Raw genomic sequence first — 111,854 nt, 5'->3', positions numbered from 1 at the left:
CGGCCGGGTGGGGGTCCCCCCGGCCGCCAGGCTGGGGGATGTGCCCCCTCGGTCGTCGGGGTACAAGGCCTCCAGGGCATCCTCGCACCACTCGGCGAGGCCGTCGGGCGCCTCGTCCAGCAGGCCGGTGGGACGCCCGCCGGCGGCGCGGTCGGCGGGTGCGGTGGGATCGAGCCGCTCCAGGTCGTCCGGGTCGAGCACCACGTCCTCGGCGCGGACCAGCACGAAGGTGTTCAACGCCCCTGCCGCGGCCAGGACTTCGGGACCCCAGCGCTCCAGCAGGTCCTCGTCCACGTACCCGGCGTCGTCCTCGCGGGCGAGCGCGGCGAGCGGGCTGTCAGGCAGGATCAGCTCGCCGGCGCGGGTGAGTTCGCCCTCGTCGTCCACCAGCGCGAGCCGGGCCAGCCAGGGGTGCTCGCCCGCAGTGGCCCCGGCGGCCTTGACCAGCGCCAGCACGGCGTCGGCGAGGTCGACGGCAGCGTCGAAGTCGTCCTCGCCGAGCTCCAGCGAACGCGCCACGGCCGCCCGCACCTCGGGGGTGCCCAGGACCCCGGCCGGAGTCGCGGTGCCCGCGCCGAGCTTGGCCAGCAGCGGGTGGGCGGCGTCGGGGTGGGCCAGGCGCAGGTCGAGCAGCCCCAGTGCCTCGGCGAGGGTCTCCGGGTAACCCTCGTACCCGGCCCAGTCGGCGGCGTCGGAGGGCAGCAGGACCCGCCGCGGACCGGTGACGGTACGGCCGTCGGCGAGCGGGACCGGCAGCGCGCCGAGCGCCTCCGGGTCGGCCCCGGCCAGCGCCGCGTACAGGTTGCGCCACCAGGCGGGCTCCCGCTCCAGTCCGCCGAGTTGGTCGACCACCTCGGCCAGCGGTACCCGGCGCACGCCCAGCACCCGCAGCTCGGTGCGGCGTTCGAGCCCGGCCGGGAGCAGCCCGGGGAAGATCGGGGCGAGCGCCTCGACCACCGAGTGGTCAGCGCCCTCCAGCAGCGTCGCGTCCCGCGGCCGGAGCGCGGGCGTGCCCTCCTCCACCGGCGCCGGGTGCGGCAGGAACGGCGTCCCGGGCAGGCGCTCGATGACCGCCGTGCGCACCGCGTTGTCCAGCGCACCCTGCCCGAGCGGGCCCGGCACCAGTGAGAGCGAACCGAGGTCGGCGCCCCGGGCCCGCAGCAGCTCGACGTACGCGTCGGCGGCGCGCTCGGTCAGGAAGTCGGTGAGCGGACCGGGCGCGACATGCCGCCGGGTGGGGTCGAGCGGGTAGCCGGCGATCAGCAGGGCCGGTACGCCCAGGGGTTCGTCGCTCGGGGTGGGCGCGTGCACCACGGGCAGGGTGCGCAGCGCCTGCGGCGCGCCGTCCCCGGCGACGGGTACCGCCCAGGTCACCGTCCAGTACGGGCGGGCGCGTTCCTCGGTGGGCCGGTCGGCCAGCAGCTCGGGCGCGGTGGTCCCGGCGAGGGTGACGGTCTGCCAGACGGTCTCGGCACCGTTGTCGGTGATGGTGACGGTGGTGATGCCGTCCGGCCGCTGCGGCGCGGCGGTCCGGGTGAGCGTACGGATCCCGTCCGGGGTCTCCACCACCACCTCGGCCAGGCCGGGCAGGGTGAGCAGCAGGGCGTCGTCGACCTCGGCGAGCAGACGGCGGGTCAGGTCCTCGGCGGCGGTGTCCCGCAGCGGCAGCACCACCACCGTGTCGTACCCGTCGGGCGCGGCGCCCTCGGCCGGGAACGGCAGCCGCAGCAGCGGCACGTGGCCCTCGCGGCGGCGCAGCTCCTCGGCCAGCTCCTCCCGCGCCTCGGTGAGCGCGTACGCCTCGGCCAGCGACCAGCGCACCCCGCCGTGGGCGCTCAGCACGGCGGGCTCGTCGGTGACCGCCAGCACGGCGGAGAAGCCGACACCGAACCGGCCCACCGTGGCACCGTCCTCGGCCCGCTTCGCCGAGGCGCGCAGGGTGGAGAGCGACTCCACCGCGGTGGCGTCCAGCGGCGCGCCCGTGTTGGCGGCGGCCAGCACACCGCCGCGCAGGGTCAGCCGCAGCCGCCCGGGAGCGGTGCCGGCCCGCGCGGCGGCGTCGGCGGCGTTCTGCGCCAACTCGACGATCAGCCGGTCGCGGTAGCCACCGAGGGCCAGTTCCTCCTCCGCGTTGGCGTCCTCCCGGAACCGGGCGGGGGCGGCCGTCCACGCCTCCAGGACCCGACCGCGCAACCCGGCCGTGTCGAAGACGTCGGGGGCCTGCTCGTCCGTACCGCTGCCGATGATCCGAGGCTCCACTGGCCCTGCCGCCTTCCGCCGTCTCCACCCTGCCTGCGTACGGTGGGCATTCTCCCTCGCCCGGGCCGCTGCCACCGACCAGGGGGGAGGCAGGGCCGTTCGGGCACGGGGGAACAGCCCCGGGAGCGGGGGCCGGCGGGCACGTCAGGGCACGGGGAGCCGCGCGGACCGGAGACTCCCGGTACCGCGCCGGAGCTCACCGGGCCGGCTCAGACCGACCGGCGATAAGGGCCCGCGGCGTCGCGTGCCGGTCGGTCTCAGCCGTGCGGAGGCAGACGGCCCGGTCCGCTCACCCGGCCCGGCCCGGAGGCTCAGGAGTGGCCCAGCTCCTCGGCCGGGGCGTCGGGCTCCACCGAGCCGCTGGAGCGGTCGGGGTGCAGGTGGAGCGGCTCCACCTTCAGCTCGTCCAGGATCAGCTCCGAGGGCACCGGCGGAGCCGGCAGCACCGCGGCCTCCGAGTGGCCCCCGCAGCCGTAGGCGAGCGAGACCACCTGGCCGTCCGCCGGGCCGAACTCATTGCCGCAGATCCCGAACGCCTGCCCGAGCGACCCGCCGATCGGCACCAGGAAGCCGCAGCTGGTGCAGTGCGCCGGAGCGGACTGCGCCATCGGCGTCTGCGGACCGTACGCGGTCTCCCAGCGCTCGGCTGCCAGGTGCAGCCCGAACCGGGACAGCACTCGGGGCCGGCCCATGCCGAGCTCCTCCGCGACGGCGCCGATCTGGGCGCGGGCGGGCGCGGGCTGGACGCCGGCGTCGGCGACCACCACGTCCTCCTCGGCGGCCAGTGCGACGGCGGAGTTGGGGGCGGGCTCGTCCTCGCCTGTCCAGCCCGGTTCCAGGCGCAGGTCGTCGGCGCCGGTCGGCAGCAGGTCCCCGGGCCCGAGGTCGCCGGGGCGCAGCCGCTCGCTCCACGGCACCCACTGCGGGGCGAGCACCGCGTCCTGGCCGGGCAGCAGTACGACCTCGTCCAGGGTGACGTTCTTGGCTCGCGGCGCACGGGCCACGGTGACCGCCCAGTGCCAGCCGCGGTAGGCGGCGTCCAGGCACTCGAAGGTGTGGGTCACCACCCGGTCGGCGTCCGCCTGGGCACCGAGGTGGGCGCCCACGAGCTCGGCCCCGACGCTGTCGACGGCGGCCTGGCGGGCGAGTTCGACGGCCTCGGCACAGAGCCGGTCAGGGGTACGGCTTCGCATCGCAGCACTCACGGCGTCGATTCTCTCCCAGTTCTGTTGCCTACGGTCCATGGCCGGCGGTCCAGTGCCGTCGGTCCCTTGCCAGCGTTCCGTCGCCCGCTCCGCGCGGTCGCCCGCTGCGGCCGTCCGTCGCGGTCGGACCCGAAGGGCTCTCCGGGAAGTGCTCCCGAAAGAAGGCTCCGAGAACCTCCACCGGACCGTGCCACGGGTTCCGGCCCCGCTGGGTACCGTGCTCCCATTCTGCGCGACTCGGAACCCTCATGGGGACCGGCCGCGCCGCCCACCGGGTTGCGCACACGCGAAGTGCAGGCTACCCGCCGGTCGACCCCCTTCGACAGTCCGGTGCCGAGGTCCTGACGGAGCCGCGCCGATCGGCACCGGTTCCCTCGTGCCGTGAGGGTTCGTCGGGCAGGATGACGTACGTGGCGGACGAGACCCCGTCGCAGCACGCACCGCACGGCCAGCGGGCAGGACTCCCCCCGGAGCCGGCCGACGTGCCGCGACCGCAGCAGCTGGTCCCCCCGGACGGCGCCGCGCCGCAGTCGGAGGGCGGCTCCGCCCCGCCCGCAACGGCTCCCGGGCCCGAGCCCTCCGGCGCCGGGGACGGCCTCTTCGCGGCCCCCGGCGGACGCCGCAACCTACTGCTCCGCGGCGCCTCCGCCGCCGGGTTGCGCACCGGCAGGCTGGTGCACGGCACCGGCCGGCGGATCCGCCGCGCGACCGCCGCCGAGGGCGCGGGCGAGTCGGGGCTGGCGAAGCTGATCGAGCTGCACGCGCTGAACTCCTTCGGCGACATGCTGATCACCGTCGCGCTGGCCTCGACCATCTTCTTCTCGGTCCCGACCGGCGAGGCCCGCGGCCGGGTGGCGCTCTACCTGCTGGTCACCATGGCGCCCTTCGCCGTGCTGGCCCCGGTGATCGGCCCGCTGCTGGACCGGATGCCGCACGGACGCCGCTCCGCGATGGCGATGTCGATGCTGGTCCGCGCGGTACTGGCGTGGAGCATGGCCGGCACGGTCACCGACGGCGGCCTCGCGCTCTATCCGGAGGCCCTCGGCGTGCTGGTTGCCTCGAAGGCGTACGGGGTGGTCCGCAGCGTGGTGGTGCCCCGGCTGCTGCCGACCCGGCTGTCCCTGGTGAAGGCGAACTCCCGGGTCACCCTGGCCGGGCTGCTGGCCACCGGGATCGCGGCCGGCCTCGGCGGACTGCTGCACCTGCTCGGGCCCGGCTGGCCGCTGCGCGGAGCCCTCCTGGTCTTCGTCATCGGCACCCTGATGGCCTTCCACCTGCCGCACGAGGTGGACTCCGCCAAGGGCGAGCAGCGCGCCGTGCTGCACGCCGACGACCAGTACCCGGCCCCGCCCGACGGGATCACCGTGCTGCCGGAGAAGGCGACCCTGCGCACCGTCGGGCCGTCGGTGGTCCTCGCCCTGCGCGTGGTGGCGACGCTGCGCGCCCTGGTCGGCTTCCTGGTGATGTTCCTGGCCTTCCTGCTGCGCGAGGACCCGGTGGGCGACCTGCCGCCGACGGTCAGCCTCGGCATCGTCGCGGCCGCGGCCGGCACGGGCAACGCGCTCGGCTCGGTGCTCGGTTCCTGGCTGCGCACCAGGGGCTCGGAGGTCACCGCGACGGTGATGCTGCTGCTGGCCACCCTGGCCGCGGGGGCGGCGGCGCTCTGGTACGGGCTCGCCACGGTCGCCGTGGTGGCGGGCGCGGCCGGAGTGGCCGCCTCGCTCGGCAAGCTGGCCCTGGACGCCCTGATCCAGCGGGACGTCCCCGAGGCGGTCAGGACCTCGGCCTTCGCCCGCTCGGAGACGCTGCTCCAGCTGTCCTGGGTGACGGGCGGCGCGGTCGGCATCCTGCTGCCGCTGGACGGCGCGCTCGGCCTCTCGGTGGCCGCGGTGCTGGTCGGCCTGGCGCTGCTGTGGACCGTACGGGCCCTGCTCAGGGTCGGCCTCCGCGGCCCGGCGGCCCGGCCCCGGGTCGCCTGAGCCCCCGGGCCGCACGCCCCCGGAAGAGGCGCCAGCCGACACCCCGGCGGGTTCCCGCGCCCCGAGCCGGTCCGGATGACACGGGCGGGGGAGACTTGCCCACCCGCGCGCACCTTGATCGGCACTGCCCGGTAGATTCGTGCCCATGAGCCTCAGCACCCGTGTCATCGCCGCCGTCGGCGCCGTTGTCGTGATCGGCGCCGGCACGGTCGCCGGTTCCGTCGCGTACGCCAGCGGCAAGGGCCAGCCCGAGCACCCGCTGGCCACCCTGGTGGTCGGCCGGTCCTCCATCCACGCCGGACCGACCTGCTACAACGACGGCAAGCCGCTCAACAAGGACGCCATCACCAAGTGCCAGACCGACGCCAAGAAGGCCGGTGACGAGGGCAACCTGCCCACCTCGGACGTGACCAGCACCGACCGGATCGGCGTCGGTGTGGACCCGAGCGTCGCCGACACCGGCTGGTGGGCCGCGACCGACGGCGGCCAGGGCCAGGCCCAGATCGCCTCGCTGCGCACCGGCTCGACCTTCTCCGGTCTGCAGCCCGCCTCCGCGCTGCTCTCCACCAGCTCGGAGAACACCCGGGTCACCGTGGTCGAGAACGACGCGAAGACCGGCGACATCATCGCCGCCTGGTTCTTCGACCTCAAGAACAAGGACTTCGTCCCGACCGCGCAGTGACGCGGCGAATGACGCGCCCGTACGACGACGAGCACCCGGAGGCGCAGGCCGCCCGGCTGCTCGTCGTCACCGCCGTACCCGCCGAGGCCGAGGCCGTGCTGCGCGGGCTCGGCAGCGACGCCACCCGGCTCGTCGTCCCCGGCGGTGAGCTGCACCGCGCCCGGCACGCCTGCGGCGTTGCGGTGGACGTACTGGCCGGTGGTGTCGGCCCGGCCGCGGTGGCCGCCGCGACGGCGAGCCTGCCCTGGCTGCACCGCTACGAACTGGTGGTCTCGGCCGGCATCGCGGGCGGCTTCGTCCCGCACGCGCCGATCGGGTCCGTGGTGGTCGCCGACGAGATCCTGGCCGCCGACCTGGGCGCGCAGACCCCCGACGGCTTCCTGGACGTCGCCGAGCTGGGCTTCGGCAGCGTCCGCCACGCGCCGGCCCCCGCCGCCGTCCGCCGCGCCGCCGAAGCGCTGGGCGCCGCGCACGGCACCGTACTGACCGTCTCCACGGTCACCGGCAGCGCCGAGCGGGCTGCCGAGCTGGCCGCCCGCCATCCGCGGGCGCTGGCCGAGGCGATGGAGGGCTTCGGGGTCGCCGAGGCCGCCGCCCGGCACGGGGTGCCGGTGTTCGAACTGCGGACGGTCTCCAACGCCGTCGGCCCGCGCGACCGATCCGCCTGGCGGATCGGCGAGGCGCTCGCCGCGCTGGAGCGGGCCTTCGCCCACCTGCCGTACCCGGAACTGCTCCAGGAGGTCGGACATGGCTGAGCCGCTGCGGATCGCCTACTCCCCCTGCCCGAACGACACCTTCGTCTTCCACGCCTGGGCCCACGGCCTGGTCCCCGGAGCGGCTGCCCCCGAGGTGACCTTCGCGGACATCGACATCACCAACGGCCTCGCCGAGCGCGGCGAACTGGACGTACTGAAGATCAGCTACGGCCAGCTGCCCTGGGTGCTGGACGAGTACGCGCTGCTGCCCTGCGGCGGCGCGCTGGGCCGGGGCTGCGGCCCGCTGGTGCTCACCCGCGAACCGGGCGCGGAGCTGACGGGACGCCGGGTCGCGGTGCCGAGCGAGCGCTCCACGGCCTACCTGCTGTTCCGGCTCTGGGCCGCCAAGGCGGTGCCGGGCGGCTTCGGGGAGATCGTGGTGCTGCCGTTCCACGAGATCATGCCCGCCGTCCGGGACGGGCGGGTGGACGCCGGCCTGGTGATCCACGAGGCCCGGTTCACCTACCAGCAGTACGGCCTGCACAAGCTGGCCGACATGGGCGAGGCCTGGGAGCAGGACACCGGTCTGCCGATCCCGCTGGGCGCGATCGTCGCCCGGCGCTCGCTCGGCGCCGAGCGGCTGCGCGAGCTGGCCGGGACGATCCGTGCGTCGGTCGAACTGGCCTGGCAGGACCCGTCGGCGTCCCGCCCGTACGTGCTGGCGCACGCCCAGGAGATGGACCCGGACGTCGCCGACCAGCACATCGCGCTCTACGTCAACGAGTTCACCGCCGACCTCGGCGAGGCCGGCCACGCGGCCGTGCGCGGCCTGCTCACCCGGGCCGCTGCCGAGGGACTGGTGCCGGAGGTCGACCCCGAGGCACTGGCCTTCTAAGCCCGGCAGGGCCGCGCCCCCGAAGGGCGCGGGGAGTCCGCCGGTCCGGCGGTCTCCCCGCGCCCCGAAGCGGTCAGCCCGCTCAGACGTCGAACTGGTCGGCGACCGCCCGCAGCATCACCGCGAGCTTCTGCCCCGCGGGCTTCGCGGGGTACCGGCCGCGCTGCAGTCCGGGCAGCACCGCGTCCAGCGTGGTGATCAGATCCTGCACGATCGGCGCCATGTCGTCCGCGCTGCGGCGCTGGGCGGCGGCCACCGAGGGCAGCGCCTCCAGCAGGGTGACGGCCATCGCCTGGTCGCCCCGGTGGCCGGCGACGACACCGAACTCGACCCGCTGACCGGGCCGGAGCGAGGTGACCCCGGAGGGCAGCGCCTTGGTGTGGACGAAGACCTCCCCGCCGTCGTCGCGCGACAGGAAGCCGTAACCCTTCGTCTCGTTGAACCACTTGACCTGGCCGGTGGGCATCTCGAAAAGTCCTCGGTGTGGGTGCGGGGCGATCTCGGCGCGAGGGCCGCTGATCGCCGGATGGACGGCGAGCCGACCGCATGGACAGAGGGGTCGGGCTCGTTCTGCAGACTAGTGATCCGTTAGCGGTTCAACCGCTCACCGCGGGCCAGGCAGTCGCCTGGGGTCCCGCGAGGGGGATCCGGGCGCCGATGGTGCGTGCGCCGCTGAGGCATCGGCCGCCGCCCCGGGCTTGGCGCGGCCGGGGCGCGGCACAGCGCTGTCCATGGCTCACACCCCCGTCGGGAAAGCGGGGCGTCCGGACGGCCCCGTGCGTTGGCTGCATACCCTGGTCAACGGGAGTCCAAAACTCCCAGTTCCCGAGGAACTGCATGCAGTGACGGGGACGTCCGGACGCCGGAACCCACCGGAGTGTCGCGGGTGGGACCTCAGGCGGGGCTGCCGCCGGGGGCCGCGGCGGGGGTGCCGCCGGGGGCCGCGGACGGGGCGTTGAGGTGCTGCCCCAGCCAGCCGAGCGAGGCCGGGAGCATCTGGTTCCAGGTGTTGAAGTTGTGGCCGCCGGTGTCCAGGGTGATCGAGGCGACCTTGGTGTCGCTGCCCTTGGTGGCCTTGATGAACTTCTTGGTGTCCGCGTAGTACTTCCCGTCGCCCTGCTTGGGCCCGCCGACCAGCAGCGAGACCTTCGGCTTGGGCAGGTGGGCCAGGCGCCAGTCCAGGTTGGCCTCGTTGCGGCGGTCCTCGCTGCCCGCGAACAGGTCACCGGTGGTGGCGTCCTCGGCGGCCTTGTAGTAGCCGGAGAGCGAGACGGCGGCGGAGAAGACGTCCGGGTGCTTCATCGCCAGCTTGAGCGCGCAGTAGCCGCCGGTGGAGTTGCCGATCACCCCGAGGCTGCCGGGCCCCTCGGCGACCCGGTACGAGTCGCGGATGGCCTGCGGGACGTCCTTGGCGAAGTACGTCTCGGACTGCGTGCTGTCCGGGATGTCCTCGCACTCGGTGTCGCGCGGCATCGCCGGGGACGGGCGCATCATGATCAGGACGGTCGGGCTGGTCTTGCCCTCCTTGATCAGCTGCAGCTCGGTGGAGGGGTAGTTCAGCTTGGTGATCAGGTTCTTGGCGTCGCCGGGGAACCCGGTGATCGCGATCGCCGCCGGGAACTTCTTGTCCTTGAAGTCCGGCTGGAAGTACTGCGGCGGCAGGTAGACGTAGCCCTCGGTGGACAGCTTGGTGGTGGCGCCCGGTATGCGGATCTTCTCCAGCTTGCCGACCACGGCCGGGTCACGGCCGACGGTGTTGGCGCCGCGCACGTTCTCGGTGGAGATCTGCTGCACGCCCGGGTGGTCCTTGCCGAGCGCGCTCTGGATCGTCACCGGGCCCTGGTTGCCGGTACCCAGCAGGTCGGCCCAGCTGCTGTAGAAGGCGAAGTAGTTGTTGGCCGCAAGACCGAGCGTGCACATCACCGCGAACTGCGTGCCCACGATCGTGCCGAGCCGCCCCAGGACCGCCACCACGGAACGCTTGGCGAGCCTCGGCCACACCCAGACGGTGCCGGCGACCATCAGTACCGAGATCAGCGCGGACAGCGCCAGCACCTTGTGACTGGTCAGACCCATGCGTCGTTACGCCCCTGCTCCACCTTTGGCCAGGCTCCACCGTTGGCCATGCTTCCCGTTGCCTCATCGGCACCGGCCTTCGCTCGGGGAGACTCCCGTCGGAAGACCGGCATCCTCCTAGGGTGCCTGAGAGTTCCCTGGGAGACCTGAGCGCCAGGGGTGAGCCTACCCCCGTCGATCGGCGGGGGTGCGTCGGGTCTGCCAGACTGAACCGTCGATACCGCGTCGACGCCGTCGACCAGAACCGCACCAGCTGGAGGAGCGGGCATGAGCAGCACCAAGAGCCCCGGCGACGGACTGGTCCGGGCCGGCACGATCGTCTTCCTCGCGGGGTCGATCGCCACCATCGCGACCTTCGTCCCGCTCTTCTTCGGCCTGCCGCGGTTCCCGAGCATCGCGTACTGGGTCTGCATGCTGATGCCGGCCGGCTTCCTGCTCGCGCTCTGCGGGCTGCTGCGCTCGGCCCGCGCCCAGCGCCGCCGCGCGGCCGCCTGACTGCCCGGGCGGCGCGCCGGGGCGCGATGGCCCGCGCCCCGGGCGGCCGGCGGCCTCAGTGGTAGGACTCCAGCCAGACCGGGAACTCCGTCAGGTCTCCGAGCACCACGTCCGCCCCCGCCTCGCGCAGTTCCGCCGCGCCGTACGGCCCGGTGGCCACGCCGACCGCGACCGCGTCGGCGGCCCGCGCACCGCGGATGTCACCCAGGTGGTCGCCGACGTACACGGACGCGCCGTGTTCCCGCAGCGCGTCGCCCTTGCCCTCGGCCCAGGTGTCGCCGACCACGATGTCCGGGGCGAGACCGACGTGGTCCAGCTGGAGGCGGGCGTTCGGCTCGTACTTGCCGGTGATCACGGCCACCCGGCCGCCCCGGGCACGGACCGCGTCGATCGACTCGCGGGCTCCGGGCAGCACCACGGTGCCCGGCAGCGCGTGCTCGGGGTAGAGGGAGCGGTAGCGGGCCGCCATCTCGGCCACGTGCTCGACCGGGAACCAGTTCGCCAGCTCGCGCTCGAGCGGCGGGCCGAGCCGGGTGACCACCAGGTCGCTGTCGATCCAGGTGCCGGTGGCGGCGGAGAGGGCCTGGTAGGCCGCTTTGATGCCGGGTCGGGTGTCGAGCAGTGTCATGTCGAGGTCGAAGCCGACGGTGAGAGCCATGGAGTCCAGGGTATGCGGGCGATCCGGCCGCCCCGGATCCGCCGGGTGAACGGACCGCCCGCCGGACTCCGGACGGCGACGCCCGGGCGTCCCCCGGGCAGCCCGGCACCGATTACTACGACAATTCCGACATACTGGGTGGGCGGCCCCGTTCGCGATCGCCCGTCCACGGCCGCACGTCCGCGATCACGGCCATGCGAGGAGGGCCCGATGCCGCGTCAGGTCTCCCGCCGCAGCGCCCTGCTCGGGCTGGCCGCGCTCGGCTCGCAAGCCCTGGCCGGATGCAGCTCCTCGCCCGGCGGCAGCCACGGCGGCGGCTCCTCGCCCGGCCTGCCCGCCACGCAGTCGCCCACCGCCCCCGAGACCGGGCCGCCGAGTCCGAGACCGCTGCCCAGCACCACCGTCACCGCCGCCACCGGCACGGTGGTGGTGCCCGGGTCGCCGGTCCGGGTGGTCACCCTGGACACCGCCGAGCTCGACTCGGCGATCACCCTCGGCATCACCCCCGTCGGCGCCGCCCGCGCCCCCGCCGACCGCGGCCTGCCGAGCTACTGGCCCCCCTCCTGGCTCGCGAAGATCGCCTCCGTCGGCACCGTCGGCAACCCCGACCTTGCCAGGATCTCCGCACTCGACCCCCAGTTGATTCTCAGCAACCAGACCCGCGACGGCACCCGCTACGACGCCCTGAGCCGGATCGCCCCCACCGTCCTCACCCAGACCACCGGCTACCCGTGGAAGGCCGACTTCCAGCTGCACGCCCAGGCCCTCGGCCGGCAGGAGCAGGCCGCCGCGGTCGTCACCGCGTACGGGCGGCACCTCACCCAGACCTCGCAGGCCATCGCCGAGGCCGGGTCCGCCGGGAAGCGGGTCAGCGTCGTCCGCTTCATCGAAGGCTCACCGAACGTACGGCTGTACGGCAGACAGAACTTCATCGGCACGCTGCTCACCGACCTCGGCCTCGCGCGGCCCGACCCGCAGAACGTCGACCAGTTCGACGTCGAGGTGCCGCCCGAGCAGATCGCCAAGGCCGACGGCGACGTGCTGCTCTACTCCACCTACGGCGATCCGGCGAAGGCCGCCACCGCCGCCGTACTGGCCGGCAGCGGCTGGCAGGCGCTGGGCGCGGTCAAGGCGCACCGGGTCTTCCCGGTGGACGACCAGCTCTGGTTCGAGGGGATCGGCTACACCGGCGCCAATCTCGTGCTCGCCGAACTCCAGCACCTCCTCGGTGGGTGATCCGCTCAACCCTTCGGGCTGCGACGGAGGTTGACGACCAGCAGGAAGAGCGCCGAGAGGACCGCCGCCAGCCGCAGCACGGTCGGCGCGGCCGTCAGGGCCGCGTGGTTGAACTGGTCCGGGGCCACCGGGGAGCCCCAACGTCCCTTCGCCCGGCCCCAGTACCAGACCGTCGTGGCCGTCATGGTGGCCATCGGGATGCCGAAGACCGCGAACTTCTTGGTGAGATCGCCCAGCCTGGCGGAGAGGTAGGCGGCGGCCCAGCCGACCAGCATGATCAGGATCTGCCCGGTCAGCGCCCCGGCGAGCAGCACCACCGCGGCGATCAGCAACAACGGCGACGGACGGCGGCCGGCCAGCAGGCCGGCGGCGCGCGGCGGCTTCCCCGTGGGAGTGGCCGGGGTGTCGCCAGCGGCGGGCGCCGCGGCCTCGGCCTGGTCCTTGCGCGGCTCCGGCACGGCGGGCGCGGCCGCGGGCTCGGCGCCGCCGAAGTCGAAGGTGACGCTGTCCCAGCCGGGGAAGTCGGCGGCGCTCGGTCCTGGGCCGGGCACGACCCGTCTGGGGCGCGGGGCCCCCGCGGGTGCGCCCACCGCCGGGGCGGGCCCGGCCTGCGCCGCAGCGGGCGGGGAGTCCGCCGGCCCCTCGGGCGTGTACACGCTCTCCTCGGGTGCGGCACCGCCCGGCGGTCCGAGGACCCGCCGCGGCCTGTCCACCCGCCACCACTCACCGCCCGAGCGGCCACCCTCGTGCTCGTCCGCCATCGCCCCGCCACCCCGCCTCGTGTAGCCGTGCCGCCGACCGCCGACGGTACCCACTCCCTGAGTACCCACGCGAGCCCCGCACCGTCAGGGGCGCCAGGAACCTCCACGGGAAGGTGCGCCGCAGGGGCCCGGGGAGCTACGCGAAAGCGGCGGGCACCCGCGCCGCGCCGATCCCGCCGGCGCGAAGTCGCAGCCCGGGGGCCCGGGGAGTCGCGCACGACCGACGGCAGGGTGCTGAGGCGCGGCCCCGGGGCCCGCAGGCGCCACCCGCTGATCGTGTCAATGCCTTCGGCTCGGGGAGGTGCACTCAAAGAACGGCCGACTAGGCTGGGTCGAATGACCGCATCGCAGCGTGCCCCGCGCCCCGGCCGAACCGTCGCCGCACCACGTACGCTCGCCGAGGAACTGCGCGCCCGCAGCGACGAGGCGCTGGCCGAGCTGCTGCGGACCCGCCCCGACGTGCTGAACCCGGTGCCGAGCGACCTGTCCCAGCTGGCCGCCCGGCTCTCCAGCCGGGCCTCCGCGCTGCGCGCGCTGGAACGACTGGACCGTTTCACCCTGCAGGTCGCCGAGGCCCTGGCGGCCGCTCCCGAGGGCAGTTCCGAGGCCACCGTCCGCAACCTGCTGGCCGGTCCCGCCCGGGTCGGACCGCACCCGGGGGCCGCAGCGGCCGACCGCGCCGCCGTCACCGCCGCCCTGCCGACCGCACTGGCCACCCTCCGCGGCCAGGCCCTGCTCTGGGGCCCGGACTCCGCGCTGCGCCTGGTGATCGCCGTCCGCGAGGCGCTCGCGCCCAGCGCCAACAACCCGGGCCGCACCGGCCTCGGCCCCACCTTCGCCGAGGCGACGGCCGGCATGTCCCCGGCCCGGCTGCAGCAACTGCTGGCCGGCGCCGGGCTGTCGCCGACCCCGGATCCGGTCACCGCCGTCGCCGCGCTCGGCGGGCTGCTCGCCGATCGCAAGCGCTGCGCCGCGCTGCTCGCCGAGGCCCCCGAGGCCTCGCTCGCGCTGCTGGAGAAACTGGTCTGGGGCCCGCCCACCGGCACCGTCCCCGACGCCGCCCGCCCGGTGACCGCCGAGGAGGCCCGCAGCCCGGTCGAATGGCTGCTGGCGCGCGGCCTGCTGCTGCCGTCCAGCCCCGGTTCGGTCGTGCTCCCCCGCGAGCTGGCGCTGCACCTGCGAGGCGGCCGCAGCCACCGCGCCGTCGAGCCCCTCGCACCGGCGCTGGTACCGGGCCCCGAGCGCGATCCGCAGGCCGTGGACAGCGCCGCCGCCGGGCAGGCGTACACCGCCGTCCGCACCGTCGAGGAGCTGCTGGAGGCCTGGGGCCTGCAACCCCCCGCGAACCTGCGGGCCGGTGGGCTCGGCGTGCGCGACCTCAGGCGGACCGCGCTCACCCTGGAGTGTCCCGAGCCCACCGCCGCCTTCTGGCTCGAACTCGCCTACGCCGCAGGCCTGCTGGCCCCCGACGGTGAGGTGGACGAACGCTGGGCGCCCACTCCGGCGTACGACACCTGGCTGCAGCAGCCGATCGCCGAACGCTGGGCGCTGCTCGCCCGCAGCTGGCTCGCCACCACCCGGGTGGGCCGGCTCGCCGGCACCCCCGACGGCAAGGGCAGGATCCGGGCCGCCCTCGGCCCCGAGCTGGACCGCACCCTCGCCCCGTCCGTCCGCCGCGACGCCCTCGCCCTACTGGCCTCGCTGCCGCCCGGCGGCACCGCCGGCGCCGGTGCGCTGCTGCCCGTACTGCGCTGGCAGCGCCCGCTGCGCGGCGGCCCCGTCCAGCAGGACGACCGCGAACTGCGGGACCACCTGGTCGACTTCACCCTGGAGGAGGCCGAGATGCTCGGCCTCACCGGCCGGGGTGCACTCGCCGCGCCGGCCCGTACGCTGCTGGCCTGCGGCGACCCGGCACCCGTGCTCGGGCCGCTGCTGCCGCAGCCGCTCGACCACGTGATCCTGCAGCCCGACCTCACCGCGATCGCGCCAGGGCCGCTGCTCACCCCGCTCGCCCAGGCGCTGGCACTCTGCGCGGACATCGAGTCCAAGGGCGGCGCCACGGTCTACCGCTTCACCACCGAGTCGGTGCGCCGCGCGCTGGACGCCGGGCGTACCGCCTCCGACCTGCACGCCTTCCTGGAGCAGCACTCCAGGACCGGCGTCCCGCAGCCGCTGACCTACCTGATCGACGACGTCGCCCGCAGGCACGGCGTGCTGCGGGTCGGCGCCGCCTCCTCGTACCTGCGCTGCGACGACACCGCTCTGCTGGCCGAGGTGCTCGCCGACCGGAGGGCCGCCGAGCTGCGGCTGAGGCTGCTCGCGCCGACCGTGCTGGCCGCCCAGGCACCGCCCGAGACCCTGCTCGCGGTGCTGCGCGGCATGGGCTTCGCACCGGCCGCCGAGTCCGCCGAGGGCGATGTGCTGATCACCCGCCCCGACAGCCACCGCTCCCCGCCCCGGACCACCCCCGCACCCTTCCCCGACGGGCCGCCGCGCCCGGACGACGTCCTGCTGGGCGCCGCGGTCAAGGCGGTGCGCGCGGGCGACCGGGCGGCCACCGCCGTCCGCAAGGAGACGGTGGCCGGCCCCGCGGCCACACCGCAGCAGACCGGACCGGCCCGTACCGACCTGCGGCAGCTCCCCCGCACCGCCGCCGCCGACACGCTCGCCGCCCTGCAGACGGCCGTCCTGCTCGGCGAGCGGATGTGGATCGGCTACGTCAACGTGGAGGGGCTGGCCTCGCAGCGCGTCGTCGACCCGGTCAAGGTCGAGGGCGGCTTCGTGACGGCGTACGACCACCTCACGGACGAGGTACGCACCTTCGCCCTGCACCGCATCACCGGCGTCGCCGAGGTGGACGACTCCGACTGACCAGCCGCGGGGCCGGGGCGCGCGGGCGCGCGGGCGCGCGGGCGGGCGCGGGCGCGGGCGCGGGCGCTCAGTGCGGCTTCTGCTGCTCCTTGGCCGCCATCTCCTTGGCGTGCTGCTCCTTGGCCTGCTGGACGATCTTGTTGGTGTCCGGCAGCGAGAGGTCCTGGCCACTGATCAGGCTGGCCGCCTCCAGCCCGACGAAGGTGAAGGGCCCACCGGTCTCGCCGAGCCCGGCCAGGGCGTGCGCGGGGGTGGCGGAGGCCGCGAAGGCGGCACCGGACAGGACAACGGCGGAGAGAACCCGCTTCGGCGTCTTCATGCCCGGCTCAACGGGGACCCGCGGCACGGGTCACGTGCTCTGGGCCGAGTGCGGGACACTGGAAAGTCTGCGACCGGACCTACGGAGGTTTCCCCTCAGGCGGCGTCAGCAAAACTGCAGCGCGGCGGCCATCCGCCGGAACGGCCCCGCCCACGCGCCACGGGGGAAGCGCATGAAGGGGCTGTGGGCCCGTGCCGAAAGGAGAACCCATTCCGCTCCCGGCACGGGTGCTCAGGGACGGCTACTGCTGGTCAGTGATCACGGCGTGCACACCGAGCCCACGCCGCCAGACCTCAACGGTTCGCCGCTGGCCGACACGGACCCACCAGAGCCGTCCCGGGGCTTCCTCGGCCCCTTCGAAGTCGATCCCGCCGACGATCAGCAGGACGGCGCAGAGCCCGAACCACAGCCAGGTACTCACGCTGGTTCCTCCTTCGGCGAGAGGTTCCACGGGATCACCGGCACGTGCGCCATGCTGCGGTGCGTCGGCTCTTCCCGGGCGTGCTCGAAGGGCCAGCGCTGCGCCTCCTCGAAGTCCTCGGAGACCGGACCGACAGCGCCGCACGGGGTGCCGTCCTCAGCCTCACCGAGACACACGAACTGGTGCCGCGTCGGTGACTCGTCCTCGCTGACGCGCCGGATCGTCCAGTCCGTGAACCGGAAGTACCGGCGACGCTTCACGATGAGATCAGGGGTCTTCACGGCCACGTCGGCGCTCACTGTTCCTCCCCCGTGTCTGGCTCGGTGGCAGGCTGCTCCGCAGGGTCGGCGGGCATGTACGGGTCCCGTGGCGGATGGCCGTCGATGTGGTCGTGATAGCCGCTCTGCGGCCTGTTGCGCCTTACGGCCATCGCGGCGCCTCCGAGACGTAGAAGTCTTGCCGGGAACGGGCGTTGGCGACTCGTGCGGCCTCTCTGAGCTGGCGCATGGTGTCCGACTCCGGCACCGGCTCCAGCGGGGCGTCAGCGGGCTGCTGGGGCTGCTCCTGGTCGTGCTGGTCATCCTCGAAGTCATTGCGCACGCTGCACCTCGCATTCGGGCGCGTGGTAGCCCCGCAGGACCCGGACATCGGTCTCGGCCGACCGGTCGAACGTTGCTCGCGCCTTGCGTTCCCGGGCGTCGAGCTCGGCGCACCTGATGCACGCTGGCGACTTGGTCTTCCTAGGCGGCATCGTTCACCGCCAGAGGGGCAGGGCGGCGGAATACGGCGCCAAGGTCGCTGCCGTCGGCCTTCCCCCTGTCCGGGCACTTCTCGCTGCCGCACTCGCAAAACGCCCAATCCTTGAGCGTGCCACGGCCGCCACCCCGCAACTTGTCGAAGTACAGCGGGTCGTACTCCGCTTGGATGGCAGCCATCTCGGCCGCGCTGACGGTCCGCCGGGGGCGTCGTCCGTTCTGCCGCTGGTCCACAGCGGAGATCGCAGCACGGTACGGATCAGCGGTCAGCGCCGGTGGACTGTTGGTCATCGCTTAGCTCCCATGCCGATCGGCCTTTGACCAGCACGTTAAGCGTCTGTGATTCGCCGGAAGGAGTGCGATTCTCGGATATTCGAACGCCGGCGACAGGGCTTCGCCAGGATTCTCAGATCGCGCCGAGCGCTCTCCGGCAGCGAGTGATGACCCGGTGGGCGTCAGGACCGTAGACCGCTGAGGCGGCAAGCGTGTCCCAGGTGCGGAGGTACAGCGCCACGTTGTCGGCGTCCTCCAGCCAGAGCTCGGCATGCCAGTCCTCAGCGATCACAAGCCGCTCGTCATAAATCCAAAACCCGTTAGCAGGTGGCAGCTTGAGCGATGCGCCGAGCGGCACGATGCCCAGGGACACAGTGTCCAGCCCGACCACGCCACTGAGTCGGTCAAGCTGCGCAGCCATCACGGCCGGCGGGCAGATCAGAGCGCGAAGTGCGGCTTCCCACATGACGATGTGGTACCGCTTGCCCGGTTGGTACAGATTCTCTTGCCGCCGGACACGAGCCCGTACGGCGTCCTCTACATCGCGTGGCGACTGGTGAAGTTCGACGTAGGCGCTGAACACATGCCGGGCGTAGTCGGCCGTCTGGAGCATTCCGACGACCATGGAGCCTTCCCATGCTCGGAGCACGGTCGAGCGCTCGTACTCAACCGTCAGGGTGTCCTGCACCGGTCGATGCCCAGCGGCAAGCTGCCTACGCCAGGAGCGGGAGTGCGATTCGAGGACCCGCAGCCGAGCCGCCAACTCACCTTCGGTGTGCGGCTGTTCGACACCTTCTGCCCACGCCTTGAGGTCATCATGAGTGGCCGTCTGCCTGCCGGTCTCCAGCTTGCTGACCTTGGACTGTGTCCAGCCCAAGCGCTCGGCCAGCTGCCGACCCGTAAGACCGCCCTCGGTGCGCAGCTCACGAAGCCGCAGACCGAGGGCGATTCGGGCCTGTTGGAAGTCGGTACTCACACGCCGGACGGTACCTCAGCGCTGAACGCCCGGTGCGGGACGGCAAAATGCCAAGCAGCGTCGCGAACCTGGCAGGCGCGGGCCACCTGTACCGGGTCGGTGATCAGCTCCACGCTGGTCAGGTCGTCGGCAGCGTCGAAGTGCAGCAGCGCGATCACGCGCGAGTCGAACAGCCAGGCGTCTTCGTCCGGAATGAAGGTCGCCCTATGAGACGACAGCGCGGAAGTGCCGGGGATGGGCGAGCCGTGGCTCAGTTACGGGAGAGCGCAGGGCGTTCCCGCCAGCCGAAGCCCTCTGCTGCTGCCTGCGGCACGAAGAAGCCCCCGCCGGGCCGGTGGGCCAGACGGGGGCTGGTGGCGCTGCTACGGGCGGCTAATACGCCTCCGCCTCACGCACTACAAACTCTCGGATCACCTGCTCAACATCCTTACCGTCTGCGTCGGCACACCGGATCTTCCCGTCCTCGCCGAGGTAGACGGCCAGCCGAGACGTGTCCAGCGTGCGACCGCTCTTCGTGGCCGGGGAAACCTCGACGTACGCGCCCGCCTCAAGTAGCAGATCACGCTTGCCCGCCGTGTCGGCTGCCTCCCAGTGCTGCACGAACGTCTTGCCTGTCGGTACCCCAACCACCCCGGCAGGCTTGGCTTCGCGCTGCTTCTCCTCCAGCGAGGCAATGCGCTCTTCGAGCTTGGCGTACTGCGCAGCGAAGCGGTTCGCGCCGTCCTCGCCCTTGAACAGGCCACGGTCGTACCGGTCCTTCTCAAGGTCGCTCAGCGCTTCCTTCGCCTGCCTGATCTGCGGCCTCAAGTCCTCGCCGGCCTGTTCGACCATCCGCACCACAGGGAGCCGACCGAACGCCTTGAGGAACTTCGACTTCACATACGCCTCCATCGCCTCACCGGCGATGCTCACGCCATAGCAGTCGATCGGCTCACCACCCTGCCGCTTCTTCAACCGACCGATGCATCGGTACCGGGTCCGCCCCTTGGCCACGTAGGTGTACATGCGGAAGCCGCAGAGCGCGCAGTGCGCAATGCCACGCAACAACGACGTGCCCTCTCGCCGCCGGTCACCGGGGTTGGTGCGCCGCTCCAACTCGTCCTGGAGGGCCTGCCAGGTGTCCATGTCCAAGATCGGCGTGCGGTTGACCAGCGGCAAGCCGTCCGTGCGCAGGATGGGCTTGCCGTCCTCGATGACCTGGCCCAGCAACTGCGGGTTGGTGAGCAGGCTACGAAGGGTGGTCGTGTACCACTTCTTCGAATCGCTGCGCTTCCCGGTTGTCTGCCGCGAAGAGTGACCGGGAGAGGGCACGTTTCCCTTGCTCAGGTCCGCCGCGATGGTCATCAGCGAATCCCTCGCAAGCACCCGTTCCACGATCGTGTGAATCGTCTTCGCTTCCTCCGGGTTGACCTCCAGCACCTTGCCCGCGCCATCCGGGTTCGGGACGACGCGGTACCCGTACGGGACTCGTCCCCCGGTGTAGCGGCCTTCACGGCGCAGGTGCTCGTGAGCGCTGGAGACCCGCATACCGATGGTGTCGGACTCCAACTCGGCGAAGACCGCGATGACCTTCGCCATGGCGCGCCCCATGGACGACGTGAGGTCCAGCGGCTCGGTGGCCGACGCAAGTGCTACGCCCTGCGCCTCTGTGATCCGCATGATCTCGGCGAAGTCCACGGTGGAGCGCGCAAGTCGGTCGATCTTGAAGAACACGATCACGTCGAGCTCGGGTAGCCTCGACAGAACCCGCTGGAGCCCCGGACGCTCTAGCCCGCGCGAGAAGCCGGAAACGTCGATGTCTTCCTCGACCGCTACGACGGTCCATCCGCGCGCCGTACACAGCGCCTCACAGGCCGCTCGCTGGCGTTCCGGGGAAGTGCTCTCCTCCGTTTCACGCGATAGGCGAACATAGATAGCAGCGCGCATTCCAGGCGCGTTGGCCGGAACGCCCTTCCGGCGCCGGGCCCGGGGCAGGGCCCGAGCAGTGGCAGTTGTGGTCTCTGTCACCCTGACGATCCTAATCGTGGAGGTATGTGTGTCCTGCTTGATCGTCCAGAGCGACAAGACGCTGCTGCTGGAGATCGACCACCCGAAGGCCGCCGACTGCCGCCGGGCGATCGCGCCCTTCGCCGAGCTGGAGCGCGCCCCCGAGCATGTGCACACCTACCGGGTCACCCCGCTCGGCCTGTGGAACGCCCGCGCCGCCGGACACGACGCCGAGCAGGTCGTGGACGCCCTGGTGAACTACTCCCGCTACCCGGTGCCGCACGCGCTGCTGGTGGACGTCGCCGAGACCATGGCCCGCTACGGCCGCCTCCAGCTCACCAAGCACCCGGTGCACGGCCTGGTGCTCACCACCACCGACCGGCCGGTGCTGGAGGAGGTGCTGCGTTCCAAGCGGATCGCCCCGCTGGTCGGTGCCCGGGTCGACGCCGACACCGTGGTCGTGCACCCGTCCGAGCGCGGCCAGGTCAAGCAGGTGCTGCTCAAGCTCGGCTGGCCGGCCGAGGACCACGCCGGGTACGTGGACGGCGAGGCGCACCCGATCCACCTGGAGGAGGACGGCTGGGCGCTGCGCCCGTACCAGAAGCAGGCCGTCGAGGGCTTCTGGCACGGCGGCAGCGGTGTGGTCGTCCTGCCCTGCGGCGCGGGCAAGACCCTGGTCGGCGCGGCGGCGATGGCCGAGGCCAAGTCGACCACGCTGATCCTGGTCACCAACACCGTCTCGGCCCGGCAGTGGAAGCACGAGCTGGTGAAGCGGACCTCGCTGACCGAGGACGAGATCGGCGAGTACAGCGGCACCCGCAAGGAGATCCGCCCGGTCACCATCGCCACCTACCAGGTGATGACCACCAAGCGGAAGGGCGTCTACCCGCACCTGGAGCTGTTCGACGCCCGCAACTGGGGCCTGGTGGTCTACGACGAGGTGCACCTGCTGCCCGCACCGGTCTTCAAGTTCACCGCCGACCTGCAGGCCAGGCGGCGGCTCGGGCTGACCGCGACCTTGGTCCGCGAGGACGGCCGCGAGGGCGACGTCTTCTCGCTGATCGGGCCCAAGCGCTTCGACGCCCCGTGGAAGGAGATCGAGGCCCAGGGCTACATCGCACCGGCCGACTGCTGCGAGGTCCGGGTCACCCTCACCGACTCCGAGCGCCTCGCGTACGCCACCGCCGAACCCGAGGAGCGCTACCGCTTCTGCTCGACCACGGCGACCAAGCGCCGGGTGGTGGAGGCCCTGGTCAGGAAGCACAAGGGCGACCAGACGCTGATCATCGGTCAGTACATCGACCAGCTCGACGAGTTGGGCGAGGTGCTCGGCGCACCCGTGATCAAGGGCGAGACCAGCAACGCCCAGCGCGAGAAGCTCTTCGACGCGTTCCGGAACAAGGAGATCAGCGTGCTGGTGGTCTCCAAGGTGGCCAACTTCTCCATCGACCTCCCGGAGGCGACCGTCGCCGTCCAGGTCTCCGGCACCTTCGGCTCCCGCCAGGAGGAGGCCCAGCGCCTCGGCCGGGTGCTGCGGCCCAAGGCGGACGGCCACGCGGCGCACTTCTACTCGGTGGTGGCCCGCGACACCGTGGACCAGGACTTCGCCGCCCACCGGCAGCGCTTCCTGGCCGAGCAGGGCTACGCGTACCGGATCATCGACGCCGACGACGTGTGAGCGGGTGACGGCCGGTCATGATGCGGCCGGCCGTCAGAGCTTGACGCCGTCGCGCCCGAGGAAAACCACTCGCGCGGCGGTGTCGAGCAGGATCCCCACGGTACGGACGGCCTGGGTCATCGGGCCGCGGCGGCGGCTGTCGCCGGCGGCACCTCGGCCGGGTCGGTGCTGCTTGATGCGTTCGCTGTTCACGCCCTCGACGTTAGGCCCCGTGCCACCGCCCGGTCGTCAGCCCGAAGGGCGCGATGACCGGGCCCCGGGTCCTTCTCCAGGTGTACGGCACCCCTACGTCAAGGCGTACGTGAACCCTGAGAAAACGATTAGCGCCGGGCTCTGCGGCGGTCTAAGATCTCCGGTCTTGCCCCTCCCGAACCGTGGTGCCAACCGTCGGCAGCCGTGGGAGGCCCCGGCCGGTCGGCAACCGGTCGCGTCCTTCACTGTGAGCTACGACGAGTCCGCCGCCCCATCGCGAGGGCGGCCGGGAAGGTTCGCTGTGCACGCCCCCACCGACCACTTGGCCACCGACCCCCTGCAGCGCGAGCGCGACCATCTGGCCGCCTCCAGAGCCGCGTTGAAGGCCATGCGCGAGGACGTCGAGTCCCTCGACCTGCGCGACGTCACGGGCACCTGGGTCTCCGCCGCCGTCCTGCAGAACCAGATCGAGCAGCGCATCGCGGCGCTGGCCGACCTCGCCCACACCCCGCTGTTCTTCGGCCGGCTGGACTACCTGCACGCCATCAGCGGGGGCCCCTCCTCGCCGAAGGCGGGCGAGGAGGGAGACCTGGCCGAGGGCGCGGGAGGGGGTGCGCGAAGCGCGTCTAGCAAGGACGGTGGTGGGCGACGGGCGGGCGAGCGGTTCTACATCGGCCGCCGGCACGTGCACGACTCGGACGGCGACCCGATGGTGATCGACTGGCGCGCACCGGTCTCCCAGCCGTTCTACCGGGCCAGCCGCAACGACCCGATGGACGTCGAACGCCGCCGCCGGTTCGGCTACACCGGCGGCGAGTTGACCGCGTACGAGGACGAGAACCTCACCGACCCCGCCGAGTCGGACACCCGCTCCGCGCTGCTCGCGGCCGAGATCGAGAAGCCCCGCGTCGGCCCGATGCGCGACATCGTCGCCACCATCCAGCCCGAGCAGGACGAGATCGTCCGCGCCGACATCTCCGGCACCGTCTGCGTCCAGGGCGCCCCCGGCACCGGGAAGACCGCGGTCGGCCTGCACCGAGTCGCCTACCTGCTCTACGCGCACCGCGAGCGGCTCGCCCGCACCGGCACCCTGGTGATCGGCCCGAACCGCTCCTTCCTCCACTACATCGAGCAGGTCCTGCCCGCTCTCGGCGAGTTGGACGTGGCCCAGGCCACCGTCCAGGAGCTGGTCGGCCACGTCGAGGTCCGCGGCGCCGACACCGCCGAGGCCGCCACCGTCAAGGGCGACGCCCGGATGGCCGAGGTGCTGCGCCGCGCCGTGCGGTCCGGGATCAGCCTGCCCACCGAACCCTGCGTGGTGATCCGGGGATCGCGCCGCTGGCGCGTTCCGGCGTACGAACTGGTCGAGATCATCGAGGAGTTGAAGGACCGGGACGTCCGCTACGGCGCGGCCGGGGAGGCGCTGCCGCAGCGCATCGCGCACGCCGTCCTGCTGAAGATGGAACAGGGCGGTGAGGCCCCCGACGACCGGGTGCAGGACGCGGTCGCCCGCAACTCGGCGGTCAAGGCGGTGGTCAAGCAGTGCTGGCCGCCGGTCGACCCGGCCAAGCTGGTGCACCGGCTGCTCACCGACGCCGAGTTCCTGGCCGAGTGCGCGGAGGGGATCCTGGACGCCGAGGAGCAGGCCGCGATCCGGTGGACCAAGCCCGGCCGGTCCCTGAAGACCGCCCCCTGGACCCCGGCCGACGCCGTACTCGTCGACGAGGCGGCCGACCTGGTGCAGCGCACGCCCTCGCTCGGGCACGTGGTGCTGGACGAGGCGCAGGACCTCTCCCCCATGCAGTACCGGGCCGTCGGCCGCCGCTGCTCCACCGGCTCCGCGACCATCCTCGGCGACCTCGCCCAGGGCACCACCCCCTGGGCGACCGGCAGTTGGCCCGAGGCCCTGCAGCACCTCGGCAAGTCCACCGCGCACGTCGAGGAGCTCACCACCGGCTTCCGGGTGCCCGAGGAGGTCATCGCCTACGCCTCCCGGCTGCTTCCCGCGATCGCCCCCGGGCTGGCGCCGGCCACCTCGATCCGCGACACCCCCGGCTCGCTGGCGATCGACCGCGTCCTCGACGGGCCGGACGGGCTGACCGAGGCCGTGATCGAGAGCTGCCGCAAGGCCCTCGCCCGTGAGGGCTCCACCGCACTGATCGCGGCCGACGACCGGATCCCGCTGCTGGCCGAGGCCCTGACCGAGGCCGGACTGCCGTTCCTCGACCCCGGCACCGAGACCAGCGCGGAGACTCGGCTGACCCTGGTCCCGGCCTCGCTCGCCAAGGGTCTCGAGTACGACTACGTGGTCCTGGACGAGCCCGCCGCGGTGGTCGCCGGCGAGCCGGACGAACGCACCGGCCTGCGCCGCCTGTACGTCGCCCTGACCCGCGCGGTCTCCGGCCTCACGGTGGTCCACTGCGAGCCGCTGCCGCCGCAGTTGCTGGCCTGAGGCCCGCCCCGGGGACACGTCCACATAGTCGACCGGACTACGCCTCAGGGTGCGGGGAACCGCGCGGGAAACCATGCACGGTCGTGCTGGGCTTCTCGCGCGGTTCCCCGCGACTCAGGCATCGACCAGGGTGCGCCATTCGGCGACCTTGGCGGGGTCGATCGGGGAGGCCCAGCCGTTCTCGCGGACGGCGCCGCCGATGTGGAAGGCGTCGAAGCCGGCCGCCCGCAGCCCGGGGACGTGCTCGGCGCGCAGTCCGCCGCCGACCAGGATCCGCTGCCGGTAACCCGGTTCGCCGGACTTGGCCAGCTCCCCCGCCAGGACGTCGAGCCCGGCGTCCACGCCGGATGCCGCTCCTGAGGTCAGGAAGGTGTCCAGGCCCGGCAGTTCGCCGACCGCGGTCCGGACGGCGGCCCTGTCGGCGCTGTGGTCGAGCGCCCGGTGGAAGGTCCACCGGCAGCCCGCGACCGCCTCCGCGACGGCGGTGGTCGCGGCCAGGTCCACGGCACCGCCCGCGTCCAGGAACCCGAACACGAACTCCTCGGCTCCCTCCGCCCGCAGCGCGGCGGCGCGATCGCGGAGCTCGTCCAGATCGCCCGGCGCGAAGCCGTCGCGGATCCGCAGCATCACCCGCAGCGGAATGGCGACCGCGGCACGGATGGCGGCGAAGTCGGCCACCGAAGGGGCCAGTCCGTCGGCGGCCATGTCGGCGACCAGTTCGAGGCGGTCGGCACCGCCGGCCTCGGCAGCCCGGGCGTCCTGCGCCGTCAGCGCGATGACTTCGAAAATTGGTCTAGACATATCGCTACCTTGCCACACCCCGGGCTCGCGCCCAAGCCGGCGCGCGGGCCCCGCGTCGCACGCCCGGCCCACCCCGGAGCGTGGCGGGCCGGGCCGCGACGTCCGCCGAGGTCAGACGGCCGCGGGCGGCTCGCCCTTCGCCCGGACGGCCTTGACGAGCCGGAGTGCGAGCAGCGACGCCAGCACCGCGAACCCGCCGGCTGCCAGCACGCCGACCGGCTCGTCGAAGAATTCGTTCATGATGCCCAGCGGGTTCCGGATCAACAGCAGGGGCAGCGCACCGATGACCATCCCGGCGGCCCACAGCCGACGTCGGTTCGCGGCGAGCAACGGCAGAACGATCAGCAGAAGCTGGAGCGGCTGCCAACTCGGGTCCCAGAACAGCGGAGTGTGCAGATAGGACGGGCCGAGCAGGAGCAGTACGGACAGCACCGCACCCGTGACCGCCATCGGAAGCGTCCGGCGGGAACGCCCGCCGAGGAGGTCCGGCGGTGCCATCAGCAGCATGGCCAGCCACAACAGCGGCCCGCTCGCCGACCAGACGAGGGTGAAGACGGAGAAGGAGAGGATGGCGATCCAAACCGCCTGCACCAGACCGAGAGCCGCAGCCGCCACACCGATCCAACGCGCCGCGCCCCACCGACCGGCGAGGGCCGCCAGCACCGCCGGCGCCCAGGCGACGATCAGGGCGAGCTGCCACGCCTGCGCACCGCCGACCTCCCCGGCGCTCCCCCCGAGTCCGAACAGCCAGTAGAGGCCGATCCGGAAGCCGAGACCGGCTCCCAGTACGAACGGCGCCGCCTCCGCGAGCACCTGCCCCGCCACACCGCCGGAGGTCAGCCCCATCCGCACCCGAAGGCCGTGCCCGGCTATGCCGGCGAGTTCGCGCAGACGCAGCAGCCGCCCGCTGTCCCGCGCCACCAGGTCGTACACGTCGGTGATCTCCTCACCCCGCTCGCTCCGGTACCACTCCGGGTACAGGCGCAGCGCGGCCTTCAGCGAACGGGCCGTCACGCGGTCACCCCCCTCAGCTTCGGGCGGGTGGTGGACAGTCGGCGCTCCGCCTCCACGACCACGGCGCGCAGACGCTCGGTCTCGGCGGCCAGCGCGGCCCGCCCGCCGTCGGTGAGCGCGTACGTGCGCCGAGCGCGCCCGTCCACCACCTCCTCGCTGGCGACCTCGATCAGCCCCTGGCCCAGCAGGCGGTCGAGAGCGCCGTAGAGGGTGCCGGTGCGCATCCTGACCCGGCCGTCGGAGATCGCGGCGATCTCCTGGATGAGGGCATAGCCGTGCCTGGGGGCATCGGCCAGCGCGGTGAGCAGGAGCAGTGTGGGCTCCTGCATGGATCGCTCTGTCATGCGACTACATATATCGGGGAACTGCATATGCTGTCCACCGACACCAGCAACGCTCCTGACCGTCCGTCCGATCCTGCTGACGCGCGATCAGCCCGGCCCGCCACAATGACGACATGCCGACCGAGACCCATCCACCGCTCAAGGACTGGAACGCGCTGCTGACCCGCTGCGGCGCCACCGCCGACCCCGCGCCGTACGGGCGCGATCTGCTGGACCGCTGGGCCGAACCCCAGCGCCGGTACCACACCACGGCACACCTCGCCGCGGTGCTCGGCCATGTGGACGCGCTGGCCGGGCACGCCGAGGACCCGGACGCCGTCCGGCTGGCGGTCTGGTTCCACGACGCGGTCTACCGGCCGGACCGGTCCGAGAACGAGGAGCGCAGCGCCCGGCTGGCCCTCCGCGCACTGCGCGATGCGGGCCTGGCCGAGGAGTTGACCACCGAGGTGGCCCGGCTGGTCCGGCTCACCGTCACCCATCACCCCGAGCCCGGGGACGGTAACGGCGAGGTGCTCTGCGACGCCGACCTGGCCGTGCTCGGCGGACCGCCCCAGGCGTACGCGGCGTACGCGGCGGCGGTGCGCGAGGAGTACGGTTTCGTCCCCGAGGACGCCTTCCGGGCCGGACGGGCCGCCGTGCTGCGGCAGTTGCTCGATCTGCCCGCCCTCTACCGCACCCCTGAGGCCCGGGAGCGCTTCGATGCCCGGGCCCGGGTCAATCTGGCCGCCGAACTCGCAGAGCTCGGCTGACCCGTACCGGAACGGGGATCAACCGAGCCGCCCGGCTCCGCCCGCCATAGCCCCGGACAGGGCCGGGCTCACCCGCCCGGCCCGGGAGGAGGCTCAGACGAGCTGTCCGACCGGGGCCACCACGGTGCCGTTCTTGCCGCACACCCAGTGCGGCTCCGGCCCCAACTCCGGCTCCACGCTCAGCGCGTGCGGATCCCCCTCCGCCGCGCAGGCGGTGCACAGCGGCCAGCGGCCGTAAGCCTCCAGCAGGGCGTCCTGGACATCCTGGGCCAGCAGCCCGAGCACGTACTCCGTCCCGTCCGGCCACTGCTCCAGCCACCAGCGGCGGTGCGTGACCGCCTTCTCGACCAGCGAGACCACCGCGGCCTCGGCGACGTCCCGGGCGGTGAGGTCGGCGAGGACCAGGGCGCGGGCGGTGTGCAGGGCGGTTTCGATCTCGGAGCTGGCCATCCACCCATTCTCCCGCAGCCGGCGCCGCCGTCCCACGCGGGAGCGGACGCCGCGAGGGCGGCCTCCCCGCTGTGGGGAGACCGCCCTCGCAGACGATCAGAACTCGCCGATCCTCGGGGAGGATCAGAAGTCCATGTCACCGCCCGGCATGCCGCCGCCGGCCGGGGCAGCGGCCTTCTCCGGCTTGTCGGCGATGACGGCCTCGGTGGTCAGGAACAGCGCCGCGATGGACGCGGCGTTCTGCAGCGCGGAGCGGGTGACCTTGGCCGGGTCGATGATGCCCTCGGCGACCAGGTCGACGTACTCGTTGGTGGCCGCGTTCAGACCGTGGCCGGCGGGGAGGTTGCGCACCTTCTCCACCACGACGCCGCCCTCGAGGCCGGCGTTGGTCGCGATCTGCTTGATCGGGGCCTCCAGCGCGACGCGGACGATGTTGGCACCGGTGGCCTCGTCGCCGTCCAGCTCGAGCTTCTCGAACGCGACACTGGCCTGCAGCAGGGCGACGCCACCACCGGCGACGATGCCCTCCTCGACGGCGGCCTTGGCGTTGCGGACGGCGTCCTCGATGCGGTGCTTGCGCTCCTTGAGCTCGACCTCGGTCGCGGCACCGGCCTTGATGACGGCCACGCCGCCGGCCAGCTTGGCCAGGCGCTCCTGCAGCTTCTCGCGGTCGTAGTCCGAGTCGCTGTTCTCGATCTCGGCGCGGATCTGGTTCACGCGGCCCGCGACCTGCTCGCTGTCGCCGCCACCGTCGACGATGGTGGTCTCGTCCTTGGTGATGACGACCTTGCGGGCGGTGCCCAGGAGGTCCAGGCCCGCGTTCTCGAGCTTGAGGCCGACCTCCTCGGAGATGACGGTGCCACCGGTGAGGATGGCGATGTCGCCGAGCATGGCCTTGCGGCGGTCACCGAAGCCCGGGGCCTTGACGGCGACGGACTTGAAGGTGCCACGGATCTTGTTCACGACCAGGGTCGACAGGGCCTCGCCCTCGACGTCCTCGGCGATGATGACCAGCGGCTTGCCGGACTGCATGACCTTCTCCAGCAGCGGGAGCAGGTCCTTGACCGAGCCGATCTTGGAGTTGGCGATCAGGATGTACGGGTCCTCGAAGGACGCCTCCATCCGCTCCAGGTCGGTGGCGAAGTAAGCGGAGATGTAGCCCTTGTCGAAGCGCATGCCCTCGGTGAGCTCCAGCTCCAGGCCGAAGGTGTTGCTCTCCTCGACGGTGATGACGCCTTCCTTGCCGACCTTGTCCATGGCCTCGGCGATCAGCTCACCGATCTGGGTGTCGGCGGCGGAGATGGAGGCGGTGGAGGCGATCTGCTCCTTGGTCTCCACGTCCTTGGCCTGGGCCAGCAGCTGGTCCGAGACGGCGGCGACGGCCTTCTCGATGCCGCGCTTCAGGGCCATCGGGTTGGCGCCGGCGGCGACGTTGCGCAGGCCCTCGCGAACCAGGGCCTGGGCCAGCACGGTGGCGGTGGTGGTGCCGTCACCCGCGACGTCGTCGGTCTTCTTGGCGACCTCCTTGACGAGCTCCGCACCGATCTTCTCGTACGGGTCCTCGAGCTCGATCTCCTTGGCGATGGAGACACCGTCGTTGGTGATCGTGGGGGCACCCCACTTCTTCTCAAGGACGACGTTGCGGCCCTTGGGGCCCAGCGTCACCTTGACTGCGTCGGCAAGCTGGTTCATGCCACGCTCAAGGCCGCGGCGAGCTTCCTCGTCAAACGCGATGATCTTGGCCATCGGAAGTGGTCCTCCAGGACACGGTCGACTGCTCGGACCAAGAGGTGCCCGCGACGGACGGCACCCAGGAGCGGGGGTCCTTTCCCCTGCCGCTCCCCGGAACCTCACCGACCCGGTCCGTTTGTCACTCTCGAGCGGAGAGTGCTAACGCCAATGATTAGCACTCTGGGATACCGAGTGCAAGCCCAATGCGACAGTGTCGACCGGGAGTCGGCGGTTCCGAGCGGCCGCCCGCGTCCGGATCCGGACACCGTCGAGGACAGCAGTGGACCCGTACGACGGGGGTCGTACGGGTCCACTGCTCGAACAACGTTGTGAGCGCCAGCTCGTGACCGAGCCGAGGGCTCCGCAGGCCGGAAGGTCAGACCGCAGCGGCGCGGACCATGTCCGCCTGCGGGCCCTTCTGCCCCTGGGAGATCTCGAACTCGACCCGCTGACCCTCTTCGAGGGTGCGGTAGCCGTCCATCTGGATCGCGCTGTAGTGGACGAACACGTCCGCACCACCGTCGACCGCGATGAAGCCGTAGCCCTTCTCCGCGTTGAACCACTTGACGGTGCCCTGAGCCATTCCGAACTCCCCTTGTGCTGTGCTGGCCCTTCGCGGGCCCGCAGGGTGCGGACCCAGGCTGGTAGGCCGGCCCGAGGAAACCCCCCTGAGCGCAGCCGTGCACGCCGCAAACCTCCGCCGCCTCCCGGGAGTTGCCGGGCCGACGGGTGATTGCGTACGACCGCCGCTGAATGTATCCGGACAGGTGCCCTCTGCAACAGGCCCAACTTCCGGGAATTCCATCCGGAAGCTTTCGGATGCCACGGGATGAAAGCGGCAGACCATGCCTATTCCCGCCGGGCATAATGGACGAACAGTCGCAAATCGCCGGTGAATTTCTGACGTCGTCCTGACATCCTCTGCGGCGGACTGCCCAAGGTCCGCCTCAGCGGTCGGAAGAGCCCTGTGTGTGCGATCGGCCGTCAGGGCGCCGGGGGCGGGCCGGCCGCGGGCCGTGCTCCCGCGGTTGGCCGGCGGGATGCATGCCGGTATCAGCGCACTTTACCGCCCCTTCGGGCCACCCTTTTCCACCGGCGCGCCAAGAGCCGCCAACCGGCACGGAAATAGCCATTCCATGCCCGTCGACGGCTCCCGGCGTGCTAGTCCCGCGGTATCCGGGACGGGTGCCGGCCGGTCAGCAGCCGCCGGCCACCGCGGGGATGACAGAGACGCTGGCGCCGTCCTCGATCTCGGTCTCCAGGCCCTCCGCGAAGCGCACGTCGTCGTCGTTGACGTAGACGTTGACGAAGCGGCGCAGCTTGCCCGCGTCGTCCAGGATGCGGGCGGCGATGCCGGGGTGGTTGGCGTCCAGGTCGGCGATGACGGCGGCCAGGGTCGCGCCCTGGGCGGTCACCTCGGCGGCACCGCCGGTGTAGGTGCGCAGGATGGTGGGGATGCGGACGGAAGCGCTCATGGTGCGAAGCTCCTGGGTGCGGTGGTGTCTTGGGGCCGGGAGGGGACGGGCGGGCGTCAGGCGGACGCCAGGCCCGCGGCACGGAAGGAGTCCAGCGTCGGACGGATGGTGGCGGTCAGTCCGGCGTCGGCCACCGCGTCCAGGGTCTTCAGACCGTCACCGGTGTTGATCGCGACGGTCTCCTTCGACGGGTCCAGCCGACCGGTCTCGACCAGCTTCCTCAGCACGCCGACGGTCACCCCGCCCGCCGTCTCGGCGAAGACGCCCTCGGTCCGGGCCAGCAGCCTGATCGCGGCCACCACCTCGGCGTCGGTGACGTCCTCGACCGCGCCGCCGGTGCGGCGGGCGATGTCCAGCACGTACGGGCCGTCGGCCGGGTTGCCGATCGCCAGCGACTTGGCGATGGTGTCCGGCTTGACCGGGCGGATCACGTCGTGGCCCGCCTTGAAGGCCGCGGAGACCGGGGAGCAGCCCTCGGCCTGGGCGCCGAAGATCCGGTACGGCCGGTCCTCGACCAGGCCGAGCCCGATCAGCTCCTGCAGACCTTTGTCGATCTTGGTGAGCTGGGAGCCCGAAGCGACCGGGACGACGATCTGCTCCGGCAGCCGCCAGCCGAGCTGCTCGCAGATCTCGTACGCCAGGGTCTTGGATCCCTCGCCGTAGTACGGACGGAGGTTGACGTTGACGAAACCCCAGCCCGCACCGGCCGGGTCGCCGATCAGCTCGGAGCAGAACCGGTTCACATCGTCGTAGTTGCCCTCGATGCCGACCAGTTCGCCGCCGTAGACACCGGCCATCACGACCTTGCCCCGCTCCAGGTCGTGCGGGATGAACACGCAGGACCTGAACCCGGCCCTGGCCGCCGCCGCACCCACCGCGCCGGCCAGGTTGCCGGTCGAAGAGCACGACAGGGTGGTGAAGTTGAAGGCTCGTGCCGCCTCGATGGCACAGGCGACCACCCGGTCCTTGAAGGAGTGGGTCGGGTTCCCGGAGTCGTCCTTGATGTGCAGCTGCGCGCTGAAGCCGAGCTCGCGGCCCAGGTTGTCGGCCTTGACCAGCGGGGTCCAGCCGGGGTTCAGGTTGGGCTTGCCGGCCACGTCGGCCGGGACGGGCAGCAGCGGGGCGTAGCGCCAGATGCTGGCCGGGCCGGCCTCGATCCGCCGGCGCAACTCCTCGGCACTGTACGACCCGAAGTCGTAGGCGATCTCCAGCGGGCCGAAGCACTCCAGGCAGGCGAAGCTGGGACCGAGCGTGAAGCGGGTGCCGCACTCGCGGCAGGACAGTGCGGCGGCGGGGCCGAGGTCAACGGTCGCGACGGGTACACGGGTAGCGGTAGCCATGATGGCGAGGCCTCTCTCCTCATCTTCCCCGTGGTGCGGTCGCGCCACGGGCCGGAATTGGCACCTGTCCCGCCGGGGCCTGTGCGACAGCCGGACGAGAAGGTTGCCGGGACGTCGACGGGCCGTTCCCTCAGTCCCTCTGGATGAGCTCTGTGAAGTTGTGATCGCGCTGGTCACGCTGCTCGGCCGGCCCCGCGGTGCGAAGCCTCGGGCCGAGTTACGAAGACTGTAGCCGAAGGTGTCAAGCTCGAAGGGGAGCGTCCGACACGCGAGATGAACCCGACAGTTTCCGCCCGACCGCAAGGAGCGACACCGTGCCCGACCAGCCGACCCGCCGAGTCGAGGGGCGCGCCGATGCCGCAGTGCCGATCGGCGGCTCCGCCGCCCGCGACGGACGACGGACGGCGAACGAGCACCGGGGCGGAGCGCCCGGAGCCGAGCAGGCGATGACCGACCCCGAGGCCCTGCTGCCGGAGGTGGGGCGCTGGCTGCGCGAGCGCTCCTGGTCGGCCGCCGACCGTCCAGTCGAGGCCCTGCTGGCGGCCAAGCAGGCGGCGGGCCGGGCGGGAACGGTCAGCGTGGTGCTGCCCGCACTGGACGAGGAGCCGACGGTCGGCGAGATCGTCGGTGCGATCCGGCGCGAACTGATGGAGCGGCTTCCGCTGGTCGACGAGCTGGTGGTGGTCGACTCCGGCTCGGTGGACCGGACGGCCCAACTCGCCGCCGCCGCCGGTGCCCGGGTGGTGCACCGCGACGACCTGCTGCCCCGGATACCCGCCGTCCCGGGCAAGGGCGAGGTGCTCTGGCGCTCGCTGCTGGCCACCTCCGGCGAGATCGTCTGCTTCATCGACGCCGACCTGCGCGAGTTCGACCCGGTCTTCGTCTCCGGGATCATCGGGCCGCTGCTCACCGACCCCGGGATCCAGCTGGTCAAGGCGATGTACGACCGGCCGCTGGAGACCGCGGGTGCGGTGGTGCCGGCCGGCGGCGGACGGGTGACCGAGCTGGTCGCACGGCCGCTGCTCAACCTGCACTGGCCGCTGCTGGCCGGGTTCGTCCAGCCACTGGGCGGGGAGTACGCGGCACGGCGTTCGCTGCTGGAGCGGCTGCACTTCCCGACCGGGTACGGGGTCGAACTCGGCCTGCTGGTGGACGCCCTGGACGAGGTCGGCCTGGACGCCCTGGCCCAGGTGGACGTCGGCGTCCGGCACCACCGCCACCAGGACGGACAGGCCCTCGGCCGGATGGCGGCCACCATCTACCGCACCGCCTTGGAACGGCTGGAGCGCACCCACCGGCTCAAGGCCGCGGACGACCTGGTCCACCCCCATCTCACCCAGTTCACCCGCGACCCGCTCGCCCGCGGCTTCGCCTCCCACACCCACCCGGTCGCGGCGTTGGAGCGGCCCCCGATGCGGACGGTTCCGGAGTACACGGCGCGCCCCGCCGCCGGGTGAGGGTCCGCGCGGGGTCGCCGCCGCGGTGTGTCGCCCGGGGTGCGCGTGGTTTGCAACCGTTGCCGTCCGGCAAGGTTGAAGACGTGACTCCCCCTCTCGCGACGAGAGGGCATCCCACTTGGCCCCGTGGAACCTCATGACGGCCAAGCCCTGACCGCTGCCCGTGGGCAGGTCACTGACTGTACGGGTCCGCAGCGCTCCCATCCACCGCGCACCGGGAGCCCATCCCTTCGGATGAATCCGTGGCCCTGAGGAGAGGACTGATGGCCGACTTCGCGACCGAACGTTCGCATCCGACCGGCAGGGCACCGATCCTGGTGGCCTCGAACCGCGGCCCGGTGTCCTTCAGCATCGAGGCCGACGGCTCACTGACCCTGCGCAGAGGCGGCGGTGGCCTGGTCTCCGGTCTCTCCGCGATCGACGACCCGTCCTCCGTCTGGGTCTGCGCCGCGCTCGGCGACGCCGACCGCGCGGCGGTCCGCCGCTCCCCCGAGGGCAGGCTGGATCTGGGCGGCTTCGACGTCGGCGGCCAGGCCGTACGGATGCTCGACATCGACCCGGACACCTTCGACCGCGCCTACAACGGGATCGCCAACTCCAGCCTGTGGTTCGTCCACCACCTGCTGTACGACACCCCTTTCTCACCGCTCTTCGACGAGCGGTTCCACCGCGAGTGGGAGTCCTACGGCGCGTACAACGCCGCCTTCGCCGAGGCCCTGGCCGCCGAGGCGGCCCCGGGCGCGGCGGTGCTCGTCCAGGACTACCACCTCTCGCTCACCCCGGCCCTGCTCCGCGAGATGCGGCCCGACCTGCGCATCGGCCACTTCTCGCACACGCCGTGGGCCCCACCCGAGTACTACCGGATGCTGCCGGACGACGTCGCCGAGGCGGTGCTCACCGGCATCCTCGGGGCCGACCGGGCGGCGTTCCTGACGCTCCGCTGGGCGTTCGCCTTCGCCGACTGCTGCGAGGCTGTGCTCGGTGCGACGGTGGACCGGGACGCCCTCACCATCACCCTCGCCGGCCGCACCACCCGACTCGGCGTGCACAGTCTCGGCGCCGACGCCGACTTCCTCCGCTCCCGGTCCCACCAGCCGGACGTGGACGCCAGGTTGGCCGCGCTGCGCGAGTCGGTCGGCAGCTCGGCGGACGGGACACCGCGCCGGACGGTCGTCCGGGTGGACCGCACCGAGCTGAGCAAGAACATCGTCCGCGGCCTGCTCGCCTACCGGCACCTGCTGCGCACCCGCCCCGAGTGGCACGACCGGGTGGTGCACATCGCCTTCGCCTACCCCTCCCGCCACGACCTGCCCGAGTACCGGGAGTACACGGCGGCCGTCGAGCGAATCGCCCGGGAGATCAACGACGAGTTCGGTACGGAGCGTTGGCGCCCGCTGATCCTGCACGTCAACGACGACTTCCCGCGCTCGCTGGCCGCCTACCGGCTCGCCGACGTGGCCCTGGTCAACCCGATCAGGGACGGGATGAACCTGGTCGCCAAGGAGGTGCCGGTGGTCTCCGACGCGGGGTGCGCCCTGGTGCTCTCCCGCGAGGCCGGCGCTCACGCCGAACTCGCCGACGACGCCCTGGTGGTGAACCCGTACGACATCGTCGCCACCGCCGACGCCCTGCACCGGGGCCTGAACATGCCCGCCGGCGAACGCGCCGACCGCACCGAGCGGCTGGCCGACGCGGCCACCGCGCTCTCGCCCCAGCAGTGGTTCCTGGACCAACTCCGCGCGCTGGACTGACGGTTCCGCCACCGACGGGGCAGGGAGCGGGGCGCGGCTCGCCGGCGCCCCGCTCCGCCCGAGGCCTGTCGGTTCAGCCCGCCGATTCGATCCGGTCCGCCAACTCGGTGAGCAGCTCGGCCAGTCCGGCCGGTCCGGGTACCGAAAGGTCGGCCTGCTCCGCGAGTTCGCGCACCTGGGCCTCGCCCGCCACCGTCCCGCTGCTGCACACCAGCAGGCCGGGCAGCCCGTCCGCCCGGCGCTTCTCGACGGCCGCGTACGCCGGCAGATCACCCAGGTCGTCCCCGGCGTACAGCACCGCACCGACCCTCGGGCGCTCGGCCAGGAAGGCGGTCAGCGCCGCACCCTTGTCCACCCCGGGCGGGCGCAACTCCAGTACGTAGCGGCCGGGTTCGACGATCAGGCCGTGGTCGGCGGCGAGGTGGGCCAGCGGCTCGCGGAGCAGTTCGAGCGCGGCTTCGGGGGCGCCGGTACGACGGGTGTGCACGCCCAGCGCCCGCCCCTTGTCCTCCACCCAGGTGCCGGGGTGGGCGCCCGACCGCTCCAGCACGCCGGGCAGTTCGGCGCGGGCGGCGGCCACCCCGGGCGGCGGCTCGGCTGCGGTCAGCTCGCCCGTCTTCGCCTCCCAGCGTTCGGCGCCGTAGTGGCCCAGGACGGTGAGGTGTCCGAGGCCGGGGGCGGCCGGGAAGCCGCCGTACCGCGCGGCCACCTCCGCCGGCCGACCCGTCACCACCACCACCGCACCGACCAGTGGAGCCAGCCGGGAGAGCGCGGCCACCGCGTCGGGACGGGCGCGCGCCTGCTCGGGGTCGGGAACGATCGGGGCCAGCGTCCCGTCGAAGTCGAGCGCGATAACCGCCTCGGACGGGGCCGCCAGCAGGGCCGCCAGGCCCGCCCGGCCGACCGGGGTACTCGGTACGAACTGTTCGGTCCTACCCATGCACCGACCCTACCCAGCACAGGGGCGACTGAGCCTTCGAAGACGCGCGGAGCCGCGTGCGGCACCGGGCACCGGGCACCGATCCGAAAAGACCTGCCGGACCGGCCCTGGAGGCCGCGCGGACGGGGCCCGCGGCCTCTTAGCGTTCCGCCCGCTTGGCCTCCCGGATCCGGCGGAGCCGGTTGATCAGCACGGGGTCGTGCGCGAGTGCCTCCTCCCGGTCGAGCAGACCGTTGAGCAGCTGGTAGTACCGGGTGGCCGAGAGGTCGAGCTCCTCCCGGATGGCGCGTTCCTTGGCGCCCGCCGTGCGCCACTGCCGCGCCTCCAGCGCGAGCACCGCGAGTTCGCGTTCGCTCAGTCCGGACACCACGCCCACCTCCCTGCCGAGCCGGTACGAAGTGTCATTGTGCCCGGCCGCTCGGACACACCCTGTCACCCCCGCCGCACCCGCCGTCCGGCTAGCGTCGGGGCATGACCAACAGCTTCGCTCTGCACATCCCCGACGTCGAGCTCGAACCCGAGCCCCTCGACCCCGACCAGATCGTCTCCGGCACCCCGGAGGTCACCGGCAAGGTGCTCTGGGAGTCCGAGGACGGCCGCCGGCTGCGCGGGATCTGGCAGATCACCCCGGGCGTGGTGACCGACGTCGAGGCTGACGAGCTGTTCGTGGTGGTGAGCGGCCGCGCCACCATCGAGATCGAGGGCGGACCGACCCTGGAGGTCGGCCCCGGCGACTTCGCCGTCCTGCACGAAGGCGACCGCACCACCTGGACCGTCCATGAAACCCTGCGCAAGGCCTACTCGATCGATCTCGGAAACGGCTGACATCCCGTCACTTCCCTCCTCCTGGTGGACGAGGTCGAGCACGACGAGCCCTGGGCCCGCCAGATCGCCGTGAACCCCGACTTCGCCGGGTTCCGCCACCGCTCGGACCGCACGATCCCGCTGGTCGCGCTGGTCCGCGCCTGACGGCCGCACCCTTCGGTGCTGCCCGACTCCCGCGTGCGCCACGGGGGTTCAGGCCACGATCACCCGCACCCCGGCCTCGGCGAAGGCGGCGGACAGCTCGGGGGTGATGCCCCCGTCGGTGACCAGGGTGCCGATCCGGTCCACGCCGCAGATCCGGGCGAAGACCCGGCGGCCCAGCTTGGAGGAGTCGGCGGCCACCACCACCCGGCGGGCCCGTTCGGCGAGCAGCCGGTTGACGCTGGCCTCGCCCTCGTGGTGGGCGGTCGCGCCGTGCTCGGCGTCCAGCGCGTCCACGCCCAGCACCGCGACGTCCAGGGTGAGTTCGTTCAGCACCAGCCCGGCGAGCGGGCCGATCAGCTCGTACGACTGGGGGCGGGCGACACCGCCCGTCAGCACGATCTTCACGTGCGGACGGACCGTCAGCTCGTTGGCGATGTTCAGCGCGTTGGTCACGATGGTGACGCTCTGCCCCGGGCCGCTCTCCGGCCGTTCGGCCAGGTCGGGGCGGACGGCCAGCGCGCGGGCCACCTCGGTGGTGGTGGTCCCGCCGTTGAGGCCGACCACCTCGCCGGCCTCGATCAGTCCGGCCACCGCCGCACCGATCCGCTGCTTGGCGTCGGTGTTCCGGGCCGTCTTGTAGCGCAGCGGCAGGTCGTAGGAGACGTTGTGCGCCACCGCGCCGCCGCGGGTACGGGTGACCATCTGCTGGCGGGCGAGCTGGTCGAGGTCGCGCCGGATGGTGGCGGCGGAGACCTCCAGCGCGTCGGCGGCCTCCTCGACCTCCAACTTGCCGTGCTCGGCAAGCAGTTCCAGCAGGGCGTTCCACCGCTCGTACCTGGACACGCTGGGCCGCTCCTCCTGTACCGACGCACTCGATGCGACCGTCGCGAACAGCGCGGCCACTGCCGCGCGCCTATGCGCGAAGCCTGGACAGCTTCGCACACCAGCGCCGGTCCGGGCGTTGTCCGCGACCGGCCAACCCGCACACTGCCGGTCACACTCATTGCGCAGTCCTGCGCGAAAACGCTATAAATCAATCAGATTCACGCACACTGGTGCTCCATACACTCTCTGGCACTCTCTGGTGCACCCCAGCAGGACGCAGCAATGGACCTGAGCACTCCGAGGAGCTCGCACCCATGGCCTTGACTTCCCTGACCGGCGAGGAGCTCGCCAGCCAGCCCGCGAACTGGCGCCGCGCCGCCGCACTCGCCGCCGAGGTGTCCCCGGCCCTGCCGCGACGCGGCGAGCGGGTCGCGGTGACCGGCTGCGGCACCTCCTGGTTCATCGCCCAGGCGTACGCCGCCCTGCGGGAGGCCGGCGGGCACGGCGAGACGGACGCCCTGGCGGCTTCCGAGTTCCGGTACGGACGCGACTACGACCGGGTCCTGGCGATCAGCCGCTCGGGCACCACCACCGAGGTGCTGGACGTGCTCGGCCGGGTCGAGGCACCGACCTCGGCCGTCACCGCCGACCCCGACACCCCGATCTCCGGCGCCTGTGACCGGTTGCTGGTGCTGGACTTCGCCGACGAGCGCTCGGTGGTGCAGACCAGGTTCGCCACCACCGCACTGGCGCTGCTGCGCGCCCACCTGGAGCTGGAGGGCGCGCTCCCCGCAGGCGTCAAGAGCGTCCCGCAGGCCGCCGAGGACGCCGAGGACGCCATCGCCCGGCCGCTGCCCGAGGGCCTGCTCGGCGCCGAGCAGATCACCTTCCTCGGCCGGAACTGGACGTACGGGCTCGCCCAGGAGGCCGGGCTCAAGATGCGCGAGGCGGCCACCGCCTGGACCGAGGCGTACCCGGCGATGGAGTACCGGCACGGGCCGATCAGCATCGCCGCCCCCGGCCGGGCCGTCTGGTGCTTCGGCGAACTGCCGGACGGCCTGGCCGCGGACATCGCCCGCACCGGTGCCCTGCTGGTGGCCGACTCCGGCACCGCCGGCCTGGACCCGCTGGCCGACCTGGTCCGTGCCCAACGGCTGGCAGTCGCCCTGGCCGGGGCTCGCGGCCTGAACCCCGACGAGCCGCGGGCCCTGACCCGCTCGGTCGTCCTCGGCTAGAACCCCTCCGTCAGGAACTGCGCCCCGGCACGCCCCGCACGCTCCTGGACACCCGCCCGAGCCGTCCGTACAACAGGAAAAGGACGGCCGCCCAAGGCCGCAGCACCCGGCACACCTCCAATGGCGACAAAGCTCACCCCCGCTGGACCAGACCAATCCCGCAACTGGACTAGACCTCTCTGACCTGGCCAAGGGACACTGTCACCCGTGAAGCACGTCATCGCACTCGATGTGGGCGGCACCGGCATGAAGGCCGCGTTGCTCGCCCAGGACGGCTCGGTGCTGTTCGAAGCACGCCGGCCGACCGGGCGGGAGCACGGCACCGACGCCGTGGTCGCCGCCATCCTCGACTTCGCGGCCGACCTGGCCGACGAGGGCCGCAGCCGGTTCGGCCGGGCACCGCTCGCGGCGGGCGTCGCCATGCCGGGGACGATCGACGAGAAGAACGGGATCGCCGTCTTCTCCGCCAACCTCGGCTGGCGGGACCTGCCGATCCGCAAGCTGCTCGGCGAGCGCCTCGGCGGCCCGGACGGCGGGAGCCTGCCGATCGCCCTCGGCCACGACGTCCGCAGCGGCGGGCTGGCCGAGGGACGGCTCGGCGCCGGGCGCGGCGTGGACCGCTTCCTGTTCGTCGCGCTCGGCACCGGCATCGCCGGCGCCATCGGCATCGAGGGACGGATCGAGGCGGGCGCCCACGGCTACGGCGGGGAGATCGGCCATGTCGTGGTCCGCCCCGGCGGCCCGGCCTGCGGCTGCGGCGCCCGCGGCTGCCTGGAGACCCTGGCGTCGGCCTCGGCCGTCTCCCGGGCCTGGGCCGAGCGCTCCGGCGACCCGACCGCCGACGCCTCGGCCTGCGCGAGGGCCGTCGAAGCCGGGGACGAGCGGGCGATCGAGGTCTGGCAGACCGCGATCGACGCACTCGCTGACGGCATCGTGCTGGCACAGAGCCTGCTCGACCCGTCGACGGTGATCGTCGGCGGCGGTCTGGCGGAAGCCGGTGACACACTCTTCACACCTTTGCGCGCCGCGGTGGCCGACCGGCTGACCTTTCAGATGCTTCCGAAGGTCGTCCCGGCCATGCTGAGAGACACCGCCGCATCCCTGGGTGCAGGACTTCTCGCCTGGGATCTGCTCTCGGTGACTCCGCCCCCGACCGAGACCGGCGGCTTCCCCCTCGCCGCAGGACGAGGCACGGCCCAGCCCGAACCGCTGCCTACGGGCAGGTCACATAGCGTAGACGATGGAGTGACAGAGTGACTACTGAGCGTACGGTCATCGCCGGAGGCCGACTGGTCCTGCCCAGTAGCACCGTCGAGTACGGCCGCCTGGCCATCGAGGGTTCGCGGATCGCGGGCCTCGGTGGCGAGACCGTACCGGGCGACCTCGACCTGACCGGCTACACCGTCGTCCCGGGCTTCGTCGACCTGCACGTGCACGGCGGCGGCGGCGCCTCGTACGCCTCCGGGGTGGCCGAGGAGGCGCTGAAGGCCGCCCGGGCGCACCTGGAGCACGGCACCACCACGACCATGGCCTCCACCGTCACCGGCGAGATCGACGACCTCTGCCACCAGGCGGCGGTGCTCTCCGAGTTGGTCGAGGACGGCGTGCTCGCGGGCATCCACTTCGAGGGCCCGTTCATCTCCCCGGGCCGGTGCGGCGCCCACCGTCCCGACCTGCTGCGCGCCCCCGACCCGGCACTGGTGCGCAAGCTGGCGGACGCCGCGCGCGGCCAGGCGAGGATGTTCACCCTCGCCCCGGAGCTGCCGGGCGGCCTGGAGTCGGTCCGGATGCTCGCCGACCTCGGCATCATCGCGGCCGTCGGCCACACCGACTCCGACTACGCCAAGACGCTGGAGGCGATCGAGGCCGGCGCCACCGTCGCCACCCACCTGTTCAACGCGATGCCGGGCATCCAGCACCGCGCCCCGGGCCCGATCGTCGCCCTGCTGGAGGACGAACGGGTCACCGTCGAGCTGATCAACGACGGCGTCCACCTGCACCCCTCGGTGCTCGACCTCGCCTACGGCACGGCGGGCGCCGACCGGGTCGCGCTGATCACCGACGCGATGGGCGCGGCCGGGATGGGCGACGGGCTCTACCCGCTCGGCCCGCTCCAGGTCCGGGTCGAGGCCGGCGTCGCCCGGCTGGTCGAGGGCGGCGCCATCGCCGGCTCCACCCTCACCCTCGACGTCGCCCTCCAACGCTCCGTCACCGTCAACGGCCTGAGCCTCGGCCAGGCCGTGCACTCCCTGTCCACCGTCCCGGCACGGCTGCTCGGCCTGTCGGACTCCGTCGGCTCCCTGGAAGCGGGCAAGTACGCCGACCTGGTCGTCCTCGACTCCGACACGTACGACCTCGTCGCGGTGATGCGCCGCGGCGAGTGGATCACCGGCGCGGACCGCTTCCGCACGGTCGCCCAGGCGGCCTGAACTCCCGCCCCGGGTGTGGGCAGCGGTACTGCGTCCCGCTGCTCACTCCCCCGGCGGGACCCCTGCGTCAGCTGGCCGTACTGTCCGCACCGGAACCGGCCGGTGCGGTTCATCCGCCCGCCTTCAACATGATCGCCCTGGAGTGCGCCAAGGCGTTCTGGACGGTTCCAAGGGGCCGCGCGTCTACGACTGGGCGGCCATCCGGCTGCCCGCCGTGGCGGAGTTCAACTACCAGGACGGGATCCCGATCCGCCAGCGGTGGGCGCTGGCCCGCCGCAGCCTAAGCATGCCCGACGAGATCGCCCACTACCTCGCCTACGCACCGCTCGACGCGACCGTGGAACAATTGGTGCGCATCGCCGGGATGCGCTGGGCGATCGAAGAATGTTTCCAGGCCGCGAAGAAAGAGTGCAGCCTGGACTATTACTGCAACGACACTTCGGCATTTCCTCTTCGCTTGTAATGACTGACGCGCGCCCGCGCATGGGATTTTCTGCACCATAAGAGCCAGGCAAGCGCATGCCGGACTTTGTGACGCACCGGAGCAATGACGCGATTGAACAGACGGCGCGCCTCGTTCATGGTGACTGACACGAGTGCGTCACTTATTCGAGCATTTTCTGCCCCTTTTTTCCTCTGCTTGGCGAGGAAGGCGAGGACTGCCATAGAAAGCGTGATGATCCGATACCAAGTGGTGTAACCGCAGACGGGGTAGTGGTCGAGTTCGGTTTCGTTCTTCGCAGCTTGGAAACATTCCTCACCATCCACCGCGCCCCCGCGATCCGGGCGAGTTTCTCGAGTGTGGCCCCGGCCTGGCAGAAACAGATGTAGTAGACGATTTCCGTGGGGTCGGCAAGGCTGCGCCGGGCAAGCAGCCAGCGGTACTAGCCTTCGCATCGCCAGGGCCGGATCGGGGTCGCCACAGCTCAGACGCTGCCATGTCTCGTCCGGAGGGCGACTGATCAGCTGATGGGCGCGGGCCTGTGGCCGCGTGCGCCGCAAAGGGGGCTGCGGAAACGGTTCTTGCGGCCTTGTTCCGCTCACCGCGGCAGAGATCCGGCGACTCCTGACAGCTGGCCGCCCCACGGCCCGCGCCCGTCCCGCACTCACGCCTTGAACTGGTCCACCTGGCACCGGAAGCGCCAAGCCGTCGCCCGCCACTGCCACTACCAACGCCAACTGCACACGATCGACGGGCGGTCCCATGAAGACCACCCCTGATGGAGTATAAGCCCACTACACTCACCACACATGCCTCTGAGCACGCAAAACATCGAAGCCTTGCTGGAGTACTAGGCCCACGTTTTTCTGGGCACATGACCGTCAGCCTGCCAGCGCTTGATTCGCAGCTTTTATCTGCACCGCAATGCTTGCCTTGGCCTTAGCCAGAGCCGTAGCATTATCTTTAATTGCCTGCTCCTGATAGGCAAAGTCGACCGAGTACCAGACTCCCACGACGTTGTACTTCGTCCGGCATGCGGCATCCGCCGTCGCCACGTCTATTTCCCGCTGCGTGGGCAGCTGGGTCTTCGGCCATTCAGGATCGCTCAGTGCCGCTATCGGGTCTGGATAGTCGTAGCCGCGACCCTTCATGCACTTTGACCATTCAGTAAATACCGCTCTGGTTCGCGCATCTGCCTGAGATTTCGCCAGGGTGTCAAGCTTGATATCAGTGGCGATCGGCGCGTCACCGACCTGACCGTCTACGGAACCGGTCAGCTGCTTCCTTCCCTCGCCGATGCAACCATGATCTGGCACTATCTGGCCGTTTATAGTCTGACCGCCAGGGCCAAGTCCCTCCGATGGGTCGGATGAACCTGTTTCAGCGACAGCGATCTCCGGGGTTGCCGCCACATGGTCGGTATTCCACTTGCCCGCGCCGACGCGTAGCCCACCTTCCGGATGGTAACCCCACCTCGCCATCAACATGGCACTCTGGTGCCCGTAACGGCCGTCCACCCGCGTAGTGGGGGCATCACTGTCACGCGGTTGCTGGGATGAAGGCACAGGCGTGTACGTCAGACCGAGGCGTTTCATGCAACGGTACAGTAGATCCTGCTGTGCCCTAGTGAGTACCGCCTGTTGGTTTGGGCTCAAAAGATACGAATCGAGTGGCAATGGCTTGTCGTTCGCCGATTCAAGCACGGGGGCCGCGGACACCGAAGGTGGAACCTCCGCACTTCCATTCTGGCCATCATTAGAACTGGGTGATCCTACGCTCGCGCAGCCAGCCAGGAAAATTGGCAAAGCGATCAGAAAGAAGCCGAGACGACACGGGCGAATGGACACGGCGATGATCTCTCCCGAGTCACACAAGACAAGTTGGATGGCGAGAAAAAGGGAATCAATCGGCCTCTGGCCATAAATGCTGGCCAGAGGCCCAAATTAGCATTCGAGCGATCAGTCTTCCGGCAGCTCAGAATCAGCCCGTCAGCGAGCCCGATGCGTTGTTATTCCTCAATGAAGCGTTAAAGTTGGCGAACGAGTATGCAGGAATGCTCTGACATGCGTGGCTGCAGTCGAAATTGGTGCTGTAGAAAACAATAAATGTCGATCCGGTCTCATTTTGCGCCGAAGCTGCGGCGTTCCTTACTTGCTCGCCAGCACCGTCACAGCCATCGGGGCCACAGACAAAAGTGTCTCCCGCATAGTCTCGCTCATCACCATTCTGAACATATACAGCCCCTCCCATGTTCTGGTGGTATGCCAGGCACACCGTGCCGCTGGTGGTACACGCGACGCCTGCCGCCGACGCTGGACCAGCCGTGACCAGCCCAGCAGTCAGGGCGCTCCCGGTCAGAGTGGTTACGGCTATGAGCCTCTTGAGACGCATCTTGATCCTTCCGTTGGCGGTGCCAGTGCACCGGAGCTCGCTGGAGAGAGGGGGTTTAAGCACCCCTCTCGCCTCATGAAGAACGAAGCCCTGACAGGCCTCAGGGTCGTTCAAGGGATCATCTTGCCATAGTCTACGTATCGTCAGATGATGGAAAATAAACCAAGATTGATTGCTGCCCAGTCCGGGTCCGCGATGCTGGCGGTGAGGGACGGACAATGAATCAGTCCGGTCTCGATCAGGCAGCCGCGACCGGCCGAGCCGAGCTGGTGGAGGCGCACGCAGTTGGGGCCTGGGCCACCATCGAGGCTGCCTGCGACTTCATCCACATCGACCCCCCAGGCCCCGCACTCACTGAGGTGACCCTCGACCTGATCGGCGACCGCATCATCGATGCGTACCAACGCTCGCACATCACCACAGGCACCCGCCGAAAGCGGGCGGCCGACCGGCCCGGCGCGGCCCTCGGGGTCTCGGAGGCTGATCGCACCGTCTCCGCCTTCCTCGCCCACCACGACCGTTCCATCGTCGAGCCGGACCAGAAGGACCGGCCCGACCCGTGCAAGTGTCTGTTCCGCGCCGCGGTCCTGTTACGGCAGCTCGCCCATCGCCTCGCTCGGCGCCGACGTGGCGGCTGTCCACCGTGCGCGCCAGCCAGTCGGGATACGGATGCTGGAGGGCCGGTTGCCTGCCGGTCAATGCCGCCGACGGGTGACACGCTGTCAGCCGCGAGTCATCACCCCAGCTGCCCCCGACGCCCACTGTCCCAGCTCTTCTCCCACATCGACAGCGCGATTGACCAGCCGTTCGGCAGAGCCTGCTGTCAGTGGAGCGCTCGTTACTCTCAGGTACCGACGCCTCCGGCCTGGTCTCGGCACCCGTGCCCGTCGGGCCGACCGGGCGGCGCCGTTTGCGCCCTGGCGGGCTCGCCGCCTCCCAGGCGTCCTGACTTGCCCCCGCCGCCGGACGCGACGGCCCGGGATACGACGGCGGTTGCAGTGCCCGGCCGGCCAGCGCGGTGACCGCGCAGGCGCGGACCCGGTCACGCAGCTCGTCCGTGTCCCACGCGGCCTTAGCCAGGAAGCCCTGCAACCGGTCGGGGTTCGGATGCCCCGCAAAGTCAGCGAGCTGCCACAGGTTCTTGCGCGACAACTCGCTCAGCAACCCCCGCACCATCACGCGCAGGTTCTCCAGCGACGCAGGACGCTCGAACACTTCGTCTACCGAAGCGCATAACGCCTCCAACTCCCCATCCAGCGCTCGGATCTCAGCCTCGTCCAGCTCGACGCGGCGCGCCGAAAGCAGTACAACGTTGTGGGTATCTGGTACCCGGTCGACTTCGCCTACCAGGAGCAAGCAATTAAGGGCAGCGCGGCGGCTATGGCTGCGGCTAAGGCGGGCGTTGAGGCCCAGGTGAGAGCGGCGACGCAGGTGCTGGCGGGCTGACTCTGCCAGGCAAGCCCCAGATCCGCCGACGGCGGACGCTACAGTCGCCCGGGTACCGGTCGCCCTCCGCCCTTCCGCACGCCGAGAACGTCAAGGCCACCGCCGACGCCGTCACCTGGGCCCACCGGCACGACCTGCACCTGAGGCCAAACTCGGCCAGATCAGCGGCACGGACGGCGAACCCCCACTCTTCCCGCATACCCCCAGCCCCCGAACAGCCCCACGCGACCACGACCTAATCCGCCGCTTGGCTGCCACCATCCCCGGCCCACTGGCGCTGCGCGGCAGCTCCGGCGTGCCCGGCGACCAGCTCCCGGCGGGCATCGCGGTCGGCCTGGTGAAGATCAACATCAGCACGGCACTCAGCACCGCCTACACACCGACCGTCCGCCGCCACCTCACCGAGGACGTCTCGGCCACAACCCGCGCAAGCACCTCGCCCCGCCACGTACGGCGATCACCAAAACCGTCGCGCACCTGGCCTCGATCGTCACCAGGGCGGAGTATCGACCGCCTTCGGCCTGATCGCCACCTGGTCGATCACGGCAGTGCTCCCCGCCGGGACCGACACCGCTATGGTGTTGGCCCCGGCTTGCAGCTGCGGCCAGATGTTGTACCGCCCCCACGCCTGATCGGGATCGCTGGAGCCGCTGTAGTTGATCATCTTGAGCGGGCCATAGTCGAACGGCTTGCCGTTCAGCATTACCGTGGCGTCGATCTCCGCGCCCGGGTTGTTGTAGTGCACCCAGAACCTGTACTCGCCCGCCGTAGCCACCGAAATCGTCCAGCTCACGGTCGAGGTGGGCCCGCCCGTCAGGGTGACATAGCTGCCGTCCGTGGACTTCGCGTTCTTGATGCTGTTGCCCACGGAGGCGTTCTGCAGCTGCAGCTTGGAGGCGTCGGCGATGGTGTCCGTGGACGGCGCCGGCACCGAGGGCGCCGACGACGGCGAGGAACTCGGGTTGGCACTCGAACTCACCGGCGCGCTCGCACGGTTGGACGGCTTGCCTGCGCCGTCGGGCTTGCCCGGGTCGCCGCCGGACAGCGCGATCCCGCCGCCGATCGCGACCGCGGCGATCACCGCGACCACACCGATCACCGCGGCCTTGCCGCGCCCGCCGGAGGCCCGCTCCTCACCCGGCTGCGGACGGGAGCGCTCGGCGTAGCGACTCTGCTGCGGCACGGTCTGGGTCGGCGCCGCCAGCGACTGCTGCTGCCCGTACGGCGATCGCGGCTGCTGACCGTACTGGGTGCGGCCGACCTCCACCGGGCGCGAGTACGGGGTGCGCGGCTGACCCGGGATCGGAGTGGTGTCGGGCGCCGACTCGCCCTCTGCCGGGCGGTAGAGGTGGGCGAACGGGTCGTCCTCGGCCGCGCCCTCGGGCGCGCCGTTGCTGCCGGCCGTGGTCACGGTGGTCAACTCCCCATCGCAGCGCGCCGCACGGCAGCGCGCCGTACGGGCCAGTGGTGACGCTCGTACGCGGGAACCTTACCTTCCGCAGCGGACAACAGAGAAAGGCGCCCTGAACTGCGCTCAGCCAGCGCGCCGATGCGAACGCTCTCCCCGCGCGCCCCTCACACCACCTCCACGTGCCCTCTTCTCGTCGTACATCCGCTCGTCCGCGGCGTGCAGGACCTCCTCGATGCTCATCCCGCAACCCGCCCAGCCGATACCCAGGCTGACGCCGACCCGGGTGGTCCGGTTGTCGATCCGCATCGGCGGGACGATCGCGTTGCGCAGCCGCCCGGCGAGGTCCTTGGCCTCCTCGCGGCCGATCCCGTCGGCCAGCACCACGAACTCGTCGCCACCCAGCCGGGCCACCGTGTCACCCTCGCGCACGGCCTGCTGGAGCCGCCTGGCCACCTCGATCAGGACCGCGTCGCCCGCATTGTGCCCGAACCGGTCGTTGATCGACTTGAAGCCGTCCAGGTCGCAGAAGAGCACCGCGAGCCCCTTCTCGACCCCGCCGCCCCGGAAGCCGCCGCTCCACAGCTCGCCGCCGCCCTCGGACGGCACCACGGCGTGCACGTGGTCCGGCGGAGCCTCGTCCCGGCGGCCCGGCGGGTGCCCGGCGGCGAAGTCCGCGCGGTCCCGCTCCGGCGAGCGCGAGTCGCCCGCGCCCCCGGGGTCGTCAGGGGCGCCGTAGCCGTGCGTCAGCGTGGCCGGGGCACCCAGCCCCTCGCAGTCGCCGTGCGCGCCGTACGAGGCACCCTGAGCGGCGTAAGCGGGTTGGGTCTGCGCGACCCCGAGCGGGTCGGCGTAGGCGGGGTACCCGGGCGGGGCGAAGCCCGGCGGGACGTACTCGGGCGGGACGTACTCGGGCGGGGTGAAGCCGATCTCGCTGTGGGCGATCCCGGGGCGGGCCGCGGCGTGCCCGGCCGCCCCCGGCAGCTGCGGCTGGTCACACAGCCGGTGGGCGAGCCTGGCCCGCAGCTCGGCGCTGTTGGGCAGGCCGGTGAGCGCGTCGTGGCTGGCCCGGTGGGCGAGTTGGAGCTCGTGCCGCTTGCGGTCCTCGATGTCCTCGACATGGGTGAGCAGGAAGCTCGGCCCCTCGGCGGCGTCGGTCACCACCGAGTTGCGCAGACAGACCCACTGGTAGCCGCCGTCCCGCCGGGAGAGCCGCACCTCCGCCCGGCCGCCGTCGGCACTGGTGCGGTGCAGCAGCGCCAGGTCGTCGGGGTGCACCAGGTCGGCGAAGCGCTGCTGGCGCAGGGTCGCCCGGGGACGGCCGAGCAGCCGGCACAGCGCGTCGTTGACCCTGCTCAGCTGGCCCCGCCCGGCGCCGTGCAGTTCGGTGATGGCCATCCCGCTCGGCGCGAACTCGAAGGCCTGCCGGAAGCTCTCCTCGCTGGCCCGCAGCGCCTGCTGCTCCTTCTCCAGCCGGGCCAGCGCACGCTGCATCTCCGCGCGTAGCCTCGCGTTGCCGATGGCGATGGACGCCTGCAGGGAGAACATCTCGAGGGCCTCGCGGGTCCACGCTCCGGGGCGCTTCCCGCTGCGCGGACGGTCCACCGAGAGCACGCCCAGCAGATCGCCGCCCGCGCTGTACATCGGGGCCAGCAGGGCGTCGGCGGGGTGCCAGTCGTTTTCGTACACCGGCAGCGGGCCGTCACCGGTCCAGCGCGGGATGTCCGGGCCGACGGCCCAGCCCCGGTCGTGCGGCAGAAAGCGCAACGTGCCCCAGTGGTCGCTGACGCCGAGCAGCCGCTCCCAGGAGTCCCGCGAGCCGACCTGCCCGAGCAGCACGGCCGGCCCGCCGAAGGCGCTCTCCTCGATCTCCCAGACCGCCGCCACGACCAGATCACCGTCCGGCCGCACCAGGCTGACGGCGGCCGCGTCGAAGCCGAGCCCGTGCACCGCGCCCTCGACCACGGCCTGCAGGGTGCCTGCCAGGCTGCGGGCAGCGTTGAGGTCCGCCACGACCCGGTGCAAGGTGCGGAGGGTCGCCAGGCGGACGTACGGCTCCGACTCGGCTTCCATGCGGGGGCTCCCCGGCTGCTTCGGATAGTTCTTGATTGGTTATGGTCCGATTGCCAGAAGAACTGAATCACAGCGAGCACTGCGATCGGCACGCTCGGTCAACAATAGGCCGCCACTTGTGACCCAAATCACATGGCCCTTATGCATGCATATGCAGTTCAACCACCCGAAACACAGCCTTTCCCGGACAATCACGAGCATTGGGTGGCCGGCGGCCGGACATCGGCACTCGACTCCCGTGGCGACCGGGAGGCGTCGGCCCGCCACCCCGCGGTCGAGTCCTCCTCCGCCCACCCGGCACCCGATGGGACTCCGGTCCGGGTGGGTCCTACGACCAGGGCCCGATGCCGCCCACCCGCCGCGCCGACTACCGTGCAGTACGTGTACAGCTCCCCACAACCCGCCTCCGCCCCGACCGCCACGGCCGACGAGTTCCGGGCCGCGCTCGCCCAGCTCGCCGCCGGCGTCACCCTGGTGACCGCCCACGACCCCGAAGGCGGGGCCGACGGCGAGGACGCCGGGATGACCGCGACCTCGTTCCTGTCGGTGTCGCTGGAACCGCCGCTGGTGCTGATCTCGGTGCGCGAGGACTCCCGGATGGACGAGCTGCTCTCCCGGGTCGACACCTGGGCGGTCTCACTGCTCGGCGAGGAGCACCGCACGATCGCGTCCCGCTTCGCCATGAAGGGCCGCCTCAGCGACCGCCTGCTCTTCGCCGACACCCCGTACCACCGCGGCGAGTTCACCAACGCCCCGCTGATCGACGGCGCCCTCGCCACCGTCGAGTGCCGCACCGAGCAGCGGGTCTCCGCCGGCGACCACACCCTGCTGATCGGCCGGGTGCTGGCGGCCCGCGTGCCGGGCCCGGACACCAAGCCCCTGCTCTACTTCCGCACCGGCTACCGCAGGTTCGCCTGAACCCCGGGAGCGGCCGACAGCCGCGGGGCCTTCGCCCGTGGACCGCGCACGCGGCAGCCCGGTCGTTCTGATCGCGGCGGTCGCCGGCTCCGCCACCGCGCAAGCCCGGCGGCGATCGTCAGTAGGCCGGCCGGCTCCGCCCCCGCTTCAGCTCCGAGCGGTGCCGCTTGTTCTCCAGCCGCCGCTCGACCATCCCCCGGCTCGGCTTGGTCGCCCGCCGGACCTTCGGCGGCGGCGCCGTCGCCTCCCCCAGCAGCGATGCCAGCCGGGCGGCGGCAACCTCGCGGTTGCGCCACTGCGACCGGTGCTCGGAGGCCCGGACCACCAGCACCCGGCCGTCCACGAGCCGGCCCGCGAGCCGCTCCAGCGCCCGCTCCTTCCAGACCGGCGGCAGGGCGTCCGAGGCGGCCAGGTCGTAGCGCAACTCGACCTGGGTGTCGGAGGTGTTGACGTGCTGGCCACCGGGGCCGGAAGAACGCGAGAAGCGCCAGACGAGCTCGGCCTCCGGTACGACCACCGAGCCCCGAACGCGGATTGGCTCAGGCATGTCCCCCATCATCCCGCCCCGCCGCGCCCGGGTCATCCGGTTATCGACCCGTCGACCGAGCTCCTTCTCTCTTCGTCGCCTTCCCCACTCGTCTGTCGCCATCTCCACTTGTCCACAGCTGTGGACAACCTCACGTGACACCCACCGGCACCGCGTGCCGGACAATGGCGTACGTGATCGAGCTCGACTACTCCCTCTCCGACCGCTTCCCCGACCCGCCGCAGACCGACTACCGCACCGCGTCGGTACGCAGCCTGCGGTACGACCTGTTCTGCGGCGACGTCTTCCTGGAGGCGGACGGCCGAGACTTTTCCACAGCCTGGGGATGGGTGCCGGTGCTCGACTTCGCCTGGGCGCTCTGCGACACCGTCGAGGAGCTGGACCGCGACGTGCGCGGCAGCCGCTCCGCCGCCGTACAGACCTTCGACCTGGACTTCACCCAGAACACCGAACTGCTGCGCTTCGCCCGCCGGTTCGGCCTGGTGGAGATCAGCGCGACCTGGCGGCGGAACACCCCGCCAGCCGTGGTCCGCCACGCCGAACTGCGCCGGGAGGCCAGGGACTTCCTCCAGGACGTGATCGCGGATCTCACCGAGCTGCACGAGGGCCTGGGCGACAACCCCAACATCTGGACGCTGCAAGGGAAGTACCCCCGCGTCTGACCGGCCCCCGGCCCGGGCCACGCCGGCGCGAGGACGAAGAGGACGAATCGGCCCCGCCTCGCCGGAACCGCGTCCGGCTCCTTTACGTTCTTTACGCACAAGAGCAACGAAGGGACACCACACACCATGCCAGTCAGCCTCTCCAAGGGTGGCAACGTCTCGCTGACCAAGGAGGCCCCCGGCCTGACCGCGGTCACCGTCGGCCTGGGCTGGGACGTACGGACCACCACCGGCGCCGAGTTCGACCTGGACGCCAGCGCGATCGTGCTGAACCCGGACGGCAAGGTCCTGTCCAACGGCCACTTCGTCTTCTTCAACAACACCAGCACCCCGGACAGCACCGTGGTGCACACCGGCGACAACCGCACCGGCGAGGGCGACGGCGACGACGAGCAGATCAAGGTCAACCTGGCCGGCCTGCCCGCCGAGGCCGGCAGGATCGTCTTCCCGGTCACCATCTACGACGGGGTCGCCCGCGGCCAGAACTTCGGCCAGGTCCGCAACGCCTACATCCGCGTGCTCAACGCGGCCGGCGGCGCCGAGATCGCCCGCTACGACCTCTCCGAGGACGCCGCCGTCGAAACCGCCATGATCTTCGGCGAGCTCTACCGCAACGGCACCGACTGGAAGTTCCGCGCGATCGGCCAGGGCTACGCCTCCGGCCTCGCGGGCATCGCCCAGGACTTCGGCGTGGCGATCTGACGCACCGCACCGACGCGAACGCCCGGCCCCTTCGGCAGGGGCCGGGCGTTCGCGTCGGTGTGCGGCCGACTGCTACCGCTGCCGGTTGTGCTTCGCTCGGAGTTCGGAGACCTCCAGGAGCTCGGTCTCGTCGTGCGGCGTCAGGTCGACCACCTCCGGGCGGGCGTGGTCGGGGCGCACGTCCGTCTGCACCGGCTGCGCAGCGGGCGGGACGGCGGGCTCGGCAGCCGTCCCGGCCGCCCCGGGGACGGCGTACCGGACGCTCTCGGCCATGGCCTCGTCACCGACCACGTCCGCCAGATCGGCCCGCTCGCCCAGTTCCGCCACACCACCCGTGGCAGGCAGCGGAGTTGCCGGACGAACCGCGCCGGGACGCCCGAAGAAGCTGAACCCCGAGGACCGGCCGGCCCCCTGCGGACGCGGACGCTGCTGCCCGGCAGGAGCGGCACCGCCCTGCGCGGCGGCACCCGCCGCCCCGAGCATCCGCGGCGGCACCGCAGCCGGGACGACCCGGGGCTGCGGCACCGCAGCCCGCTCGGCCGTACCACCGTCCGACTCCGGCCGCGGCACCGACAGCGCCGGACGGGCCGGCAGCGGGCCGACCACCGACAGCGCGGGCTGGGGCGCAGCCGGCGCGACGGGAGCAGCGGGCGTGGCGGGACCGGCCATCCGCTCGGCCCGAGCGGGCAGGTCGGACGCGGCGGACACCGGCAGGTCCGTGGCCGCGGGTCGGGCCGGCTCGGCGGACGCGGCGACCGGGGCGAGCCTGCGCGCCAGTCCCCCACCCGGCCCGGCGGGCACGATCGAGCCGGCCGTACCGTCCTGAGCGGCCGCTGCCGCCGCGGGCGCCACCAGCAGCGCGGGAGCGGTCGGCACCACCGGAACGAGCCTTGCCGCACCCGCCGCCGAAGCCGGCACCGCCTGCGCCTTCGGCCGCAGCTCCAGCTGCGCCCGCACCGCGCCCTCCCGGTCCACCGCGGCCCGTTCGGCCTTCCGCTCCAACTGCCGCAGTACGGCCGCAGCGCGGACGTACGCCGCCGGAGTGGCCGGGTACTCGGGCCGGGCCTGCGCGAGTGCCCGCTGGGACGCCTCCGCCTCCTTCATGGCCTGCTCGGCGACGGCGACCGCGCGCTCCCGGAGCAGCCGGGCGATCTCCGTCTCGGCCTTGGCCAGCCGAGCCTTCTCGGCGGTCAGCCGGCGGCCGAAACGGGTGGCCCGCTCCTCTGCCACCTCGGCGGCGTACTCGGCCTCGGCGATCTGCTCCTCGTACCGCTCCTCGGCCACCAGCCGGCGCTTCGCGGCCGCCTCGGCGGCCTGTTTGGCGATCCGGTCCCGCTGGCGCAGCAGTACGGCCATGCCGACCGCGCCGAAGATCGCCGCCACTCCGACCGACCGGACCAGCGGCACATCGGGACTGACCACCAGTGCGAGCAGTGCTGCAAGGACGAGGGCACCCGCTGCGATCGGAGGTGCGGCCCGGCCGAGGACGGAGGATTGACGGTGGCGTCCACGTGACATGCCAAAGAAACTAGCGTGCGAATTGGGACCCTGTCAGCCGCGACACTCTTTCGGGTCTTGACAGCGCGCCAGAACCACTTCAGGTACCCGAACCACCACCTGACGTCACGACAGTTTCGCGGCACGAACCACCGGACCCACCGAGACTTCGACCACCGAGACTTCGACCACCGAGGCCCCGACCGCCGGGAAGCCGGCCCGCCGGGAGCCCGCACGTCCGCCGCCGTCCGCCCAGCGGGGCGTGGCCGTCCGCTCAGCGGGGCGTGGCCGCCGGCCCGGACGGATCGTCGTGGTCCTCGGGAAGCCGGCAGACGCGCTGCAGCCAGAGCCCGGCGGCGACCACCCCGGCCCCCGCCAGCACCGCGAACCCGGCCGTCACGGCCTGCTGCTTGCGGGCGGTGACGTCCAGCAGGCCGAGCAGGAAGACGCCGACGCCGCCGTAGACGCCAGTCACCACCGCCGCCACCAGCGCGCTGGCCTGGCCGAGGACCACCGCCCGGGCCGCGCCCAGCGGGTCCACGCCCTTGGCGCCCGGCTGGCGCTCCCGCATGGCCTTCAGCCGGCTCCGCAGCGAGATCGCGGTGGCGAGCAGGACCACGGCGACCACGGCCAGCACGATCGGCGCGGCCGTGGGAACGCCGGGCAACTGGCCGAAGGAGTCCCAGAGCTTGGCACCTGCCCAGGAGAGCACCGCCGCCACGATGGCGATACCCAGGAGCAGGCGGAGGCGGAGCGGCTTCACTGGGACTTGAGTCCTTCCCGGCGTGTGCGACGGCTTGGGGTGCCCCGGCCGACGGCCGAGGACGGATTGACGGACGGCCTCGCCGGCGCGACGCCACAGGCCACCGTACCCGGGTCCGACCCTTCCGATCACTTACTCGTACGGCCGACCCCCGCCGCGAAGTTCCCGCCCCAGCGCGCACCGCCCCTCGCGTGCCCCGGCCGCCGCCCGACCGGACGGCAGCCGCACCCGGCCCCTCGCTCCGCACGGGAGGTGCGGCCGGACGCTCTCCGGCCCGTACGGAGCCCCCGAGGACGCTCCGCGCCGTCGCCACCGAACGGTGCGGCCTACTCCGGCAGCCGCAGCTGGATGTCCTCGCGCCGCCAGACCGCCGTCCCGGCCTCCTCGCCCAGCCCCTTCAGCAGGTCGGCGACCCGGCCGTGTCCGGGCACCTCCCCGTCCGGCTCGGCGTCCAGCCACGGCGCGAGCACGAAGGCCCGCTCGTGCGCCCGGGGGTGCGGCAGCAGCAGCTGCGGGTCGTCACTGGTGACGCCCTCGTAGGCGAGGATGTCGACGTCAAGGGTGCGCGCGCCCCAGCGGACGGTACGGACCCGGCCGAAGGCGTCCTCGATGGCGTTGGCCCGCTCCAGCAGCGAGCCGGGTGGCAGCGTGGTGCGCAGCACGACCACGGCGTTGTAGTAGTTCGGCTGCTCGGCGGGGCCGCCGACGGCCTCGGTCTCGAACACGCCGGAGACGGCGGTGATCCGGACGCCGGGAGTGTCCTCCAGCGCGTCCACGGCACCCTGCAGGGTCTCCAGGCGGTTGCCGAGGTTGCTTCCGAGTGCGACAACGGCGTTCCGCGGGTTCTGCAGGGTCGAGTCGGCGCTGTCGACTCGACGCTCCAGGTCGAAGGCGCTCGGCAGGGCGGTCGGGTCGGTGCTCATCGGTATCCCTCTACGGCTCGGGCTGCGGGACGTTGAAGGGTACGCGTCATACGCGCCCCCGGTGAATGGTGACGGTCACATCGTCGAAGGGGACGGTGATCGGGGCGTCCGGCTTGTGCACGGTCACCTCGACCTCCTCCACCGCCTCGTGCTTGAGGCACTGGTCGGCGATCCGCTGGGCCAGGGTCTCGATCAGCTCGACCGGCTCGCCGGCGATGATCGCGGTGACCTCCTCGGCGACCATGCCGTAGTGCGCGGTGCGGGTGAGGTCGTCGCCGGCGGCGGCCGGACGGGTGTCCAGGAACAGCACGAGGTCGACCACGAAAGTCTGGCCCTCGATGCGCTCGCGCTCGAAGACGCCGTGATGGCCCCGGGCACGCAGGCCCCGCAGGGTGACGCGGTCCAGCAACTCACTTCTCCCACCTGAACGACCCCGCCCGGAGCGGGCAGGGTGGCGGGCCGGGTCGCCCGCCGCAATCGAATCTACCTGCGAGCCCCCGCGGACCTGGACCGTCTTACCCGGCACAACCGCCCGTCACGCGCACCGGATCGGCGATTGACGTGAACGTTGGGGTCCACCCGCGGAACAGGTGCACCCCGTCCGGTCACACCTTGCGAAAACGGTTCGCGATCAGTCGTCGTCCTCGTCGTCACCGCTGGTCAGGACGGGTGAACCGTGGTGCGACCAGAGTTTCCAGCCGTCCGCCGTGCGACGGAACAGGTTGGTTGAGACGACCTTCCCGCCGATCAGCGGACCGAGCTCGCCCTCCTCCTCGGCCTCGCCGCCGGAGAGGATGTTCTCGGTGCACGTGACAAGTGCCACATCGCCCTGCAGTTCGACCTCCACGTCGGTCAGGAAGAACTGGATGTACTCCGTGTTCATCATGATCAACATGTAGGAACGGGTGACCTGGGCCCGGCCGCGCAGCACCGGCCAGCCGGGGTGGACGCAGATCACCCCGCCCTTGTCGTCGGCCTCGCCGGCACCCAACCAGATGGACTCGACGGCCTCCAGGTCACCGTTCTCCAGCGCCTCGTAGAGCGCCCGGTTGGCCGCCAGGACGGCTTCCCGGTCCAGCTCCAGCGCCGCCTCGCGGCCCGTGTCGCTCACCCTGCCGTCACCCGCCATGCTTCCTCCAGAGCCGCACCAAGCCCCCTACCCCCTCCTCGCCGCCGCCCGCTGCCAGGCCGCGGCCACGCGTACGGCGTCGGCCGTGCCGGCCACGTCATGGACCCGGACCGCCCACGCACCGGCCTGGGCCGAGAGCGCCGAGATCGCCGCGGTGGCGTCGTCGCGCTGCCGGGCCGGGCGCGGCTCCCCGGTTTCCGGGTTGGCGAGCAGCGTACCCAGGAACCGCTTGCGCGAAGCGGCCACCAGCACCGGGCGGCCGAGCGCGGTGAGCGCGTCCAGGCGGCCGAGCAGGGCCCAGTTGTGCTCGCTGGTCTTGGCGAAACCGAGGCCCGGGTCGAGGATCAGCTGCTCCTCCTTCACCCCTGCGGCCAGCAGCGCCTCCATCCGCTGGGTCAGCTCGGCGGCGACCTCGGTCACCACGTCCCGGTACACGGCGAGGCTGTCCATCTCGGCGGACTGGCCGCGCCAGTGCATCAGCACGTACGGCGCGCCGGTGTCCGCGACCACCTGGGCCATCGAGGCGTCGGCCAGACCGCCGGAGACGTCGTTCACCAGCCGGGCCCCGGCGGCGACCGCCCGTTCGGCGACGCCGGCCCGCATGGTGTCGATGCTGACCACCACCCCGGCCGCGGACAGCTCGCGGACCACCGGGATCACCCGGCGCAGCTCCTCCTCCTCGGTGACCCGGTGGGAGCCGGGACGGGTGGACTCACCGCCGACGTCCACCAGGTCGGCACCGCTCGCCGCGAGCCGCAGGCCGTGCGCGACGGCGGCGGCGGGATCGAGCCACATGCCGCCGTCGGAGAACGAGTCGGGGGTGACGTTGACGATGCCCATGACCGCACAGCGGTCGAGCTGGGGGAGCCCGGGAAGGTGGATCATACGGCCATTATCGAGCTGTCCCTGGCCGGGAAAGCGATGACGGCTGACAGATTTCAGAATCCGTCAGCCGTCATCGGTCATTCACTACCGGTCATCGGTCAGCCGTTGCCGGATCTCCGTCATCGGTTCTCCCTCACCGGTTCCGTCACCGGCCATCGGTCACCGCATACCGGACGCCGGTCGGCCCGGCGCCGCACACCACGCGGCGCCGCACCCTCACGCGGCCTCGGTCACCGAACCGAGCTGCGCCTGCTCCGGCATCAGCCCCTGGCGCTGCTTCTTCCGGCCGAACTTCGGCATGCCGAGCGTGATGAAGGCCTCCGCCTGCATCACGGCGAACCCGATCCGCGGCAGGTCCCGGGTCTGCGGGTAGACCAGGAAGCGCGGCTCCCAGACCGGCTGGAACTTGGCGTTGAACTTGTACAGCGACTCGATCTGGAACCAGCGCGACAGGAAGACCAGCAGCCCGCGCCAGGCGCGCAGCACCGGCCCGGCACCGATCCGCTCACCGCGGGCCAGCGCCGAACGGAACATCGCGAAGTTCAGCGACACCCGCTTGATGCCCAGGTTCGGGGTCTCCTGCAGCGCCGCCACGATCAGCAGCTCGTTCAGGCCGGGGTCGGCAGCCCGGTCACGCCGCATCAACTCCAGCGAGATGCCGTCCTTGCCCCAGGGCACGAAGTGCAGCACGGCCTTCAGGTCGCTGCCGGGCGCGCCCGCGGGTTCGCCCTCCTCCGGAGCCTTGTGCGCCGTGACGACCACGCCGTTGTCGTCGCTCGGGTCGCCGAAGCGACCCAGCGCCATCGAGAAGCCGCGCTCCGTGTCGGTACCGCGCCAGCGGGCGGCCGCGTCGGCGACCTGCCGCTTCTCCTCCAGCGTCAGGTCGGAGACCCGGCGCACCTTGCAGCTGTAGCCGTTGCGCTCGATCCGCTTCACCATCTGGCGGACGTTGCGCATGGCACGTCCCGACAGCGAGAACGCGGAGGTGTCCACGATCGCCTCGTCGCCCAGCTCCAGCGCGTCCAGCCCCGCCTCGCGGGTCCAGACCTCGCCACCGACCTCGCTGCAGCCGACCACGGCCGGCACCCAGGCGTGCTCACGGGCCTCCGCCATGAAGACCTTGATCGCACCCGGCCACGCCTCGACGTCGCCCACCGGGTCGCCCGAGGCCAGCATCACGCCGGAGATCACCCGGTAGGAGATCGCCGCCTTGCCGGTCGGCGAGAACAGCACGCTCTTGTCCCGCCGCAGCGCGAAGTACCCGAGCGAGTCGCGCGCCCCGTGCCGCTCCAGCAGCGCCCGGACCTTCTCCTCGTCCTCGGGGGTCAGCTCCGGCTTCGGCTTCTCCGGCCGCAGCGCCAGGTACGCCGAGACGAAGGCCGTCATCAGACCCAGCGCACCGAGCGAGTACGCCACCAGGTCGGTGACCCGCTCGGTGTGGTACCGGACCGGGCCGTCGAAGCCGAACAGGCCGTACACCGTCTCCTTGAGACGCTGGACGAAGGTCGGGTGTCCGACCTCGGAGCTCGGGTGGACGCTCACGATAACCATGCCGAGCAGCACGCTGAAGGCGCCCATGACGATCAGGTTGAGCAGGGCCCGCCAGCGGGTGCGCGGGTCGGCCTTGGCGTAGAACTCGCGCCGGTGGATCAGGACGACCGCGAACAGCGCCACCGACACCACCGCCGGGCCGATCTGGTGCCAGCGCAGCACGTGCAGCGCGGCACCGACCGGCAGCAGCACCACGACCGCCCGCCAGGCACGCCGCTTGCGGCGGCGCAGCGCGTGCGCCAGCAGCACCAGCAGGGTGCCGACCATCAGGGTGCCGACCGCGGCCAGCGTGGTGGTGCTGCCCGGCAGCTGCCCGGCCCAGCTGTGCACCCGGGTGTGCCGAAGCCGGGGGAAGACGGCGCTGGCGATGTCCAGCAGACCGATCAGCAGACAGGCGTATCCGACGGCTCCCGGCAACCAGGCGCGGGGGACGGAGGCAGCTTGGTTGCGCAGCGTCTGCAGGCCCCGCCGACGGGGCTGCTCGGGTGACGGCTCAACGGACACGGGAACGCTCATGGAAGCTCAGCGTAGAGGCTGGAACGGGCTGTCCCGTCACTCCCGGGGAGGAGCTGTGATGGACCTTCATGACTATTCCTTGGTTTGGCAATCCGTTCATCAAGGAAGCATCCCCAGATGGTAATTTCCCGGGGACATCCCTGCGGTGCGGACGCCTCGGGGACAGGGACGCCGCTCGGACGGCGAGTCCAGCGGGACGGCTGAACGGCCGGACGGCGGCGATGGCAGGTGGGTGGCCCAACGCCGACACGCTGCGTCACGGGACGCCCCGCACGCGCGCTACACACGCTGGACGCCGCATTCTAGAGCTTCGGTTGCACCCTCCGCAGCGGGCACGACAGCGCCGGCACCCGCCTGCGACGGACCCGGGCGGCGCATCCCCGCTGGCTGCCCCCAGTCCACCGCCCCACGATGAACCTTGGCCCCACTGCTGCCCAAGGGAGGGCGAATCCGCATGGAACTGACCAGCAGTGCGCTCGTGTGCTCGCTCGCCGCGCTGGCAGCCGCCTCCCTGGTCTGCACCCTCTGGCTGTGGCCCCGGCTCGCCCGCCAGCGCCCGCTCCCGATGCTCGGCCGAGTCGGCCTGCTGGCGGTCATTCAACTCTCGGTGCTGGCCGTACTGGCGCTGTCGGTCAACAACTCGTACGGCTTCTACACCTCGTGGAACGACCTGCTCCACCCGGGCCGCGCGCCGCTGACCCTGGCGGGCTCCGAGCACACCAGGGGCGCCGCGCCGAAGACCGCCGGCCTGGTCCGACCGACCACCGAGGGCGGGCTGGAGACGGTCAAGGACCTGCCGCAGGGCAAGCCGGAGGAGGTCGGCCGGGTGGACTCCGTCAAGGTCACCGGCATCGACTCCGGCCTCTTCGACCAGGTGTTCATCTACCTGCCGCCCGAGTACTTCATCCCCCGCTACTCCCGGGTCCGCTTCCCGGTGCTGCTCACCCTGGCCGGCTACCCGGGTCCCTCGCTCCACCTGGTCGAGGGGCTGCGGGTGCCGCAGACCGCCTGGGACCTGGAACGGACCGGCCGGATCTCGCCCACCGTGATCGTGATGGCCCGTCCGACCGTCGCCCCGCCGCGCAACACCGAGTGCGTGAACGTCGCCGGCGGCCCGCAGACCGAGACCTGGTTCGTCAAGGACCTGCCGGACGCCCTGCGCGCCAACTACCGGCTCAGCCGCTCGGCCGACTCCTGGGGAGTGCTCGGCTACTCCACCGGCGGCAGCTGCGCGTTGCGCCTGGCCATGCGCCACCCCGAGGCCTACACCAGCGCGACCGGCATGCACGCCGACTACCAGGTGCCCGACGACCGCTGGACCGACGGCGACCTGTTCGGCGGCGACCAGACCGACGTCCAGCACAGCGACCTCAACTGGCGGCTGCAGAACCTGCCCGCCCCCGGTGTCTCGCTGCTGGTGGTGAGCACCAGGACGGAGGAGGACTTCGCCCAGACCCAGGCCTTCCTCGCCAACGCCAAGCACGTCGCCGACGCCCACCCCGAGTTCCGGGTGGACTCACTGGTGCTGGACGACGGCGGCCACAGCTTCGAGACCTGGCGGCGCGAACTGCCGACCGCACTGGAGTGGATGAGCGACCACCTCAAGCCCCCGCAGGACCGCGAGCCGCGCCGGTAGCGGCCGCGGCCCGGGACGCCCTCCCCCGGCCGGGTGATTCCCCCACCGGCCACCGGCCGACGGGCCGCCACCTGGGAACGTCTCCCGGCCGACCGGTTCCCCAGCAGACGCCAGGAGGTCAGATGCTCAGCTCCCGCTCGCTCTTCGACGAGATCTACCGCAACGACGAGGCCTACCGCCTCTTCTGCAGCATCGCGGCCAGCGGCGAGGACCAGGGCGGCTGGGAGAACGAGCGGATCCAGGCGCTGACCACCGATCCGGTACTGGCCCCGAAGATCGGGCGGCACGGCGCCGACGAACGCAAGCACGGCCGGATCTTCGCCCAGCTGCTGCACCGGCGCGGCCTGGAGAAGATGTCCGTCCCACCGGACACCGACTACTGCATGCTGCTGGAGCGCCAGGGCATCGGCCTCTCGCACGAGCGGCTCAACTCCGAGGTCCCGCTGACCGACCGCGAGATCATCACCTATCTGGCGCACAGCCGGGTCACCGAACAACGGGCCGCCGAGCAGATGCGCCAGCTGGTGAAGGCGTACGACGGCAACCCCGAACTGGCCAGGGCCATGCGGATGATCTCCGCTGACGAGGACAACCACCTCGCGTACTGCCACGAGGAGCTGCTCCGCCTCGCCGCCGAGGGCCACGGCCCGTACATCCGGCACGCCCTGGAACACACCGCGCGCGGCGAGATCCGCACCCACCACGATGTCGGCCTCGCGGTACTGCGGGCCATGGCGCGGATCCTGGGCTGGCCCCGCTGGCAGGTCGCCGTCCTGACCTCCGGCGTCCATGCCCTCTACCTCTACGACCTCACCCTGGGCCGCCGCCGGATGGTCCGCCTCCGGATGCCGGTCAAGCGCGACGCGCTCGGCTCCGCGGGCCGGGACTAGCGGCGGCGATCAGGCCCCCAGGGGCACGGACACACCGCTACGCCCCGGCGCGCACTCAGCGCCCGATGATCAGGCTCATCGCCTCGGCCCGGGTGGCGGGATCGCGCAGCTGCCCCCGCACCGCCGAAGTGATCGTCTTGGCCCCGGGCTTGCGGATGCCGCGCATGGACATGCACATGTGCTCGCACTCGACCACCACGATCGCGCCGCGCGGCTCCAGGATCCGCATCAGCGCGTCGGCGACCTGGCTGGTGAGCCGCTCCTGCACCTGCGGACGGCGGGCGTAGACGTCCACCAGCCGGGCGAGCTTGGACAGACCGGTGATCTTGCCGCTGGTGGACGGTATGTACCCGACGTGGGCGACGCCCTGGAACGGGACCAGGTGGTGCTCGCAGGTGGAGAACACCTCGATGTCCTTGACCAGCACCATCTCGTCGTGGCCGAGGTCGAAGGTGGTGGTCAGCACGTCCTCGGGCTCCTGCCAGAGGCCCGCGAATATCTCCTTGTAGGCGCGCGCGACGCGGGCGGGCGTCTCCTGCAGGCCCTCCCGGTCCGGATCCTCACCGACCGCGATCAGCAGCTCTCGAACAGCCTTCTCGGCCCGCGCCTGATCGAACGCACCGACTGGCACGGACTGGTCGAGAGTCACCGGGTCGATCATGCGTGCCTCGCTTGTGGTGGTTGGGTAGGCGGTCCTAGCAGCACGAATGCCGCGCCTCCAGGGTACAAACCCCGGTGACGCGGCATCCATTCCGTACGAGTTGCTCAGCTCTCCGTCGCGCCGTCGCCGGCGACCGGCGGTAGCTTCAGGATGTCCACCTGGGTGGTCTCCGCGGCGGCGGCGATGCCGTTGGTCAGCGCCAGCTCCTTGGGCGACTGCACCGGCGGGCGGGTGGAGGGCGTACGGCGGGCGGAGCCGGTCCAGGCCGGGCGGGCCGGGCGCTTCACGATCGGAGCGAAGATCTCGGCGATCTGCTCCTTGTTCAGCGTCTCCTTCTCCAGCAGCTCGAGCACCAGGTTGTCGAGCACGTCGCGGTTCTCGACCAGGATCTCCCAGGCCTCGTTGTGCGCGTTCTCGATGAGCTTCTTGACCTCCTCGTCCACCAGCCCGGCGACCTCCTCGGAGTAGTCGCGCTGGTGGGCCATCTCGCGACCCAGGAACGGCTCGGAGGAGTCCGAACCGAACTTGATCGCGCCGAGGCGCTCGCTCATGCCGTACTGGGTGACCATCGCGCGGGCGGTCGCGGTGGCCTTCTCGATGTCGTTCGAGGCGCCGGTGGTCGGGTCGTGGAAGACCAGCTCCTCCGCCGCGCGCCCGCCCAGCATGTACGCCAGCTGGTCGAGCATCTCGTTGCGCGTGGTCGAGTACTTGTCCTCGTCCGGCAGGACCATGGTGTAGCCCAGGGCCCGGCCGCGGGACAGGATGGTGATCTTGTGCACCGGGTCGGCGTTCGGGGAGGCCGCCGCGACCAGGGCGTGACCGCCCTCGTGGTACGCGGTGATCTTCTTCTCCTTGTCGGACATGATCCGCGTGCGCTTCTGCGGACCCGCCACGACGCGGTCGATCGCCTCGTCCAGGATGACGTTGTCGATCAGCTTCTTGTCCGAACGGGCCGTCAGCAGGGCGGCCTCGTTGAGGACGTTGGAGAGGTCGGCACCGGTGAAGCCGGGGGTGCGCTTGGCGACGGCCGAGAGGTCGACGTCGGGCGCGATCGGCTTGCCCTTCTGGTGGACCTTGAGGATCTCCAGGCGGCCCTGCAGGTCCGGGCGGTCGACGGCGATCTGCCGGTCGAAGCGTCCGGGGCGCAGCAGCGCCGGGTCCAGGATGTCCGGGCGGTTGGTGGCGGCGATCAGGATCACGCCGCCCTTGACGTCGAAGCCGTCCATCTCGACCAGCAGCTGGTTGAGGGTCTGCTCGCGCTCGTCGTGGCCACCGCCGAGGCCCGCACCGCGGTGCCGGCCGACGGCGTCGATCTCGTCGACGAAGATGATCGCCGGGGCGTTCGCCTTGGCCTGCTCGAACAGGTCGCGGACGCGGGAGGCACCCACACCGACGAACATCTCGACGAAGTCGGAACCGGAGATCGAGTAGAACGGCACACCCGCCTCGCCCGCGACGGCGCGCGCGAGCAGGGTCTTACCGGTACCGGGCGGACCGTAGAGCAGCACGCCCTTGGGGATCTTGGCTCCGACGGCCTGGAACTTGGACGGCTCCTGCAGGAACTCCTTGATCTCGTGGAGCTCCTCGACCGCCTCGTCCGCACCCGCGACGTCCGCGAAGGTGGTCTTCGGGGTGTCCTTGGTGAGCAGCTTGGCCTTGGACTTGCCGAACTGCATGACCCGGGAGCCACCGCCCTGCATCTGGTTCATCAGGAACAGGAAGACCAGCACGACGCCGACGATCGGCAGCATCGACAGCAGCAGGCTGACGAAGGTGGACTGCTTCTCGGGGCTGATCGTGTAGCCCTCGGGCAGCGCGCTCTTGTCGCCCGAGTTGATCTGGGCCTGCAGCGTGTTTGCCACGGCCACGCCCTGGTCGCCGACGTACGACGCCTGGAACTTGCTGCCGGACGGCGCCTTGCCGCCCGTGCCGGCCGAGGGCAGCTTCGCGCCGTCCTTCAGCTGGATCTTGATCGTGTTCGAGTCACCAGTGGTGATCTGCGCCGACTTGACCTGCTTGGCATCGATCGCCGCGACGACCTGCCCGGTGTCCACCGTCTTGTAGCCGTTCGAGTCCGAAACGACCTGCATCAGCACGACAACGGCGAGGACGGCCAGCACGATCCACATGATCGGCGCACGGAAGTATCGCTTGACGTCCATCCATGCGGGGCGGTGACGCCCCGTCCCTCCTGCCACTCAACGGCGCTGCACGGCTATCGGCCGTCGGCGCATCCGGTATGTGCTCATGAGAAGAGCGGTTAATTGGACCGTACCGCAGGCACCCCCGCTCACGGCGAGAGCTGGGCGGCACGACGTATTTTCCTACCCCCGCTCAACGGGCGGGAACAGCGACCTGTTCCCACCCGTCGCCCGAACGGTGTCAACCGTCGGACGGCTGATGGTCAGCCGCCGTAGACGTGCGGGGCCAGGGTGCCGATGAACGGCAGGTTGCGCAGCTTCTCCTGGAAGTCCAGGCCGTAGCCGACCACGAACTCGTTGGGGATGTCGAAGCCGACGTACTTGACGTCGATCTCGACCTTGGCCGCGTCCGGCTTGCGCAGCAGCGTGCAGACCTCCAGCGAGGCCGGACCGCGCGAACCCAGGTTGCCGAGCAGCCACGACAGCGTCAGGCCGGAGTCGATGATGTCCTCGACGATCAGCACGTCGCGGCCGGCGATGTCGGTGTCCAGGTCCTTGAGGATCCGCACCACGCCGGAGGACTTGGTGCCCATCCCGTACGAGGAGACCGCCATCCAGTCCATCGTGACCTGCGAGTGCAGCGCCCGGGCGAGGTCGGCCATGACCATCACGGCGCCCTTGAGCACACCGACGATCAGCAGATCCCGCCCGGCGTAGTCCCGGTCGATCCGCTCGGCCAGCTCAAGCAGCTTGGCGTCGATCTCGTCCTTGCTGATGAGCACCTTCGCCAGGTCGGCGCCCATGTCGTTCTGATCCACCGGGGATACGTCCTCAAACGTTCGGGGTCCTGTTTCGGCGGCGGCCCCGCGACCTACTGCTCAGTTGTCGCTCTGTCGCCGAAAGACCAGCGTGCCACACCTTCGGGTGACCTCGACGCCCCCGGGTAGGTGTAGCGGCCCCTGACCGCGCCAACCGGTGATCAGCTGGTCGACCGTCTCCAGGTGCCTGGCGAACAGGTCACCGCCCGGGCAGCCCGCCCGCAGTGCGGCCCGGCGCAGCACCCGGCGGCGGACCGCGGGAGGCAGTTCGGCCAGCTTCCCGGCGTCCAGTGTGCCTTCGCCCGTACGGAGGTCGCGCTCCGCCAGGGCCGCCCACTGATCGAGCGCATCGGCGTCGTCACGGAACAGCCGGGCCGTCCTGGCCAGCGCCTCGACCACCCCGGCGCCAAGGTGCTTCTCCAGCACCGGCAGCACCTCGTGGCGGACCCGGGAGCGGGTGTAGGCCGGATCGGAGTTGTGCGGGTCGTCCCAGACCGGGATGGACTGCGCGGCGCACGCCTGGCGGGTGGCGGCCCGGTCCAGCTCCAGCAGCGGGCGGCGGTAGCGACCCTTGTGCGCGGGCATCCCGGCGAGCGACCTGGCCCCGGAGCCGCGTGCCAGGCCCAGCAGGACGGTCTCCGCCTGGTCGTCCCTGGTGTGCCCGAGCAGTACCGCGATCGACCGGTGGCGCTCGGCGGCGGCGTCCAGCGCGGCGTATCTCGCGTCGCGCGCGGCGTTCTCCGGGCCGCCCTGCTGGCCCACCTCGACCGGGATCACCTCGACCGGGTCGAGGCCCAGCTCGCGGAGCCGGGCGGCGACCTGCTCGGCGCGTTCGGCGGAGCCCGGCTGCAGGCCGTGGTCGACGGTGACGGCCCCGACCCGCAGGCCCAGCTTGGGTGCCTCGAAGGCGGTCGCGATGGCCAGTGCCATCGAGTCGGCGCCGCCGCTGACCGCCACCAGCACCAGCGGGGAACCCGGTGCGGCAGGGGTGCGGGGCAGCCCGGAGGGGTGGCGGCGGGCGTTCCCGATCAGCCGGGTGGTGGCGGCACCACCGGCGCTGGTGGCCGCGGTCACGGTGACCGGCGCGGGCGCTGCGGACGCGGGGCGGGTGCGGGGAGCCGGGGCGGTGAGGCTGACGCCGGCCTCGGCGGCGAGCTCGGTGAGGGCACGGCGGACGGCGAGACGTATCGCCGCGACGGCAGGGTGTGGGCCCACGGTGAGGCACTCCTAGCAGCTGGGGGACGGAGCGGGGCGGTGAGGGGCCGGCCGGGCGTGACACCCTGTCAGCTTTCGGTCACCAGGTGCTCACAGATGGTCGCAGAATCCGGGCATCGGCTACGCCACCCGCGCCACCGGTACGACCACGGTCCCACGTACGGGTGAATGCAGAAACGTTTCACCACCCCCATCTGTACGCCTGCACCACTCGTGCGGGCTCCCCGCGGCCGGACCGCACGCCCCGGGGCGCGGAACCGCGCGGCGAAGGCACGCGCCGCGCCGGACCGCGCGGCACCACGCCCCCTGCAGTGCCGCCTTGGGGGCACGCCCCAGGCGCGGGCCGCCCCGATCGCGCACCGGCCCCGCGTCGGCCCGCGGCTCAGCCGGTGACCCGGGCGACCCAGGCGGCGGGGTCGTGGATCTCGTCCTTGGTCGGGAGCGTGTTGGGGGAGGTCCAGACCCGGTTGAAACCGGCCGTGCCGACGCGGTCGACCACGTCCCGGACGAAGACCGCGCCGTCCTGGTACTGGCGCAGCTTGGCGTCCATGCCGAGCAGCCGCCGCAGCACCAGGTCGAGCCGCCCACTACCCCGGTCCCGCCGCTGCTGGAACTTCTCCCGGATCTCCGCAACGCTCGGCACCACCGCCGGGCCGACCCCGTCCATCACCACGTCGGCGTGCCCTTCGAGCAGCGACATCACCGCTGTGAGCCGGCCGAGGATCTCCCGCTGCTCGGGCGTCTGGACGAGTTCCAGGAGGGTGGTGGGCGCCGAACCGTCACCCCGGCCGCCGAGTCCCGGCAGACCGCCCCCCAGGGCGTCCCTGATCCGTTCCAGCAGCGCGGCCGGGTCCACGTCGGTCTGTGCCAGGAAGGATTGCACCTCGGCCTGGATGTGGTCGCGCAGCCAGGGGACGGCGGTGAACTGGGTGCGGTGGGTCTCCTCGTGCAGGCAGACCCAGAGGCGGAAGTCGTGCGGGTCGACGTCCAGTTCGCGTTCGACGTGCACGATGTTCGGCGCCACCAGCAGCAGCCGGCCGGGGCCCGGCGACAGCTGCCCGGACCCGTCCGCGGCGAACAGCGCGGCCGGGCTGTCCGGGGTCGCCGGGGAGCCGGCCGACGGACCGGGCTCGGCCGGGGCGAAGGTCTCGTACTGGCCGAGCACCTTGGTGGAGAGGAAGGCCAGCACCGCGCCGACCTCGACACCGGTCGCCTTCTCGCCGATCGAACCGAAGACGGCCGCTCCGGCCGAGTCGCGGCGGCGCGCCTGCAGCTTGTCCACCAGCGGCTGGACGATCGTCCGGAAGCCCGCCACGTTGGCCCGCACCCACCCCGGGCGGTCCACCACCAGGACGGGGGTGCCGGCCGCCGCCGCCAGGCTGCTGGAGCGCATGCCGGTGAACTCGCGTACGTGCTCCTCCGCCGCGAGCGCATGCCTGCGCAGTTCGGAGACCACCTCGCGGGCCTGTTCCCTGGTCACCTCGGGGCCCGGCCGGGCCAGCCGGGTCGCGGTCGCGACCGCGAGTTCCCAATCGACCATGTCGGCACCGCTGCTCGCGCTCGTCATGCCATCACCGTACGTGCTCTCCGCGGCCTGGGGGAGACACCCGTGGATCGTCCCGTGACGGCACCACTCCGGGGAGGCGGGGAAGCGGGCGCCACGCACGCGGCGGGGCTGCCCGATTGCCGACCGGCCGTCACCCCGGGGTGGCCCCACGGTCGCTGACGGACTCGCCCGGCGGGCCTACCGGCAGCCGCAGGCGGCCAGCCGGGCGGCGGCGCGGTCGGTGGCGGCGCGGGTGGCGGCGCCGTCGGTGCTCTTGTTCATGAAGGCGAAGACGAGCACCCGGCCGTCCGCGTCGACCACCGTGCCGGCCAGGGTGTAGACGCCGCTGTCGGCGAGGGTGCCGGTCTTCGCCCGGACGATCCCGGCCGCTTCCTGCGCGCCCGAGGAGGCGCCGAACCGGGTGCGCAGGGTGCCGGTGAAGCCGGCGATCGGAAGGCCCGTGAGGACCGGCCGCAGTTCCGGGTGTTCGGGCGAGGCGGCCACCGAGAGCACCCTGGCGAGGACCAGCGGTGAGATCAGGTTGCCGGTGTACAGCCCGCTGCCGTCGCCCAGGACGACCCCGTTCATCGGTACGCCCAGCTTCTGCAGGGCCTCGGTCACCGCCGCCACCGCGCCGTCGAAGCTGGCGGGTTTGTGGGCGGCGAGCGCCGCCTGGCGGGCCAGGGCCTCGGCCAGGGTGTTGTCGGAGGTGGTGAGGGTCCGCTCGACCAGCCGGGCGATCGTCGGCGACTTCACCTCGGCGAGCTGCTGAGCGCCCTGGGCGGCCGTGGCCTGCTGCGCCTTGCCTTCCACCGTGATGCCCTGGGCCTTGAGCAGGCCGGCGAAGGTCTCGGCGGCCTGGTCGGCCGGGTCGGTGTAGCGCGAGGGGGCGTCGATGGTGGCCGTCGGGTCGGTCTTGCCCTCGTCGGCCATCAGCGGGGTCACCGGGGCGATGTTGGCGTAGTCGTTCTCCCTGTGCAGCAGCGGGCCGTTGTAGAGCGAGGTGTCGTAGCCCAGCTTCACCGTGCCGGTGCCGGCCGCCTTGAGAGCGGTGGCGGTCTGCCGGGCCAGTTCGGCGAGCGAGGCCGGGGCCGTTTCGGCGTCCACCGGCAGACCGCCGACCTGGATCCGGTCCGCGGGCAGCGCGGAGAGGGTCGGGTCACCACCACCGACGAGGGTGACCTCCCCGGGAGCCGCGCCCTTGACGACCCTGGTGGAGATCCGGGTGTCGGCCGGGATCAGCGAGAGGGCGGCGACGGCGGTGAGCAGCTTGGTGGTGGAGGCCGGGGTGGCGGGCGTGTTCTCGCCGGAGCCGTACAGGAGCCGGCCCGTGCTGCCGTCGGCGATGGCGAAGTTCAGCCCGCCCAGGCCCCTGTCCTGCAGGACCTGTGCCAGGTCGCGCTGGAGACCCGCTGTGGTCGGCAGCGCGTCGGCCCCGGCCACCGGGGCGGCGAGCACCACACCGCCGGTGGTGGCCGCTCGCGCGGCAGCCGGGACGCCCGCCCGGTTCGCGGCGGCCCTGGCGCTCGTGTCACCGGCCACGCCCCGCGCCCGGTCCGCCGCCGGGGAGGGGCGGGCGAAGGCCCGGTCGCCGCCCGAGGAGAGCCCGCCCGTGGCCAGCGCCACACCCAGCACCCCGGCCAGCGCTGCCCTGCGTCGGCGTCCCACCCCTGCGCTTCGCTGCACCGACCCGCCCCTTTCCTGAGCACACCTTGCCGTAGGAGACACTTGGATTCTGTCAGTCCCTACCTTGGAGGAACCGTTGGAGTTCGACGTCCTGATCGAGATCCCGAAGGGCTCGCGCAACAAGTACGAGGTCGACCATGAGACGGGCCGGCTCCGCCTCGACCGCATGCTCTTCACGTCGACCCGCTACCCGGCCGACTACGGCTACGTCGAGGGCACCCTGGGCGAGGACGGCGACCCGCTGGACGCCCTGGTCCTCCTGGAGGAGCCGACCTTCCCCGGCTGCCTGATCAAGTGCCGTGCCATCGGCATGTTCCACATGACCGACGAGGCCGGCGGCGACGACAAGCTGCTGTGCGTCCCGGCGACCGACCCGCGCTGGAAGCACCTGGGCGACATCCACGACGTCCCGGAGTTCGACCGCCTGGAGATCCAGCACTTCTTCGAGGTCTACAAGGACCTCGAGCCCGGCAAGTCGGTCGAGGGCGCCAACTGGGTCGGCCGCGACGAGGCCGAGGCCGAGATCAAGGCCTCGATCAAGCGCCTGGAGGAGAAGGGCGGCCACTGAGTCCTAGGGCTCAGGGGTCTCGTCCTTCGGGGCTGCCCGGCCGGGGCGAGCAGCGGTGCTCGCCCCGGCCTTCTGCTGCCCTCCACCAGTCGGCCCGCTGTCCCCCTTGGCCTTTCGCTGCCGTCCTCCGGCCGGCCCGCCGCGCTCTCCCCGGAACTTTCCCACCTTTCCAGGACCGGGCCGGAGGAGCAGACTGGGCAGGGGCGTTTTCCCGACACCGTGTCGGCAAGAATCCGGCAGGGGAAGCGACGATCCCCGCCCGCAGCCCCGACCGGACCGGAGGCCCGAATGCCCAGCCATGAGCAGCCCCCCGCCTTCTCCGCCGTACTCCGCGCCGCCAGCAGCGCGGAGCACGAGGCCGCCGAGCACTCCTCCTTCATGTCCCACCTGCTCGGCGGGCGGCTCGGCCGCGACGCGTACGCCGAGCTGTCGGGGCAGCTCTGGTTCGTCTACCGGGCGCTGGAGGGCCGGGCGGCCGAGCTGGCACGGCATCCGGTGGTGGGGCCGTTCATCGACCCCGCGCTGTTCCGTGCGGCCGCGCTCGAACACGATCTGGAGCACCTGCGCGGCCACGGCTGGCGGTCCACTCTCACCCCGCTGCCCGCCACCGCCGTGTACGCCGCGCGGATCGAGGAGCTCGCCACCGACTGGCCGAACGGCTACCTCGCCCACCACTACACCCGCTACCTGGGCGACCTGTCGGGCGGCCAGATCATCCGCGGTGTCGCCGAGCGGACCTGGGGCTTCGAACGCAAGGGCGCCGGCGTCCGCTTCTACGTCTTCGAGGAGGTCGGCAACCCCGCCGCCTTCAAGCGCGACTACCGCGCCGGGCTGGACGCGGCCGGGCTCGCCATGGACGAGGTCGAGCGCCGCCGGGTGGTCGACGAGTGCAAGCGCGCCTTCGCCCTCAACAGTGCCGTCTTCGCCGACCTCGACACCCGCTACCCGCTCAGCGCCTGACCCCGGGCGCGGCCACCGCCCCGCCGACGGGGCAAGGCGGCTGGGCGGCCGGCCGACAGGACCGGGCGGATCAGTCCTCGCTCTCCAGGCGGAACCCGACCTTGAGTCCGACCTGATAGTGCCTGATCTGCCCGTCCTCCAGGTGCCCGCGCACCTGGGTCACCTCGAACCAGTCCAGGTTGCGCAGCGTCCGGGCGGCCCGGTCGATTCCGTTCCGGATCGCGGCGTCGACACTCTCCTGCGAGGAGCCGACGATCTCGGTGACGCGGTAGATGTGGTCGCTCATGGCGGTCTCCTGGGTACCTGAGTAGCGGCACGGCTCCCCCGCTCCACCGTGCCGCACCCCGCCCCGGCCCGCACCCGGGACGGCCCGGGCACGGGCTTCGGAGGGCCCGTCAGAAGGCCGCCCGCACCTCGCCGACCACCGCACCGCCACCGTGCAGCGGCGCGGTGCCGATCCGGTCCAGCACCTCGTGCCGGACACCGAGCCGCTGCAGCGCCTCGGCCAGCACCGGCCCCCGGGCCCGCTCCGCACCGTCGTCGATCTTGAAAGCGAGCGCCTGCCCGTCCGCCAGCGCGACCACCTGGACGGCCTCGGCCCCCATCTTGGACAGCGCCCCGGGCACGGCCCGCATCAGCCAGGTGTCGGCGCGGCGGGTGCCCGCCACGTACTCGGGGTGGGCGCGCATCGCGTCGGCGACCCTGCGCTGCGGGGTGCCGGGCTCGGCGAGCACCAGCGCGCGGTAGGCCCGGGCCAGGCCGGTGAGCGAGACGGACAGCAGGGGGGCGCCGCAGCCGTCCACGCCCAGGTGCGCCGCGCTCTCGCCGGTGGACTCCGCCAGGGCCTCCCGGGCCAGCTGCTGGATCGGGTGCGCCGGGTCGAGGTAGCTCGCGGTGTCCCAGCCGTTGGCGACGCAGGCGGCCAGCCAGCCGGCGTGCTTGCCGGAGCAGTCCATCATGATCGGGCTGCGCTGCCCGCCGCTGCCGAGCAGCGCCTCCGCCTCGACCTGGTCCAGCGGGAGGTCGGCAGGGGTCCGCAGGGCGTCCTCGCTGAGGCCGGCGCGCCGCAGGATCTCCCGCACGGCCTCGCGGTGAAACGGTTCTGCAGAGTGGCTGGAGGCCGCGAGCGCCAGCAGCTCCCCCTCGATCGGCAGACCGGCGCGCAGGGTGGCCACGGCCTGGAACGGCTTGGCGGTGGAGCGGGGGAAGACCGGGGCGTCCGGGCGGCCGAGGGCCAGCTGCACCGAGCCGTCGGGCGCGAGCAGTACCAGCGAGCCGTAGTGACGGCCCTCAACGAAACCGGAGCGTATGACCTCGGCGAGGACGGGCAGGACGGCAGCAGACTGCGACATCGGTGAAGCTCCACGATGAGGGTGGCCGGAAAACGATCGGTGTGCGCCGGCCGCCCGCCCCGCGGGATCAGCCGCCTGCGAGCAGGTCCTCGACCCGCGCCTCCCCTTCACGGTACCTGCGGGTGATCTCGGCACTGCAGCCGTCCGCCGTGCGCTGCAGAATCTGTCGCCGACCCGAGACCTGGCGCTCGTGCGCGGCCAGCCGCTCGAGGGCGGCCAGCAGGTCGGCGGTGGGGTGCGCGGCGAGGTCGGCCAGCTGGACGTCGCCGATCAGGGCGTCGGCCTCGCGCTGGTACTGCTCGCCGCGCGGCGTCCCGAGCGTGACGTGCCGGGCCGGGCGGCGGACGACCGACGGGGGGTCGGCGAGGATCGCGGGCAGCCGGTCCAGCAGGGCCACCGGCTCCGCGCCGGTCTCCGGGCACACGCCGCGCCCGGCCGCCGCGCCGGCCGCCGGAGCACCGGGGTGCACCCGGCGCCGTTCCAGCTCGGCCTGCAGGATGTCGAGCCGGCCCTGCAGCAGACGGCGGAGGTAGGAGAGGTCGGCCTCCTGCTCCAGGGCGTCCCGGCGGAGCATCCGCAGCTCCTCCAGGTCCAGCCCGGTGAGGTCGTACTCCGCGGGGCTCCCCGCCGCCAGCGCATCCGCTGCGGCGGCCACCGGCTCGGGCCGCCCCGCTCCCGGTCCGGCGAACCCGTACGACTGATCGCGGGCCGTGCTGCTCGCGTCCATCAACCAACCACCTGCCGCTGTCCTGGTCACGCTGTCCGATCCCGCCCCACGCCTGCCCACCGGGCACCGCGTACTGCCGTGCGCGCACGCCCCCGTTCCGGAGCACGCCGAGGCGCCCCGCGGGGTTCCCCCGAGGCGCCGCCACCACCCGTCCGGGCTACCCCGGCCGAAACGGCGGTCCGGTCGTTCGAATACGGCGAGTCCGCGCCTTGCCACGCCCACAGCGTGCCACTAGGGCCCCCGCCGGTGCACCGCCCGGCCACCCGAACGGCCCTCTGGCGAAACGGGGTGGCTGATATGACGAGAGCAACCCGCAGGCAGCACCGGGTCACTCCCGGCGCGCGTTGTTTCACCCCGGCGCGCGCTGGCGCCTTGCGCGCCTCCGGCACAATGGCGGCATGCGAGCAGTGGTGCAGCGGGTGACCGAGGCAAGCGTCACGGTGGACGGCGAGAAGGTCGGGTCGATCGAGGGGCCCGGGCTCTGCGTCCTGGTCGGCGTCACCCACGACGACACCCCCGCCAAGGCGGCCCAACTGGCCCGCAAACTCTGGACGCTGCGCCTCTTCGACGGCGGCGAGGACGCCGTCGAGCAGTCCTGTTCCGACCTGGGCGCCCCGCTGCTGGTGATCAGCCAGTTCACCCTGTACGGGGACGCCCGCAAGGGCCGCCGCCCCACCTGGAACGCCGCCGCCCCCGGCCCGCTCGCCGAGCCGCTGGTGGACGCCGTGGCGGCCGAACTGCGGACGCTGGGCGCCAAGGTGGAGACCGGCCGGTTCGGCGCGGACATGAAGGTCGCACTGGTCAACGACGGCCCCTTCACGGTGCTGCTGGAGGTCTGACCGCGCCGGGCTACTGCGGGACGACGACCTCCTGCGCGGCCGGCACCGTACCGGCCAGCAGCGGCGCGTCCACGGGCACGTTCCGCTTCACGATCGCCAGCGCGATCGGCCCCAGCTCGTGGTGGCGCGCCGAGGAGGTCACGAAGCCGAGCGCGCGCCCGTCCGGATCGCTCGCCAGCCGCACCTCGGTACCGTGCGGCGGCAGCGTCTCCTCCAGGCCGTCCAGGTGCAGGAAGACCAGGCGGCGCGGCGGGCGGCCGAGGTTGTGCACCCGGGCGACCGTCTCCTGGCCCCGGTAGCAGCCCTTCTGCAGGTGCACGGCGGTGGTCAGCCAGTCCACCTCGTGCGGGATGGTGCGGTGGTCGGTCTCGAACCCGAGCCGCGGGCGGTGCGCCTCGATCCGCAGCGCCTCGTACGCCCAGATCCCGGCGGCCGGACCGTAGCCGGCGGCAAGTGCCTCCAGCCGGTCGCGCGGCACGAACAGGTCGCGCCCGTAGGGGCCCCCGGCAGAGCCTCCCGGCGACACTTCACGTACCGCCGCGGCGCCCTCGGCGGAGGCGGAGGAACCGTTCGGCAGGTGCACCACCGCGTAATCGGCGGTCGCGTCCCTGACCTCCACCCGGTAGAAGAACTTCATGCTCTCCAGGTAGGCGATCAGCGCCTGCTGCGTACCGGGCTCGACGTGCGCCCAGACCGTGCTGCCGTCGTCCACCAGGTAGAGGGCGTGCTCGACGTGCCCGTGCGGGGAGAGGATGAGTGCCTCGGTGGCCTGGTGCGGCGGCAGCTGGCTGACGTGCTGGGTGAGCAGCAGGTGCAGCCAGGACAGCCGGTCCTCGCCGGTCACGGTGATCACACCGCGGTGCGAGAGGTCCACGAAGCCCTCGCCGGCGGCCAGCCGCCGCTGCTCGGGGAAGATCTCGCCGTAGTGGGCGGCCACGCCCTCGTCCGGCCCCTCGGCGGGGACGGCGCCGGGCAGGGCGAGCAGCGGGCTCTTGGTACCGGTCATACCGGTCAGCTTACGGGTGTTCCCCGGGCAGTTTGGCGGTGCAGTCGGCGCAGCGGCCGAAGATGGCGAAATGCTTGAGGTCGGTGTCGAATCCGTGCTCGGCGCGCAGGCTGTCGATCAGCGGTGCGGCGATCGCGGTGTCGGTCTCGGTGACCTTGTCGCAGTCCCGGCAGACCAGGTGCAGATGGGTGTGCCGGCCGGCCAGGTGGTACGTGGGGGCGCCGTGGCCGAGGTGGGCGTGCGAGACCAGGCCGAGCTCCTCCAGCAGCTCCAGCGTCCGGTACACGGTGGAGATGTTGACGCCGCTGGCGGTCTTCCTGACCTGGCTGAGGATCTCGTCGGGCGTGGCGTGGTCGAGTACGTCGACCGCCTCCAGCACCAGCTGGCGCTGCGGGGTGAGGCGGTAGCCGCGCTCACGCAGGTCGGCTTTCCAGTCGGTGGGAGTGTCGGTGTTCGCCACGGTGGTGTCCCTACCCGGTTCGAGGTCGTGAGACAAGTGTAGGGACCGGCCGAACGGCCGGTCCCTTCCTCGCACGCCGTGCTCCGCTCCGCCGCCTGCCCGGCAGCGGCCGCTCAGCGGAAGAACGCGATGCCGTCGTCCGGCAGGTCCGCGATGTCCTGGATCAGCTTGGCCTGGTTGAGCACCTTCTTCAGCTGCGCCGACATGTACGGCCGCAGCGGGACCTCGGGGGCGGACTTCTCGCCGACCCAGAGCAGCTCCTCCTTCACCAGGCCGTAGAGCCGCTTGCCACCGCTGTACGGGGCCGAACCCTCGATCCGGGCGACCGCGTCGGTGGCGAGGTCGATCTGCGGCTTGCCGTCGTGCAGCTTGCCGTACCAGATCTCCACGGTGCCGTCGTCGCGGACCGAGGAGAACTCGATCTCGCGCTCACCGCTGGTGCCGTGCGGGTTGGTGGTGATCCGCCAGAAGCCGTGCTCGTTCTCCAGCGGACGGACCTTCTCGCCCTCGTTGTTCAGCACCCAGGTGCGGGAGCGGAACTCCAGGAAGGGACGGCCGTCGTGCCGGAAGATGATCTCCTGGCCGAAGTTGCACTTTTCCGCGCCGGGGCCCTCTTCGCTGGGCAGGGGGGCGTAGACGCCCGCGCCCTCCCAGGTGCCCAGGAGGAAGGCCAGCGGGACGACGTCCTTGTGGAGGTCAGAGGGGATCTCGATCATGTTCCTGGTCGCTGTCGTCGGTGATGGAATCGACTCAACCGTACGGCAAGGGGGATCAGCGCTGGCCCTGGTACAGCTTCATCACGGAGAAGATGGCGAACCAGGTGATCAGGACGGCCATGAGAGCAAGCAGGCAGTCGAAGAAGATTTCGAGACCGGTCACGGGGCGCTCCCAGCAGCGGGGGGATGGCGGACAGTACGACGGCGCAGAGTCTATCGGCCGCCCCTCCCCGGGTCTCGGTGAGGCCCGACTTCCCGTCGCTAAGGTGGCGTCATGACGAAGAAGCTGGTCATCAAGGTCACGGCCGGGGCGGACGCGCCGGAGCGCTGTTCGCAGGCGTTCACGGTGGCGGCGGTCGCCGTCGCCAGCGGGGTCGAGGTCTCGCTCTGGCTCACCGGTGAGTCCTCCTGGTTCGCCCTGCCGGGACGGGCGGCGGAGTTCGAACTGCCGCACGCCGCACCGCTGCCCGACCTGCTGGAGTCGATCCTGGCGGCCGGCACCGTCACCCTCTGCACCCAGTGCGCGGCCCGGCGTGACATCACCGAGAAGGACACCCTGGACGGGGTCCGGATCGCGGGGGCCCAGGTCTTCGTCAGCGAGATCACGGCCGACGGCGTCCAGGCCCTGGTCTACTGACGGCGCGGTCCGCCGACGGCGCCCTCAGGGGCGCGGCTCGTGGTCGGGGTTGTCCCGGTCGTGGCCCGGCTGGTCCCACTTCGGGTCGTCCCAGCGCGGATCGTTCCACCAGTCGTCGTCCGGGTCGCGCCGGTTGGCGAGGACGGCCGCGAGCGGCGGGATGACCATGGCGACCAGGCACATTCCGATCGCGGCCGCCAGCGACCAGAAGCGCACCACGCCCCACGCCAGGACGAACAGTCCGATGCAGATGCCCATCATGACGAAGTAGCGGACGTGGCGCTGACGTGCCTGCACGTCTCCAGGGTATGGCTGAGGGCCCCGCGGTGGCAGGGGCCCTCAGCGCGTTCGCCGATGAGTCGCGTCAGATCGCGATCGGAACCTCGGTCTGGGCCCCGAGGGAGGCGACCACCACGCGGTCCACGGTCGCGCCCGGCACCAGCGCGCGCAGCGTCCAGGTGCCCGGGCGGGCAAAGAAGCGGAACTGCCCGCTGGCCGAGGTGGGCACCTCGGCGGTGAAGTCACCATTGCCGTCCAGCAGCCGGACGTAGCCGTGCACCGGCTCGCCGTCGCGGGTCACCGAACCCTGGATGATCGTCTCCTTGGCCACGTCAACTCCTGCCAGGTCCGGGCCGCCGGCCTTCGCACCGCACATGTCTGTCTCTCCTCTGGTTACCGGTGTCGGGCCGGGTGATCAGTTGCCGAGCTCGATCGGCACGCCGACCAGGCTGCCGTACTCGGTCCAGGAACCGTCGTAGTTCTTCACGTTCTGCTGGCCGAGCAGCTCGTGCAGCACGAACCAGGTGAGCGCCGAGCGCTCGCCGATCCGGCAGTAGGCGATGGTGTCCTTGGCCAGGTCGACGCCCTCGGCCGCGTAGAGGGCCTTCAGCTCCTCGTCGCTCTTGAAGGTGCCGTCGTCGTTGGCGTTCTTGGCCCACGGGATGTTGCGGGCGCTGGGGATGTGGCCCGGGCGCTGCGACTGCTCCTGCGGGAGGTGCGCCGGGGCGAGCAGCTTGCCGCTGAACTCGTCGGGCGAACGGACGTCGACCAGGTTCAGGCTGCCGATCGCGGCCAGCACCTCGTCGCGGAAGGCGCGGATCGAGGTGTCCTGGGCCTTCGCCCGGTACTCGGTCGCGGCGCGCTGGGGCACCTCGGCGACCAGCTCGCGGGAGTCCAGCTCCCACTTCTTGCGGCCGCCGTCCAGCAGGCGGACGTCGCCGTGGCCGTACAGCTTGAAGTACCAGTAGGCGTACGAGGCGAACCAGTTGTTGTTGCCGCCGTAGAGCACCACGGTGTGGTCGCCCGCGATGCCCTTGGCGCTGAGCAGCGCCTCGAAGCCGGCCTGGTCTACGAAGTCGCGCCGGACCGGGTCCTGGAGGTCCCTCTTCCAGTCGATCCGGACGGCATTGCGGATGTGGTTCTTGTCGTACGCGGAGGTGTCCTCGTCGACCTCGACGATGACGACCTTCGGGTCGTTCAGGTGGGCCTGGACCCAGTCGGCGTCGACCAGGACGTCGCTGCGGCTCATGGGGTTCTCCATCCGGGGGCGGTTGGCGGAAGGCTGCTCGGAAAGTGCTCGACTACGTCCCGTCCGTGCATCTGTCCAGATGTCGAGACAGGGGGATTGCGGGTCGCACCGTGCTCAGATCGGGAGATGCCGGACGGCACTGGGCGGCAATGTGCCAGTTCAGACCGCTGGCAAGGGGTCGGGCGGGCCGGGAACGCCGGTCAGAACCGCCCGGTCAGCGCATTCGACACAGGCAGGCGGCCACGCGGCACAGGTCTACCGCCCGCCGCTTCGTGAGTTCCGCCTGTCGCTTCATGCCGACGATGCTAGGGACAAGCGCGGTCCACTGTCACCAGTGTGTCGAATCCTGAGATGAAATGTTTCGAATATCGAGATTTCAAAGCCCTTCCGATGCACGGGGCCGCCCCGACTCTCTTCCAGGATCCCCGAAAGGGGGTGTTCGGGCAGCTCAGCGGGCTCGCACTGGACAGTCCGTCTCGCAGAGCGATACGGAAACGGCCGTTCGACCGGCCCACCGGGGACGGTCGAACCGGGGAGCAGGTGCGGGTCAGCCGACCAGCTTGACGTCGCTGCCGTGGAAGGTGAGCTTGAGGCCGTCCGGCTCGGGCGTCGCGCTCTCCAGGCTCAGTCCGGCCGGCAGATCGGTCAGGGTGAAGCTGCGCGGTCCCAGCAGGCCGTTCGCGGCCCCGTTCAACAGCGCTCCCAGGCCGCCGAGCCGGAAGCCGTCGGCGGTGATGGTGTCGTCCTTGCTGTGCACGCTGCCCTGGCCGATCGGCATTCCGCCGACCGAGGCCCCGACCTTGCCCGGCCCGGCGTAGGAGAGCTCGATCTGCTCGGTGCCCGAGACCAGCCTGGCCACGTCGCCGTACGAGACGACGCCGCTGCCGCTGCCGCTGTGCACGGTGGCGCTGCGGTAGCCGCTGCCGACCTCCACCCCGGACAGCTGCATGCTGAACGAGCGCAGCGGCACCTTCTCCCGGCCGTCGCTGACCGTCACGCCCTCACCCGAGAGCCGGACGCTGTCGAAGCGGCCCGCCACCGCCTGGGTGAGGAAGGGGAACCCGTCGATCGAGACCTTCGGGCGGCCGCTGATCTTCCCGGTGCTGACCAGCCGGTCGGCGGCCTCGTCCTGGGCCACGCCGACCGCGATCCGGTCCGCGCCCACCAGCAGTCCGAGCAGAACTGCCAGGCCGATGATCAGCTTGAGCAAGCCGCGCATGTATGACGTGCCTCTCGTCCCCGTCCGATCCAAGCACCGTACGGACCTACGACGAACCGAACCGGAGTCCGGTTCCGACCCACTGCCCGGGCACAGCGCCACCTTCTCCTCAAGGCGGAGCGCCCACCGGGCCGTACCCGCCGGCGGCTCACCCCCCGGCGAAGGGGGGCAGCACCTCGACCGTGCCGCCCTCGGTGAGCGGGACGGCGGCGTGCTCCCGGTGCCCCACCTGTTCGCCGTCCACCAGGTAGGAGCAGTGGTCGAGCACCTGGAGCAGGCGCGGACGGCTCGCGTGCCGGGCGCGCGCCGCCGCCAGTGCTTCGGCGAGCGTCGCCGCCAGATAGGGCTCCTCGGCCGTCCCGGCGGCCGCCTTGGCGGCGGCCCAGTACCGGATGGTCCCCGCCACCGGGGCTCCCGGCGCCGTCACCCGCTCGGGTGACGTCACTCCCGCGGGTGAGTTCAGCGCGTCACCGACATCGGTGGTCGCTGCCATGGCAACCCCTCCTCGTCGTCATCGCCCGGTGCGGCCGACCGGCTCCTGGTGCCGGGCCGCCTCTGTTCGGTGTACACGTACCGTTCGGCCGGTGCGGCTCCCATGATGACCGAGGCGGGCCGCCGACCGGGAACCGCCCGGCTCGAACCGGTCGGCGCGGCCGCCGAACCGGCCCCGGGGCCCGCACCAGGAGCGGGTCAAGGCCGGGTCAAGACCGGTCCGTGGCGGGCCCCGCCGGACGCCGGCCCGGCCGCCGCCGTGTGGCCCAGCCGACGGCAGGACGCTCTCCCGCTGCGCAGAGTGGTCGGCTATTCTCGTGAACGTAAGGGATCCGGGCAGAGTCGCCCCCGGGTCCTTTTGTGCATTCAGGACACCCACCACGGACGTCCTCACCGCCGGTGCCCCACCCGCGCCGACCACGAGGACCGCCCCGGGCCGCCACCCGGTGCGGGAGCAGACCCGGAAGGTTCGCGGATGAGCAGGGCACGAACGGAGCACCAGGGGTTGCGGGACCTCCGGTGCGCATCCCGTGCCGCCCTGCACTGCGCCGAACCGGCCGGAACGCCCCCGGCGCAGGCTCCTCCCCCACCTCACTCTCACTTCGCAGCTGCCACTGCCGGCTGTGGCGGCAGCCGTCCCGCTGCGACCGCGACGACCCGGAAAGGGGACCACCGGGTATGAGTTCTCTTCTGCTCCTCACCAACGCACTGCAGCCGTCCGCCGAGGTACTGCCCGCCCTCGGACTGCTGCTGCACAACGTACGGGTGGCACCGGCCGAGGGATCGGCCCTGGTGGACACGCCGAGCGCCGACGTGATCCTGGTCGACGGACGGCGCGACCTGCCGCAGATCCGCAGCCTCTGCCAGCTGCTGCGCTCCACCGGGATCGGCTGCCCGCTACTCCTGGTGGTCACCGAGGGCGGACTGACCGCCGTCACCGCCGAGTGGGGCATCGACGACGTCCTGCTGGACACCGCCGGGCCCGCCGAGGTCGAGGCCCGGCTGCGGCTGGCCATGGGCCGGCTCCAGGTGTCGGCGGACGACAGCCCGATGGAGATCCGCAACGGCGACCTCTCGGTGGACGAGGCGACGTACTCCGCCAAGCTCAAGGGCCGGGTGCTGGACCTGACCTTCAAGGAGTTCGAGCTGCTCAAGTACCTCGCGCAGCACCCCGGCCGGGTCTTCACCCGGGCGCAGCTGCTGCAGGAGGTCTGGGGCTACGACTACTTCGGGGGCACCCGCACGGTCGACGTCCACGTCCGGCGGCTGCGGGCCAAGCTGGGTGTGGAGCACGAGCAGCTGATCGGCACCGTCCGCAACGTCGGCTACCGCTTCGTGGTGCCGACGGCCCAGGACAAGGGCGAGCGGCCGGGCGTCGAGGCCCCCAGAGCGGCCGCCGCGCAGGAGGCCTGAACCCGGTGCCGGGCCCGGCGGTCGCACGGCGGCCGCCCGGCTTGTCCGGTTATGCACTGGGTTCGAGGTCACAGACGTGTGGCGTCCGTGACACTGCTCATAGCGCTGTCGTGCCACCCGCGTAGACTCCCTGCGTGGCCAAGGTGACGCGCGACGATGTAGCCCGACTGGCTGGGACCTCGACGGCGGTCGTCAGCTACGTCATCAACAACGGGCCGCGCCCGGTCGCGCCCGCGACCAGGGAGAAGGTGCTCGCGGCGATCGACCAGCTCGGCTACCGGCCGAACAGCGTCGCCCAGGCGATGGCCTCCCGCCGCACCAACCTGATCGGCATGGTCGTCCCCGACGCCCGCCAGCCGTTCTTCGCCGAGATGGCGCACGCCGTGGAACGCGCCGCCTCCGAGCGCGGCAAGCTCGTACTGATCGGCAACTCCGACTACGCGGACGACCGCGAGGTGCACTACGTCCGCGCCTTCCTCGGCATGCGGGTCTCCGGCCTGATCCTGGTCAGCCAGGGCCCCTCGCAGCGCGCGGCGGAGGAGTTCGCCGCCATGGAGGGCGCCAAGGTGGTGCTGCTGCACCGCCGTCCCGAGGCGATCGACGACGTCGCCGTGGTCAGCGATGACGTGGCCGGCGCCGAGCTGGCCGTCCGCCACCTGCTGGAGCACCACGGGCACCCGTACGTAGTCTGCTTCGGCGGCCCGGTGGAGGCGCCCGCGCCGGGCGACCCGGTCATCGACCACGTCGAGGGCTGGCAGCGGGCCATGGACGCCCACGACCTGCCAACCGAGCCCCACCTGCTGGACGCCCCGTTCAACCGCTACGGCGCCTACCAGGTCGCGGTGGAGCTGCTGCGCTCCCCCGCCCGCCCGCCGGCCATCTTCTGCTCCACCGACGACCAGGCGATCGGTGTCCTGCGGGCCGCGCGCGAGGTCGGCCTGCGGGTGCCGGAGGACCTGGCGGTGGCCGGCTACGACGACGTACCCGAGGCGGCGTTCGTCGACCCGCCGCTGACCACGGTGGCCTCCGACCGGGACGCCATGGCCCGGGCCGCGGTCGACCTGGTGCTGGACGACTCGCTGATGGTCCCGGGTTCCGACACCGAGCGGGTGCGCAAGTTCCCGTCGCGCCTGGTGGTACGGCGTTCCTGCGGCTGCGACGGGGCTGTCGGAAGCTGATCGGGCGCACCGGTTGATCCGTACGCTGACCTGGCTTTATGAGAAGCCAACAGGCTTCTCGGCAGGTTCAAAGTCGGTTCTCATCAGATCTTCATCCAGCGGGCCGACGTTGGATCCATGAGCGATCAGCACCGCACCAACGAAGAGCAGGCGGCCACCGGTCCGTACCTCACCGGGTCGGACAGCAACGCCTCATACCGCTACGGCCACTGGCCCGCACCCGAGGAGCCCCCGGCCCCCGAGGCCGGGTTCCCTACCGCCCCGCTCCCCGCCGTCGAGGCACTGCGGGCCCCGGCCCGCCACGCCGTACGCGGCCTGCTCAAGGGCAGGCTCGCCCTGGTCACCGCCGTGGCCGCGATCGCCGCCGTGCTCGGCGGCGCGGCCGGAGGCGCGCTGGTCGGCCACCGGGCCACCGCCGCCGGCCCCGCCGCCTCCACCGTGGTCAGCCCGGTCTCCTCCAGCTCCACCGGCAACGTGGCCGCGATCGCCGCCGCGGTCTCCCCGAGCGTCGTCCAGATCACCGTGAAGTCCAGCACCGGCACCGCGACCGGCACCGGCGTGGTCCTCACCTCCGGCGGGCAGATCCTCACCAACTACCACGTCATCTCCGGCGCGGTCGGCGACGACGGCCAGATCACCGTCACCTTCCACAACGGCAGCACCGCGAGCGCCGCCGTGAAGGGCACCGACAAGTCCACGGACGTCGCGGTGATCAACGCCTCCGGTGTCAGCGGCCTCGCCCCCGCCACCCTCGGCGACTCCGACAGCATGCAGATCGGCGACCCGGTGGTCGCCATCGGCAACCCCGAGGGCCTCACCGGAACGGTCACCTCCGGCATCATCAGCGCCAAGGACCGCCCGGTCACCGTCCAGGTCGACGAGGGCTCCACCCGCGACAACGGCGGCTTCGGCTTCCCGTTCCTCCCCGGCCAGCGCACCGGCTCCGCCCCCGGCGGGGACACCGCCAACTACAAGGCCCTGCAGACCGACGCCGCGCTCAACCCCGGCAACTCCGGCGGTCCGCTGATCAACACCGGCGGCCAGGTGATCGGCCTCAACTCGGCCATGTACTCGGGCAGCAACTCCGGTGACACGAGCAGTGAGAACGCGGGCAGCGTCGGCCTCGGCTTCGCGATCCCGATCAACGACATCAAGCGGCTGCTGCCCAAGCTCCAGGCCGGCCAGACCCTCTGACCGTCAACCGAAGCTGTCGCAACCCTCCGTGTTCGCGGCCCGATCGACGCACAATTGCTCAGGACACCCGGACGCAGAAAGGCCACCGGCCCATGACTCCCCCCGCCGACGACCGCACCTTCGCCGAGGCCGCGGGCTCCACCGCCCGCATCCTCGTGGTCGACGACGAGCCCGCGCTGCGGGACGCCCTGGAGAGCAGCCTCGCCTTCGAGGGCTACGACGTCACCACCGCCACCGACGGCTACGAGGCGCTGGACGCCGTCGAGCGCGAGCGGCCCGACCTCGTCCTGCTGGACATCATGATGCCCCGGATGGACGGCCTCACCACCGTCCGCCGGATGCGGGGCCGCGGCGACGCCGTGCCCGTCCTGATGCTCACCGCCCGCGACGCCGTCGGCGACCGGGTCACCGGCCTGGACGTCGGCGCCGACGACTACCTCGCCAAGCCCTTCGAACTGGACGAACTGCTCGCCCGGGTCCGGGCCCTGCTGCGCCGCAGCGCCATCGCCAACGAGGCCGCCGCCCGCGCGGCCGCCGAGGACAGCGACAGCGACGTACTCGCCTTCGGCGGCCTGCGGATGAACACCGCCACCCGCGAGGTCAGCCGCGAGGGCAAGTCCATCGAGCTCACCCGCACCGAGTTCATGCTGCTGGAGATGTTCCTCTCGCACCCGCGCCAGGTCCTCACCCGCGAGCAGATCCTCAAGGCGGTCTGGGGCTTCGACTTCGAGCCCTCCTCCAACTCGCTGGACGTGTACGTCATGTACCTGCGCCGCAAGACCGAACAGGGCGGCATGCCCCGCCTGATCCAAACCGTCCGCGGCGTCGGCTACGCCCTGCGCACCGCAGCGGGCGCCGCGGCGTGAAACTGCTCCACCGGCTGACCGGCTGGTTCCGCTCCCGCTCCCTGCGGAGCCGGCTGGCCATGCTCACCGCCGCCGCGGTGGCGGTCACGATCGCGCTGTCGGCTCTGGCGTGCTGGTTCATCGTCCGCGACCGGCTGTACGAGCAGGTAAGGCAGAACCTCTCGCTCGCACCACTGGACCCGATCGGGCCGGGGAGCGCCACCCGTCTCCAGGACTGGCCAAAAGCGAACTGCGGCGCCTCGGCAGCGGCCGCGCAGACTGCCACCCGGGCCAACAACATCAAGCTCTCTGCATCCCGCCCGACTCCCCCGGGCCCCGGCCACCACAACTACTACCAGTGGAACACCGAGCTGGTGACAGCCGATGGGAGCACCGTGTGCCTGCCCATCGGAGCGCAAAGGGGAATCGTCCCCGCGCCGTCCGACCTCGCTGCACTGGGGTTCGGTCCTGGTCAGTTCAAGTTCCGGAGTGGCAACGACGTGGATGGCAAGCCACTCACAATCCGCTACAGCCTGTACACCGATGGCACTGGCGAGCAGTTCATCCTGCTCGCCGCCAGTGCCACGGACCCCACGGAGACTCTGCGCGGCCTCGGCCTGCTCCTGATCGGCGTCGCCGGCCTCGGCGTGGTCGGTGCCGGGGTGACCGGCACCCTGGTGGCCCGGCAGGCGCTCAAGCCGGTCGACCAACTCACCGACGTGGTGGAGCACATCGCCCGCACCGAGGAGGTCGGCACCACCATCCCGGTCCGGGGCAACGACGAGATCGCCCGGCTGGCCACGTCCTTCAACTCGATGTCCACCGCGCTGCTGAACTCCCGCGAGCGCCAGACCCGGCTGATCGCCGACGCCGGCCACGAACTGCGCACTCCGCTCACCTCGCTGCGCACCAACGTCGACCTGATGATCCGCAGCGACGAGACCGGCCGCCCGTTGCCGCCCGCCACCCGCACCAAGCTGCTGGGCAACATGAAGGCCCAGATGCAGGAACTCACCGTGCTGATCGGCGACCTGCTGCAGCTCTCCCGCCCGGACTCCCCCAAGCCCGGCCAGAACCTGACCGTGCTGGCGCTGCACGACATCGCCGCCCGCGCCGTGGAACGGGCCAAGCTGCGCGGCCCCGGCCTGACCTTCGCGGTCGAGCTGGACCCGTGGTACGTACGGGGCGACGGCCCGGCCCTGGACCGCGCCGTGATCAACCTCCTCGACAACGCGGTGAAGTACTCGCCGCCCGGCGGCACCATCGAAGTCGCCCTCCACCAGGGCACGTTGACCGTCCGCGACCACGGCCCCGGCATCCCGGCGGACGAACTCCCGTACGTCTTCGACCGGTTCTGGCGCTCCCCGTCCTCCCGACAGCTACCCGGCTCCGGCCTCGGGCTGTCGATCGTCGCCCAGACGATCCAGGACACCGGCGGCGAGGTCGCCCTCGGCCCCGCCCGGGACGGCGGACCCGGCGCACTGGCCACAGCCCGCCTGCCCGGCCAGTCCGACCTGCCGCAGTAGGACCGGTCAGGACCGGCCCCCTGACGCCGAAGGGGCGGGGCGCCCGAAGGCGCCCCGCCCCGCAACGTGCGGGCGAGGGTCAGTCCTTGTCCTCGCCGGCGCCGATGATCTTGATCCGATCCTGTGCGGGCACGGCCAGCGGGCTGCCCGCCTTGCTGTGCGCGCCGAGGTAGGCGGTGAGGACGTCCAGGTCCGAGGGGCCGACCAGCTTGTCGGTACCGGCCGCGAAGGCCGGGAAGCCGTCGCCGCCACCGGCCAGGAACTCGTTGGCCGCGACCCGGTACGAGGCGGCCGGGTCGATCGGCGCGCCGTTCAGCTTGATCGAGGGGACCACGATCCGGTCGGCGCCGGTCTTGGTGAGGTCGAGGGTGTACGCCAGGCCGGCCGAGGACTGGAGGATCTTCGGCGCCTCGGCGTTCGGGCCGCTCACCTGCTGCTGGAGCAGCTGGATGACCTGGGCCCCGGTCAGCGTCTTGACCTGCATCATGTTGGTGAACGGCTGGACGGTGAACGCCTCGCCGTACGTCACCACGCCGTCACCCTCGCTGCCGGCGGCCTTGTAGACCAGGTCGGAGCGGATGCCGCCGGGGTTCATGAAGGCGATCTGCGCGCCGCCCTTGTCCTTGGGCGCCATCCCCTCCAGCTGGGCGTCGGCGATCACGTCACCGAGCGGCTTCTCGAACGCGGTGGAGCCCCGACCGTTGACGTCCGCGCCGATGTAGCCGACCGGGCGGTTGGCGATCGGCGCGGCCAGCTTGTTGTACTGGTCGATCAGCCTGGTCATGTCGGGCGCCTTGGGCACGTCCCGCCGCACCACGTGGTTGGCCGCGGTGACCGAGGGCCGGACGATGCTGCCGGTCCGCCGGTCCAGCTTCAGGTCGATCTCGGTGTACAGCCGGCCGAAGGAAGCGGCGCTGGTCACCGAGCGCGGGACACCGTTGGGGTCCGGGATCGAGCAGGCGTAGGAGTTGTGGGTGTGTCCGGTGACGATCGCGCCGACCGCCGGGTCGAGCTTCTTCGCGATGTCCACGATCGGGCCCGAGATTCCCTGGCCGGCCGGGCCGCAGTCGTAGTTGTACGTACTGGAAGCCGGGTACCCGCCCTCGTGGATCAGCGCGACGATCGAGTTGACGCCCTTGCGCTTGAGCTCCGCGGCGTACTTGTTGACCGTGGTGACCTCGTTGCCGAACTTCAGGCCCTTGACGCCCGCCGCCGTGACGATGTTGGGCGTGCCCTCCAGCGTGACCCCGATGAAGCCGACCTTCACCCCGTGCACGTTCTTCACCCAGTACGGGGGCAGCAGGGTCCGGCCGGTCTTCTCGTTGGTGACGTTGGCGGCCAGGTACTGGAACTCGGCGCCCTTGAACTTGTGCCCGCCCTTGCAGCCGTCCGCCGCACAGCCGCCGTTCTGCTTGCGCAGCAGCTCGGCCGCGCCGTGGTCGAACTCGTGGTTGCCGACGCTGGTCACGTCCAGGCCGAGCTTGTTCATCGCCTCGATGGTCGGCTCGTCGTGGAACAGGCTGGAGAGCAGCGGGCTGGCGCCGACGATGTCACCGGCGGCGACGGTGACCGAGTTGGGGTGCCCCTTGCGGGCCTGACGCAGCTCGGTGGCCAGGTACTCCACACCACCCGCCGGGGTCGAGACGACCTCACCGGTCTTCGGGTCGACCTCCTTGACGGTGCCGGAGGATCCCGCCGGGGGCTCCAGGTTGCCGTGGAAGTCGTTGATGGCGAGGAGTTGGAGGTCCTCGGTCCCGTGGCGCCCGTGGGCCTCGGCGACCCCCGGCACCAGCACGGCCCCGATCAGTCCGGCAGCAACAGCCGCCGCCCTCATCCGGTGTCTGGCTGTGAACATGCGTCTCCCCCTGTGAGTGGCGTGTTGGCCACTGAAGCCTAGGTTCAACGCGCGTAGCTGTCAGGACATCTGACGTAACGAATGCATTGCCGATTCTTGACCCGAAGGAAAACCGATCGGCTATCGGCTACATCCGCGGCTCGGCGGCCAGTTGCTGCTCCGCCCGGTTCCGCTCAGCCACCGCGTCCTCGGTCATCGCGCGGTCCGTGTACACCAGCGGCCGTTCCGTCTCGGTGATGATGTGCTTCACCACCTGGACGTTGCCGTTGACGTCCCACACCGCGATGCCGGGCGACAGCGTCGGGATGATCTCGACCGCCCAGCGCGGCAGGCCGAGCACCCGCCCGGTGGACCGCGCCTCCTCCGCCTTCTGCATGTAGATCGTCCGGGTGGAGGCCATCTTCAGGATCGCCGACGCCTCCTTGGCCGCCGCCCCGTCCACCACGTCCGAGAGGTGGTGCACCACCGCGACGAACGACAGGCCGAGCCGCCGTCCGAACTTCAGCAGACGCTGGAACAGCTGGGCCACGAATGGGCTGTTGATGATGTGCCATGCCTCCTCGACCAGGAAGATGCGCTTCACCCGGTCCGGCCGCAACCAGGTGTGCTCCAGCCAGACCCCGACGATCGCCATCAGGATCGGCATCGCGATCGAGTTGCGGTCGATGTGCGACAGGTCGAAGACGATCAGCGGCGCGTCCAGGTCGATGCCGGCCGTGGTGGGCCCGTCGAACATGCCTCGCAGGTCACCGTCGACCAGCCGGTCCAGCACCAGCGCCACGTCCAGTCCCCAGGACTGCACGTCCTGGACGCCCACCCCGAGCGACTCCACCGAGGTGAGGTCGGGATTGCGCAGCGTGGTGATGATGTCGTCCAGCACCGGCTGGCGGTCGGTCACCGTAGCGTGCACATGGGCGTGCGCGGCCTTCAGCGCGAAGCCGGCCCGCTCCTCCAGGCCGCGCCCCATCGCCACCTCGATGATGGTGCGCAGCAGCGACAGCTGACCGGTGGTGGTGATCGCCGGATCCAGCGGGTTGAGCTTCACCCCGCCGTCCCTGGCGGCCATCGGGTCGAGCCGGATGGACTTTATCCCCAGCGCGTTGGCGATCAGGTTCCACTCGCCGACGCCGTCCTCGCCCTGCGCGTCCAGCACCACCACCTGCCGGTCCCGGAACCGCAGTTGGCGCAGCACGTAGGTCTTCTCCAGCGCCGACTTGCCGTTGCCGGACTCACCGAGCACCAGCCAGTGCGGGGCCGGCAGCTGCTGCCCGTACAGCTGGAACGGGTCGTAGACGTACCCCTTCCCGCTGTACACCTCACGGCCGATGATCACGCCCGAGTCGCCCAACCCCGGTGCGGCGGTGGGCAAGTAGACCGCCTGCGCCTGCCCGGTCGAGGTGCGGACCGGCAGCCGGGTGGTCTCCACCCGGCCGAACATCAGGCTGGTGAAGGCGTCGGTGAGGTTGCCGAGCGACATGACGCGGGCCTCCAGTGAGAATCAGCGGCGGATGCCCGTGGCGAACGGGAGGGTGTTGACGAAGGCCCGGTGGTGCTCGCGGTCGCACCACTCCAGCTTCAGGTAGGACTTGCCCGCCGAGGCCCGGATGGTCCGCTTGTCACGGGCCAGCGCCTCGGGATTGCGCGAGGACACCGTGATGTACCCGACCAGGTTGACCCCGGCCGCGCCCGAGGCCAGGTCGTCGCCGCGCTGGTCCACCCGGCCCGAGTGGGCCAGGTCGCGCGGGTCGACCGTCCGGTTCATCTTGGCCGCGCGGCTGGACTCCGCCTCGTCGTTGGTCTTCTCGGTCAGCATCCGCTCGATCGCGACGTCGGTCGGTTCCAGGTCCATGGTGACGGCCACCGTGCGGATCACGTCCGGGGTGTGCACCAGCAGCGGCGCCAGGAAGTTGACCCCGACCGGGGTCAACGGCCACTCCTTGATCCAGGCGGTGGAGTGGCACCACGGCGCCCGGGTCGCCGACTCACGCGTCTTGGCCTGCAGGAACTGCGGGTGGGTGGCGTCCAGCTCGGCCGGCCAGGCGTTCCGCCGGGACATCGCCTGGATGTGGTCGATCGGGTGGTCCGGGTCGTACATCGAGTGCAGCAGCGAGGAGAGCCGTGCCTGGCCCAGCGGCTGCCGTACCCGGATGTCCGCCTCCGCCAGCCGGGCGCAGATGTCGGTCAGTTCACGGGCCATCACGGCCGCCAGGCCGTCGTCGTCCCTGGCCTGCCGCCCGCCGGCCGTCCGGCCCATCGCGTGTGCCTCGGCCGCCAGGTCCCGGTTGTAGTGCATGCAGGCCACCAGGTACGCCCGGTGCTGTTCGGAGGAGGTGGAGACCATCGACTGCAGCTGGTCGTACGAGTCCTTGAGCCAGCCCGGCGCGTCCGCGCTGCCGCGCCGCTCCACGTCCTTGGCGTGCGCGTCCGGGTCGGCGGGCAGGGTACGGGCCAGCATCTGCAGCCGGGTCACGAAGCCGTCGCCGTTGGCCACGTGCTTGAGCAGCGTGCCGAACCGGTCGACCAGCGCCTCCTGGTCCTCCGAGTCGCGCAGCCCGACACCCGGCCCCTCGATCTCGATCGCGGCGGTGACCGTACGCCGCTCCAGGTGCATCAGCACCGCCACCTCGTCCGGGCCGAACGGCGCGCTCAGCCAGCGCAGCCGGCCGACCCCGGGCGGCGGGCCGATCTCCACCTCGCGGCCGTCCAGCCGGGTACCGGCGTCCACCGCGTCCGAGCGCCAGACCGCCCGGCCGCTGCGCACGATGCGCCGGTAACTGCGGTTGATCTCGGCCCACTTGTAGAAGGTGCGGCGCCGGTACGGCACGTACACGGCGGCGATGGCGAGCAGCGGGAAGGCGACCAGGCCGGCGATCCGCAACGGCAGGACCGGCATCGCCAGACCCCAGATCATGCCGAGGAAGGCCCCGAAGATGATCAGCATGATCTCTCCGGACTCCCGGTTGCGGCCGATCGGCGCGTTGGGCCGGGACTTGCCGATCAGATAGGTGCGGCGCTGGTGCACATACGGCTGGGCGTACTGGGCGCCGTACTGGCCGAGCGGTTCGCTGCTCACGATCCGTCACCCTCCCTTCGCTCGACTGCTGCTGGTGATCACTCTGCCTGATGCGACGCCTTCACGACGAGGGCTTGGGGTCCCGTGGTGGCGGAGCCTGGGCGGGGGTCGCCGGAGCCGGGTTCGCGGCACGTCCGGCGTGGGCGGCGATGCCCGAGCCGACCGTGCTGCCGCTGGAGTTACCGCCCTGGGCGTTGGCCGCCTGCGGGCCACCACGCGAACCGTGGGTGGTGATGCCCTGCTTGACCAGGTTGGCCGGGCCGTTGATCATCGCCGAGCCGGCACTGACCGCGCTGGCCCTGGCCCGGCGCATCTGCAGCATCTCGTCGCCGAAGCCCGGCACGAAGCGGTAGACGGCGGCACTGGCGAAGATCGACAGGAACAGGATGGCCAGCCCCGAGAGCACCCGGGCGAAGTCGTCGTCGGCCCCGGCGCCGGTGGCCACCGCCCCGGCCAGCCCGAGGATGATCACGATGATCGGCTTGGCGAGGTCGACCGCGACCATCATCCCGGCCCAGCGCCGCACGTGCTTCCAGAGCTGCTTGTCCACCAGCCCCGCGTACACGGCGGTGCCCAGCAGTGCGCCCACGTACAGCATCGCGGCGCGGATCAGCAGTTCGATCCAGAGCACGGCCGCCGCCAGCACGGCCACCAGCGAGACGATGATCAGGATCAGCGGGCCGCCGCCCAGACTGCCCTTCTCCAGGGTGTCGGCGAAGCCGCCCAGGTAGGTGCCGGTGTCGGACTTGGTCCCGGCCGCGATGGCCGTGGTCAGTCCGTCGGTGGCGCTCACCACGGTGTAGAGGATCAGCGGGGTGAAGGCCGAGGCGACCACCGTCAGCCACAGGAAGCCGATCGCCTCCGAGATCGCCTGGGTCAGCGGCGCACCCCGGACCGCCCGCTTGGTGACCGCCAGCAGCCAGAGCACCAGCGTGATCACGGTCGAGCCGGCGAAGACCACCGCGTACTGCTGCAGGAACGCCGCGTTGGTGAAGTCCACCTGCGTGGTGCCGTCGATCGCCCCGGACAGCTTGCGCACCACCCAGGCGGCCGCCTGCGCGCAGCCCTTGGCGAGCGAGCCCAGCGGGTCGGTGACGTTGGCGACGGGGCCGGTCGGGCCGACGACCTGGGCACCGGAGGGCGGGCAGATCTGGTCGTTGCCCGGCAGTGGGACCTGGACGTTGCAGGTCGCACTCGGACTCGGACTCGGACTCGGATCGGCGAAGACGCGCTGGGCGGTGAGCAGCGTGAAGAGCTGGACGGTGGCCAGCGCGCCACCGAGCGCACCGGCCCTGCGGACGAAGGAACCTCGGTCAGCGGGCATAGCGGAAGCCTCCGAAGTCCTGGACGGCTGTGGTGATCTCCTCGGCGGTGGCGGCCTGCTGGTCGCCGGGGACGGGGGCGGGGCCGGTCTTCCGGCTGTAGTCGGTGAGCTTCCAGTCGCTGCCGGTCCAGCGCATGGTGAGGCTGAGGGTGAACCAGTCCGCGGCGACCGGCTGGGTCGAGCCCTCCCCGGCCAGCCCGTGCAGCCCGGTGCACCAGACGTCCACCTTGGTCGCGGTGTCGGCGGAGTTGGTGGTCCTCGTCCCGACCGGGACGGTGCGGCTGACGAAGGTCAGCCCCTTGGGCGCCCTGCCCTGGGCGTCGAGCCCGAACTTGGCGATGATCTCCGGGGTGAACCCCTGGTCCAGCCGAGTCTGGAGGGCGGCGGCCACGGTCGGATCCGTGATGGTGGTGATGACGGTCCGTCTGGTGTCGGCACGGAACATCTGCTCCGAGCCGAGCGCCACCGCGTAGTTGGCCGCCGCCGACTGGGCGCCCTGGTCGGTGTGCGGGTAGCCGTTGGCGATGCCGTTGCTGGTGGTGGAGACCGGGTCCTGGCCGCTCGGGAGGGTGGCGGCGGGGGCGGGCGTGGCCCCGTCGGCGGAGGAGCCGGACTTGCCGGGTACGGGCTTGCCGCTGTTGGCGATGGAGATTCCGATCACCAGCAGGACGACCACGCCGAGGACCGCCAAGAGGGTGCGCAGTGGCCGCGGCTGGCGCCCGTTCACCCGTTGGTAGACGGACTGTTCGCCGACCGGTAGCCGCGTGCGGGTGTGCGGCTGGTCGTCGGACACCGGCACTGCGGCCCTCCTGGTGCGATGGAGCCCAGGCGGGCCCCGAGGTCGGATCTGGTGCACACCCGGCGGGGATGCGCGCCAACCCCAGCGGGTGCAGCACGACCGCTCCGCCAGGGGCGACTAGATGACTATCTGATCGTCAGATGGCCATGCCGTAGACAATGGTGAACAGCGTTCCCAGGGAACCAATGATGAACACGCCGGTCAGCCCGGCGATGATCAGCCCCTTGCCCTGCTCGGCACTGAAGGAATCCCTCATCGCCGTGGCGCCGATCCGTTGTTTCGCCGCCCCCCAGACGGCGATCGCCAGACAGGCCAGAATGGCCACCGCCATGACAACCTCCACCATCACCCGGGCTTCGGAACCGAGACTGGCGAACGGCCCCCAGTCCGGGGCGATTCCGCCGATGATGGTGTTGATATCGGCTTTCTTGGGTGGGTCCGCCGCCAGCTGACCGATCAACTCACTGCCGTGCACGCTGCTCAGGTTCATTCCATCTCACCGCCCGATCAGGCAAATTCAAGGCCCACAGCACGCCCGGCGCGAAGAGCCGGAACCCATTCTTGGCCAGATCTGATGTCGCTTTGGCTACTTCTCGCGGATTGGTCGTGCGATGTGGGACAGGTACGACAGGATGTCCACCGTACGAAGGATACCGCTCACTCTCAGTATCAGTGATGATTGCGCTGAGCAACGCCTTCCAGAACACGTGCAACTGACGACTCGTCGGGACGGTGCTGATGGTACTCGGGAAGGCTGGAGCCGGAGCCACCGGTGCGGGAGGTCTGGCCGTCGGCAAGGCAGGCTTCGTGGCCGCCGCCACCGGCGTCGTGGCCGTCAGCTTCGTCACGACCGTCACCCTCGGCACCTTCGCCGCCAGCGGCACCGCCCAGGGGGCGGCGAACAATCTTCCGCTCTCCAGCGGGTCCGTCCCGGCCGCCTATCAACCGCTCATCCAGAAATGGGGCACGCTCTGCCCCGAGATCACCCCACCGATGCTGGCGGCCCAGCTGTACCAGGAGAGCGGTTTCGACCCGTCAGCCCGCAGTCCGGCCCAGGCGTACGGCATGGCGCAGTTCCTGGAGGGCACCTGGGCCGTCTACGGAACGGACGGCGACGGGGACGGCAAGGCCGACATCTGGAACCCGGCCGACGCGATCGCCTCCGCCGCCAGCTACGACTGCGCGCTCGCCAAGGACGTCGCCCAGGTGCCGGGCGACAAGCAGTCCAATCTGCTGGCCGCCTACAACGCCGGCCCCTACGCGGTCATCAAGTCCGACGGCATACCGCCCTATGCCGAGACCCAGGGGTACGTGCGCAGCATCAAGGCGCTGGCCCGCAGCTTCACCGCACCCATCGCGACCCTCCCGGCCATACTCTCCGCCCAGTCCTCGGGCGCGATCTACTACGCCCAGACCAAGCTGGGCACGCCCTACCTCTGGGGCGGCGAGGGCCTGCCCTCCCAGGGCGGCCGGTTCGACTGTTCGGGCCTCACCCAGGCCGCGTACGCCAGCGTGGGCATCACCCTGCCCCGGGTGGCCAACGACCAGTGGTACGCCGGTGAACACCCCTCGCGCGACCAACTGCGGCCGGGCGACCTGGTCTTCTTCGCCAACGACCTGAGCGACCCGCGGTCCATCCACCACGTCGGCATCTACGTCGGCGGCGGCTACATGATCGACGCCCCGCACACCGGGGCGGTGATCCGCTACGACACCATCGACCAGAAGGACTACATCGGCGCCACCCGGGTCACCTCCGACGGTGCCCAGGCGCTGCCCCAGCGCAACGCCGACGGGTCCATCACCGCACCCAACGCCCCCGGTCAAGGAGCGGCAAAGAGCTGACACCCGGTCGACAACCCGTGTGCAAGCGAGGTGGACGGTCAGTCAAGTTTCCATAACAGCAGGTTTCCGTGGAACCCTGGACCGCACGAGTGACGTTTTGCCCGTCGATCACGTTTGATCAGAACGGAACCACCGACCAGGGAGGTGCGGCGTGTCAGCGCTGCTGGCCGACACGACCGGCCCTGATCTCAGTCTGCTGCGTGCGATCAACGGCCTGGCCAAGGCGTCGCCGGTGTGGCTCGACAGCCTGGTCTCCTGGATCGGCGAGTACGGCATCCTGATCGGGCTCGCCGCGCTGTGCGCGACCGGCTGGCTGCAGGCCCGCCGCCGCCCGGACGCGCCGGTGGCCATCGCCGGGATGATCTGGGTGCCGCTCTCGGTGGCCATCACCGAGGTCGCCAACATCCCGATCTCGGCGATCGTCAACCGGCCCCGGCCCTTCGTCGACCACCCCGACCTGGACGTCCTGGTGCAGGGCAAGGCGGGCACCCTCTCCTTCGTCAGCGACCACTCCGCGATGTCGATGGGCGTCGCCGTTGCGCTGTTCCTGGTCAACAAGCGACTCGGGATGATCGCAGGCGGTCTCGCACTGCTCCAGGGCTTCTGCCGGATGTTCATGGGCGTGCACTATCCGACCGATGTGATCGGCGGGTTCGCGCTGGCCACCGCGGTGGTGCTGCTGCTGGCTCCGATCGCCATGGCCGTACTCGTCCCGCTCTGCCACTCGTTGACCCGGACCGCGATCGCGCCGCTGCTGACGGCCCGGCAGAGCGGCGACCGGGCCACCGGACGCGGGCAGGACGGCGGCAGCGGGCGGCGCCGGGGCTCGGAGGGCCGCCGCCGCGGGCGCGGCCGGGGCTCCCGCTCCGAGGACCAGGCCCACGACTCCGACCTCGCCGCGTGAACCGGCCCTGACGGGCGGCGCTGAAGGCAGGCATGCGCACTGAGAGGCCTCCGCGCGCCTTCGAAAGCTCCCGCGCCCCGGGCCTATTCCGCTTCGGCCAGGTGTTCGTCGATGTCCCGGCGGGCGCGGTCGCGGGAGCGGCGGCCCGGGGCGAACCAGCCGCAACTGCAGGCGGCGAAGCAGAAGGAGCCGCGTTCGTCGAGCGTCACCCGGTGCGAGGCGGCCGGATCCGCGGCGAGGGATGGATGGGCCGTGCCGGGACGAACCGTTAGCTCACTGGACACATGGTCACCGTAACCCGCGCCGTCCCCGGCGCGCGACGGCTTCCGCACGCCGTTCCCCGCGTAACCCCGGATCCAGCCACTCGTTGCACCGTGAAGAGTTCTGCCCACCCGGGTAGGCGGCTTGCCGGGCCGAGGGCCCGAGGGGGTTGTCTCAAGAGTGAACACGCTGACCGGAAGCCACCGAAGCATCGCCGGCCCCGCCCGTACCGGCGCCGTGACGGTCCTGCTCGCCCTCGCCCTCACCGCCTGCGGCAGCGGCAACCGTGCCGCGGAGAACTCGGCCGACCAGCTCTCCGCCGATCCGCTCACCGCCGTGCGCAGCTCCGCCGAGATCACCGGGCGGACGGGCTCGGCCAAGGCCGTCACCGAGTTGGTCACCGAATCCCCGGACAAGAAGGTCGTCTTCAACGGCAGCGGCGACTACGACTACCAGAACCGGATCGGCAAGCTGCAGATCGACGTTCCGCCGGGCGCCGCCACCACCGGCAAGATCGTCGAGGTGGTGCTGCCCGGCACGGTCTACCTGCAGAACAGCGGCGCCAAGATCCCCGAGGGCAAGTGGGTGAAGCTGGACGTCCGTCAACTCGCGGACGGGAACCTGGTCAGCAGCGGGGCCACCGACCCCGCCAGCGCCGCGGGGGCGCTGCGCGGTGCGCAGAAGGCCGAGCTGGCCGGCGCCGAAACCGTCGGCGGCGTCGTGCTCAAGCACTACAAGGGCACCCTCGACCTGGCCAGGGCGGCCGCCGCCACCGGTGGCCGGGGCGGTGACGGGCTGCGCATGGGCGCGCAGACCTTCACGGTGAAGGAAGTCCCCTACGAGGTCTGGCTGGACGCGCAGGGGCGGCTGCACAAGGTGGTCGAGACGTTCTCGTTCGCCGGGGTGGCCGGTTCCAAGGAGGCGAAGGACCAGGTGAAGGTGGTCTCCACGGTCTCGCTCTCCGACTTCGGTGCCGCGGTGGACGTGAGTGAGCCCGGAGCCGCCGACATCGTCTCGATGAAGCCCTCCGCCTCACCCAGCTAGCGGCCCGTGGCCGTGCCCGAAATAGTTCCTGCGGCGGCAGAGATGGCCCGTCCGTGCCATGGGGGATGGCCCGCTTCCTCCCTACGCTGGTGTCGGAGGCTACCGGCCTCCTGCCGTACGGTCGGAGGGGTGGTGCGCATGGGGGCGTCCTCGGAAGGCCGCGAGGGAGGCCACGACCAGACCGCACTGGATGAGATCGAGCTGGCCGGTGAACTGATGATCGCCGCTACCGCCAGCCCCGAGGAGCGGCTGGCCCCCGAGCACATCGACCAGGTCCTGCTGAACTGCGACATCTCCGGAGCCGAGGACGCGGCGCACCGGCTCGACGGAGGATCAGATCCCGCGCCGGGGGAGTCAGGAGCGCAGTAGCCGGGAGATCGCGGCGCCGGCCTCCGCCACCTTGGCGTCCAGCTCCGCGCCGCCGTGCTCGGCTGCGGCTGCGATGCAGTGCCGCAGGTGCTCCTCCAGCAGCGCGAGTGCGAAGGACTGTAGTGCCTTGGTGCTGGCCGAGACCTGGGTCAGGATGTCGATGCAGTAGGTGTCCTCGTCGACCATCCGCTGCAGCCCCCGCACCTGGCCCTCGATCCGGCGCAGCCGCTTCAGATGATCGGACTTCCGGGAGCTGTAGCCGTGCGGCCCGTGTGCCTCGGTGTTGGTGATCGTGGTCATCCCGGCCCGCCTTAGGTGTCTTCGTGAACCACCAAGGTCCAACAGCCCGCCCCTTGAGTGTGTTCCCGATCACGTGCGATCGGTCGCGGTCCCAGGCTGTCCGGCGGGAGCAATCCGGCCGCTGTTCCGTCAGACTGGGGGCTTACCTCTGCACGGCGCTGTGCAGACCTGCCCGCCTGTCTTGGTGCCCTACGGAAGCGGAACTTCCGGTTCGCGTGTCGTCACCCCGTTTGCACAGTTGTGACGGCTTGCGCCTAGCATCGTTCAGTCCCTACCCCGCACATCGGAGATTTCCGTGCGTTTTAGCCTGACCCCGAAGGAGACGAGCTTCTACGACATGTTCGCCGCAGCCGCGGAGAACCTGGTCGTCGGATCGAAGCTCCTGCTGGAACTGCTGGGTTCAGACGTGTCGGCCCGCGCGGAGATCGTCGAGCGCATGCGCGCCGCCGAGCACGCCGGCGACGACACCACCCATGCGGTGTTCCACCAGCTGAACTCCTCCTTCATCACGCCCTTCGACCGCGAGGACATCTACTCCCTGGCCTCCTCGCTGGACGACATCATGGACTTCATGGAGGAGGCGGTCGACCTGGTCGTCCTCTATGACATCCAGACCCTGCCGAAGGGCATCGAGCAGCAGATCGAGGTGCTGGCCCGGGCGGCCGAGCTGACCGCGGAGGCGATGCCGCACCTGCGCAGCATGGAGAACCTGACCGAGTACTGGATCGAGGTCAACCGGCTGGAGAACCAGGCGGACCAGATCCACCGCAAGCTGCTCGCCCACCTGTTCAGCGGTCAGTACGAGGCCATCGAGGTGCTCAAGCTGAAGCAGATCGTGGATGTCCTCGAGGAGGCCGCCGACGCCTTCGAGCACGTGGCCAACACCGTGGAGACCATCGCGGTCAAGGAGTCCTGACCAGCGTGGACATGGCAGCACTCATCGCCGTCATCGGCGTGGCGTTCTTCTTCACGTACACCAACGGCTTCCACGACTCCGCGAACGCCATCGCCACCTCGGTGTCCACCCGGGCGCTCACCCCCCGGGCGGCGCTGGCGATGGCCGCCGTGATGAACCTGGCCGGCGCCTTCCTGGGCAGCGGCGTTGCACACACCGTCTCCAGCGGGATCATCGAGACCCCGATCGGCAGCCAGGGCATGGGCATCCTGTTCGCCGGCCTGGTCGGCGCGATCGCCTGGAACCTGGTCACCTGGTACTTCGGCCTGCCGTCCTCGTCCTCGCACGCGCTCTTCGGCGGCCTGGTCGGCGCCGCGCTGGCCGGCGGGACCGAGGTGATCTGGTCCGGCGTGATCGACAAGATCATCGTCCCGATGGTGGTCTCGCCGATCGTCGGCCTGATCGGCGGCTTCCTGGCGATGCTGGCGATCCTGTGGATCTTCAGGCGGGCCAACCCGCACCGCGCCAAGCGCAACTTCCGGGTCGCTCAGACCGCCTCGGCCGCCGCCATGGCCCTGGCCCACGGTCTGCAGGACGCCCAGAAGACCATGGGCATCGTGGTGATGGCGCTCACCATCTCGGGTCACCAGCACACCGGCGACATCCCGATCTGGGTGAAGATCTCCTGCGCCACCATGCTCTCGCTGGGCACCTACGCGGGTGGCTGGCGGATCATGCGGACCCTCGGCCGCAAGATCATCGAGCTGGACCCGCCGCAGGGCTTCGCCGCCGAGGCCACCGCCTCGACGGTCATGTACATCACCTCGTTCGTCTTCAAGGCGCCGATCTCCACCACGCACGTGATCACCGCCGCGATCATGGGCGCGGGCGCCACCAAGCGGATCCGCGCGGTGCGCTGGGGCGTCGCCAAGAACATCGTGCTCGGCTGGTTCATCACCATGCCCGCGGCCGGCCTGGTCGCCGCGCTGATGTACGAGCTGGTCCGCCTGTTGTTCCTGTAACCGGACACCGTGTGACCGGACACCGGCCGGGCATGGCAGGGCCCGCCCCCACATCTCGGGGGCGGGCCCTTCATCATGCTCCGCGGCGGCACCGCCATGCAGCGCCGCAGAGCAGTCTGCGGATCGGCCGGATCAGCCGAAGCGGCCGGAGATGTAGTCCTCGGTCGCCTGCACCGACGGGTTGGAGAAGATCCGGTTGGTGTCGTCCAGTTCGATGAGCTTGCCCGGCTGGCCGACGCCGGCCAGGTTGAAGAAGGCGGTGCGGTCCGAGACGCGGGCCGCCTGCTGCATGTTGTGGGTGACGATCACGATGGTGAACTGCGACTTCAGCTCGCCGATCAGGTCCTCGATGGCGAGGGTGGAGATCGGGTCGAGCGCCGAACAGGGCTCGTCCATCAGCAGGACCTGCGGCTCGACCGCGATGGCGCGGGCGATGCACAGGCGCTGCTGCTGACCGCCGGAGAGGCCGGCACCGGGCTTGTTCAGCCGGTCCTTGACCTCGTTCCACAGGTTGGCGCCCTTGAGGGACTTCTCGACGACGCCGTCCAGGACGGACTTCTTCCTGACCCCGGCGAGCTTCAGCCCGGCGACCACGTTGTCGTAGATCGACATGGTCGGGAAGGGGTTCGGCCGCTGGAACACCATGCCGACCGCACGGCGGACGGCGACCGGGTCGACGTTGGCGCCGTACAGGTTCTCGTCGTCCAGCATCACCTTGCCCTCGACCCGGGCGCCGGGGATCACCTCGTGCATCCGGTTGAGGGTGCGCAGGAAGGTCGACTTGCCGCAGCCGGAGGGGCCGATGAAGGCCGTCACCGAGCGGGGCTCGATGGTCATCGAGATGTCCTCGATGGCCCGGGTGCTGCCGTAGTACGCGGACAGTCCACTGACGTCGATGCGCTTGGCCATGATCTTTCTTCTTCTCTCGTCGTCTCGTACGTCAGTCGGTGTCAGTGGCCGGCCTTGGGCGACCGCCAGCGGGCGACGCCCCGGGCGATGAGGTTGAGCCCCATCACGAAGGCGATCAGCACCAGGGCGGCACCCCAGGCTCGGGCGTAACCGAAGTCGTTGTTGACCAAGGCGTACTGCTGCCAGATGTAGAGCGGCAGGGACTGCTGCGGGCCGTTGAACGGGTCGTTGTTGATGAAGTCGGCACCGAACACCAGCATCATCACCGGCGCGGTCTCGCCCGTGATCCGGGCGACGGCGAGCATCACACCGGTGGTGATACCGCCGATCGCGGTCGGGATGACGATCCGCAGGATGGTCTTCCACTTGGGCACGCCCAGGGCGTACGAGGCTTCCCGCAGCTCGTTCGGGACGAGCTTGAGCATCTCCTCGGTGGAGCGGACCACCACCGGCATCATCAGGATCGCCAGCGCGAGGCTGCCGGAGAAGCCGGAGTACGGGAAGCCGAGCAGGATGTTCCAGAGCGAGAGGATGAACAGACCGGCGACGATCGACGGGACACCCGTCATCACGTCTACGAAGAAGGTGACCACCTTGGCCAGCCGGCCCCCGCCGTACTCGACCAGGTAGACAGCGGTCAGCAGGCCGATCGGGGCAGCGATCGCGGTGGCCAGACCGACCTGCTCCAGGGTGCCGATCAGCGCGTGGTAGATACCACCGCCGGGGCCCGCGGAGATGACGTTCTTCATGGAGTGGCTGAGGAAGTTGCCGTTCACCACCCCGATGCCCTGCTGGACCGTGTAGATCGTCAGGGAGGCGAGCGGAACGACGGCCAGCACGAAGGCGACCCAGATCACCGAGGTGGCGAGGCGGTCCTTGGCCTGGCGACGGCCCTCGATCTTGGCCGCGGCGCCGTAGCTGATGACCACGAACAGCACGGCGGAGATCAGTCCCCACTGCAGGTGGCTCTTCAGCCCGGCCCCGACGCCGATCGCGCAGCCCAGGGCGACCGAGAGGACCACCGTGGCGGGCGGAGCCCACTTGGGCAGCCGCGCGGAGGTCAGGCCGCGGCGCAGCAGCGGCTCGGCGGCGGCAGCAGTCGTCACGGTGCTCATGCGCTGTACTCCTTGCGGCGCGCGATGATCAGGCGGGCAGCGCCGTTCACCAGAAGGGTGATCACGAACAGGACCAGGCCGGAGGCCATCAGCGCGTCCCGACCGAAGGGCAGTGCCTCGTTGAACTTCAGGGCGATGTTCTGGGCGAAGGTGCCGCCGCCCGGGTCCAGGATGTGCAGCGACAGGACGTTGCTGGCGGAGAGCACCGTGGCGACCGCGATGGTCTCGCCGAGCGCGCGGCCCAGGCCGAGCATCGAGGCCGAGATGATGCCGGGGCGACCGAACGGCAGCACGGCGGTGCGGATCATCTCCCAACGGGTCGCACCGAGGGCGAGTGCCGCCTCCTCGTGCATCCGCGGGACCTGGCGGAAGACCTCGCGGGTCACCGCGGTGATGATCGGCAGGATCATGATCGCCAACAGGATGCCGATCGTGAACAGGTTGCGCGGGGTCACCCCGTGCTGGGTCTGGCTGAAGACGTACGTCCAGCCCAGGTACTGGTCCATCCAGGCGGTGAGGCCGCTGATGTGCGGCACCAGGAAGAGCGCGCCCCACAGGCCGTAGACGATGCTGGGGACGGCGGCCAGCAGGTCCACCAGGTAGGCGAACGGCTGGGCGATCTTCCGCGGCGCGTAGTGCGAGATGAAGAGCGCGACACCGATCGCGACCGGGACCGCGATCAACATCGCGATCAGCGCGCTGACGATGGTGCCGAAGGCCAGTACGGCGATGCCGAAGACCGGCTTGGGGCCGTCGGGGTTCCACTCGAAGGTGGTGAGGAAGTTGCCCTCGTCCTTGGAGAGGGCCAGGCCCGAACGGTAGGCCAGGAAGCCTGCGATGGCGGCCATGATGACCAGCAGCAGGATGCCCGAACCCCGGGAGAGGTTGAAGAAGATGCTGTCGCCGACGCGGCTGTCGCGTCGTGGCCGACGGTCCCTGCCCTCAGAGGTGGCAGGGGGGGATGAAGTCATGATCGTCTACTCCGGTCTGGCGGCGCTGCCCCGCAGGAGGGCGGCACCATGGCGGCGGTGCCCCGGACTATGTGGTCGTGAGGTCGGCCGGGCAGCCCCGCCCCCCTTCGAGGGCTGCCCGGCCGGTGGTGCGGATTGGATCAGGCGAGGGTCGGGATGACCGCCTGCACCTTGGAGGCCAGCTCCTTCGGCAGCGGGACGTAGCCCTTGGCGCCGATGGCCTGCTGGCCGTTGTCGCTGATGGTGTAGGTCAGGAAGGACTTCAGGGCGTCCACGGTGTCGGCCTTGTTGCCCTTGTCGCAGACGATCTCGTAGGTGACCAGGACCAGCGGGTAGGAGCCCTCGTCCTTGGTCGCGTAGTCGAGGGTCAGCGCCAGGTCGCTGCCGGTGCCGGCGATCTGCGCCTTGGCGAAGGTGTTGGCGGCGTTCTCGGCGGTCGCGGCGACCGGCTTGGAGGCGCCGGTGGCGATCGAGGCGCTCTTCAGGCTGTTGGTCTGGGCGTAGGACAGCTCGACGTAGCTGATCGAGTTCTTGACCTGCTTGACCTGCGCGGCGAGACCGGCGCTGCCGTTGGCCGACTGGCCGCCCTTGCCCGCCCAGGTCTTGCCCGACGGGTAGCTCCAGGCGCCGCCACCGGCCTTCGACAGGTACTTGGTCAGGTTGTCGGTGGTGCCGGAGTCGTCCGAGCGGTGGAAGGCCTGGATGTCGGCGTCCGGCAGGGTGACACCCGGGTTCAGCTTGGCGATCGCCGGGTCGTTCCACTTGGTGATCTGCGAGTCGAAGATCTTGGCCAGGGTCGGGCCGTCCAGGACCAGGTTGTCCACGCCGTCGACGTTGTAGACGATCGAGATCAGGCCGCCGACCATCGGGAGGTCGATGCCCTGGCCGCTCTTGCAGACGGCCTTGGAGGCGTCCACCTCGGCGGGCTTCAGGGCCGAGTCGGAACCCGCGAAGCTGACCTTGCCCTGGTTGAACTGCTGGACGCCGGCGCCGGAGCCGCCGCCGCCGTAGGTGAGCGTGGTGCCCGAGCAGGCGGAGCCGTAGGAGTTCTTCCAGATGTCGATGGCGTTGCTCTGCGCGGTCGAACCGGCCGCGAGCAACTGGCCCTTTCCGGCGCAGGCGATCTGCGCGGCCGGGGCACCGCTGGCGCTGCCGCCCGACGACTGGGAGCTCGGGGTGTTGTTGTCGGAGCCGCAGGCCGAGAGCGACAGCGACCCAACGAGCGCCATGGCACCGATCGCGAGGGCCTTGGTGCGGCCGTTCCGCTGGAGCTTCACAGGGTGTCCCTTTCTGTGGCACTACCCGCGCCCATCGGGCTGAGCATCGCTCGCAGACGCAGGTTTTGCTGAGGTCCGGGGCCCGTTCGGCCCTCCGGTAACCCCGAAGTTAGGCCGGGCAGGTGACACGTCAGGCGGTCGTAAATGAACGGAGAGTGAACCTCGAACGGATGGCAGGAAACAGCGTCCAGTAATAACGGTTGCGTCACGGGCAGAACGCGGCGTGATCACTCGGACGGAGCACACCGTCGGTCGGCCAGCAGCGCCAGCAGCGCATCCACCAGATGCCGGTCACGCTCGTGGGTCAACCGCTCACGCGCCTTCCCCGGCGGCAGCCACTCCATCCGGTCCACCTCCCGGTTCGGCGCGAACCGGCCGCCGGTCGGCACCGCAGCCCAGTACCGGACCTCCTTCGGCCGTCCCTGCGCCAGGTAGTGCTGCGCCGGCAGTTCCTCCCCCAGCACACAGCTCAGACCGGTCTCCTCCCAGACCTCACGCAGCGCGGCCTCGCGCCAGCCCTCGCCCGGGTCCAGCTTCCCCTTCGGCAGGCTCCAGTCCCCGTACTTCGGCCGGTGGATCAGTGCGATCCTGGGCTTCTTCCGCCCATTCCCGTTCTTCTTCTCCGGCCCGGGCACCCAGAGCACCGCACCCGCCGCCAGGATCGTCGGCCCGTAGCCGGACCGACGGCGCATTCCCCGGCCAAGGCCTGCTCCGACGCCGTGCGGTGCGCTCAGGCGGTTGCCCATTCATCCCATCCGTGGTGCTGGAGGTACCCCCTGGGCCTCCGGAAGACCAAGGGTGAGTTTCGGCCACTGGTGGCCGAAGGCGTACCTGGCCGCCTCCACCTCCAGTCGCTGATCAGCATGCACCACGCCGAGGACGTAGGCCGTCGCCGGGGTGATCCGCGGCGTCCGCGCCGCCGTGGCCACGGTGACCGCCGCGTCCGCCGCCTCCTGGTGGCGGTGCAGCGTACGGTCCAGCAGGTCGAGCTCCGGATCCGGGGCGTCGCAGACCTCCAGCGCGTACCTGGCCCGCTTGACCAGGATCCGCACCCGGTGCCACGGCGCATCGTCCGCCGCCACCGCGGAGTCCGCGTCCACCTCGCCGTCCCGGGCCCGGGACGGCCCCGGCTCCCTCGACGCCGGGACCGTGCCCAGCCGGTGCAGGCCCTCCCCGCCGTACGGGGTCGCCGCCCGGCTCAGCGGCAGCCGCTGCACCTCCGCCGCCAGCGCGCCGAATGCCTCCGCCGCCAGCGCCGGCAGCGCCCCACCCGGCTGGCCCGACACACCGCCCTGCAGCGGGACGTCGCCGGCCAGCAGGGTCATCCGGTCGGCCAGCGCGTGCAGCCGGGCCGACCGCAGCTCCTGCAGCACCGTGGAGTGGGCCCTGGTCCTGGCCAGGGTGAGCTGGCGCTCCAGCAGCGCTCGCGCCTTGGGCGCACCCGTGTGGCCCGCGAGCATGCCGGGCCCCTGCGGATCGGTCTCACTGAGCGAGTCGAGCGCCGCCAGCAACCGGGCCGACCGCCGCAACAGGGCCGGCTCCTGCGCCAGCAGGTTGAGCAGCCAGCGCAGTTCGGACCTGCTCTCCTCCGCCCACTCACGGTCGAGGACCGCCGCGAAGGTGTGCAGCGCACCGCCGATCCGCCGCACCGCCCGGAGCAACTCCGCGGTGCCCGCCGCCGCGGCCGCACTCGCCCCGCCCGCCGGGAGCGCCCCCGGTCTCGAACCGGCCTCGCCCACCGCCTGCGGCAGCGCGCGCAGGAACGCGCCCGCCCGGGCGGTGAGATAGCCGGAGATGATCTCCCCGGAGGAGGCGTTCGCGGCCTTCGGCCCGGTCCGGGCCGTCATCGGCACATCGGTCATGGCTGGGTTCCCCGTCCCCCCGGGGGCCGTTCCCCAGGGCTGGTGGCCGACTGCTGTGGACGCTGGTCGCTGCCACGGCCGCCTGCCGATTGCCGCCGGCCGGCGGTGCCGACCGGCGACGCGTGCTGAGCTGGTAGGTGCTGAGCTGGTGGGTGGTGCGGTCAGATGGAGCTGGGGTGATGGGTAGGTGGTCCGGTCAGCGGGCCGCCCGGGACGTCCGGCGGCGCTGACGCGAATCGACCAGGAGATCCTGGACGTGCCGCAGCGGCTGCCCGTCGCCGTCCTGGGAGTGCCTGGTCCAGGACCCGTCCGGGCCGAGGTGCCAGGACGCGGTCTCGTCCGCCATTCCCAGGTCGAGCAGCCCGGACAGCTCCACCCGGTGCGCCGGATCGGTCACCCGGAGCAGGGTCTCGATCCGCCGGTCCAGATTGCGGTGCAGCATGTCCGCACTGCCGATCCACACCTCGGGCTCGCCGCCGTTGCCGAAGACGAAGATCCGCGAGTGCTCCAGGAAGCGCCCCAGGATGCTGCGCACCCGGATGTTCTCGCTCATCCCGGCCACACCCGGCCGGATGGCGCAGATCCCGCGCACCCACACGTCCACCGGCACGCCCGCCTGGGAGGCCCGGTAGAGCGCGTCGATCACGGCCTCGTCCACGATCGAGTTGACCTTGATCTTCACGTAGGCGGGCCTCCCGGCCCGGTGGTGCGCGATCTCCGCGTGGATCCGGGCCAGCAGTCCGTCCCGCAGCCCGCGTGGCGCGGTCAGCAGCCGCCGGTACGACTCCCGCCGCGAGTAGCCCGAGAGCCGGTTGAACAGGTCCGAGAGGTCCGCGCCGACCTGCGGATCCGCGGTCAGCAGCCCCAGGTCCTCGTACAGCCGGGCGGTCTTCGGGTGGTAGTTGCCGGTCCCGACGTGCGAGTAGCGGCGCAGGACGTCGCCCTCCTGGCGGACCACCAGCGACAGCTTGCAGTGCGTCTTCAGCCCGATCAGGCCGTACACCACGTGGCAGCCGGCCTCCTCCAGCTTCCGGGCCCACTTGATGTTCGCCTGCTCGTCGAACCTCGCCTTGATCTCGACCAGCACCAGTACCTGCTTGCCCGCCTCCGCCGCGTCGATCAGCGCGTCCACGATCGGCGAGTCACCGGAGGTCCGGTACAGCGTCTGCTTGATCGCCAGCACGTCCGGGTCGGCCGCCGCCTGCTCCAGGAACGCCTGTACCGAGGTCGAGAAGCTGTCGTACGGGTGGTGCAGCAGCACATCGCGCTCACGCATCGCCGCGAAGATGTCCGGCTGCGAGGCCGACTCCACATCGATGAGCCCGCGCGCCGTGCCCGCCACGAACTTCGGGTACTTGAGCTCCGGACGGTCCAGCTCCGCGATCCCGAACAGACCCGTCAGATCCAGCGGCCCGGGCAGCGGGAAGACCTCCGCCTCGGTGATGTTCAGCTCGCGGACCAGCAGGTCCAGGATGTACGGGTCGATCGATTCCTCGACCTCCAGGCGCACCGGCGGACCGAACCGCCGCCGCATCAGCTCCTTCTCCAGCGCCTTGAGGATGTTCTCGGTGTCGTCCTCCTCCACCTCCAGGTCCTCGTTGCGAGTGACCCGGAAGGCGTGGTGCGCCAGCACCTCCATCCCCGGGAACAGCTCCTCCAGGTGCGCCCCCATCACGTCCTCCAGCGGGACGTACCGCTGCGGCGACGCCTCCAGGAAGCGGGAGAGCGATTGCGGCACCTTCACCCGGGCGAAGTGCTTGTGCCCCGACACCGGGTTGCGGACCACCACGGCCAGGTTGAGGCTCAGGCCCGATATGTACGGGAACGGGTGCGCCGGGTCCACCGCGAGGGGCGTGAGCACCGGGAAGATCTTCTGCCGGAACAACGTGTGCAGCCGGGCCTGCTCCTTGTCGGTCAGCTCCGACCACCGGACCAGCTCGATGCCCTCGACCGCCAGGTCCGCCAGCACCTCCTGCTGGAAGGCCGCGGCATGGCGGGCCATCAGCTCACGCGACCTGGTCCAGATCTGGTCCAGCACCTCGCGCGGCTGGAGACCGGAGGCCGAGCGCTGTGCCACCCCGGTGGCGATCCTGCGCTTGAGGCCGGCCACCCGCACCATGAAGAACTCGTCCAGGTTGCTGGCGAAGATGGCCAAGAACTTGGCTCGCTCCAGCAGCGGTATCCGCGGGTCCTCGGCCAGCTCGAGCACCCGCTCGTTGAACGCCAGCCAGCTGCGTTCCCGGTCCAGGAATCGCCCCTGCGGGAGCTCCTCGAGCTCCGGGGTGGCGGCGGAGGTGTACTCGTCGTGGTCCTCCAGCGCCAGGCCGAGCACCGAGGAGACGCCCGGGACCGGGATGGCGGCGTCGGTGCCGGCACCGGTGCCGGTCAGCGGGTTGACCCGGGCCGGCGCGGTCGCCTGGGCCACGGGGTCGGCCTGGGCCGCCTGACCCGCCTGCTTGCCCGCCGGTGCGGTCGCGGAGGCGCTCTTGGCGGCCGCGGACGCGGTCTCGGGGGCGTTCGAGCGCTTGGCGGCTGCTCTGGCCTTGGTCGCGGGCGCGGCGGCCGTTGCCGAGGTACCGGTTGCCGACGCGGCTGCGGAGCCCTTGGGCGAGGAGGGGGACGGTGCGGCAGGTGCAGGGCGGGGGACGCTCATGGGTTCCAGCTCCTCCAGCAGGACGGTGTCCGGGCAGTGCCCGGCGCTCGGACGGCCGGAGCCCGTCGTCACGTGAGCGCCGTTTCCGCCCTCCGGCCCCAGCTCCCCTCCGCTGGGTGCGACCGGAAGGCGGTCGGCCCACGGATGCTGGCCGGCCGCGCAGGGACGAGGCGCTACGGACGTCATCCTGTGATCTTCGCGGCGGCAATTTAATCCACGGTAAACACCGCATGGCCGGGAGGAAAGCTGACGCAGTCACCCCCGTGGTGCGGCTGCACCGACATGCCGGAGGTCCCCCGGAAAACCCCGGGTGTCCCTCATGGCGCTGCCGGTCCCAGGCACCCCGCCCGGACTCGATCACGAACTCGGCCCCGGCTCCGGACTAGGTCACGACTCCGGGGCCGGCCGGTCACGAATCCCGGCGGGCCTGGACGCGGTACATCAGGTCCACCTCGTGGATGGTGAACCCCAACCGTTCATATACCCGGACGGCGGCCGAGTTGTCAGCATCCACATAAAGCATCACGGTCCGCTGCCCGCGGTCCTCCGCGAGGTGCCGGAGCCCGATGGCCGTCAGCGCCCGGCCCAAGCCGTTGCCCTGCTCCGTCGGGTCGACCCCGACCACGTACACCTCGCCGAGCGCCTCCGGGTGCACCTTCGTCCAGTGGAACCCGACCAGCCGCTCACCGCGGAAGGCCAGGAAGAACCCGCTCGGGTCGAACCACGGCTCGGCCAGCCGGTCGGCCAGGTCCTGCTCGGTCCAGGAGCCCTGTTCCGGGTGGTGCGCGAACGCCAGTGCGTTCAGCCGCAGCCAGGCCGCGTCGTCCTGGCCGGGGCGGAACGTACGTACCTCGACCCCGTCGGGCAGCCGCACGGCTTCGGGCACAGCCGCGGTGCGGCGCATCTGTCGCAGCTCACGCACCAGCTCGGCGCCGTGTACGGCGGCGAGGTGGCGGGCCGCCGGGTGACCGCCGTGGGCCCAGAACTCCACCGGCGCCTCGGGGGCCGCGGCCGCCGCCTCGACCAGGACCGCGTCCACCAGGTGCCGGCCAAGACCCTCTCCACGGGAGCCGGGTGCCACGGTCAGCTCGGCAGTTCCGGCCTTGCCACCGCTCGGCAGCTCCAGCTGCGCGTAGCCAGCCGCCTGGTCCCCGTCGGCCTGCTCGCCGGTCCGCTGGATCAGGTGCAGCACACCTGGGCGGGCCTCGGTCGCCTTGAGCCGGAGCCTGCCCTGCTCGGACACCGCCTGGCGCCCGTCCGCGACCGCGGCCACGGCGATCACGTCGGCGGCCGCCCGGGCCTCCGCCGCCGAGAGCAGCTGGGCAGCGACGACGTTGCTGACGGCGCTCGGCAGCGTCCGGGAGTGGGTACGGCGCGACGACTCGGAGCTGGAAGTGGCGGAAGAACTCATGAACCGACCCTACGTCGCGTCAGCCGTGGCTTGTAGGGCTTTCCCGCAGTCAGCCACGGCTCTGTCAGCTGCGCGACAGGGGCTCCGACCGGGTTCGCAATGCCATCGACCGGACGGGTCTGTCCCCGGATTCAGGATCCGGATCTGCCCGGAAATGCGGAAAGCCCCTCCCGGTATCCCCGGGAGGGGCTTTCACTAAAAATTGTTCGGCGGCGTCCTACTCTCCCACAGGGTCCCCCCTGCAGTACCATCGGCGCTGTGAGGCTTAGCTTCCGGGTTCGGAATGTAACCGGGCGTTTCCCTCACGCTATGACCACCGAAACACTATGAAACTGTCGACCCGCCGGCAGGGCGGTCGTTGTTTCAGAACAACACAGTGGACGCGAGCAACTGAGGACAAGCCCTCGGCCTATTAGTACCGGTCAACTCCACCCCTCACAGGGCTTCCATATCCGGCCTATCAACCCAGTCGTCTACTGGGAGCC

The 111,854-nt window shown here is 71.4% G+C and carries 108 protein-coding genes, 2 rRNA genes, 3 pseudogenes and 1 riboswitch (1 of these 114 running past the window's edge); of the genes and pseudogenes, 38 read left to right on the top strand and 75 right to left on the bottom strand.

Going from position 1 to position 111,854, the window contains the following annotated elements:
* Both ACZ5ON_RS13535 and ACZ5ON_RS13530 read right to left on the bottom strand, forming a co-directional pair.
* Positions 1-2,259, bottom strand: the 5' portion of a protein-coding gene (locus ACZ5ON_RS13535; RefSeq protein WP_465590382.1) for a sacsin N-terminal ATP-binding-like domain-containing protein. 1,092 nt of this gene lie to the left of the window's left edge; the window shows 2,259 of its 3,351 coding nt (coding positions 1-2,259); it begins with the start codon at positions 2,257-2,259; its stop codon lies beyond the left edge, outside the window.
* Positions 2,260-2,570: 311 nt separating this feature from the next.
* Positions 2,571-3,452, bottom strand: coding sequence for a DUF3027 domain-containing protein (locus ACZ5ON_RS13530; protein ID WP_465590679.1), 882 nt, complete (start codon positions 3,450-3,452; stop codon positions 2,571-2,573).
* A 686-nt stretch (positions 3,453-4,138) separates the two neighbouring features.
* Here ACZ5ON_RS13530 and ACZ5ON_RS13525 point away from each other — a divergent pair.
* The 4 genes from ACZ5ON_RS13525 to ACZ5ON_RS13510 all read left to right on the top strand — a co-directional run bounded on the left by ACZ5ON_RS13525 (position 4,139) and on the right by ACZ5ON_RS13510 (position 7,715).
* The gene (locus ACZ5ON_RS13525) at positions 4,139-5,443 is read left to right on the top strand and encodes an MFS transporter (protein ID WP_465590676.1); all 1,305 of its coding nucleotides are present in this window, start codon (positions 4,139-4,141) and stop codon (positions 5,441-5,443) included.
* Positions 5,444-5,588: 145 nt separating this feature from the next.
* Positions 5,589-6,125, top strand: coding sequence for a hypothetical protein (locus ACZ5ON_RS13520; RefSeq protein WP_465590379.1), 537 nt, complete (start codon positions 5,589-5,591; stop codon positions 6,123-6,125).
* 8 nt (positions 6,126-6,133) lie between these two features.
* Positions 6,134-6,880, top strand: a complete 747-nt coding sequence (locus tag ACZ5ON_RS13515; RefSeq protein ID WP_465590376.1) for a futalosine hydrolase — start codon at positions 6,134-6,136, stop codon at positions 6,878-6,880.
* Positions 6,873-7,715, top strand: coding sequence for a 1,4-dihydroxy-6-naphthoate synthase (locus tag ACZ5ON_RS13510; RefSeq protein WP_465590373.1), 843 nt, complete (start codon positions 6,873-6,875; stop codon positions 7,713-7,715). Before ACZ5ON_RS13515 ends, ACZ5ON_RS13510 begins: the two co-directional genes overlap by 8 nt.
* An 82-nt stretch (positions 7,716-7,797) precedes the next feature.
* Here ACZ5ON_RS13510 and ACZ5ON_RS13505 read toward each other — a convergent pair whose 3' ends face one another.
* Both ACZ5ON_RS13505 and ACZ5ON_RS13500 read right to left on the bottom strand, forming a co-directional pair.
* Positions 7,798-8,181, bottom strand: coding sequence for a cold-shock protein (locus ACZ5ON_RS13505; protein WP_465590370.1), 384 nt, complete (start codon positions 8,179-8,181; stop codon positions 7,798-7,800).
* Positions 8,182-8,609: 428 nt separating this feature from the next.
* Positions 8,610-9,791, bottom strand: coding sequence for an alpha/beta hydrolase (locus ACZ5ON_RS13500; RefSeq protein ID WP_465590366.1), 1,182 nt, complete (start codon positions 9,789-9,791; stop codon positions 8,610-8,612).
* Between the two features lie 267 nt (positions 9,792-10,058).
* Here ACZ5ON_RS13500 and ACZ5ON_RS13495 point away from each other — a divergent pair, with 267 nt between their 5' ends.
* On the top strand, positions 10,059-10,286 hold the full coding sequence (locus ACZ5ON_RS13495; protein WP_344637812.1) for a hypothetical protein: 228 nt from the start codon (positions 10,059-10,061) through the stop codon (positions 10,284-10,286).
* 55 nt (positions 10,287-10,341) lie between these two features.
* Here ACZ5ON_RS13495 and ACZ5ON_RS13490 read toward each other — a convergent pair whose 3' ends face one another.
* Positions 10,342-10,944 carry an HAD family hydrolase gene (locus tag ACZ5ON_RS13490; protein ID WP_465590361.1) on the bottom strand — a complete coding sequence of 201 codons (603 nt, stop codon included), beginning with the start codon at positions 10,942-10,944 and terminating at the stop codon, positions 10,342-10,344.
* 210 nt (positions 10,945-11,154) lie between these two features.
* On the opposite strand from ACZ5ON_RS13490, the gene ACZ5ON_RS13485 reads away from it, so the two are divergent.
* The gene (locus tag ACZ5ON_RS13485; RefSeq protein WP_465590358.1) at positions 11,155-12,180 is read left to right on the top strand and encodes an ABC transporter substrate-binding protein; all 1,026 of its coding nucleotides are present in this window, start codon (positions 11,155-11,157) and stop codon (positions 12,178-12,180) included.
* A gap of 5 nt (positions 12,181-12,185) precedes the next feature.
* Here the strand turns inward: ACZ5ON_RS13485 and ACZ5ON_RS13480 are convergent, their stop codons facing one another.
* Entirely contained in the window at positions 12,186-12,941 is a 756-nt protein-coding gene (locus ACZ5ON_RS13480) for a hypothetical protein (protein WP_465590354.1), read from the bottom strand.
* Positions 12,942-13,277: 336 nt separating this feature from the next.
* Here ACZ5ON_RS13480 and ACZ5ON_RS13475 point away from each other — a divergent pair, with 336 nt between their 5' ends.
* Entirely contained in the window at positions 13,278-15,812 is a 2,535-nt protein-coding gene (locus ACZ5ON_RS13475; RefSeq protein ID WP_465590351.1) for a helicase-associated domain-containing protein, read from the top strand.
* Positions 15,813-15,879: 67 nt separating this feature from the next.
* Here the strand turns inward: ACZ5ON_RS13475 and ACZ5ON_RS13470 are convergent, their stop codons facing one another.
* From ACZ5ON_RS13470 to ACZ5ON_RS13435, 8 genes are all read right to left on the bottom strand, one after another.
* Positions 15,880-16,131: a hypothetical protein gene (locus ACZ5ON_RS13470; protein ID WP_465590348.1), complete on the bottom strand. Its 252-nt coding sequence runs from the start codon at positions 16,129-16,131 to the stop codon at positions 15,880-15,882.
* 241 nt (positions 16,132-16,372) lie between these two features.
* Positions 16,373-16,552: a hypothetical protein gene (locus ACZ5ON_RS13465; RefSeq protein ID WP_465590346.1), complete on the bottom strand. Its 180-nt coding sequence runs from the start codon at positions 16,550-16,552 to the stop codon at positions 16,373-16,375.
* The gene (locus tag ACZ5ON_RS13460; protein ID WP_465590343.1) at positions 16,549-16,851 is read right to left on the bottom strand and encodes a DUF7848 domain-containing protein; all 303 of its coding nucleotides are present in this window, start codon (positions 16,849-16,851) and stop codon (positions 16,549-16,551) included. Before ACZ5ON_RS13460 ends, ACZ5ON_RS13465 begins: the two co-directional genes overlap by 4 nt.
* Positions 16,852-16,972: 121 nt before the next feature.
* Complete coding sequence (locus ACZ5ON_RS13455; RefSeq protein ID WP_465590340.1) at positions 16,973-17,152, bottom strand: hypothetical protein; 180 nt, start codon at positions 17,150-17,152, stop codon at positions 16,973-16,975.
* A gap of 140 nt (positions 17,153-17,292) precedes the next feature.
* A complete protein-coding gene (locus tag ACZ5ON_RS13450; protein WP_465590336.1) occupies positions 17,293-17,598 on the bottom strand; it encodes a hypothetical protein in 306 nt (101 codons plus the stop codon).
* Between the two features lie 115 nt (positions 17,599-17,713).
* Positions 17,714-18,556 (bottom strand): helix-turn-helix domain-containing protein, encoded by an 843-nt coding sequence (locus tag ACZ5ON_RS13445; protein ID WP_465590333.1) that lies wholly within the window; start codon positions 18,554-18,556, stop codon positions 17,714-17,716.
* A complete protein-coding gene (locus ACZ5ON_RS13440; RefSeq protein WP_465590673.1) occupies positions 18,553-18,750 on the bottom strand; it encodes a DUF6879 family protein in 198 nt (65 codons plus the stop codon). Before ACZ5ON_RS13440 ends, ACZ5ON_RS13445 begins: the two co-directional genes overlap by 4 nt.
* Positions 18,751-18,928: 178 nt before the next feature.
* Complete coding sequence (locus ACZ5ON_RS13435; RefSeq protein WP_465590331.1) at positions 18,929-20,482, bottom strand: recombinase family protein; 1,554 nt, start codon at positions 20,480-20,482, stop codon at positions 18,929-18,931.
* 109 nt (positions 20,483-20,591) lie between these two features.
* Between ACZ5ON_RS13435 and ACZ5ON_RS13430 the strand changes: the two genes are divergently transcribed.
* On the top strand, positions 20,592-22,220 hold the full coding sequence (locus ACZ5ON_RS13430; RefSeq protein WP_465590328.1) for a DNA repair helicase XPB: 1,629 nt from the start codon (positions 20,592-20,594) through the stop codon (positions 22,218-22,220).
* Positions 22,221-22,253: 33 nt separating this feature from the next.
* On the opposite strand, the gene ACZ5ON_RS13425 is transcribed toward ACZ5ON_RS13430, so the two are convergent.
* Positions 22,254-22,412 carry a hypothetical protein gene (locus ACZ5ON_RS13425; protein ID WP_465590325.1) on the bottom strand — a complete coding sequence of 53 codons (159 nt, stop codon included), beginning with the start codon at positions 22,410-22,412 and terminating at the stop codon, positions 22,254-22,256.
* Positions 22,413-22,713: 301 nt separating this feature from the next.
* On the opposite strand from ACZ5ON_RS13425, the gene ACZ5ON_RS13420 reads away from it, so the two are divergent.
* Positions 22,714-24,864: a HelD family protein gene (locus tag ACZ5ON_RS13420; protein ID WP_465590321.1), complete on the top strand. Its 2,151-nt coding sequence runs from the start codon at positions 22,714-22,716 to the stop codon at positions 24,862-24,864.
* Between the two features lie 114 nt (positions 24,865-24,978).
* Here ACZ5ON_RS13420 and ACZ5ON_RS13415 read toward each other — a convergent pair whose 3' ends face one another.
* The 3 genes from ACZ5ON_RS13415 to ACZ5ON_RS13405 form a co-directional block, all read right to left on the bottom strand.
* A complete protein-coding gene (locus ACZ5ON_RS13415) occupies positions 24,979-25,665 on the bottom strand; it encodes a copper homeostasis protein CutC (RefSeq protein WP_465590318.1) in 687 nt (228 codons plus the stop codon).
* Between the two features lie 111 nt (positions 25,666-25,776).
* Complete coding sequence (locus ACZ5ON_RS13410; RefSeq protein WP_465590315.1) at positions 25,777-26,679, bottom strand: hypothetical protein; 903 nt, start codon at positions 26,677-26,679, stop codon at positions 25,777-25,779.
* A complete protein-coding gene (locus ACZ5ON_RS13405; protein WP_465590312.1) occupies positions 26,676-27,023 on the bottom strand; it encodes a PadR family transcriptional regulator in 348 nt (115 codons plus the stop codon). The genes ACZ5ON_RS13410 and ACZ5ON_RS13405 overlap by 4 nt, the downstream gene beginning before the upstream one ends.
* Positions 27,024-27,136: 113 nt before the next feature.
* Here ACZ5ON_RS13405 and ACZ5ON_RS13400 point away from each other — a divergent pair, with 113 nt between their 5' ends.
* Entirely contained in the window at positions 27,137-27,772 is a 636-nt protein-coding gene (locus ACZ5ON_RS13400; protein ID WP_465590309.1) for an HD domain-containing protein, read from the top strand.
* Positions 27,773-27,865: 93 nt separating this feature from the next.
* On the opposite strand, the gene ACZ5ON_RS13395 is transcribed toward ACZ5ON_RS13400, so the two are convergent.
* The 5 genes from ACZ5ON_RS13395 to thrC all read right to left on the bottom strand — a co-directional run bounded on the left by ACZ5ON_RS13395 (position 27,866) and on the right by thrC (position 32,768).
* Positions 27,866-28,222, bottom strand: a complete 357-nt coding sequence (locus tag ACZ5ON_RS13395; protein WP_465590306.1) for a hypothetical protein — start codon at positions 28,220-28,222, stop codon at positions 27,866-27,868.
* Positions 28,223-28,345: 123 nt separating this feature from the next.
* The gene (groL, locus tag ACZ5ON_RS13390) at positions 28,346-29,968 is read right to left on the bottom strand and encodes a chaperonin GroEL (protein WP_465590302.1); all 1,623 of its coding nucleotides are present in this window, start codon (positions 29,966-29,968) and stop codon (positions 28,346-28,348) included.
* 361 nt (positions 29,969-30,329) lie between these two features.
* Positions 30,330-30,536 (bottom strand): cold-shock protein, encoded by a 207-nt coding sequence (locus ACZ5ON_RS13385; RefSeq protein WP_344637795.1) that lies wholly within the window; start codon positions 30,534-30,536, stop codon positions 30,330-30,332.
* 613 nt (positions 30,537-31,149) lie between these two features.
* Complete coding sequence (locus ACZ5ON_RS13380) at positions 31,150-31,428, bottom strand: ubiquitin-like small modifier protein 1 (protein WP_465590297.1); 279 nt, start codon at positions 31,426-31,428, stop codon at positions 31,150-31,152.
* A 56-nt stretch (positions 31,429-31,484) separates the two neighbouring features.
* Positions 31,485-32,768: a threonine synthase gene (gene thrC / locus ACZ5ON_RS13375; RefSeq protein WP_465590294.1), complete on the bottom strand. Its 1,284-nt coding sequence runs from the start codon at positions 32,766-32,768 to the stop codon at positions 31,485-31,487.
* A 16-nt stretch (positions 32,769-32,784) separates the two neighbouring features.
* Positions 32,785-32,918: riboswitch (SAM riboswitch) on the bottom strand.
* Between the two features lie 314 nt (positions 32,919-33,232).
* Here thrC and ACZ5ON_RS13370 point away from each other — a divergent pair.
* Entirely contained in the window at positions 33,233-34,225 is a 993-nt protein-coding gene (locus ACZ5ON_RS13370) for a glucosyl-3-phosphoglycerate synthase (RefSeq protein WP_465590670.1), read from the top strand.
* Positions 34,226-34,488: 263 nt separating this feature from the next.
* Complete coding sequence (locus tag ACZ5ON_RS13365) at positions 34,489-35,976, top strand: alpha,alpha-trehalose-phosphate synthase (UDP-forming) (RefSeq protein WP_465590291.1); 1,488 nt, start codon at positions 34,489-34,491, stop codon at positions 35,974-35,976.
* A gap of 73 nt (positions 35,977-36,049) precedes the next feature.
* On the opposite strand, the gene otsB is transcribed toward ACZ5ON_RS13365, so the two are convergent.
* Together otsB and ACZ5ON_RS13355 are read right to left on the bottom strand one after the other, a co-directional pair.
* The gene (gene otsB / locus ACZ5ON_RS13360; RefSeq protein ID WP_465590288.1) at positions 36,050-36,916 is read right to left on the bottom strand and encodes a trehalose-phosphatase; all 867 of its coding nucleotides are present in this window, start codon (positions 36,914-36,916) and stop codon (positions 36,050-36,052) included.
* A 139-nt stretch (positions 36,917-37,055) separates the two neighbouring features.
* Entirely contained in the window at positions 37,056-37,283 is a 228-nt protein-coding gene (locus ACZ5ON_RS13355; RefSeq protein WP_465590667.1) for a DUF3263 domain-containing protein, read from the bottom strand.
* A 104-nt stretch (positions 37,284-37,387) separates the two neighbouring features.
* Between ACZ5ON_RS13355 and ACZ5ON_RS13350 the strand changes: the two genes are divergently transcribed.
* A complete protein-coding gene (locus tag ACZ5ON_RS13350) occupies positions 37,388-37,741 on the top strand; it encodes a cupin domain-containing protein (protein ID WP_465590285.1) in 354 nt (117 codons plus the stop codon).
* 192 nt (positions 37,742-37,933) lie between these two features.
* Here ACZ5ON_RS13350 and ACZ5ON_RS13345 read toward each other — a convergent pair whose 3' ends face one another.
* Positions 37,934-38,728, bottom strand: a complete 795-nt coding sequence (locus ACZ5ON_RS13345) for a DeoR/GlpR family DNA-binding transcription regulator (RefSeq protein ID WP_465590282.1) — start codon at positions 38,726-38,728, stop codon at positions 37,934-37,936.
* 296 nt (positions 38,729-39,024) lie between these two features.
* Here ACZ5ON_RS13345 and ACZ5ON_RS13340 point away from each other — a divergent pair, with 296 nt between their 5' ends.
* The 4 genes and pseudogenes from ACZ5ON_RS13340 to ACZ5ON_RS13325 all read left to right on the top strand — a co-directional run.
* The gene (locus ACZ5ON_RS13340) at positions 39,025-39,945 is read left to right on the top strand and encodes an SIS domain-containing protein (protein ID WP_465590279.1); all 921 of its coding nucleotides are present in this window, start codon (positions 39,025-39,027) and stop codon (positions 39,943-39,945) included.
* Positions 39,946-40,152: 207 nt separating this feature from the next.
* Complete coding sequence (locus ACZ5ON_RS13335) at positions 40,153-41,202, top strand: ROK family protein (protein WP_465590277.1); 1,050 nt, start codon at positions 40,153-40,155, stop codon at positions 41,200-41,202.
* Positions 41,199-42,374, top strand: a complete 1,176-nt coding sequence (gene nagA, locus ACZ5ON_RS13330; protein WP_465590274.1) for an N-acetylglucosamine-6-phosphate deacetylase — start codon at positions 41,199-41,201, stop codon at positions 42,372-42,374. Before ACZ5ON_RS13335 ends, nagA begins: the two co-directional genes overlap by 4 nt.
* Before the next feature lie 160 nt (positions 42,375-42,534).
* Positions 42,535-42,801, top strand: a pseudogene (locus ACZ5ON_RS13325) (IS701 family transposase); the annotation flags it as partial.
* 215 nt (positions 42,802-43,016) lie between these two features.
* On the opposite strand, the pseudogene ACZ5ON_RS13320 reads toward ACZ5ON_RS13325, so the two are convergent.
* The 3 genes and pseudogenes from ACZ5ON_RS13320 to ACZ5ON_RS13310 all read right to left on the bottom strand — a co-directional run.
* Positions 43,017-43,252 (bottom strand): annotated as a pseudogene (locus tag ACZ5ON_RS13320) (IS701 family transposase); the annotation flags it as partial.
* A gap of 445 nt (positions 43,253-43,697) precedes the next feature.
* Positions 43,698-44,333 carry a hypothetical protein gene (locus ACZ5ON_RS13315; RefSeq protein ID WP_465590270.1) on the bottom strand — a complete coding sequence of 212 codons (636 nt, stop codon included), beginning with the start codon at positions 44,331-44,333 and terminating at the stop codon, positions 43,698-43,700.
* A 1,017-nt stretch (positions 44,334-45,350) separates the two neighbouring features.
* Positions 45,351-45,722 carry a hypothetical protein gene (locus tag ACZ5ON_RS13310; RefSeq protein ID WP_465590267.1) on the bottom strand — a complete coding sequence of 124 codons (372 nt, stop codon included), beginning with the start codon at positions 45,720-45,722 and terminating at the stop codon, positions 45,351-45,353.
* Positions 45,723-46,768: 1,046 nt separating this feature from the next.
* On the opposite strand from ACZ5ON_RS13310, the pseudogene ACZ5ON_RS13305 reads away from it, so the two are divergent.
* Positions 46,769-47,056 (top strand): annotated as a pseudogene (locus tag ACZ5ON_RS13305) (class II fructose-bisphosphate aldolase); the annotation flags it as partial.
* Positions 47,057-47,143: 87 nt separating this feature from the next.
* On the opposite strand, the gene ACZ5ON_RS13300 reads toward ACZ5ON_RS13305, so the two are convergent.
* Positions 47,144-48,064 carry a CBM35 domain-containing protein gene (locus tag ACZ5ON_RS13300; protein WP_465590664.1) on the bottom strand — a complete coding sequence of 307 codons (921 nt, stop codon included), beginning with the start codon at positions 48,062-48,064 and terminating at the stop codon, positions 47,144-47,146.
* 123 nt (positions 48,065-48,187) lie between these two features.
* Positions 48,188-50,134 carry a GGDEF domain-containing protein gene (locus ACZ5ON_RS13295; protein ID WP_465590264.1) on the bottom strand — a complete coding sequence of 649 codons (1,947 nt, stop codon included), beginning with the start codon at positions 50,132-50,134 and terminating at the stop codon, positions 48,188-48,190.
* Between the two features lie 381 nt (positions 50,135-50,515).
* Here ACZ5ON_RS13295 and ACZ5ON_RS13290 point away from each other — a divergent pair, with 381 nt between their 5' ends.
* Positions 50,516-51,052, top strand: coding sequence for a flavin reductase family protein (locus ACZ5ON_RS13290; RefSeq protein WP_465590261.1), 537 nt, complete (start codon positions 50,516-50,518; stop codon positions 51,050-51,052).
* Between the two features lie 118 nt (positions 51,053-51,170).
* On the opposite strand, the gene arfB is transcribed toward ACZ5ON_RS13290, so the two are convergent.
* The gene (gene arfB / locus ACZ5ON_RS13285; RefSeq protein WP_465590252.1) at positions 51,171-51,599 is read right to left on the bottom strand and encodes an alternative ribosome rescue aminoacyl-tRNA hydrolase ArfB; all 429 of its coding nucleotides are present in this window, start codon (positions 51,597-51,599) and stop codon (positions 51,171-51,173) included.
* A 173-nt stretch (positions 51,600-51,772) separates the two neighbouring features.
* Here arfB and ACZ5ON_RS13280 point away from each other — a divergent pair, with 173 nt between their 5' ends.
* Positions 51,773-52,261, top strand: coding sequence for a hypothetical protein (locus tag ACZ5ON_RS13280; protein ID WP_465590249.1), 489 nt, complete (start codon positions 51,773-51,775; stop codon positions 52,259-52,261).
* Between the two features lie 126 nt (positions 52,262-52,387).
* Positions 52,388-52,963 carry a TerD family protein gene (locus ACZ5ON_RS13275; protein ID WP_465590246.1) on the top strand — a complete coding sequence of 192 codons (576 nt, stop codon included), beginning with the start codon at positions 52,388-52,390 and terminating at the stop codon, positions 52,961-52,963.
* A 72-nt stretch (positions 52,964-53,035) separates the two neighbouring features.
* Here ACZ5ON_RS13275 and ACZ5ON_RS13270 read toward each other — a convergent pair whose 3' ends face one another.
* The 7 genes from ACZ5ON_RS13270 to ACZ5ON_RS13240 form a co-directional block, all read right to left on the bottom strand.
* Entirely contained in the window at positions 53,036-54,481 is a 1,446-nt protein-coding gene (locus ACZ5ON_RS13270) for a hypothetical protein (protein ID WP_465590243.1), read from the bottom strand.
* Between the two features lie 253 nt (positions 54,482-54,734).
* Complete coding sequence (locus ACZ5ON_RS13265) at positions 54,735-55,223, bottom strand: DUF3180 domain-containing protein (RefSeq protein ID WP_465590239.1); 489 nt, start codon at positions 55,221-55,223, stop codon at positions 54,735-54,737.
* Between the two features lie 326 nt (positions 55,224-55,549).
* Complete coding sequence (folK, locus tag ACZ5ON_RS13260; RefSeq protein ID WP_344637778.1) at positions 55,550-56,146, bottom strand: 2-amino-4-hydroxy-6-hydroxymethyldihydropteridine diphosphokinase; 597 nt, start codon at positions 56,144-56,146, stop codon at positions 55,550-55,552.
* A 46-nt stretch (positions 56,147-56,192) separates the two neighbouring features.
* Entirely contained in the window at positions 56,193-56,552 is a 360-nt protein-coding gene (gene folB / locus ACZ5ON_RS13255; protein ID WP_465590661.1) for a dihydroneopterin aldolase, read from the bottom strand.
* Positions 56,553-56,777: 225 nt separating this feature from the next.
* Positions 56,778-57,275: a nuclear transport factor 2 family protein gene (locus ACZ5ON_RS13250; RefSeq protein ID WP_465590236.1), complete on the bottom strand. Its 498-nt coding sequence runs from the start codon at positions 57,273-57,275 to the stop codon at positions 56,778-56,780.
* A 27-nt stretch (positions 57,276-57,302) separates the two neighbouring features.
* Positions 57,303-58,160 (bottom strand): dihydropteroate synthase, encoded by an 858-nt coding sequence (gene folP, locus ACZ5ON_RS13245; RefSeq protein ID WP_465590234.1) that lies wholly within the window; start codon positions 58,158-58,160, stop codon positions 57,303-57,305.
* A gap of 216 nt (positions 58,161-58,376) precedes the next feature.
* Positions 58,377-60,227, bottom strand: coding sequence for a phosphatidylglycerol lysyltransferase domain-containing protein (locus tag ACZ5ON_RS13240; protein WP_465590231.1), 1,851 nt, complete (start codon positions 60,225-60,227; stop codon positions 58,377-58,379).
* Positions 60,228-60,681: 454 nt separating this feature from the next.
* On the opposite strand from ACZ5ON_RS13240, the gene ACZ5ON_RS13235 reads away from it, so the two are divergent.
* Together ACZ5ON_RS13235 and ACZ5ON_RS13230 are read left to right on the top strand one after the other, a co-directional pair.
* On the top strand, positions 60,682-61,863 hold the full coding sequence (locus ACZ5ON_RS13235) for an alpha/beta hydrolase (protein ID WP_465590228.1): 1,182 nt from the start codon (positions 60,682-60,684) through the stop codon (positions 61,861-61,863).
* Positions 61,864-61,985: 122 nt separating this feature from the next.
* The gene (locus tag ACZ5ON_RS13230; protein ID WP_465590225.1) at positions 61,986-62,753 is read left to right on the top strand and encodes a ferritin-like domain-containing protein; all 768 of its coding nucleotides are present in this window, start codon (positions 61,986-61,988) and stop codon (positions 62,751-62,753) included.
* A 55-nt stretch (positions 62,754-62,808) separates the two neighbouring features.
* On the opposite strand, the gene folE is transcribed toward ACZ5ON_RS13230, so the two are convergent.
* The 6 genes from folE to dacB all read right to left on the bottom strand — a co-directional run bounded on the left by folE (position 62,809) and on the right by dacB (position 70,820).
* Positions 62,809-63,414: a GTP cyclohydrolase I FolE gene (gene folE / locus ACZ5ON_RS13225; RefSeq protein ID WP_465590222.1), complete on the bottom strand. Its 606-nt coding sequence runs from the start codon at positions 63,412-63,414 to the stop codon at positions 62,809-62,811.
* Between the two features lie 104 nt (positions 63,415-63,518).
* Positions 63,519-65,576 (bottom strand): ATP-dependent zinc metalloprotease FtsH, encoded by a 2,058-nt coding sequence (gene ftsH / locus ACZ5ON_RS13220; protein ID WP_465590219.1) that lies wholly within the window; start codon positions 65,574-65,576, stop codon positions 63,519-63,521.
* 242 nt (positions 65,577-65,818) lie between these two features.
* A complete protein-coding gene (gene hpt / locus ACZ5ON_RS13215) occupies positions 65,819-66,373 on the bottom strand; it encodes a hypoxanthine phosphoribosyltransferase (protein ID WP_045306241.1) in 555 nt (184 codons plus the stop codon).
* A gap of 60 nt (positions 66,374-66,433) precedes the next feature.
* Positions 66,434-67,588, bottom strand: coding sequence for a tRNA lysidine(34) synthetase TilS (gene tilS, locus ACZ5ON_RS13210; protein WP_465590215.1), 1,155 nt, complete (start codon positions 67,586-67,588; stop codon positions 66,434-66,436).
* Positions 67,589-67,970: 382 nt separating this feature from the next.
* Positions 67,971-69,155 carry a zinc-dependent metalloprotease gene (locus tag ACZ5ON_RS13205; protein WP_465590212.1) on the bottom strand — a complete coding sequence of 395 codons (1,185 nt, stop codon included), beginning with the start codon at positions 69,153-69,155 and terminating at the stop codon, positions 67,971-67,973.
* A gap of 177 nt (positions 69,156-69,332) precedes the next feature.
* Positions 69,333-70,820, bottom strand: coding sequence for a D-alanyl-D-alanine carboxypeptidase/D-alanyl-D-alanine endopeptidase (gene dacB, locus ACZ5ON_RS13200; RefSeq protein ID WP_465590209.1), 1,488 nt, complete (start codon positions 70,818-70,820; stop codon positions 69,333-69,335).
* A 76-nt stretch (positions 70,821-70,896) separates the two neighbouring features.
* Here dacB and ACZ5ON_RS13195 point away from each other — a divergent pair, with 76 nt between their 5' ends.
* Together ACZ5ON_RS13195 and ACZ5ON_RS13190 are read left to right on the top strand one after the other, a co-directional pair.
* Entirely contained in the window at positions 70,897-71,388 is a 492-nt protein-coding gene (locus ACZ5ON_RS13195; protein WP_465590206.1) for an inorganic diphosphatase, read from the top strand.
* A 288-nt stretch (positions 71,389-71,676) separates the two neighbouring features.
* A complete protein-coding gene (locus ACZ5ON_RS13190; protein WP_465590203.1) occupies positions 71,677-72,348 on the top strand; it encodes a biliverdin-producing heme oxygenase in 672 nt (223 codons plus the stop codon).
* 70 nt (positions 72,349-72,418) lie between these two features.
* On the opposite strand, the gene ACZ5ON_RS13185 is transcribed toward ACZ5ON_RS13190, so the two are convergent.
* From ACZ5ON_RS13185 to ACZ5ON_RS13175, 3 genes are all read right to left on the bottom strand, one after another.
* Positions 72,419-72,634 (bottom strand): dodecin, encoded by a 216-nt coding sequence (locus tag ACZ5ON_RS13185; protein WP_465590200.1) that lies wholly within the window; start codon positions 72,632-72,634, stop codon positions 72,419-72,421.
* 109 nt (positions 72,635-72,743) lie between these two features.
* Positions 72,744-73,700, bottom strand: a complete 957-nt coding sequence (locus tag ACZ5ON_RS13180) for an asparaginase (RefSeq protein ID WP_465590197.1) — start codon at positions 73,698-73,700, stop codon at positions 72,744-72,746.
* A 67-nt stretch (positions 73,701-73,767) separates the two neighbouring features.
* Entirely contained in the window at positions 73,768-74,427 is a 660-nt protein-coding gene (locus ACZ5ON_RS13175; protein WP_465590194.1) for an RsiG family protein, read from the bottom strand.
* Between the two features lie 398 nt (positions 74,428-74,825).
* On the opposite strand from ACZ5ON_RS13175, the gene dtd reads away from it, so the two are divergent.
* On the top strand, positions 74,826-75,266 hold the full coding sequence (dtd, locus tag ACZ5ON_RS13170; protein ID WP_465590191.1) for a D-aminoacyl-tRNA deacylase: 441 nt from the start codon (positions 74,826-74,828) through the stop codon (positions 75,264-75,266).
* A 10-nt stretch (positions 75,267-75,276) separates the two neighbouring features.
* Here dtd and ygfZ read toward each other — a convergent pair whose 3' ends face one another.
* The 3 genes from ygfZ to ACZ5ON_RS13155 all read right to left on the bottom strand — a co-directional run bounded on the left by ygfZ (position 75,277) and on the right by ACZ5ON_RS13155 (position 77,448).
* Entirely contained in the window at positions 75,277-76,272 is a 996-nt protein-coding gene (gene ygfZ / locus ACZ5ON_RS13165; RefSeq protein ID WP_465590187.1) for a CAF17-like 4Fe-4S cluster assembly/insertion protein YgfZ, read from the bottom strand.
* Positions 76,273-76,282: 10 nt separating this feature from the next.
* Positions 76,283-76,732, bottom strand: a complete 450-nt coding sequence (locus ACZ5ON_RS13160) for a Fur family transcriptional regulator (protein ID WP_465590184.1) — start codon at positions 76,730-76,732, stop codon at positions 76,283-76,285.
* Between the two features lie 113 nt (positions 76,733-76,845).
* Positions 76,846-77,448 (bottom strand): heme-binding beta-barrel domain-containing protein, encoded by a 603-nt coding sequence (locus ACZ5ON_RS13155; RefSeq protein WP_465590181.1) that lies wholly within the window; start codon positions 77,446-77,448, stop codon positions 76,846-76,848.
* 274 nt (positions 77,449-77,722) lie between these two features.
* On the opposite strand from ACZ5ON_RS13155, the gene ACZ5ON_RS13150 reads away from it, so the two are divergent.
* The gene (locus tag ACZ5ON_RS13150) at positions 77,723-78,085 is read left to right on the top strand and encodes a DsrE family protein (protein ID WP_465590178.1); all 363 of its coding nucleotides are present in this window, start codon (positions 77,723-77,725) and stop codon (positions 78,083-78,085) included.
* A gap of 24 nt (positions 78,086-78,109) precedes the next feature.
* Here the strand turns inward: ACZ5ON_RS13150 and ACZ5ON_RS13145 are convergent, their stop codons facing one another.
* The 6 genes from ACZ5ON_RS13145 to ACZ5ON_RS13120 form a co-directional block, all read right to left on the bottom strand.
* On the bottom strand, positions 78,110-78,382 hold the full coding sequence (locus ACZ5ON_RS13145; RefSeq protein WP_465590175.1) for a DUF3099 domain-containing protein: 273 nt from the start codon (positions 78,380-78,382) through the stop codon (positions 78,110-78,112).
* A gap of 67 nt (positions 78,383-78,449) precedes the next feature.
* The gene (locus ACZ5ON_RS13140) at positions 78,450-78,740 is read right to left on the bottom strand and encodes a DUF1416 domain-containing protein (protein ID WP_427393281.1); all 291 of its coding nucleotides are present in this window, start codon (positions 78,738-78,740) and stop codon (positions 78,450-78,452) included.
* 39 nt (positions 78,741-78,779) lie between these two features.
* Entirely contained in the window at positions 78,780-79,613 is an 834-nt protein-coding gene (locus tag ACZ5ON_RS13135; RefSeq protein ID WP_465590170.1) for a sulfurtransferase, read from the bottom strand.
* A 214-nt stretch (positions 79,614-79,827) separates the two neighbouring features.
* A complete protein-coding gene (locus tag ACZ5ON_RS13130) occupies positions 79,828-79,908 on the bottom strand; it encodes an Ms5788A family Cys-rich leader peptide (protein WP_370118893.1) in 81 nt (26 codons plus the stop codon).
* 252 nt (positions 79,909-80,160) lie between these two features.
* Entirely contained in the window at positions 80,161-80,832 is a 672-nt protein-coding gene (locus ACZ5ON_RS13125; RefSeq protein ID WP_465590167.1) for an LmeA family phospholipid-binding protein, read from the bottom strand.
* Between the two features lie 148 nt (positions 80,833-80,980).
* The gene (locus ACZ5ON_RS13120) at positions 80,981-81,226 is read right to left on the bottom strand and encodes a MoaD/ThiS family protein (RefSeq protein ID WP_465590657.1); all 246 of its coding nucleotides are present in this window, start codon (positions 81,224-81,226) and stop codon (positions 80,981-80,983) included.
* Between the two features lie 776 nt (positions 81,227-82,002).
* Here ACZ5ON_RS13120 and ACZ5ON_RS13115 point away from each other — a divergent pair.
* From ACZ5ON_RS13115 to ACZ5ON_RS13095, 5 genes are all read left to right on the top strand, one after another.
* Complete coding sequence (locus ACZ5ON_RS13115; RefSeq protein ID WP_465590164.1) at positions 82,003-82,737, top strand: response regulator transcription factor; 735 nt, start codon at positions 82,003-82,005, stop codon at positions 82,735-82,737.
* Positions 82,738-82,871: 134 nt separating this feature from the next.
* Positions 82,872-83,915 (top strand): LacI family DNA-binding transcriptional regulator, encoded by a 1,044-nt coding sequence (locus ACZ5ON_RS13110; RefSeq protein WP_465590160.1) that lies wholly within the window; start codon positions 82,872-82,874, stop codon positions 83,913-83,915.
* Positions 83,916-84,032: 117 nt separating this feature from the next.
* Complete coding sequence (locus tag ACZ5ON_RS13105; RefSeq protein ID WP_465590157.1) at positions 84,033-85,109, top strand: S1C family serine protease; 1,077 nt, start codon at positions 84,033-84,035, stop codon at positions 85,107-85,109.
* 92 nt (positions 85,110-85,201) lie between these two features.
* Positions 85,202-85,975 (top strand): response regulator transcription factor, encoded by a 774-nt coding sequence (locus ACZ5ON_RS13100; protein WP_465590152.1) that lies wholly within the window; start codon positions 85,202-85,204, stop codon positions 85,973-85,975.
* Positions 85,972-87,480 (top strand): HAMP domain-containing sensor histidine kinase, encoded by a 1,509-nt coding sequence (locus ACZ5ON_RS13095; RefSeq protein WP_465590149.1) that lies wholly within the window; start codon positions 85,972-85,974, stop codon positions 87,478-87,480. The genes ACZ5ON_RS13100 and ACZ5ON_RS13095 overlap by 4 nt, the downstream gene beginning before the upstream one ends.
* A 79-nt stretch (positions 87,481-87,559) precedes the next feature.
* On the opposite strand, the gene ACZ5ON_RS13090 is transcribed toward ACZ5ON_RS13095, so the two are convergent.
* The 6 genes from ACZ5ON_RS13090 to ACZ5ON_RS13065 all read right to left on the bottom strand — a co-directional run bounded on the left by ACZ5ON_RS13090 (position 87,560) and on the right by ACZ5ON_RS13065 (position 95,021).
* On the bottom strand, positions 87,560-89,335 hold the full coding sequence (locus tag ACZ5ON_RS13090; protein ID WP_465590145.1) for a bifunctional metallophosphatase/5'-nucleotidase: 1,776 nt from the start codon (positions 89,333-89,335) through the stop codon (positions 87,560-87,562).
* 127 nt (positions 89,336-89,462) lie between these two features.
* Positions 89,463-90,812: an ATP-binding protein gene (locus ACZ5ON_RS13085; protein ID WP_465590142.1), complete on the bottom strand. Its 1,350-nt coding sequence runs from the start codon at positions 90,810-90,812 to the stop codon at positions 89,463-89,465.
* Positions 90,813-90,833: 21 nt separating this feature from the next.
* Positions 90,834-92,408, bottom strand: coding sequence for an SCO6880 family protein (locus ACZ5ON_RS13080; protein WP_465590139.1), 1,575 nt, complete (start codon positions 92,406-92,408; stop codon positions 90,834-90,836).
* A 61-nt stretch (positions 92,409-92,469) separates the two neighbouring features.
* Positions 92,470-93,732: a hypothetical protein gene (locus ACZ5ON_RS13075; protein WP_465590136.1), complete on the bottom strand. Its 1,263-nt coding sequence runs from the start codon at positions 93,730-93,732 to the stop codon at positions 92,470-92,472.
* Positions 93,722-94,531, bottom strand: a complete 810-nt coding sequence (locus ACZ5ON_RS13070; RefSeq protein ID WP_465590133.1) for a hypothetical protein — start codon at positions 94,529-94,531, stop codon at positions 93,722-93,724. Before ACZ5ON_RS13070 ends, ACZ5ON_RS13075 begins: the two co-directional genes overlap by 11 nt.
* Before the next feature lie 136 nt (positions 94,532-94,667).
* Positions 94,668-95,021, bottom strand: coding sequence for a hypothetical protein (locus ACZ5ON_RS13065; protein WP_344637743.1), 354 nt, complete (start codon positions 95,019-95,021; stop codon positions 94,668-94,670).
* 248 nt (positions 95,022-95,269) lie between these two features.
* Between ACZ5ON_RS13065 and ACZ5ON_RS13060 the strand changes: the two genes are divergently transcribed.
* A complete protein-coding gene (locus tag ACZ5ON_RS13060) occupies positions 95,270-96,376 on the top strand; it encodes a C40 family peptidase (protein WP_465590130.1) in 1,107 nt (368 codons plus the stop codon).
* 151 nt (positions 96,377-96,527) lie between these two features.
* Complete coding sequence (locus tag ACZ5ON_RS13055) at positions 96,528-97,280, top strand: phosphatase PAP2 family protein (RefSeq protein WP_465590127.1); 753 nt, start codon at positions 96,528-96,530, stop codon at positions 97,278-97,280.
* An 83-nt stretch (positions 97,281-97,363) separates the two neighbouring features.
* Here the strand turns inward: ACZ5ON_RS13055 and ACZ5ON_RS13050 are convergent, their stop codons facing one another.
* Complete coding sequence (locus ACZ5ON_RS13050; protein WP_465590124.1) at positions 97,364-97,564, bottom strand: hypothetical protein; 201 nt, start codon at positions 97,562-97,564, stop codon at positions 97,364-97,366.
* A gap of 157 nt (positions 97,565-97,721) precedes the next feature.
* Between ACZ5ON_RS13050 and ACZ5ON_RS13045 the strand changes: the two genes are divergently transcribed.
* Both ACZ5ON_RS13045 and ACZ5ON_RS13040 read left to right on the top strand, forming a co-directional pair.
* Positions 97,722-98,585: an SCO4651 family lipoprotein gene (locus ACZ5ON_RS13045; RefSeq protein ID WP_465590121.1), complete on the top strand. Its 864-nt coding sequence runs from the start codon at positions 97,722-97,724 to the stop codon at positions 98,583-98,585.
* A gap of 138 nt (positions 98,586-98,723) precedes the next feature.
* The gene (locus tag ACZ5ON_RS13040; protein WP_465590118.1) at positions 98,724-98,954 is read left to right on the top strand and encodes a hypothetical protein; all 231 of its coding nucleotides are present in this window, start codon (positions 98,724-98,726) and stop codon (positions 98,952-98,954) included.
* On the opposite strand, the gene ACZ5ON_RS13035 is transcribed toward ACZ5ON_RS13040, so the two are convergent.
* Complete coding sequence (locus ACZ5ON_RS13035; protein WP_465590114.1) at positions 98,940-99,254, bottom strand: metal-sensitive transcriptional regulator; 315 nt, start codon at positions 99,252-99,254, stop codon at positions 98,940-98,942. The genes ACZ5ON_RS13040 and ACZ5ON_RS13035 overlap by 15 nt on opposite strands.
* Before the next feature lie 295 nt (positions 99,255-99,549).
* Between ACZ5ON_RS13035 and ACZ5ON_RS13030 the strand changes: the two genes are divergently transcribed.
* A complete protein-coding gene (locus ACZ5ON_RS13030) occupies positions 99,550-100,170 on the top strand; it encodes a DUF47 domain-containing protein (protein ID WP_465590111.1) in 621 nt (206 codons plus the stop codon).
* A gap of 11 nt (positions 100,171-100,181) precedes the next feature.
* On the top strand, positions 100,182-101,171 hold the full coding sequence (locus ACZ5ON_RS13025) for an inorganic phosphate transporter (protein ID WP_465590654.1): 990 nt from the start codon (positions 100,182-100,184) through the stop codon (positions 101,169-101,171).
* A 132-nt stretch (positions 101,172-101,303) separates the two neighbouring features.
* Here the strand turns inward: ACZ5ON_RS13025 and pstB are convergent, their stop codons facing one another.
* The 10 genes from pstB to ACZ5ON_RS12975 all read right to left on the bottom strand — a co-directional run.
* On the bottom strand, positions 101,304-102,080 hold the full coding sequence (pstB, locus tag ACZ5ON_RS13020; RefSeq protein ID WP_465590108.1) for a phosphate ABC transporter ATP-binding protein PstB: 777 nt from the start codon (positions 102,078-102,080) through the stop codon (positions 101,304-101,306).
* Positions 102,081-102,121: 41 nt separating this feature from the next.
* Positions 102,122-103,195 (bottom strand): phosphate ABC transporter permease PstA, encoded by a 1,074-nt coding sequence (gene pstA, locus ACZ5ON_RS13015; protein WP_465590105.1) that lies wholly within the window; start codon positions 103,193-103,195, stop codon positions 102,122-102,124.
* The gene (pstC, locus tag ACZ5ON_RS13010) at positions 103,192-104,166 is read right to left on the bottom strand and encodes a phosphate ABC transporter permease subunit PstC (protein WP_465590103.1); all 975 of its coding nucleotides are present in this window, start codon (positions 104,164-104,166) and stop codon (positions 103,192-103,194) included. The genes pstA and pstC overlap by 4 nt, the downstream gene beginning before the upstream one ends.
* Before the next feature lie 140 nt (positions 104,167-104,306).
* Positions 104,307-105,443, bottom strand: coding sequence for a phosphate ABC transporter substrate-binding protein PstS (gene pstS / locus ACZ5ON_RS13005; protein ID WP_465590100.1), 1,137 nt, complete (start codon positions 105,441-105,443; stop codon positions 104,307-104,309).
* Positions 105,444-105,670: 227 nt separating this feature from the next.
* Positions 105,671-106,135 carry an NUDIX hydrolase gene (locus tag ACZ5ON_RS13000; RefSeq protein WP_465590652.1) on the bottom strand — a complete coding sequence of 155 codons (465 nt, stop codon included), beginning with the start codon at positions 106,133-106,135 and terminating at the stop codon, positions 105,671-105,673.
* Between the two features lie 54 nt (positions 106,136-106,189).
* The gene (locus tag ACZ5ON_RS12995) at positions 106,190-107,305 is read right to left on the bottom strand and encodes a CHAD domain-containing protein (RefSeq protein WP_465590097.1); all 1,116 of its coding nucleotides are present in this window, start codon (positions 107,303-107,305) and stop codon (positions 106,190-106,192) included.
* 196 nt (positions 107,306-107,501) lie between these two features.
* Positions 107,502-109,958: an RNA degradosome polyphosphate kinase gene (locus tag ACZ5ON_RS12990; protein ID WP_465590094.1), complete on the bottom strand. Its 2,457-nt coding sequence runs from the start codon at positions 109,956-109,958 to the stop codon at positions 107,502-107,504.
* Between the two features lie 409 nt (positions 109,959-110,367).
* A complete protein-coding gene (mshD, locus tag ACZ5ON_RS12985; RefSeq protein ID WP_465590089.1) occupies positions 110,368-111,369 on the bottom strand; it encodes a mycothiol synthase in 1,002 nt (333 codons plus the stop codon).
* Between the two features lie 204 nt (positions 111,370-111,573).
* Positions 111,574-111,690, bottom strand: a 5S ribosomal RNA gene (gene rrf / locus ACZ5ON_RS12980).
* A gap of 71 nt (positions 111,691-111,761) precedes the next feature.
* Positions 111,762-111,854 (bottom strand): 23S ribosomal RNA (locus tag ACZ5ON_RS12975); the annotation flags it as partial.

This window comes from Kitasatospora sp. NPDC032150, assembly GCF_055579945.1.
The sequence above is the reverse complement of the archived record's forward strand: the minus strand, read 5'-3'. Positions and strand labels throughout refer to the sequence as shown.

What these genes read in the sequence shown, in the direction of transcription:
- ACZ5ON_RS13180 (WP_465590197.1), bottom strand. Translation starts at nt 73,700, where the DNA reads ATGTCGCAGTCTGCTGCCGTCCTGCCCGTCCTCGCCGAGGTCATACGC.
- ACZ5ON_RS13130 (WP_370118893.1), bottom strand. Translation starts at nt 79,908, where the DNA reads ATGAAGCGACAGGCGGAACTCACGAAGCGGCGGGCGGTAGACCTGTGC.
- groL (WP_465590302.1), bottom strand. Translation starts at nt 29,968, where the DNA reads ATGGCCAAGATCATCGCGTTTGACGAGGAAGCTCGCCGCGGCCTTGAG.
- ACZ5ON_RS13490 (WP_465590361.1), bottom strand. Translation starts at nt 10,944, where the DNA reads ATGGCTCTCACCGTCGGCTTCGACCTCGACATGACACTGCTCGACACC.
- ACZ5ON_RS13395 (WP_465590306.1), bottom strand. Translation starts at nt 28,222, where the DNA reads ATGGCCAGCTCCGAGATCGAAACCGCCCTGCACACCGCCCGCGCCCTG.
- ACZ5ON_RS13090 (WP_465590145.1), bottom strand. Translation starts at nt 89,335, where the DNA reads ATGTTCACAGCCAGACACCGGATGAGGGCGGCGGCTGTTGCTGCCGGA.
- ACZ5ON_RS13140 (WP_427393281.1), bottom strand. Translation starts at nt 78,740, where the DNA reads ATGTGCGGTGCGAAGGCCGGCGGCCCGGACCTGGCAGGAGTTGACGTG.
- ACZ5ON_RS13235 (WP_465590228.1), top strand. Translation starts at nt 60,682, where the DNA reads ATGGAACTGACCAGCAGTGCGCTCGTGTGCTCGCTCGCCGCGCTGGCA.
- ACZ5ON_RS13350 (WP_465590285.1), top strand. Translation starts at nt 37,388, where the DNA reads ATGACCAACAGCTTCGCTCTGCACATCCCCGACGTCGAGCTCGAACCC.
- ACZ5ON_RS13515 (WP_465590376.1), top strand. Translation starts at nt 6,134, where the DNA reads ATGACGCGCCCGTACGACGACGAGCACCCGGAGGCGCAGGCCGCCCGG.
- arfB (WP_465590252.1), bottom strand. Translation starts at nt 51,599, where the DNA reads ATGCCTGAGCCAATCCGCGTTCGGGGCTCGGTGGTCGTACCGGAGGCC.
- ACZ5ON_RS12995 (WP_465590097.1), bottom strand. Translation starts at nt 107,305, where the DNA reads ATGACCGATGTGCCGATGACGGCCCGGACCGGGCCGAAGGCCGCGAAC.
- ACZ5ON_RS13025 (WP_465590654.1), top strand. Translation starts at nt 100,182, where the DNA reads ATGGCAGCACTCATCGCCGTCATCGGCGTGGCGTTCTTCTTCACGTAC.
- ACZ5ON_RS13230 (WP_465590225.1), top strand. Translation starts at nt 61,986, where the DNA reads ATGCTCAGCTCCCGCTCGCTCTTCGACGAGATCTACCGCAACGACGAG.
- ACZ5ON_RS13100 (WP_465590152.1), top strand. Translation starts at nt 85,202, where the DNA reads ATGACTCCCCCCGCCGACGACCGCACCTTCGCCGAGGCCGCGGGCTCC.
- ACZ5ON_RS13205 (WP_465590212.1), bottom strand. Translation starts at nt 69,155, where the DNA reads ATGACGAGCGCGAGCAGCGGTGCCGACATGGTCGATTGGGAACTCGCG.
- ACZ5ON_RS13135 (WP_465590170.1), bottom strand. Translation starts at nt 79,613, where the DNA reads ATGAGCCGCAGCGACGTCCTGGTCGACGCCGACTGGGTCCAGGCCCAC.
- ygfZ (WP_465590187.1), bottom strand. Translation starts at nt 76,272, where the DNA reads ATGACCGGTACCAAGAGCCCGCTGCTCGCCCTGCCCGGCGCCGTCCCC.
- ACZ5ON_RS13510 (WP_465590373.1), top strand. Translation starts at nt 6,873, where the DNA reads ATGGCTGAGCCGCTGCGGATCGCCTACTCCCCCTGCCCGAACGACACC.
- ACZ5ON_RS13295 (WP_465590264.1), bottom strand. Translation starts at nt 50,134, where the DNA reads ATGGAAGCCGAGTCGGAGCCGTACGTCCGCCTGGCGACCCTCCGCACC.
- ACZ5ON_RS13040 (WP_465590118.1), top strand. Translation starts at nt 98,724, where the DNA reads ATGGGGGCGTCCTCGGAAGGCCGCGAGGGAGGCCACGACCAGACCGCA.
- ACZ5ON_RS13505 (WP_465590370.1), bottom strand. Translation starts at nt 8,181, where the DNA reads ATGCCCACCGGCCAGGTCAAGTGGTTCAACGAGACGAAGGGTTACGGC.
- ACZ5ON_RS13500 (WP_465590366.1), bottom strand. Translation starts at nt 9,791, where the DNA reads ATGGGTCTGACCAGTCACAAGGTGCTGGCGCTGTCCGCGCTGATCTCG.
- ACZ5ON_RS13075 (WP_465590136.1), bottom strand. Translation starts at nt 93,732, where the DNA reads ATGCCCGCTGACCGAGGTTCCTTCGTCCGCAGGGCCGGTGCGCTCGGT.
- ACZ5ON_RS13380 (WP_465590297.1), bottom strand. Translation starts at nt 31,428, where the DNA reads ATGAGCGCTTCCGTCCGCATCCCCACCATCCTGCGCACCTACACCGGC.
- ACZ5ON_RS13415 (WP_465590318.1), bottom strand. Translation starts at nt 25,665, where the DNA reads ATGTCTAGACCAATTTTCGAAGTCATCGCGCTGACGGCGCAGGACGCC.
- ACZ5ON_RS13365 (WP_465590291.1), top strand. Translation starts at nt 34,489, where the DNA reads ATGGCCGACTTCGCGACCGAACGTTCGCATCCGACCGGCAGGGCACCG.
- pstB (WP_465590108.1), bottom strand. Translation starts at nt 102,080, where the DNA reads ATGGCCAAGCGCATCGACGTCAGTGGACTGTCCGCGTACTACGGCAGC.
- ACZ5ON_RS13435 (WP_465590331.1), bottom strand. Translation starts at nt 20,482, where the DNA reads ATGCGCGCTGCTATCTATGTTCGCCTATCGCGTGAAACGGAGGAGAGC.
- dtd (WP_465590191.1), top strand. Translation starts at nt 74,826, where the DNA reads ATGCGAGCAGTGGTGCAGCGGGTGACCGAGGCAAGCGTCACGGTGGAC.
- ACZ5ON_RS13250 (WP_465590236.1), bottom strand. Translation starts at nt 57,275, where the DNA reads ATGGCGGGTGACGGCAGGGTGAGCGACACGGGCCGCGAGGCGGCGCTG.
- ACZ5ON_RS13035 (WP_465590114.1), bottom strand. Translation starts at nt 99,254, where the DNA reads ATGACCACGATCACCAACACCGAGGCACACGGGCCGCACGGCTACAGC.
- ACZ5ON_RS13065 (WP_344637743.1), bottom strand. Translation starts at nt 95,021, where the DNA reads ATGAACCTGAGCAGCGTGCACGGCAGTGAGTTGATCGGTCAGCTGGCG.
- ACZ5ON_RS13240 (WP_465590231.1), bottom strand. Translation starts at nt 60,227, where the DNA reads ATGAGCGTTCCCGTGTCCGTTGAGCCGTCACCCGAGCAGCCCCGTCGG.
- ACZ5ON_RS13400 (WP_465590309.1), top strand. Translation starts at nt 27,137, where the DNA reads ATGCCGACCGAGACCCATCCACCGCTCAAGGACTGGAACGCGCTGCTG.
- ACZ5ON_RS13495 (WP_344637812.1), top strand. Translation starts at nt 10,059, where the DNA reads ATGAGCAGCACCAAGAGCCCCGGCGACGGACTGGTCCGGGCCGGCACG.
- ACZ5ON_RS13470 (WP_465590348.1), bottom strand. Translation starts at nt 16,131, where the DNA reads ATGAAGACGCCGAAGCGGGTTCTCTCCGCCGTTGTCCTGTCCGGTGCC.
- mshD (WP_465590089.1), bottom strand. Translation starts at nt 111,369, where the DNA reads ATGAGTTCTTCCGCCACTTCCAGCTCCGAGTCGTCGCGCCGTACCCAC.
- ACZ5ON_RS13340 (WP_465590279.1), top strand. Translation starts at nt 39,025, where the DNA reads ATGGCCTTGACTTCCCTGACCGGCGAGGAGCTCGCCAGCCAGCCCGCG.
- ACZ5ON_RS13475 (WP_465590351.1), top strand. Translation starts at nt 13,278, where the DNA reads ATGACCGCATCGCAGCGTGCCCCGCGCCCCGGCCGAACCGTCGCCGCA.
- pstA (WP_465590105.1), bottom strand. Translation starts at nt 103,195, where the DNA reads ATGAGCACCGTGACGACTGCTGCCGCCGCCGAGCCGCTGCTGCGCCGC.
- ACZ5ON_RS13480 (WP_465590354.1), bottom strand. Translation starts at nt 12,941, where the DNA reads ATGGCGGACGAGCACGAGGGTGGCCGCTCGGGCGGTGAGTGGTGGCGG.
- ACZ5ON_RS13185 (WP_465590200.1), bottom strand. Translation starts at nt 72,634, where the DNA reads ATGAGCGACCACATCTACCGCGTCACCGAGATCGTCGGCTCCTCGCAG.
- folK (WP_344637778.1), bottom strand. Translation starts at nt 56,146, where the DNA reads ATGAGCACCGACCCGACCGCCCTGCCGAGCGCCTTCGACCTGGAGCGT.
- ACZ5ON_RS13175 (WP_465590194.1), bottom strand. Translation starts at nt 74,427, where the DNA reads ATGGACGCGAGCAGCACGGCCCGCGATCAGTCGTACGGGTTCGCCGGA.
- ACZ5ON_RS13485 (WP_465590358.1), top strand. Translation starts at nt 11,155, where the DNA reads ATGCCGCGTCAGGTCTCCCGCCGCAGCGCCCTGCTCGGGCTGGCCGCG.
- ACZ5ON_RS13125 (WP_465590167.1), bottom strand. Translation starts at nt 80,832, where the DNA reads ATGCGCGGCTTGCTCAAGCTGATCATCGGCCTGGCAGTTCTGCTCGGA.
- ACZ5ON_RS13105 (WP_465590157.1), top strand. Translation starts at nt 84,033, where the DNA reads ATGAGCGATCAGCACCGCACCAACGAAGAGCAGGCGGCCACCGGTCCG.
- ACZ5ON_RS13385 (WP_344637795.1), bottom strand. Translation starts at nt 30,536, where the DNA reads ATGGCTCAGGGCACCGTCAAGTGGTTCAACGCGGAGAAGGGCTACGGC.
- ACZ5ON_RS13270 (WP_465590243.1), bottom strand. Translation starts at nt 54,481, where the DNA reads ATGTCACGTGGACGCCACCGTCAATCCTCCGTCCTCGGCCGGGCCGCA.
- thrC (WP_465590294.1), bottom strand. Translation starts at nt 32,768, where the DNA reads ATGGCTACCGCTACCCGTGTACCCGTCGCGACCGTTGACCTCGGCCCC.
- ACZ5ON_RS13450 (WP_465590336.1), bottom strand. Translation starts at nt 17,598, where the DNA reads ATGACCAACAGTCCACCGGCGCTGACCGCTGATCCGTACCGTGCTGCG.
- folP (WP_465590234.1), bottom strand. Translation starts at nt 58,160, where the DNA reads ATGATCCACCTTCCCGGGCTCCCCCAGCTCGACCGCTGTGCGGTCATG.
- ACZ5ON_RS13520 (WP_465590379.1), top strand. Translation starts at nt 5,589, where the DNA reads ATGAGCCTCAGCACCCGTGTCATCGCCGCCGTCGGCGCCGTTGTCGTG.
- folE (WP_465590222.1), bottom strand. Translation starts at nt 63,414, where the DNA reads ATGATCGACCCGGTGACTCTCGACCAGTCCGTGCCAGTCGGTGCGTTC.
- ACZ5ON_RS13530 (WP_465590679.1), bottom strand. Translation starts at nt 3,452, where the DNA reads ATGCGAAGCCGTACCCCTGACCGGCTCTGTGCCGAGGCCGTCGAACTC.
- ACZ5ON_RS13060 (WP_465590130.1), top strand. Translation starts at nt 95,270, where the DNA reads ATGGTACTCGGGAAGGCTGGAGCCGGAGCCACCGGTGCGGGAGGTCTG.
- pstC (WP_465590103.1), bottom strand. Translation starts at nt 104,166, where the DNA reads ATGACTTCATCCCCCCCTGCCACCTCTGAGGGCAGGGACCGTCGGCCA.
- ftsH (WP_465590219.1), bottom strand. Translation starts at nt 65,576, where the DNA reads ATGGACGTCAAGCGATACTTCCGTGCGCCGATCATGTGGATCGTGCTG.
- ACZ5ON_RS12990 (WP_465590094.1), bottom strand. Translation starts at nt 109,958, where the DNA reads ATGAGCGTCCCCCGCCCTGCACCTGCCGCACCGTCCCCCTCCTCGCCC.
- ACZ5ON_RS13115 (WP_465590164.1), top strand. Translation starts at nt 82,003, where the DNA reads ATGAGTTCTCTTCTGCTCCTCACCAACGCACTGCAGCCGTCCGCCGAG.
- ACZ5ON_RS13000 (WP_465590652.1), bottom strand. Translation starts at nt 106,135, where the DNA reads ATGCGCCGTCGGTCCGGCTACGGGCCGACGATCCTGGCGGCGGGTGCG.
- otsB (WP_465590288.1), bottom strand. Translation starts at nt 36,916, where the DNA reads ATGGGTAGGACCGAACAGTTCGTACCGAGTACCCCGGTCGGCCGGGCG.
- ACZ5ON_RS13085 (WP_465590142.1), bottom strand. Translation starts at nt 90,812, where the DNA reads ATGTCGCTCGGCAACCTCACCGACGCCTTCACCAGCCTGATGTTCGGC.
- ACZ5ON_RS13405 (WP_465590312.1), bottom strand. Translation starts at nt 27,023, where the DNA reads ATGACAGAGCGATCCATGCAGGAGCCCACACTGCTCCTGCTCACCGCG.
- ACZ5ON_RS13190 (WP_465590203.1), top strand. Translation starts at nt 71,677, where the DNA reads ATGCCCAGCCATGAGCAGCCCCCCGCCTTCTCCGCCGTACTCCGCGCC.
- ACZ5ON_RS13275 (WP_465590246.1), top strand. Translation starts at nt 52,388, where the DNA reads ATGCCAGTCAGCCTCTCCAAGGGTGGCAACGTCTCGCTGACCAAGGAG.
- ACZ5ON_RS13150 (WP_465590178.1), top strand. Translation starts at nt 77,723, where the DNA reads ATGACGAAGAAGCTGGTCATCAAGGTCACGGCCGGGGCGGACGCGCCG.
- ACZ5ON_RS13155 (WP_465590181.1), bottom strand. Translation starts at nt 77,448, where the DNA reads ATGATCGAGATCCCCTCTGACCTCCACAAGGACGTCGTCCCGCTGGCC.